Source organism: Enterobacter sp. UPMP2060, from assembly GCF_053709655.1.
Genome location: NZ_JBSKJQ010000003.1, coordinates 55,981 through 169,451, shown reverse-complemented (window position 1 = coordinate 169,451; position 113,471 = coordinate 55,981). Strand labels below are relative to the sequence as shown.

108 protein-coding genes and 9 pseudogenes (2 of these 117 only partly in view) are annotated in these 113,471 nt (G+C 54.0%); 72 read left to right on the top strand and 45 right to left on the bottom strand.

Going from position 1 to position 113,471, the window contains the following annotated elements; genetic code table 11:
- The 4 genes from ACWKXN_RS09765 to ACWKXN_RS09750 all read left to right on the top strand — a co-directional run.
- Positions 1-252, top strand: partial view of a glycoside hydrolase family 65 protein gene (locus ACWKXN_RS09765; protein ID WP_454543724.1) — the 3' portion only. The gene continues 2,028 nt to the left of window position 1, outside the view; the window shows 252 of its 2,280 coding nt (coding positions 2,029-2,280); its start codon lies beyond the left edge, outside the window; the stop codon is at positions 250-252.
- A complete protein-coding gene (pgmB, locus tag ACWKXN_RS09760) occupies positions 242-907 on the top strand; it encodes a beta-phosphoglucomutase (protein WP_143346906.1) in 666 nt (221 codons plus the stop codon). Before ACWKXN_RS09765 ends, pgmB begins: the two co-directional genes overlap by 11 nt.
- A 13-nt stretch (positions 908-920) precedes the next feature.
- Positions 921-2,003 carry an ABC transporter ATP-binding protein gene (locus ACWKXN_RS09755; protein ID WP_454543723.1) on the top strand — a complete coding sequence of 361 codons (1,083 nt, stop codon included), beginning with the start codon at positions 921-923 and terminating at the stop codon, positions 2,001-2,003.
- A gap of 66 nt (positions 2,004-2,069) precedes the next feature.
- Entirely contained in the window at positions 2,070-2,984 is a 915-nt protein-coding gene (locus tag ACWKXN_RS09750) for an OmpG family monomeric porin (protein ID WP_241174781.1), read from the top strand.
- A 34-nt stretch (positions 2,985-3,018) separates the two neighbouring features.
- Here the strand turns inward: ACWKXN_RS09750 and ACWKXN_RS09745 are convergent, their stop codons facing one another.
- Positions 3,019-4,029, bottom strand: coding sequence for a LacI family DNA-binding transcriptional regulator (locus ACWKXN_RS09745; protein WP_167818637.1), 1,011 nt, complete (start codon positions 4,027-4,029; stop codon positions 3,019-3,021).
- Positions 4,030-4,184: 155 nt separating this feature from the next.
- Here ACWKXN_RS09745 and ACWKXN_RS09740 point away from each other — a divergent pair, with 155 nt between their 5' ends.
- From ACWKXN_RS09740 to tyrR, 3 genes are all read left to right on the top strand, one after another.
- Positions 4,185-5,582, top strand: a complete 1,398-nt coding sequence (locus ACWKXN_RS09740) for a YcjX family GTP-binding protein (protein ID WP_048976573.1) — start codon at positions 4,185-4,187, stop codon at positions 5,580-5,582.
- On the top strand, positions 5,579-6,631 hold the full coding sequence (locus ACWKXN_RS09735; protein WP_454543722.1) for a TIGR01620 family protein: 1,053 nt from the start codon (positions 5,579-5,581) through the stop codon (positions 6,629-6,631). The genes ACWKXN_RS09740 and ACWKXN_RS09735 overlap by 4 nt, the downstream gene beginning before the upstream one ends.
- Before the next feature lie 112 nt (positions 6,632-6,743).
- Entirely contained in the window at positions 6,744-8,285 is a 1,542-nt protein-coding gene (gene tyrR, locus ACWKXN_RS09730; protein WP_454543721.1) for a transcriptional regulator TyrR, read from the top strand.
- A gap of 36 nt (positions 8,286-8,321) precedes the next feature.
- On the opposite strand, the gene ACWKXN_RS09725 is transcribed toward tyrR, so the two are convergent.
- On the bottom strand, positions 8,322-9,530 hold the full coding sequence (locus ACWKXN_RS09725) for an aldose 1-epimerase family protein (RefSeq protein WP_454543720.1): 1,209 nt from the start codon (positions 9,528-9,530) through the stop codon (positions 8,322-8,324).
- 275 nt (positions 9,531-9,805) lie between these two features.
- Positions 9,806-10,312, bottom strand: a complete 507-nt coding sequence (gene tpx / locus ACWKXN_RS09720; protein ID WP_023335907.1) for a thiol peroxidase — start codon at positions 10,310-10,312, stop codon at positions 9,806-9,808.
- Positions 10,313-10,419: 107 nt separating this feature from the next.
- Between tpx and ycjG the strand changes: the two genes are divergently transcribed.
- Entirely contained in the window at positions 10,420-11,385 is a 966-nt protein-coding gene (ycjG, locus tag ACWKXN_RS09715; RefSeq protein WP_454543719.1) for an L-Ala-D/L-Glu epimerase, read from the top strand.
- Here the strand turns inward: ycjG and mpaA are convergent.
- Positions 11,376-12,089, bottom strand: coding sequence for a murein tripeptide amidase MpaA (mpaA, locus tag ACWKXN_RS09710; RefSeq protein WP_167818634.1), 714 nt, complete (start codon positions 12,087-12,089; stop codon positions 11,376-11,378). The two genes, ycjG and mpaA, sit on opposite strands and share 10 nt — an antisense overlap.
- A gap of 185 nt (positions 12,090-12,274) precedes the next feature.
- On the opposite strand from mpaA, the gene ACWKXN_RS09705 reads away from it, so the two are divergent.
- Complete coding sequence (locus ACWKXN_RS09705; protein ID WP_096151548.1) at positions 12,275-13,891, top strand: peptide ABC transporter substrate-binding protein; 1,617 nt, start codon at positions 12,275-12,277, stop codon at positions 13,889-13,891.
- A 90-nt stretch (positions 13,892-13,981) separates the two neighbouring features.
- Here ACWKXN_RS09705 and ACWKXN_RS09700 read toward each other — a convergent pair whose 3' ends face one another.
- The 4 genes from ACWKXN_RS09700 to ACWKXN_RS09685 form a co-directional block, all read right to left on the bottom strand.
- Positions 13,982-14,545: a DJ-1/PfpI family protein gene (locus tag ACWKXN_RS09700; protein WP_033145709.1), complete on the bottom strand. Its 564-nt coding sequence runs from the start codon at positions 14,543-14,545 to the stop codon at positions 13,982-13,984.
- Between the two features lie 217 nt (positions 14,546-14,762).
- Positions 14,763-14,903, bottom strand: coding sequence for an Ecr family regulatory small membrane protein (locus ACWKXN_RS09695; RefSeq protein WP_021240268.1), 141 nt, complete (start codon positions 14,901-14,903; stop codon positions 14,763-14,765).
- Between the two features lie 74 nt (positions 14,904-14,977).
- On the bottom strand, positions 14,978-16,210 hold the full coding sequence (locus ACWKXN_RS09690; RefSeq protein ID WP_454543718.1) for a sensor domain-containing diguanylate cyclase: 1,233 nt from the start codon (positions 16,208-16,210) through the stop codon (positions 14,978-14,980).
- A gap of 92 nt (positions 16,211-16,302) precedes the next feature.
- Positions 16,303-18,432, bottom strand: a complete 2,130-nt coding sequence (locus tag ACWKXN_RS09685) for a putative bifunctional diguanylate cyclase/phosphodiesterase (RefSeq protein ID WP_454543717.1) — start codon at positions 18,430-18,432, stop codon at positions 16,303-16,305.
- Between the two features lie 456 nt (positions 18,433-18,888).
- Between ACWKXN_RS09685 and ACWKXN_RS09680 the strand changes: the two are divergent.
- From ACWKXN_RS09680 to dbpA, 4 genes and pseudogenes are all read left to right on the top strand, one after another.
- Positions 18,889-20,032 (top strand): annotated as a pseudogene (locus tag ACWKXN_RS09680) (methyl-accepting chemotaxis protein).
- 154 nt (positions 20,033-20,186) lie between these two features.
- Positions 20,187-21,170 carry a zinc transporter ZntB gene (gene zntB, locus ACWKXN_RS09675; protein ID WP_023335899.1) on the top strand — a complete coding sequence of 328 codons (984 nt, stop codon included), beginning with the start codon at positions 20,187-20,189 and terminating at the stop codon, positions 21,168-21,170.
- 273 nt (positions 21,171-21,443) lie between these two features.
- A complete protein-coding gene (ynaL, locus tag ACWKXN_RS09670; protein ID WP_071884843.1) occupies positions 21,444-21,626 on the top strand; it encodes a proline-rich small protein YnaL in 183 nt (60 codons plus the stop codon).
- A 27-nt stretch (positions 21,627-21,653) separates the two neighbouring features.
- A complete protein-coding gene (dbpA, locus tag ACWKXN_RS09665; protein ID WP_454543716.1) occupies positions 21,654-23,027 on the top strand; it encodes an ATP-dependent RNA helicase DbpA in 1,374 nt (457 codons plus the stop codon).
- Positions 23,028-23,069: 42 nt separating this feature from the next.
- Here dbpA and ttcA read toward each other — a convergent pair whose 3' ends face one another.
- The 6 genes and pseudogenes from ttcA to ACWKXN_RS09635 form a co-directional block, all read right to left on the bottom strand.
- Complete coding sequence (gene ttcA / locus ACWKXN_RS09660; RefSeq protein WP_047741809.1) at positions 23,070-24,005, bottom strand: tRNA 2-thiocytidine(32) synthetase TtcA; 936 nt, start codon at positions 24,003-24,005, stop codon at positions 23,070-23,072.
- Between the two features lie 49 nt (positions 24,006-24,054).
- A complete protein-coding gene (locus ACWKXN_RS09655) occupies positions 24,055-25,293 on the bottom strand; it encodes a site-specific integrase (RefSeq protein WP_252090261.1) in 1,239 nt (412 codons plus the stop codon).
- A gap of 1 nt (position 25,294) precedes the next feature.
- Entirely contained in the window at positions 25,295-25,507 is a 213-nt protein-coding gene (xisR, locus tag ACWKXN_RS09650) for an excisionase family protein (RefSeq protein WP_014884030.1), read from the bottom strand.
- A gap of 64 nt (positions 25,508-25,571) precedes the next feature.
- Complete coding sequence (locus tag ACWKXN_RS09645) at positions 25,572-25,814, bottom strand: DUF4060 family protein (protein WP_020882485.1); 243 nt, start codon at positions 25,812-25,814, stop codon at positions 25,572-25,574.
- 38 nt (positions 25,815-25,852) lie between these two features.
- Positions 25,853-26,938: a RecT family recombinase gene (locus tag ACWKXN_RS09640; RefSeq protein WP_316468145.1), complete on the bottom strand. Its 1,086-nt coding sequence runs from the start codon at positions 26,936-26,938 to the stop codon at positions 25,853-25,855.
- Positions 26,939-26,947: 9 nt separating this feature from the next.
- A pseudogene (locus ACWKXN_RS09635) lies at positions 26,948-28,240 on the bottom strand (PD-(D/E)XK nuclease-like domain-containing protein); the annotation flags it as partial.
- Here ACWKXN_RS09635 and ACWKXN_RS09630 point away from each other — a divergent pair.
- The 13 genes and pseudogenes from ACWKXN_RS09630 to ACWKXN_RS09570 form a co-directional block, all read left to right on the top strand.
- A pseudogene (locus ACWKXN_RS09630) lies at positions 28,239-28,514 on the top strand (replication protein P); the annotation flags it as partial. The pseudogenes ACWKXN_RS09635 and ACWKXN_RS09630 sit on opposite strands and share 2 nt — an antisense overlap.
- Positions 28,515-28,633: 119 nt before the next feature.
- Positions 28,634-28,852 (top strand): hypothetical protein, encoded by a 219-nt coding sequence (locus ACWKXN_RS09625; protein ID WP_454543715.1) that lies wholly within the window; start codon positions 28,634-28,636, stop codon positions 28,850-28,852.
- A gap of 563 nt (positions 28,853-29,415) precedes the next feature.
- Positions 29,416-29,628, top strand: coding sequence for a transcription antiterminator/RNA stability regulator CspE (cspE, locus tag ACWKXN_RS09620; RefSeq protein WP_063154301.1), 213 nt, complete (start codon positions 29,416-29,418; stop codon positions 29,626-29,628).
- 489 nt (positions 29,629-30,117) lie between these two features.
- Positions 30,118-30,342: a DinI family protein gene (locus ACWKXN_RS09615; protein ID WP_073001188.1), complete on the top strand. Its 225-nt coding sequence runs from the start codon at positions 30,118-30,120 to the stop codon at positions 30,340-30,342.
- A gap of 106 nt (positions 30,343-30,448) precedes the next feature.
- Complete coding sequence (locus ACWKXN_RS09610) at positions 30,449-30,691, top strand: hypothetical protein (RefSeq protein ID WP_223862652.1); 243 nt, start codon at positions 30,449-30,451, stop codon at positions 30,689-30,691.
- A 39-nt stretch (positions 30,692-30,730) separates the two neighbouring features.
- Positions 30,731-31,333, top strand: a complete 603-nt coding sequence (locus tag ACWKXN_RS09605; RefSeq protein WP_454543714.1) for a DUF1367 family protein — start codon at positions 30,731-30,733, stop codon at positions 31,331-31,333.
- Positions 31,333-31,539 (top strand): hypothetical protein, encoded by a 207-nt coding sequence (locus ACWKXN_RS09600; protein WP_454543713.1) that lies wholly within the window; start codon positions 31,333-31,335, stop codon positions 31,537-31,539. Before ACWKXN_RS09605 ends, ACWKXN_RS09600 begins: the two co-directional genes overlap by 1 nt.
- 2 nt (positions 31,540-31,541) lie before the next feature.
- Complete coding sequence (gene rusA, locus ACWKXN_RS09595; protein ID WP_454543712.1) at positions 31,542-31,904, top strand: crossover junction endodeoxyribonuclease RusA; 363 nt, start codon at positions 31,542-31,544, stop codon at positions 31,902-31,904.
- A complete protein-coding gene (locus tag ACWKXN_RS09590) occupies positions 31,901-32,734 on the top strand; it encodes an antitermination protein Q (protein ID WP_454543711.1) in 834 nt (277 codons plus the stop codon). Before rusA ends, ACWKXN_RS09590 begins: the two co-directional genes overlap by 4 nt.
- Positions 32,735-32,879: 145 nt before the next feature.
- Entirely contained in the window at positions 32,880-33,602 is a 723-nt protein-coding gene (locus tag ACWKXN_RS09585) for a hypothetical protein (protein WP_454543710.1), read from the top strand.
- A gap of 124 nt (positions 33,603-33,726) precedes the next feature.
- Complete coding sequence (locus ACWKXN_RS09580; RefSeq protein ID WP_046092045.1) at positions 33,727-33,951, top strand: class II holin family protein; 225 nt, start codon at positions 33,727-33,729, stop codon at positions 33,949-33,951.
- On the top strand, positions 33,929-34,423 hold the full coding sequence (locus ACWKXN_RS09575) for a lysozyme (protein ID WP_454543709.1): 495 nt from the start codon (positions 33,929-33,931) through the stop codon (positions 34,421-34,423). Before ACWKXN_RS09580 ends, ACWKXN_RS09575 begins: the two co-directional genes overlap by 23 nt.
- Positions 34,420-34,884, top strand: coding sequence for a lysis protein (locus tag ACWKXN_RS09570; protein WP_454543708.1), 465 nt, complete (start codon positions 34,420-34,422; stop codon positions 34,882-34,884). Before ACWKXN_RS09575 ends, ACWKXN_RS09570 begins: the two co-directional genes overlap by 4 nt.
- Before the next feature lie 14 nt (positions 34,885-34,898).
- On the opposite strand, the gene ACWKXN_RS09565 is transcribed toward ACWKXN_RS09570, so the two are convergent.
- Positions 34,899-35,429, bottom strand: a complete 531-nt coding sequence (locus tag ACWKXN_RS09565; RefSeq protein ID WP_454543707.1) for a hypothetical protein — start codon at positions 35,427-35,429, stop codon at positions 34,899-34,901.
- Between the two features lie 66 nt (positions 35,430-35,495).
- On the opposite strand from ACWKXN_RS09565, the pseudogene ACWKXN_RS09560 reads away from it, so the two are divergent.
- Positions 35,496-35,689: pseudogene (locus ACWKXN_RS09560) on the top strand (hypothetical protein).
- A gap of 58 nt (positions 35,690-35,747) precedes the next feature.
- Here the strand turns inward: ACWKXN_RS09560 and ACWKXN_RS09555 are convergent.
- Positions 35,748-36,263: a hypothetical protein gene (locus tag ACWKXN_RS09555; RefSeq protein WP_454543706.1), complete on the bottom strand. Its 516-nt coding sequence runs from the start codon at positions 36,261-36,263 to the stop codon at positions 35,748-35,750.
- Between the two features lie 72 nt (positions 36,264-36,335).
- The gene (locus ACWKXN_RS09550) at positions 36,336-36,833 is read right to left on the bottom strand and encodes a hypothetical protein (protein ID WP_454543705.1); all 498 of its coding nucleotides are present in this window, start codon (positions 36,831-36,833) and stop codon (positions 36,336-36,338) included.
- 147 nt (positions 36,834-36,980) lie between these two features.
- On the opposite strand from ACWKXN_RS09550, the gene ACWKXN_RS09545 reads away from it, so the two are divergent.
- Both ACWKXN_RS09545 and ACWKXN_RS09540 read left to right on the top strand, forming a co-directional pair.
- Complete coding sequence (locus ACWKXN_RS09545; protein WP_454543704.1) at positions 36,981-37,970, top strand: terminase small subunit; 990 nt, start codon at positions 36,981-36,983, stop codon at positions 37,968-37,970.
- A pseudogene (locus ACWKXN_RS09540) lies at positions 37,948-39,066 on the top strand (terminase large subunit domain-containing protein); the annotation flags it as partial. The gene ACWKXN_RS09545 and the pseudogene ACWKXN_RS09540, both read left to right, overlap by 23 nt.
- Before the next feature lies 1 nt (position 39,067).
- Here the strand turns inward: ACWKXN_RS09540 and ACWKXN_RS09535 are convergent.
- The 3 genes and pseudogenes from ACWKXN_RS09535 to ACWKXN_RS09525 form a co-directional block, all read right to left on the bottom strand.
- Positions 39,068-39,478 (bottom strand): annotated as a pseudogene (locus ACWKXN_RS09535) (autotransporter strand-loop-strand O-heptosyltransferase); the annotation flags it as partial.
- Positions 39,479-39,749: 271 nt separating this feature from the next.
- Positions 39,750-40,319 carry a hypothetical protein gene (locus ACWKXN_RS09530; protein WP_454543703.1) on the bottom strand — a complete coding sequence of 190 codons (570 nt, stop codon included), beginning with the start codon at positions 40,317-40,319 and terminating at the stop codon, positions 39,750-39,752.
- Between the two features lie 332 nt (positions 40,320-40,651).
- Complete coding sequence (locus ACWKXN_RS09525; RefSeq protein WP_454543702.1) at positions 40,652-40,984, bottom strand: PapB/FocB family fimbrial expression transcriptional regulator; 333 nt, start codon at positions 40,982-40,984, stop codon at positions 40,652-40,654.
- An 873-nt stretch (positions 40,985-41,857) separates the two neighbouring features.
- Here ACWKXN_RS09525 and ACWKXN_RS09520 point away from each other — a divergent pair.
- The 3 genes from ACWKXN_RS09520 to ACWKXN_RS09510 all read left to right on the top strand — a co-directional run bounded on the left by ACWKXN_RS09520 (position 41,858) and on the right by ACWKXN_RS09510 (position 44,240).
- Positions 41,858-42,277, top strand: a complete 420-nt coding sequence (locus tag ACWKXN_RS09520) for a translesion error-prone DNA polymerase V autoproteolytic subunit (RefSeq protein WP_064790993.1) — start codon at positions 41,858-41,860, stop codon at positions 42,275-42,277.
- A gap of 2 nt (positions 42,278-42,279) precedes the next feature.
- On the top strand, positions 42,280-43,548 hold the full coding sequence (locus tag ACWKXN_RS09515; RefSeq protein ID WP_454543701.1) for a Y-family DNA polymerase: 1,269 nt from the start codon (positions 42,280-42,282) through the stop codon (positions 43,546-43,548).
- A gap of 74 nt (positions 43,549-43,622) precedes the next feature.
- On the top strand, positions 43,623-44,240 hold the full coding sequence (locus tag ACWKXN_RS09510) for a hypothetical protein (protein WP_454543700.1): 618 nt from the start codon (positions 43,623-43,625) through the stop codon (positions 44,238-44,240).
- 26 nt (positions 44,241-44,266) lie between these two features.
- On the opposite strand, the gene ACWKXN_RS09505 is transcribed toward ACWKXN_RS09510, so the two are convergent.
- The 3 genes and pseudogenes from ACWKXN_RS09505 to ACWKXN_RS09495 form a co-directional block, all read right to left on the bottom strand.
- Entirely contained in the window at positions 44,267-44,935 is a 669-nt protein-coding gene (locus ACWKXN_RS09505; protein ID WP_454543699.1) for an SOS response-associated peptidase, read from the bottom strand.
- A gap of 313 nt (positions 44,936-45,248) precedes the next feature.
- Positions 45,249-45,320 (bottom strand): annotated as a pseudogene (locus ACWKXN_RS09500) (hypothetical protein); the annotation flags it as partial.
- A gap of 156 nt (positions 45,321-45,476) precedes the next feature.
- Positions 45,477-45,887, bottom strand: a complete 411-nt coding sequence (locus tag ACWKXN_RS09495) for an ASCH domain-containing protein (protein ID WP_063439764.1) — start codon at positions 45,885-45,887, stop codon at positions 45,477-45,479.
- A gap of 675 nt (positions 45,888-46,562) precedes the next feature.
- On the opposite strand from ACWKXN_RS09495, the gene ACWKXN_RS09490 reads away from it, so the two are divergent.
- The 7 genes and pseudogenes from ACWKXN_RS09490 (at position 46,563) to ACWKXN_RS09460 (ending at position 51,642) form a co-directional block, all read left to right on the top strand.
- Positions 46,563-48,086, top strand: a complete 1,524-nt coding sequence (locus ACWKXN_RS09490; protein ID WP_454543698.1) for an EAL domain-containing protein — start codon at positions 46,563-46,565, stop codon at positions 48,084-48,086.
- Positions 48,087-48,580: 494 nt separating this feature from the next.
- Positions 48,581-48,925 (top strand): DUF1294 domain-containing protein, encoded by a 345-nt coding sequence (locus tag ACWKXN_RS09485; RefSeq protein WP_048979167.1) that lies wholly within the window; start codon positions 48,581-48,583, stop codon positions 48,923-48,925.
- A 143-nt stretch (positions 48,926-49,068) separates the two neighbouring features.
- On the top strand, positions 49,069-49,518 hold the full coding sequence (locus ACWKXN_RS09480) for a hypothetical protein (RefSeq protein WP_033145699.1): 450 nt from the start codon (positions 49,069-49,071) through the stop codon (positions 49,516-49,518).
- 258 nt (positions 49,519-49,776) lie between these two features.
- Positions 49,777-50,808 carry a methyltransferase gene (locus tag ACWKXN_RS09475; protein ID WP_045143078.1) on the top strand — a complete coding sequence of 344 codons (1,032 nt, stop codon included), beginning with the start codon at positions 49,777-49,779 and terminating at the stop codon, positions 50,806-50,808.
- A gap of 65 nt (positions 50,809-50,873) precedes the next feature.
- A pseudogene (locus ACWKXN_RS09470) lies at positions 50,874-51,070 on the top strand (hypothetical protein).
- Positions 51,071-51,073: 3 nt separating this feature from the next.
- Complete coding sequence (locus ACWKXN_RS09465; RefSeq protein ID WP_334753939.1) at positions 51,074-51,496, top strand: GFA family protein; 423 nt, start codon at positions 51,074-51,076, stop codon at positions 51,494-51,496.
- A gap of 68 nt (positions 51,497-51,564) precedes the next feature.
- Positions 51,565-51,642 carry a hypothetical protein gene (locus ACWKXN_RS09460; RefSeq protein WP_223239581.1) on the top strand — a complete coding sequence of 26 codons (78 nt, stop codon included), beginning with the start codon at positions 51,565-51,567 and terminating at the stop codon, positions 51,640-51,642.
- Between the two features lie 337 nt (positions 51,643-51,979).
- Here the strand turns inward: ACWKXN_RS09460 and ompC are convergent, their stop codons facing one another.
- Complete coding sequence (gene ompC / locus ACWKXN_RS09455) at positions 51,980-53,089, bottom strand: porin OmpC (RefSeq protein WP_033145697.1); 1,110 nt, start codon at positions 53,087-53,089, stop codon at positions 51,980-51,982.
- A 389-nt stretch (positions 53,090-53,478) separates the two neighbouring features.
- The gene (gene nifJ / locus ACWKXN_RS09450) at positions 53,479-57,003 is read right to left on the bottom strand and encodes a pyruvate:ferredoxin (flavodoxin) oxidoreductase (RefSeq protein WP_248233134.1); all 3,525 of its coding nucleotides are present in this window, start codon (positions 57,001-57,003) and stop codon (positions 53,479-53,481) included.
- Positions 57,004-57,274: 271 nt separating this feature from the next.
- Here nifJ and ACWKXN_RS09445 point away from each other — a divergent pair, with 271 nt between their 5' ends.
- The gene (locus ACWKXN_RS09445; protein WP_023312003.1) at positions 57,275-57,541 is read left to right on the top strand and encodes a putative hemolysin; all 267 of its coding nucleotides are present in this window, start codon (positions 57,275-57,277) and stop codon (positions 57,539-57,541) included.
- On the opposite strand, the gene hslJ is transcribed toward ACWKXN_RS09445, so the two are convergent.
- The 4 genes from hslJ to ACWKXN_RS09425 all read right to left on the bottom strand — a co-directional run bounded on the left by hslJ (position 57,542) and on the right by ACWKXN_RS09425 (position 60,644).
- A complete protein-coding gene (gene hslJ, locus ACWKXN_RS09440; protein ID WP_047060981.1) occupies positions 57,542-57,979 on the bottom strand; it encodes a heat shock protein HslJ in 438 nt (145 codons plus the stop codon).
- A 126-nt stretch (positions 57,980-58,105) separates the two neighbouring features.
- Positions 58,106-58,234 (bottom strand): DUF2474 domain-containing protein, encoded by a 129-nt coding sequence (locus ACWKXN_RS09435; protein WP_008501283.1) that lies wholly within the window; start codon positions 58,232-58,234, stop codon positions 58,106-58,108.
- The gene (gene cydB / locus ACWKXN_RS09430) at positions 58,234-59,244 is read right to left on the bottom strand and encodes a cytochrome d ubiquinol oxidase subunit II (RefSeq protein ID WP_033145694.1); all 1,011 of its coding nucleotides are present in this window, start codon (positions 59,242-59,244) and stop codon (positions 58,234-58,236) included. Before cydB ends, ACWKXN_RS09435 begins: the two co-directional genes overlap by 1 nt.
- A complete protein-coding gene (locus ACWKXN_RS09425) occupies positions 59,244-60,644 on the bottom strand; it encodes a cytochrome ubiquinol oxidase subunit I (protein ID WP_087822669.1) in 1,401 nt (466 codons plus the stop codon). The genes cydB and ACWKXN_RS09425 overlap by 1 nt, the downstream gene beginning before the upstream one ends.
- Positions 60,645-61,035: 391 nt before the next feature.
- On the opposite strand from ACWKXN_RS09425, the gene ymcF reads away from it, so the two are divergent.
- The 9 genes from ymcF to ACWKXN_RS09380 all read left to right on the top strand — a co-directional run bounded on the left by ymcF (position 61,036) and on the right by ACWKXN_RS09380 (position 69,554).
- Entirely contained in the window at positions 61,036-61,224 is a 189-nt protein-coding gene (gene ymcF, locus ACWKXN_RS09420) for a cold shock small protein YmcF (protein WP_023335881.1), read from the top strand.
- A gap of 82 nt (positions 61,225-61,306) precedes the next feature.
- A complete protein-coding gene (locus ACWKXN_RS09415) occupies positions 61,307-62,716 on the top strand; it encodes an aminotransferase-like domain-containing protein (protein WP_196354307.1) in 1,410 nt (469 codons plus the stop codon).
- A gap of 271 nt (positions 62,717-62,987) precedes the next feature.
- Positions 62,988-64,133 (top strand): putative ABC transporter substrate-binding protein YdcS, encoded by a 1,146-nt coding sequence (gene ydcS / locus ACWKXN_RS09410; protein ID WP_109844060.1) that lies wholly within the window; start codon positions 62,988-62,990, stop codon positions 64,131-64,133.
- 17 nt (positions 64,134-64,150) lie between these two features.
- On the top strand, positions 64,151-65,164 hold the full coding sequence (locus tag ACWKXN_RS09405) for an ABC transporter ATP-binding protein (RefSeq protein ID WP_064672621.1): 1,014 nt from the start codon (positions 64,151-64,153) through the stop codon (positions 65,162-65,164).
- A gap of 1 nt (position 65,165) precedes the next feature.
- A complete protein-coding gene (locus tag ACWKXN_RS09400) occupies positions 65,166-66,110 on the top strand; it encodes an ABC transporter permease (RefSeq protein ID WP_058841008.1) in 945 nt (314 codons plus the stop codon).
- Positions 66,100-66,906 carry an ABC transporter permease gene (locus ACWKXN_RS09395; RefSeq protein WP_029741505.1) on the top strand — a complete coding sequence of 269 codons (807 nt, stop codon included), beginning with the start codon at positions 66,100-66,102 and terminating at the stop codon, positions 66,904-66,906. Before ACWKXN_RS09400 ends, ACWKXN_RS09395 begins: the two co-directional genes overlap by 11 nt.
- A gap of 24 nt (positions 66,907-66,930) precedes the next feature.
- Positions 66,931-68,355 carry an aminobutyraldehyde dehydrogenase gene (gene patD, locus ACWKXN_RS09390; protein WP_454543697.1) on the top strand — a complete coding sequence of 475 codons (1,425 nt, stop codon included), beginning with the start codon at positions 66,931-66,933 and terminating at the stop codon, positions 68,353-68,355.
- A gap of 183 nt (positions 68,356-68,538) precedes the next feature.
- On the top strand, positions 68,539-68,712 hold the full coding sequence (locus ACWKXN_RS09385) for a GhoT/OrtT family toxin (RefSeq protein ID WP_013096478.1): 174 nt from the start codon (positions 68,539-68,541) through the stop codon (positions 68,710-68,712).
- Positions 68,713-68,798: 86 nt separating this feature from the next.
- Positions 68,799-69,554 (top strand): alpha/beta fold hydrolase, encoded by a 756-nt coding sequence (locus tag ACWKXN_RS09380; RefSeq protein ID WP_048979176.1) that lies wholly within the window; start codon positions 68,799-68,801, stop codon positions 69,552-69,554.
- Between the two features lie 71 nt (positions 69,555-69,625).
- On the opposite strand, the gene ACWKXN_RS09375 is transcribed toward ACWKXN_RS09380, so the two are convergent.
- Genes ACWKXN_RS09375 through ACWKXN_RS09365 form a run of 3 tightly spaced genes read right to left on the bottom strand, consistent with a single transcriptional unit; the run spans position 69,626 to position 76,132 of the window.
- The gene (locus ACWKXN_RS09375) at positions 69,626-71,803 is read right to left on the bottom strand and encodes a virulence factor SrfC family protein (RefSeq protein WP_454543696.1); all 2,178 of its coding nucleotides are present in this window, start codon (positions 71,801-71,803) and stop codon (positions 69,626-69,628) included.
- Positions 71,800-74,781, bottom strand: a complete 2,982-nt coding sequence (locus ACWKXN_RS09370) for a virulence factor SrfB (RefSeq protein ID WP_454543695.1) — start codon at positions 74,779-74,781, stop codon at positions 71,800-71,802. The genes ACWKXN_RS09375 and ACWKXN_RS09370 overlap by 4 nt, the downstream gene beginning before the upstream one ends.
- Positions 74,782-74,785: 4 nt before the next feature.
- Positions 74,786-76,132 carry an SrfA family protein gene (locus tag ACWKXN_RS09365; RefSeq protein WP_454543694.1) on the bottom strand — a complete coding sequence of 449 codons (1,347 nt, stop codon included), beginning with the start codon at positions 76,130-76,132 and terminating at the stop codon, positions 74,786-74,788.
- A 283-nt stretch (positions 76,133-76,415) separates the two neighbouring features.
- Here ACWKXN_RS09365 and ACWKXN_RS09360 point away from each other — a divergent pair, with 283 nt between their 5' ends.
- Complete coding sequence (locus ACWKXN_RS09360; protein WP_454543693.1) at positions 76,416-78,014, top strand: ABC transporter substrate-binding protein; 1,599 nt, start codon at positions 76,416-76,418, stop codon at positions 78,012-78,014.
- 56 nt (positions 78,015-78,070) lie between these two features.
- Positions 78,071-78,304: a YdcY family protein gene (locus ACWKXN_RS09355; RefSeq protein ID WP_454543692.1), complete on the top strand. Its 234-nt coding sequence runs from the start codon at positions 78,071-78,073 to the stop codon at positions 78,302-78,304.
- A gap of 3 nt (positions 78,305-78,307) precedes the next feature.
- Here the strand turns inward: ACWKXN_RS09355 and ACWKXN_RS09350 are convergent, their stop codons facing one another.
- Together ACWKXN_RS09350 and ACWKXN_RS09345 are read right to left on the bottom strand one after the other, a co-directional pair.
- Positions 78,308-78,757: a DMT family transporter gene (locus ACWKXN_RS09350; protein ID WP_454543691.1), complete on the bottom strand. Its 450-nt coding sequence runs from the start codon at positions 78,755-78,757 to the stop codon at positions 78,308-78,310.
- Positions 78,754-79,272 carry an N-acetyltransferase family protein gene (locus ACWKXN_RS09345; protein WP_454543690.1) on the bottom strand — a complete coding sequence of 173 codons (519 nt, stop codon included), beginning with the start codon at positions 79,270-79,272 and terminating at the stop codon, positions 78,754-78,756. Before ACWKXN_RS09345 ends, ACWKXN_RS09350 begins: the two co-directional genes overlap by 4 nt.
- A 148-nt stretch (positions 79,273-79,420) precedes the next feature.
- Between ACWKXN_RS09345 and ACWKXN_RS09340 the strand changes: the two genes are divergently transcribed.
- The 3 genes from ACWKXN_RS09340 (at position 79,421) to ACWKXN_RS09330 (ending at position 82,026) form a co-directional block, all read left to right on the top strand.
- Positions 79,421-79,996, top strand: a complete 576-nt coding sequence (locus ACWKXN_RS09340; protein ID WP_023311983.1) for a helix-turn-helix domain-containing protein — start codon at positions 79,421-79,423, stop codon at positions 79,994-79,996.
- Between the two features lie 65 nt (positions 79,997-80,061).
- Positions 80,062-81,102, top strand: coding sequence for an NADP-dependent oxidoreductase (locus tag ACWKXN_RS09335; RefSeq protein ID WP_047741953.1), 1,041 nt, complete (start codon positions 80,062-80,064; stop codon positions 81,100-81,102).
- A gap of 255 nt (positions 81,103-81,357) precedes the next feature.
- The gene (locus ACWKXN_RS09330; protein WP_023311981.1) at positions 81,358-82,026 is read left to right on the top strand and encodes a GntR family transcriptional regulator; all 669 of its coding nucleotides are present in this window, start codon (positions 81,358-81,360) and stop codon (positions 82,024-82,026) included.
- Positions 82,027-82,145: 119 nt separating this feature from the next.
- On the opposite strand, the gene pqqU is transcribed toward ACWKXN_RS09330, so the two are convergent.
- The gene (gene pqqU / locus ACWKXN_RS09325; protein ID WP_454543689.1) at positions 82,146-84,260 is read right to left on the bottom strand and encodes a TonB-dependent receptor PqqU; all 2,115 of its coding nucleotides are present in this window, start codon (positions 84,258-84,260) and stop codon (positions 82,146-82,148) included.
- A 242-nt stretch (positions 84,261-84,502) separates the two neighbouring features.
- On the opposite strand from pqqU, the gene yncE reads away from it, so the two are divergent.
- Positions 84,503-85,564, top strand: a complete 1,062-nt coding sequence (gene yncE, locus ACWKXN_RS09320; protein ID WP_454543688.1) for a 7-bladed beta-propeller protein YncE — start codon at positions 84,503-84,505, stop codon at positions 85,562-85,564.
- 48 nt (positions 85,565-85,612) lie between these two features.
- Here yncE and ansP read toward each other — a convergent pair whose 3' ends face one another.
- Positions 85,613-87,109 carry an L-asparagine permease gene (ansP, locus tag ACWKXN_RS09315; RefSeq protein WP_023311978.1) on the bottom strand — a complete coding sequence of 499 codons (1,497 nt, stop codon included), beginning with the start codon at positions 87,107-87,109 and terminating at the stop codon, positions 85,613-85,615.
- Positions 87,110-87,431: 322 nt separating this feature from the next.
- Positions 87,432-88,328, bottom strand: a complete 897-nt coding sequence (locus ACWKXN_RS09310) for a LysR family transcriptional regulator (protein WP_210867157.1) — start codon at positions 88,326-88,328, stop codon at positions 87,432-87,434.
- A 112-nt stretch (positions 88,329-88,440) separates the two neighbouring features.
- On the opposite strand from ACWKXN_RS09310, the gene ACWKXN_RS09305 reads away from it, so the two are divergent.
- The gene (locus ACWKXN_RS09305; protein ID WP_023311976.1) at positions 88,441-88,839 is read left to right on the top strand and encodes a (R)-mandelonitrile lyase; all 399 of its coding nucleotides are present in this window, start codon (positions 88,441-88,443) and stop codon (positions 88,837-88,839) included.
- On the opposite strand, the gene ACWKXN_RS09300 is transcribed toward ACWKXN_RS09305, so the two are convergent.
- A complete protein-coding gene (locus ACWKXN_RS09300) occupies positions 88,836-90,371 on the bottom strand; it encodes a methyl-accepting chemotaxis protein (protein WP_454543687.1) in 1,536 nt (511 codons plus the stop codon). The two genes, ACWKXN_RS09305 and ACWKXN_RS09300, sit on opposite strands and share 4 nt — an antisense overlap.
- A gap of 345 nt (positions 90,372-90,716) precedes the next feature.
- Between ACWKXN_RS09300 and ACWKXN_RS09295 the strand changes: the two genes are divergently transcribed.
- The 11 genes and pseudogenes from ACWKXN_RS09295 to ACWKXN_RS09245 all read left to right on the top strand — a co-directional run bounded on the left by ACWKXN_RS09295 (position 90,717) and on the right by ACWKXN_RS09245 (position 100,997).
- The gene (locus ACWKXN_RS09295) at positions 90,717-91,256 is read left to right on the top strand and encodes an AAA family ATPase (protein WP_048979190.1); all 540 of its coding nucleotides are present in this window, start codon (positions 90,717-90,719) and stop codon (positions 91,254-91,256) included.
- 110 nt (positions 91,257-91,366) lie between these two features.
- Entirely contained in the window at positions 91,367-92,368 is a 1,002-nt protein-coding gene (locus ACWKXN_RS09290) for an LLM class flavin-dependent oxidoreductase (RefSeq protein WP_454543686.1), read from the top strand.
- Complete coding sequence (locus ACWKXN_RS09285; RefSeq protein WP_454543685.1) at positions 92,365-93,486, top strand: amidohydrolase; 1,122 nt, start codon at positions 92,365-92,367, stop codon at positions 93,484-93,486. Before ACWKXN_RS09290 ends, ACWKXN_RS09285 begins: the two co-directional genes overlap by 4 nt.
- 16 nt (positions 93,487-93,502) lie before the next feature.
- Positions 93,503-95,766 (top strand): annotated as a pseudogene (locus ACWKXN_RS09280) (NtaA/DmoA family FMN-dependent monooxygenase).
- 9 nt (positions 95,767-95,775) lie between these two features.
- Positions 95,776-96,285, top strand: a complete 510-nt coding sequence (locus ACWKXN_RS09275) for a GNAT family N-acetyltransferase (protein ID WP_032656866.1) — start codon at positions 95,776-95,778, stop codon at positions 96,283-96,285.
- A 9-nt stretch (positions 96,286-96,294) separates the two neighbouring features.
- Positions 96,295-97,221 (top strand): amino acid ABC transporter permease, encoded by a 927-nt coding sequence (locus ACWKXN_RS09270; RefSeq protein ID WP_039262857.1) that lies wholly within the window; start codon positions 96,295-96,297, stop codon positions 97,219-97,221.
- A complete protein-coding gene (locus tag ACWKXN_RS09265) occupies positions 97,205-97,978 on the top strand; it encodes an amino acid ABC transporter ATP-binding protein (RefSeq protein ID WP_047060962.1) in 774 nt (257 codons plus the stop codon). Before ACWKXN_RS09270 ends, ACWKXN_RS09265 begins: the two co-directional genes overlap by 17 nt.
- Before the next feature lie 9 nt (positions 97,979-97,987).
- Positions 97,988-98,875, top strand: a complete 888-nt coding sequence (locus ACWKXN_RS09260) for an ABC transporter substrate-binding protein (protein WP_126795545.1) — start codon at positions 97,988-97,990, stop codon at positions 98,873-98,875.
- A 41-nt stretch (positions 98,876-98,916) separates the two neighbouring features.
- A complete protein-coding gene (locus tag ACWKXN_RS09255) occupies positions 98,917-99,534 on the top strand; it encodes a glutathione S-transferase family protein (RefSeq protein ID WP_039262854.1) in 618 nt (205 codons plus the stop codon).
- Between the two features lie 37 nt (positions 99,535-99,571).
- Positions 99,572-99,802 (top strand): tautomerase PptA, encoded by a 231-nt coding sequence (pptA, locus tag ACWKXN_RS09250; protein ID WP_023335848.1) that lies wholly within the window; start codon positions 99,572-99,574, stop codon positions 99,800-99,802.
- 193 nt (positions 99,803-99,995) lie between these two features.
- A complete protein-coding gene (locus ACWKXN_RS09245) occupies positions 99,996-100,997 on the top strand; it encodes a Kdo(2)-lipid IV(A) acyltransferase (protein WP_454543684.1) in 1,002 nt (333 codons plus the stop codon).
- A gap of 45 nt (positions 100,998-101,042) precedes the next feature.
- Here the strand turns inward: ACWKXN_RS09245 and ACWKXN_RS09240 are convergent, their stop codons facing one another.
- Positions 101,043-102,728: an NAD-dependent malic enzyme gene (locus ACWKXN_RS09240; protein WP_454543683.1), complete on the bottom strand. Its 1,686-nt coding sequence runs from the start codon at positions 102,726-102,728 to the stop codon at positions 101,043-101,045.
- Positions 102,729-102,760: 32 nt separating this feature from the next.
- On the bottom strand, positions 102,761-103,708 hold the full coding sequence (locus tag ACWKXN_RS09235; protein ID WP_023311961.1) for an AEC family transporter: 948 nt from the start codon (positions 103,706-103,708) through the stop codon (positions 102,761-102,763).
- 404 nt (positions 103,709-104,112) lie between these two features.
- On the opposite strand from ACWKXN_RS09235, the gene ACWKXN_RS09230 reads away from it, so the two are divergent.
- Entirely contained in the window at positions 104,113-105,444 is a 1,332-nt protein-coding gene (locus ACWKXN_RS09230; protein WP_033145663.1) for a 2-hydroxycarboxylate transporter family protein, read from the top strand.
- A 121-nt stretch (positions 105,445-105,565) separates the two neighbouring features.
- Positions 105,566-106,207 (top strand): ECs1377 family protein, encoded by a 642-nt coding sequence (locus ACWKXN_RS09225; RefSeq protein WP_045889259.1) that lies wholly within the window; start codon positions 105,566-105,568, stop codon positions 106,205-106,207.
- On the opposite strand, the gene ACWKXN_RS09220 is transcribed toward ACWKXN_RS09225, so the two are convergent.
- Positions 106,200-106,499 (bottom strand): ArsR/SmtB family transcription factor, encoded by a 300-nt coding sequence (locus ACWKXN_RS09220; RefSeq protein WP_045889258.1) that lies wholly within the window; start codon positions 106,497-106,499, stop codon positions 106,200-106,202. The two genes, ACWKXN_RS09225 and ACWKXN_RS09220, sit on opposite strands and share 8 nt — an antisense overlap.
- Positions 106,500-106,659: 160 nt before the next feature.
- Here ACWKXN_RS09220 and fusA point away from each other — a divergent pair, with 160 nt between their 5' ends.
- Complete coding sequence (gene fusA, locus ACWKXN_RS09215; protein ID WP_039262847.1) at positions 106,660-108,759, top strand: elongation factor G; 2,100 nt, start codon at positions 106,660-106,662, stop codon at positions 108,757-108,759.
- A gap of 79 nt (positions 108,760-108,838) precedes the next feature.
- Here the strand turns inward: fusA and ACWKXN_RS09210 are convergent, their stop codons facing one another.
- From ACWKXN_RS09210 to ACWKXN_RS09200, 3 genes are all read right to left on the bottom strand, one after another.
- Complete coding sequence (locus ACWKXN_RS09210; protein ID WP_064672604.1) at positions 108,839-109,264, bottom strand: DUF3828 domain-containing protein; 426 nt, start codon at positions 109,262-109,264, stop codon at positions 108,839-108,841.
- Positions 109,264-109,626 (bottom strand): hypothetical protein, encoded by a 363-nt coding sequence (locus ACWKXN_RS09205; protein WP_069302881.1) that lies wholly within the window; start codon positions 109,624-109,626, stop codon positions 109,264-109,266. Before ACWKXN_RS09205 ends, ACWKXN_RS09210 begins: the two co-directional genes overlap by 1 nt.
- A gap of 126 nt (positions 109,627-109,752) precedes the next feature.
- The gene (locus ACWKXN_RS09200) at positions 109,753-110,325 is read right to left on the bottom strand and encodes a flavin reductase family protein (protein WP_454543682.1); all 573 of its coding nucleotides are present in this window, start codon (positions 110,323-110,325) and stop codon (positions 109,753-109,755) included.
- Between the two features lie 108 nt (positions 110,326-110,433).
- On the opposite strand from ACWKXN_RS09200, the gene nhoA reads away from it, so the two are divergent.
- Positions 110,434-111,279 (top strand): N-hydroxyarylamine O-acetyltransferase, encoded by an 846-nt coding sequence (gene nhoA, locus ACWKXN_RS09195; protein ID WP_454543681.1) that lies wholly within the window; start codon positions 110,434-110,436, stop codon positions 111,277-111,279.
- A 66-nt stretch (positions 111,280-111,345) separates the two neighbouring features.
- Here nhoA and ACWKXN_RS09190 read toward each other — a convergent pair whose 3' ends face one another.
- On the bottom strand, positions 111,346-111,939 hold the full coding sequence (locus tag ACWKXN_RS09190; RefSeq protein ID WP_454543680.1) for a TetR family transcriptional regulator: 594 nt from the start codon (positions 111,937-111,939) through the stop codon (positions 111,346-111,348).
- Between the two features lie 116 nt (positions 111,940-112,055).
- Between ACWKXN_RS09190 and ACWKXN_RS09185 the strand changes: the two genes are divergently transcribed.
- Positions 112,056-113,471 carry the 5' portion of an MFS transporter gene (locus ACWKXN_RS09185; RefSeq protein ID WP_039262842.1) on the top strand. Its footprint extends 72 nt past the window's final position, so the window shows 1,416 of its 1,488 coding nt (coding positions 1-1,416); its start codon is at positions 112,056-112,058; its stop codon lies beyond the right edge, outside the window.

Here is a 113,471-nt window from a genome sequence, read left to right as displayed (position 1 = left end):
GATGGGGAGCTGCATCTTTCGCCCAGGTTGCCGGCCCACTGGCGAAGACTGGCATTCCCGCTGCGCTGGCGAAATGCAACGCTGCACTTCACCTGTGAAAACGAGGTGTTAACCATTGAAGCTTCGGCACCTTCCATGTTGACGCTGTGGGGCAAGACGCTACACGTATCGGGGCGGACAGTTTGCGCTTATAAGGATTTTCTTGCACCTGTTAATGGGACCGCTACCACGGAGGGGCGCCATGACGCTTAAGGCGGTTGTATTCGATCTGGACGGTGTGATCACCGATACCGCACACCTCCATTTTCTGGCCTGGCGTGCAGTGGCGGATGAAATCGGCATCACCTTCGACGAAGTATTTAACGAACAGCTGAAGGGCATTAGCCGCATGGATTCCCTGCAGCGCATCCTGAAGCATGGCGGGAAAGAGGGGATGTTCAGCCATGAGCAGTGCCTCGCGCTGGCGACGAAAAAGAACGCGCTCTATGTCCAGTCTCTGGCGTCGCTGACGGAGGATTCACTGCTTCCGGGTATTCGCGACGTCCTGGCGGATATCCGTGCGGCGAAGGTCAAAATTGGGCTCGCCTCCGTTTCCCTGAATGCCCCGGGGATCCTGCACGCGCTGGGCATTCATCAGGCCTTCGATTTTTGTGCCGATGCTTCCCGTATTCGCCGTTCAAAGCCAGACCCGGAGATCTTCCTTGCTGCCTGTGCAGGCCTGAATGTGCGTCCTGACGCGGCTATAGGTATCGAAGATGCACCTGCAGGCGTTGAGGCGATCAACGCGGCGGGAATGCTATCGGTTGGGATTGGATCTGGCCTGAACCATGCGGGTTTACAACTTCATTCAACGCGGGAACTGACCTGGAAATGCCTGACCGAGTTTTGGGCATCCCGGACGTATTGATAAGGAATTAACAATGGCTCAACTGTCCCTGAAACACATTCAGAAAATCTATGATAACCAGGTCCACGTGGTTAAGGATTTCAGTCTCGAAATCGAAGACAAGGAGTTCATCGTCTTCGTCGGGCCTTCGGGCTGCGGGAAATCCACGACGCTGCGCATGATTGCCGGTCTGGAGGAGATCAGCGCGGGTGAACTGATTATTGACGGGGTGTGCATGAATGACGTGCCCGCCAAGTCTCGCGATATCGCGATGGTGTTCCAGAACTATGCGCTTTATCCGCATATGACGGTCTACGACAACATGGCGTTCGGCCTGAAGATGCAAAAAATTGCGCCTGTGGTTATCGACGAGCGCGTTAACTGGGCGGCACAGATCCTCGGATTACGCGAGTACCTCAAGCGTAAACCGGGCGCGCTGTCCGGCGGCCAGCGACAGCGCGTGGCGTTGGGCAGGGCGATCGTGCGCGAAGCGGGCGTGTTCCTGATGGATGAACCGCTCTCCAACCTTGATGCCAAGCTTCGCGTGCAGATGCGGGCTGAAATCAGCAAGCTGCACCAGAAGCTCAACACCACGATGATTTACGTGACTCACGACCAGACGGAAGCCATGACGATGGCGACCCGAATCGTGATCTTAAAAGACGGCATTATTCAGCAGGTTGGCGCTCCGAAGCAGGTGTACAACGAACCGGCAAACGTGTTTGTTGCTGGGTTTATCGGATCGCCAGCCATGAACTTTATTCGCGGTGCTATCGACGATCGCTATTTCGTCACGGAAACGCTGCGTCTGGCGATCCCGGAAGACAAGCTCGCTTCACTGAATGCCGCAGGGTATCAGCGCAAAGCGGTGGTATTTGGGATCCGCCCGGAAGATATTCTCACTCTGCAGAGCAGTGGTAAAAATATCGCGGCGAAAGTCAGCGTAGCCGAACTGACCGGCGCAGAATTTATGCTTTACGCCACCGTTGGCGGTCATGAGCTGGTGGTTCGCGCTGGCGCGGCGAATGATTATGCCGCAGGGGATAAGATCAATATCCAGTTCGATATGAATAAGTGCCATTTCTTCGACGCTGAAACCGAAGCGGCTATTAGATAAGAAAGGTGTTCGCCGGAAATGAAAATTTCCGGTTTTTTTGTTTGTTACTTATAAAGGGAAAATTAAATGAGTACTCTACTAAGAAGTGCTGCGCTCGTTCTGTGCGCAGGAGTTAGCTGTGCACAAGCATCAGAAGCAGCTAAACAGTGGGAATTTAATATTGGCGCAATGTATGAAATCGAAAACGTTGAGGGGCAGGGCGACGATAAAGATGGATTATATGAACCTTCCGTATGGTTCAATGCAACCTGGGATGCGTGGACTATTTCGCTGGCGATGTATCAGGAGGGGCCGGTTGATTACAGTAGTATGACCCGTGGAACCTATTTCGATCGTCCTGAATTTCAATTACGCTATCGCTTTATCGGAACCGATAATTTCACCTTCGGTCTGACCGGCGGTTTCCGTAATTATGGTTATCACTTTAAAGATGAGCACGGTGCCAAAGACGGCAGCGCTAATATGCAGCGCTACAAAGTTCAGCCTGACTGGGATATTAAATTAACCGACGACTGGCGTTTTGGCGGCTGGTTTGCCATGTATCAGTTTGCTAACGATCTGCAAAAAACCGGCTATGCTGACAGCCGCGTTGAAACCGAAACGGGCTTTACCTGGACCATTAACAAAACCTTTGCTGCTAAAGTGAATTATTATTTAGAGCGCGGCTTCAATATGGACAGTTCCCGTAATAACGGCGAGTTTTCTACTCAGGAAATTCGTGCCTATCTGCCTATTTCGTTAGGCCAGACCACCTTAACGCCTTATACCCGCCTGGGGCTCGATCGCTGGTCGAACTGGGACTGGCAGGACGATCCTGAGCGTGAAGGACACGATTTCAACCGACTCGGTCTCCTCTACGCTTACGATTTCAACAATGGTTTATCCATGACGCTGGAATACGCGTATGAGTGGGAAAACCACGATGAAGGCGAGAGCGACCGCTTCCACTATGCGGGGGTTGGCGTAAACTACGCGTTCTGACCGACTGCACGCCAGGGGCACTTCGCCCCTGGCTTTAGCGAAGGGAAGCAGCAAACAAAAAGTGGGTATCAACCAGCACTTTTTGCGGGGCGGGATGACCCGCAATACGCCTGAAAAGAAGATCGCAGCTCTCTTCCCCCAGCTTTCGGGTGGGGATATCAAAGCCGCCAGGTGCGGGCGTTAAAATGAGAGACAGCATCGGGTCACTGTATCCGGCTATCACCACCTGCTCCGGGATCATCAGGTTCAACTCATCCGCCGCGCGATAGAGGCTAAGTAACTTCATGCTGTCGGTAGCGAATACTGCATCAGGCGGCGTGGGTGAAGACAACAATTCCAGCGCTGCCGTAAGCGCACTCTCATGGGTATAACCGCCATCCCTGATCCAGTCCGGGTTAAGGGCAATATGGTGCTTTTCCAGACTGGCTTTATAGCCCGCAAGGCGATCGATCGAAACATGATAATCAAGCGGGGCATGCAGACAGGCAATTTTACGGCGTCCGTTTTTAATAAAGGTTTCGGTCAGCGTGGCGCTGTCATGGAAATTATCCGTGTCGACGGAATAGATATTTTGATACTCACCTTCCACTTTACCGATAACCACTACCGGTACGCCATACGCATCCAGAGTGGTGAAAAAGGATTCATTTGCCGGTGAGCTCAGCATAATGATCCCTTTGATCATCTTCTGTTTTATTTTACTCACGCATTTCAGCAGATCGTCTTCGCTGCTTTTTGACGTTTGTAAAATAACGTCAAATCCTTCTTCTTCCGCTTTTGCCGTAATGGCATGCAGGACATCGGAGAAAAAAGGATTACCGGCAGTGGTTTTGGTTGAACGGGTCGAAATAACCATAATGGCATCGAAGCCTGAAGAGGTCAGGGCGCGGGCCAGTTTGTTGGGCTGATAATTTAATTCGTCAATCGCCTTCAGCACTTTTTCACGCGCTTCGGGAGAAATATTCGTTTGTTTATTCAGAACGCGGGAAACGGTTGATTTCGATACGCCCGCAACCCGTGCGATATCATAGATGGTGGGTGACATACACCTTACTCACTCCGGACTGACAGCAATACCGTTCATCTTACTGGAGAGAAAACGGCAATAGCAATAAATAAGAATTGATAATCAACGATCTGCCCCCATTTATTGTATTCTGAAGCCATGCATTCAAGGCTTCCAGGCAAAGAAGGACGGCGATGAAGCGACTTAAAAACGAAATCAATTCACTGGTGAACCGCGGCGTTGACCGTCATCTGCGTCTGGCCGTGACGGGGCTGAGCCGCAGCGGTAAGACGGCGTTTATCACCGCGATGGTGAACCAGCTCCTGAACCTGCACGCCGGGGCGCGTCTGCCGCTGCTCAGCGCGGTGCGGGAAGAACGCCTGCTGGGCGTGAAGCGCGTTCCTCAGCGTGATTTTGGGATTCCACGTTTTACCTATGACGAAGGGCTGGCGCAGCTCTATGGCGATCCGCCCATGTGGCCGACGCCGACGCGAGGGGTGAGTGAAATTCGCCTCGCGCTCCGCTTTCGCTCCAATGAATCCCTGATGCGCCACTTCAAGGATACTTCTACGCTGTACCTTGAAATCGTCGATTACCCCGGTGAATGGTTGCTCGACCTGCCGATGCTGGCGCAGGATTACCTCAGCTGGTCCCGCCAGATGACGGGCTTGTTACAGGGGCAGCGCGCCGGGTGGTCGGCCAAATGGCGACAGCTGTGCGAAGGCCTGGACCCGCTTGCGCCGGCCGATGAAAACCGTCTGGCGGCCATTGCCGAATCCTGGACGGCGTATCTGCACCAGTGCAAACAGGAAGGGTTGCACTTCATTCAGCCGGGTCGCTTTGTCCTGCCGGGTGATTTAGCGGGCGCGCCTGCGCTTCAGTTCTTCCCCTGGCCGGACGTGGACGGGGTGGGCGAGTCGAAGCTGGCGCAGGCCGACAGGCACACTAACGCCGGGATGCTGCGCGAGCGTTACAATTACTACTGTGAAAAAGTGGTCAAGGGATTCTATAAAAACCATTTCTTGCGATTTGACCGTCAGATTGTGCTGGTGGATTGTCTGCAGCCGCTCAACAGCGGGCCGCAGGCCTTCAACGATATGCGCCTGGCGCTGACGCAGCTGATGCAAAGTTTTCACTACGGGCAGCGGACGCTGTTTCGCCGTCTGTTCTCACCGGTGATCGATAAACTGCTCTTTGCGGCCACCAAGGCCGATCACGTCACGGTCGATCAGCATGCCAATATGGTATCGCTGCTGCAGCAGCTGGTGCAGGACGCCTGGCAAAACGCCGCCTTCGAAGGGATCGGCATGGATTGCCTTGGGCTTGCGTCCGTGCAGGCAACGCAAAGCGGGCTGATTGATCTTAACGGCGAGAAAATACCGGCATTACGCGGGAACCGGCTCAGCGACGGTGAACCGCTTACCGTCTATCCGGGCGAAGTGCCTGCGCGGCTGCCGGGTCAGGCCTTCTGGCAGAACCAGGGCTTCCAGTTTGAAGCCTTCCGCCCGCAGGCAATGAGCGTCGATCGGCCATTACCACACATCCGTCTGGATGCGGCGCTGGAGTTTTTGATTGGAGATAAATTGCGATGACGGAACCGTTAAAACCGCGCATAGACTTTACCGGAACGCTTGAGCATGATCCTCAGGAGGCGTTTAAAACCGCGCAGACGTTCAGCGGCACGCAGGCTGATAACTTTGCCCCGGCCCTGACCGAGGAGCCCGGCGTCGAGGAAGGTCCTGCTGAGGCCGTTGTGGAAGCCGCCCTGCGTCCAAAACGCAGCCTGTGGCGCAGGATGGTCACCGCCGGTCTGGCGCTGTTTGGCGTAAGCGTGGTTGGGCAGGGCGCGCAGTGGACGATGAATGCCTGGCAAACTCAGGACTGGGTCGCGCTGGGCGGATGTGCCGCGGGCGCGCTGATTGTGGGAGCGGGTATCGGGTCGGTTGCCACCGAGTGGCGGCGGCTCTGGCGTTTGCGCCAGCGCGCGCACGAGCGTGATGAGGCGCGGGATCTGCTCCACAGCCACGGCACCGGCAAAGGCCGCGCGTTCTGTGAAAAGCTGGCCAGCCAGGCCGGAATCGATCAGTCGCATCCGGCGCTTCAGCGCTGGTATGCCGCCATCCATGAAACCCAGAATGACCGGGAAGTGGTGACGCTCTACTCCCATATGGTTCAGCCGGTGCTGGATGCCCAGGCGCGACGCGAGATCAGCCGTTCTGCGGCGGAATCCACCCTGATGATTGCCGTCAGCCCGCTGGCGCTGGTCGATATGGCCTTTATCGCCTGGCGTAACCTGCTCCTGATCAACCGTATCGCGAACCTTTACGGCATAGAGCTGGGTTACTACAGTCGACTCCGGCTGTTCAAGCTGGTCCTGCTCAATATCGCGTTTGCCGGGGCGAGTGAACTGGTGCGCGAAGTCGGAATGGACTGGATGTCGCAGGATCTGGCGGCGCGTCTTTCCGCTCGTGCCGCGCAGGGTATCGGCGCGGGATTATTGACCGCGCGTTTGGGGATTAAAGCGATGGAGGTCTGCCGTCCGCTGCCGTGGATTGATGGCGATAAGCCCCGGCTGGGGGATTTCAGGCGCGAGCTGATCGGCCAACTCAAAGAGACGCTCAATAAAAAACCGGCTCCGTGAGGTTTTGTTCACTTATCGTGCTGGCTGTCAATATTTGTTGACAGCCATCTTCCCGATCACCGTGTTCTGGCATATCATTTTACTGTTATTGGCTTAAAACGGTGAATTTCCCATGCGTCTTGAAGTCTTCTGTGAAGACCGTCTCGGTCTGACCCGCGAGTTACTCGATCTTCTTGTTTTACGTAGCATTGATTTACGTGGCATTGAGATCGATCCTGTCGGGCGAATTTACCTCAATTTTGCCGAAATTGAATTTAATACCTTCAGCAGCCTGATGGCGGAAATCCGCCGTATCGCTGGCGTTACGGATGTACGCACCATTCCCTGGATGCCCTCTGAGCGTGAGCACCTGGCGCTGAGCGCGCTGCTGGAAGCGATGCCTGAGCCGTTCCTCTCCCTGGATTTGAAAAGCAAAGTTGAGCGCGTTAACCACGCGAGCTGCCAGCTTTTCGCGCAGAGCCAGGAGAAGCTCAGCAATCATAACGCCGCGCAGCTGATCCCCGGCTTTAACTTCCAGCGCTGGCTGGAAAGCAATCCGCAGAACACGCTTAGCGAGCATGTGGTGATTAACGGGCAGAATTTCCTGATGGAGATCACGCCGGTCTATCTGAAAGGGGAAGGGAATACCCGCGTGTTGACCGGGGCGGTGATCATGCTGCGCTCGACGTTACGCATGGGTCGCCAGCTGCAAAACCTCTCCAGTCAGGATGTCGGCGCGTTCAGCCAGATTATTGCCGTCAGCCCGAAAATGCGTCATGTGGTTGACCAGGCGCGCAAGCTCGCAAGTCTGACCGCGCCGCTGCTGATTACCGGGGATACCGGCACCGGGAAAGACCTGCTGGCTCACGCCGTGCATCTGGCGAGCCCGCGTGCGGCTAAGCCTTATCTGGCACTTAACTGCGCCTCTATTCCGGAAGACGCCGTTGAAAGCGAGCTGTTTGGCCACGCGCCGGAAGGCAAGAAAGGGTTCTTCGAGCAGGCTAACGGCGGCTCCGTGCTGCTTGACGAAATCGGCGAAATGTCGCCGCGCATGCAGGCTAAGCTGCTGCGTTTCCTGAACGACGGAACCTTCCGCCGCGTCGGTGAGGATCACGAAGTGCATGTGGACGTGCGCGTCATTTGCGCCACCCAGAAAAACCTGGTGGAACTGGTGCAAAAGGGGATCTTCCGCGAAGATCTCTATTACCGCCTCAACGTCCTGACGCTGAATATTCCCCCGCTGCGCGATTGCCCGCAGGACATCATGCCGCTCACGGAGCTGTTCGTCGCCCGCTTTGCCGACGAGCAGGGAGTGCCGCGTCCGAAGCTGTCTGCCGATCTCGGCACGGTGCTTATGCGCTACGGCTGGCCGGGCAACATTCGCCAGCTTAAAAACGCCGTTTATCGTGCGCTGACCCAGCTGGAAGGCTATGAACTGCGTCCGCAGGATATTCTGTTGCCTGATTACGACGCGGGGACGGTATCGGTTGGCGAAGAGGCGATGGAAGGTTCGCTGGACGATATCACCAGCCGTTTTGAGCGTTCAGTGCTGACGCAGCTGTACCGCAGCTATCCCAGCACCCGCAAGCTGGCAAAACGCCTTGGCGTCTCGCATACCGCGATCGCGAACAAGCTGCGCGAGTACGGTTTGAATCATAAGAAAGGCGACGAATAACAAAAAGCCTCTGTAAAGAGGCTTTTTACTTTGCGTTTATTCCTTCGCCATCGGCGTGTTAATAATTTCTGTTTTTGTCTCTCCCTGAATCGACGCAATCCTGTTTTCGACCTCTTTCACCTGCTGCGGGCTGTGCAGCAGGGTATAGGTCAGGTCAAACTGCGCGCTGGCACCGGGCTGCAGCTGCTTAACCCGCTTCTGCTCGCGTTCAATCGTAACGGGGTAGGCGTAGCTGGTGCCCGGCTCAATGCCCGTGACGTAGCCCTGCTTCAGCGTATCGGTGTTCTTCCATAAGGTCAGCACGGGCAGCTGGCGGGTATCAAACTGGATTGACGCGCCTTTATCTCCGGCTTTATTGACCACCGCCGCAAGCGTTTCGTGGTTATTGTCCGAGAGCGGTTTAATGTTAAAGACCATCTCATCAAAGCCTTTTGTCGGCCCGGCATAGGTTTGCCAGTCGTTAACGCCCGCCTTGGCGTAGTCATTGAACGGGCTCACGCTCGCCGCCGGCGCAAGGAAGCGGGCGCCTTCTTCGAGGATCGGCGTGCCGAAGTTGCTGTGATAGATGATTTGGTAATCATGAGGGTAATCCGCATGGTTGGTCAGAACATCGTGCAGGCTGAACTGGTTGGTTCCGGGAACGTAACGCAGTTCGGTCATGGTTTGCAGATCCGATTTTTTAAACGTGCTCTCTTTGATCAAACCGCGAACGTGGATCTCATGCGGGGCGGCATCCGCGATTTCAACCTCGACCTGCGAAACGGGGGTATTACCGGCCCTGCCGTGCAGGGTATAAATTTGCCCGTCAGCGGTAACCGGGTGTCCTGTCCACTCATAGCCACAGCGCACCATCATCTCGTTGAAACCATCCAGCCAGCCGAGACCGTTGCGGCTCTCAAGATTGATATATGCCGGATTAACGACCTCTTTAACGGGCGAATTCCACCCCAGTCGGGTACCAAAGCCTTCTACATGCAGAAGGTTCATCCCGCGGGTCGGGCTCAGGGTAATCGTCAGGCCGTCTTTACTGCTGATTATGATGACTTTGCTGCCTTCCTGTTTACCACCGTGCAAGACTTTTTGCTCAATGCTGAACGTTTGGTCTTTAACTTTCAGCTCATCACTGGAAATCTTCCAGTTTCCTTTCTCTACGCTGCTTTCAGCGCTTGTCAGCACCCAGGTTTTGGCCGCTGCATGGCCAGAAATCAGTACCGCAAGGAGCGTAAAAGCGAATTTAATTTTCATATTTTATCCTTTTTGCTGAAACGATTATTTTCTTTCGTAAGCAAATCTAATGTTTAGGCAAAAAGGGAAATGTGATGTGCTTCACTGCGGTCGAAAATAGAGAATTTTAACGATTATTATGCGTTATTGATCACGTTAATGTTACGCGTCGACGTTTTTATTGCATGACTAATGTGATTTGTGAGCATTTATGCTTTAACGATTCAGCTTTATTATAATAAAAAACCCCGCCGCGGCGAGGTTGAGAATAAGTTGTATAGAATGCTAAGTACTTATTATGCTTTCAGCACGTCCAGCGCGGCAGTGTAATCCGGCTCGGTGGTGATTTCGTTAACCAGTTCGCTGAAGACAACGGTGTCGTTTTCATCCAGAACCAGTACGGCACGTGCCGCCAGACCTTTCAGTGGGCCTTCCGCGATGCTGACGCCGTATTTCTCGAGGAAATCTGCGCTGCGCAGGGTGGAGAGGGTGATAACGTTGCTCAGGCCTTCAGCACCGCAGAAACGGGACTGGGCAAACGGCAGGTCAGCGGAAATGCACAGCACAACGGTGTTGTCCATTTCAGTCGCCAGCTGGTTGAATTTACGCACGGACGCGGCACAAACGCCGGTATCAATGCTTGGGAAAATGTTCAGTACTTTGCGTTTACCCGCAAACTGAGCCAATGTGACGTCAGACAGATCTTTAGCCACCAGAGTAAAAGCCTGCGCTTTGCTGCCAGCCTGCGGAATGGAACCTGCAACAGCAACCGGGTTGCCCTGGAAATGAACGAGTTGTGACATAGATATCTTCCTGTTTACATATAGTTAACGTCGGGGCTAGTGTATGCCATCAGCGGATAACACGGCAAACCAAATTTTTCGCCTTTCCGGGCCGCAAGGAGTCAGTGATGAGAAGCGTTAAGGTCTATGAAGAAGCCTGGCCATTGCATACCCCGTTTGTGATCTCCCGCGGCAGTCGAAGTGAAGCCAGCGTGGTCGTGGTTGAAATTGAAGAAGAGGGGGTTAAAGGCGTTGGGGAATGTACGCCTTACCCGCGCTATGGAGAAAGTCCTGCGTCGGTGATGGCGCATATCATGACCCTGGTGCCTGACCTGCAAAAAGGGCTCACGCGCGAGGCGTTACAGCAGCGTTTACCCGCCGGGGCTGCGCGCAACGCCATCGACTGTGCGCTCTGGAGCCTTGAGGCCGCCAGGCAGCAACAATCGCTGACGTCCTTGCTGGGGGTGGCGCTGCCGGAGTCCGTCGTGACGGCGCAAACGGTCGTGATTGGTGAGCCGGAGCAGATGGCTGCCAGCGCAAAAGCGCTCTATGACGCAGGGGCCACGCTGTTAAAAGTGAAGCTCGACGATCGCCTGATCAGCGAGCGGATGGTCGCCATTCGCTCGGCGGTTCCCTCGGCCACGCTGATTGTTGATGCCAACGAGTCGTGGCATCCCGAGGGGCTTGCCGCGCGATGCCAGCTGCTGGCTGACCTGGGCGTGGCGATGCTGGAACAGCCTCTGCCAGCGAAGGATGATGCGGCGCTGAAGAATTTTATCCATCCGCTGCCCGTCTGTGCGGATGAAAGCTGTCATACCCGCGAGAATTTGAGCGCGCTAAAGGGCTGCTATGAGATGGTCAATATCAAGCTCGACAAGACCGGCGGGCTGACAGAAGCGCTGGCCCTGGCGGCGGAAGCGCAGGCGCAGGGCTTTTCCCTGATGCTGGGATGCATGCTCTGCACATCCCGGGCAATCGGCGCGGCGCTGCCGCTGGTCAATCAGGTCCGTTTTGCCGATCTGGACGGCCCGACGTGGCTGGCGGTTGACGTTTCACCGGCGCTTAATTTTACCAGCGGCGTGCTTCATCTTTGAGGCTGCCAGCGCAGTAGCTCCATCATCGCGTTTAAGTATTTTTCGCTAGCTTCGTCGGAGGAAATCGGCGGGAACTCAGCGGTGATGCAGGGCAGGCTCAAATCGGCGCACCAGCTACCGAACGATCCGGGTGTTTCATAGCCCACGCTGGTGACGAGCGGCAGGGCGAAAGCCTGCGCCAGCCACGCGCCCAGGTCGGAGTGACGCGGATCTTCAATGCAGGCCAGCGGATCGTGGAAGGAGACAACCCAGGCGGGGTGGATCTTATGGATAAGCTGGCATAGCGCCTGCGTTTCCGGCTCCGAGCCGGGCTTGTCTCCCGTCAGCAGCACCACGTCCCGCTCCTCGGCGGAGCTGTTCCAGCGATAAACCGTTTCTCCGGCGCGCCAGTTTGCCGCCGGGAAATTACGGTTCAGGTCAACGCCCCTCGCATTCGCCCGTAATCCAAGCTGACAGCCGTCCGGATTGACGGCAAGAATCACGTGGTGACGGCGCAATGAAGGCGTCAGCGTCCGCAGCGCGCAGGAAAGCGTGACGATGGACGAGTTCTCATCTCCGTGCGTGCCGGCAATGACCAAACCGCTGCTGCGATCGGCATCGGGCGCCGGGAACCAGATCAGCGATGCGCCTAAAAATGAGCGGCCATATTGCTCAGCGCCCGGCGGAAAGGCCCCGCGTTCCGCTCGTGGTCGGGTAATTGCCATACGAAATCCTGATAAAGAAGTCTCTACTGGCAGTGTTGTGCAAAACCCGCTGTTAATCAAATAGTTTCCGTAACGCTTGAGAATTGCCTTAAATCACTATTCAGGCGTAAGGTATTTGCATTTCTCTGTTTCGAAACAAATAATTACGCATCTGCTTGTTACCTGAATTCATCAAAGGGGATCTTATGAAGCATCCTGTTTCGCGTCTTTGCGCTGCACTGTACCTGTGCGGACTCTCTACACTCTCGTACGCTGCTGATGTGCCCCAGGGCACGGTACTGGCGCAAAAACAGGAGCTGGTCAGGCATATTAAAGACGAGCCGGCTTCGCTCGATCCGGCAAAAGCGGTGGGATTACCCGAGATTCAGGTGATTCGCGATCTTTTCGAAGGGCTGGTGAATCAGAACGAGAAAGGGGAGCTGACCCCCGGCGTGGCGACGCGCTGGCAGAGCAACGATAACCGTATCTGGACGTTCACCCTGCGCGATAACGCGAAATGGTCTGACGGTACGCCCGTTACCGCGCAGGATTTTGTCTACAGCTGGCAGCGTCTGGTTGACCCGAAAACCACGTCTCCGTTTGCCTGGTTTGCGGCACTGGCGGGCATCAATAACGCGCAGTCCATTATCGATGGCAAAGCGGCGCCAGATACCCTGGGCGTGACGGCGGTGGATGCCAGAACCTTACGCGTCCAGCTGGACAAACCGCTTCCCTGGTTTAGCAACCTGACGGCGAACTTTGCCTTCTATCCGGTGCAAAAAGCGAACGTTGAAAGCGGGAAAGAGTGGACGCGTCCGGGCGCTCTGGTGGGTAACGGCGCGTACGTCCTGAACGACCGGGTGGTGAATGAAAAACTGGTTGTCGTGCCGAATACGCACTACTGGGACAACGCGAAAACTGTCCTGCAAAAAGTGACCTTCATTCCGATTAATCAGGAATCGTCCGCCACTAAGCGCTATCTGGCGGGGGATATTGATATCACCGAATCGTTCCCGAAAAACATGTATCAGAAGCTCCTGAAGGACATTCCGGGACAGGTGTATACGCCGCCTCAGCTCGGGACCTATTACTATGCGTTTAACACGCAAAAGGGCCCGACGGCCGATGCCCGGGTTCGTCTTGCGCTGAGCATGACTATCGATCGCCGCATTATGGCGGAAAAGGTATTAGGTACAGGCGAGAAGCCGGCCTGGCATTTCACCCCAGACGTGACGGCGGGCTTCACCCCTGAGCCTTCACCGTTCGAGCAGATGTCCCAGCAGGAGCTGAACGCTCAGGCGAAAACTTTGCTCCAGGCCGCAGGTTACGGCCCGCAGCGTCCGCTGAAGTTGACCCTGCTGTACAACACCTCGGAAAACCATCAGAAAATCGCCATTGCGGTGGCGTCCATGTGGAAGAAAAATCTCGGTGTGGACGTCAAACTGCAAAACCAGGAGTGGAAAACCTATATCGACAGCCGTAATACCGGCAATTTTGATGTGATCCGCGCGTCATGGGTAGGCGATTACAATGAGCCGTCGACCTTCCTGTCCCTGCTGACCTCCACCCACAGCGGCAATATCTCGCGTTTCAACGACCCGGCCTACGATAAAATTATCCACCAGGCGACGCTGGAAACCACGGCGAAAGCGCGTAATACGGACTACAACATGGCGGAGAAAATCCTCCTGGAGAAAGCGCCTATCGCGCCCATTTACCAGTACACCAATGGTCGCCTGATTAAGCCCTGGGTGAAAGGCTACCCCATCAATAACCCGGAAGACGTGGCGTATAGCCGGACCATGTATATCGAGAAGCACTGATGTTTTATGAGGCCTGGCGCATTCTCGCGCCAGACCTGCAATTCGCGGTACCGCTTCATTCGCTATGCGTGGCCCGATGCCGGGTCTCTGTTATTCTAACAGCGCATTAAACTTCGCCAGCCACTGCGGATGCGCGGGCCATGCGGGAGCCGTCACCAGGTTACCGTCTACATGGGCCTGATCGATGCCGATAGCGGCGTAGTGTCCGCCGCTGAGACGGACCTCAGGCGCGCAGGCCGGGTAGGCGCTACAGGTGCGTCCTTTCAGAATGCCCGCGGCAGCAAGCAGCTGCGGGCCGTGGCACACCGCGGCAATCGGCTTACGCGCGGCGTCAAATGCCTGTACCAGCTTTAAGACGTCCTCATTTAACCGCAGATACTCGGGGGCTCTCCCGCCGGGGATGAGCAGCGCGTCGTAGTCCTGCTCCTTTACGGCTGAAAAATCGGCGTTGAGGGTAAAGCGGTGACCGGGCTTTTCGCTGTAGGTCTGGGCGCCGTCAAAGTCATGGATTGCCGTCATGATGTAATCGCCCTTCGGTTTGTCGGGGCAGACCGCATCCACCTGATGACCAATCATCTGCAACGCCTGAAAAGGCACCATGGTTTCGTAATCTTCGGCGTAATCGCCAACCAGCATCAGGATCTTCTTGCTCATCTTTCCTCACCTCTATCAATAAAGATGATTAAGATATAGCCTGGCGTGGCTGAATTGCCGGAAATAAAAAAGCCCGTCAGAGCACGGGCAACATAAGCAAATGAATAATTGATTCGTTATCAACGTTGTTGGAGGATAACGCCGCGTATTTTACGCGGCTGTAAGGGAAGCAGATACCTGACATATTCGGTAGGTGAAACAAGCGATTAAACGTGCGTTACGGTGCGTCGAAGGTCGGGTAAAGGCTATTTTCCAGAAACTCGACGAGATACCAGATCTCACCGCTAAAAATAAACCAGAAGCCAAATATAATAAGGAGTAAAATAATTAAGGTGAGTATTATTTCAGTTTTTCCCATTGCGGTTTTTACCCACCTGACGCTAATTGATTCGAGGTGGGCATTGTAGCGGGGCTTTTCCGGATACTCCAGTTTCATGCCGCAAGGACTTTATTGCGTCCGTCATTTTTAGCGCGATACAGCGCATCGTCCACACGCTTAAACAGCTCGTCAATACTCTCTCCCTGATTGTGCCGCGCTACGCCGATGCTGACGGTAAACCGCGGCAAGCCTGGAATCGTAATGCGGGCAACGGCTGCACGGACTGACTCGGCAATCTGCATCGCGGTGTCGAGAGAGGTGCGCGGCAGCAGGATAACGAACTCTTCGCCACCCCAGCGGAACACCATATCGCCCTCCCGACTACAGGCTTCCAGCGTCCGGGAAAGGGCGATAAGCACCTCATCGCCTTTCAGATGGCCGAACAGGTCATTAATGTTTTTGAAATGGTCGGTATCCACCAGCAGCAGGCTAAATTGCTGCTGCGCGGGAAGTTTATTCAGATTGCTTTGATCGGTAATCGCGTAGAACTGCCGCCGGTTGAGTAGCCCGGTCATGGAGTCACGTGATGCCGCATGTTCCAGCTCCTGCTCCAGCCTTTTTTGCTCGGTGATATCGTGGATGATGCACAGCATCAGCTTGTCACCGTAGATCTCAATGGGCCCGGCATACGTCTGAACGTGGCGGGTGGATCCATCGGCAAGGCGGTGAACAAAATTGAGCGGCTTGTGACCACCGGGCAGCGCGGCAATCGCAGTCATAATGGGCATCACATCTCGCCCCAGCGTATTGATTTCCCAGGTATGCTTACTGCACATGTCATCATGTGAATAACCATAAAAATTGAGCGCGGCCATATTTGCATCGACGATTTGGCCGTCGCGGGCCGGATCGATTAGCAGCATCGGGGCGCTGTTGGTCAGAAAAAAGCGCGCATAAAAACCCTGTTTTTTCCGACGGTAGGTAGCGGAACGGCTGGCCTTCAATCCTGAGAGTATTTGTTGGGAGATGCCCTCGAAAACAATCACATCGCCCCAGGGCGCGTAGTGGGCAAGCGAGAGGCGACAGCTTAACGGCGTATCCTGGCCATCCCGGTTCGTTGTCCAGATTTCGACGATCTCCTGCTCTGTTTTCAGTTCAGAGACATACATCGACAGGACGGTTTGCGCACTGGCTGAATAGATTCCTTTGCGCAGGTCATCGAGCGTTTTATCCCCCATGATCTGCGTTGCGGCCACATTCGCAAAAATGATCTTTTCCGACACGGGTGAAACGAGCCACACGGGTGCTTTAATTACATTCAACGCATCAAAACAAGGTTGCGACATAGGCGTTTCCTGTTCATCGACAACATGTGCCTGACAATCATGACAGAATTGACTCGCGTGTACTCCCTTGAAACATACTCCACTTAACCCCGTCAGGCATGATTTTTTTGAGAAATAAATGCGGGGTCCGTTTGAATTTTATTAATGGGTATAATCTGTTTGTCTGAGTTTATCTGCAGCAGTAGCCACGGTACCTGTTCGGCAGGTAGGGGCCGGGAGAAAAGGTAACCCTGCAGGTAATCGCAGCCGAGTCGGGTGAGAACCGCCTGCTGTTCTTCCGTCTCGATCCCTTCTGCCACCACATTCATCTCCATTGTCCGGGCGATACTGATAATGGTTTCAACCAGCTTGTAGCTTTTTTCATTTTCCAGCATCGACGTGACAAAGCTTCTGTCGATCTTGAGCTCTTTTGCTGGCAGCACGCTCAGCATCAAAAGGTTGGAATAGCCCGTCCCAAAATCATCAATCGAGACAACGATCCCCGCGTGATTAAACGCATTGAGCAACTCAATGCTGCGGTCGAGATTTTTAAGCGCGGTGCTTTCCGTTACCTCAAGGATCAGCCGGGACGGAGACAAGCTATATTTTTCCAGCATCGACGAGACGATCTGGAAAATATCCGGCTGTTCAAACTGGATGGGGGATAGGTTGAGAGACAGCGTCCACTGGCTGAAGCCTTGCTCAGTCCAGAAATGAAGCTGTCGGCATGCCGCTTCAATGGCCCAGTTACCTACCGGAATAATTAAGCCCGTTTGTTCCAGGGAAGGGATAAACAGATTAGGCAGCACAACCCCTTGCTCAGGATGCCGCCAGCGCAGAAGGGCTTCAAAACCGTGAATGGTTTTCTCTCCCGCATGCCAGGTAGGCTGGTACCACAGTTCAAACTGATCGCGCTCAAGCGCCTGAGAAAGCTCCTGCAGGAAACCGGGTTTCGCCGGGATCGCCGTTGACATCTCGGCCCGGTAAATCGCCCAGCCGTTGCGGCCATCTTCCTTGACGCGATGTAATGCTGCATCCGCCTTGAGCTTCAGTTCATGCAGCGTTTCGCCGTCCTGAGGATAGAGGCTGACGCCCGCGCTGATCGTCGTGCTTAACGTATGCCCGCAGACAGACAGAGGGCGTCGCACATCTTCAAGCAGCGCGGTGATCAGGGCGTTGAGCCTGTCGTCGTCACATTCCGGCACCAGCAGGATAAAGGCGTCGCCTCCCAGCCTTGCCAGGGTCATCTCGCGCGTGAGCCGGGCCGTGATGCGCTGCGCGACCGTGATCAATAGCTCATCACCGATGCTGTGACCCCACGTATCGTTAACGCGTTTGAAGTGATCGACGTTCAGGAAAATAACCGCAAATGGCTTTTTGCTCAGCAGCGCGCTGCGCAGACAATCCTGCATGCGGAGATCCATCTGGTGGCGGTTTGCGAGCCCGGTGAGCGCGTCAAAACGCGCCTGTAGCTCAAGCTGGCGGTTGAGCTGATGCAGATTATCCGTCAGCCGGCTGGTGCGCCGGTGGGAATCGATCAGTGAAATGATTAACATCACGCCGAGCAGGCAGAGCGTGGTGACCGAAACCCAGATGGATAACCCCAGCTCGCCGATCCCGCCCGGGAGGGTATGCGCCATTTCCTGAAACTGCGCGGCACTCATGCCGGTATAGTGCATCGCACAAATGGCGGCACCCATGATGAAGGCCGCGAGAATGCGATTGATAAAGACGCCTTTGTGTTTATCCCGCAGTCGGAAAGCCAGCCACAGCGCCGTGCCGGAGGCAACAACCGCAATAACCACGGACAACCCCACGAGGCGGCGATCCCAGATGATGCTGCCATCCAGCATCAGGGCCGCCATACCGATGTAGTGCATCGACACCACGCCAGCGCTCAGGATCGCCGTGGCAAAGATCAGTCGAAAGGGAGAAAGTTTTTTGCCCGCGACGGCAATATTAAGTGCCGTGGCCGATGCAACCACCGCGACGCCCAGTGACGCAAGGGTTAACCAGAGGTCGTAGCTCATCATCATGGGCATTTGCATCGACAGCATGCCGATAAAGTGCATCGACCAAATGCCAATGCCCAGCGTGACCCCTCCGGCAATGCGCCAGAACAGGGCAGCCTTTCGGCTGGAGAGGGGGATCTTTCCGGCGCTGTCCAGCGCCACAAAGGAGGCGATAAACGCCACCAGATAAGAGATAGCGATTAACACAGGGTCCCACGATATATTGAGCATTATGCAATCCCACGCCTGAGAGGGTTACCGATTTCGCCTGCCGGATACATCTTTATCGGGCAACGAACATGCGCATTCAAACCATATTAGTTATTTATCGTGAAAAATGACCAGTCATATTAATACTCTATAACTTATTAAGAATATAAAATATATTCTCTCGTTAATATATTAAGCATTGCTAAACAAGAACGAATAACAGTAGCAAAGCTCCTTAAATATGAGGGCGATCGTGTCGTCTCACCGCGGGCGATACTATCGCTTAACATGGCTGGAGACCAGTATCACAGCATGCTGAGCAAAACATTTTCACTAATACGCTCTTTTTATCTGACTTAACGTAAATCTCAGGATGCTAACGGCGAAACAAAAAACAAGCGTTGTTTGCGATGAAAAACTTCTGGGCCAATGCTATAAGTCTAAGTGCCGACCAAAATATAAAACGTGGGTATTATCATGCTAAAAAATATTAGTGTAAGGACCTTTATTATCGGGTTCCTTTTCTCTCTTTTTTTTGGTAAGTGCAGGTGTCGTTGTTCTAATTTCCAGCAATACGTCTCTCTTTATTTCGCTTAATGTCATCAATTTCGTTGCGCTATTTTTGCTCTGGGTCTATATGACGAAGTATCTTGTGACGCCGATCAATACGGTGAAGAGAAGTATTGAGGAGGTGACCGCAGGTAACCTTGGCGTATCTATCCCTGAATTTGGCAATAACTGCGCGGGCCGACTCATCCCCGGGATCAATAGTCTTTCCGGCAATATTGCGACGCTGGTGCGTGAGATCAGGGCGTCATCGCAAACCGCCATGACCTTATCGGATCAACTCTCGGCACGTAGCGCTCAGCTTTCGGTGAAAACCGAACAGCAGTCTGCGTCTTTGGTGCAAACCGCAGCCAGCATGGAGCAAATGGCCGCGAGCACCAAAAACAATGCCGATAACACCCGCCTGGCGAGCGAGCAGGCAAATGTGGCGACGTTACAGGCGCGCAAGGGCGGCGAGCTGATGGGGCAGGTCGCCAGCAATATGCAGTCCATTACCGAATGCGCGCAGCAGATGACGGAGATTATTTCGCTCATTGACGGCATTGCATTCCAGACAAATATCCTGGCGCTCAACGCGGCCGTGGAGGCGGCAAGGGCGGGCGATCATGGCAAGGGTTTTTCTGTCGTCGCGGAAGAGGTAAGAAACCTGGCACACCGCAGCGCGGAGGCCGCGAAGAATATCAAAACGCTGATTGAAGTCACCAGCAGTAACGTCACGCAGGGAGCCAGCGTTGTGTCACAGGCAGAGAAAAACATGCATGAAATCGTGACCGGCTCGGGAAATGTCAGCCGCTTAATGGACGACATTTCCGCGTCAACCTCAGAGCAGGAGAAAGGCATTTCTCAGATTACCCTGGCGCTATCGGAGCTGGAGCGGGTCACACAAAGTAACGTGGCAATGGCAGAGGAACTCAACGGTTCGTCTGATGTACTGCGTAATCAGGTGATTGAGCTGCAAACCCGGACGCGTAATTTCAGGCTCGATCAGTCATCCTTATCCTCATCACCTGGCGGTTCGCCATCCTTCCTCCAGCGGCCAGAGCACTCTCTCTGACAGCACCTCAAAGCCTGGCATGCCAGGCTTTTTTCATGCCTCCGCCTGGTATGTACAATTCCTGAGCGATTTCAGCGCGATGGGATACATAGTTGTTGCTTAACCCCTGATGAAAGCTAGACTGACACCGAAGAGCTAAAAAGGTGGAGGCGCTGTGGAAAGCATTAAAGGATCTGAACTAAACGTTCCAGACGCAGTTTTTGCGTGGGTGCTGGATGGTCGCGGCGGTGCGCGACCGCTGGAAGATAATGATGTGATCGATAGTGCGCATCCCTGCTGGCTACATCTGAACTACACCCATCCGGACAGCGCTGACTGGCTGGCCTCGACGCCGCTCTTGCCCAATAACGTGCGCGATGCGCTGGCGGGTGAAAGCCTGCGGCCCCGCGTGAGCCGAATGGGTGACGGGACGCTGATCACCCTGCGCTGCATTAACGGCAGCACGGATGAACGCCCGGATCAGCTGGTTGCGATGCGTGTCTACATGGACGATGGGCTCATTGTGTCGACCCGCCAGCGAAAAGTTCTGGCGCTGGATGACATTGTCAACGATCTGAAAGAGGGCACCGGGCCGGTCGACTGCGGCAGCTGGCTGGTGGACGTCTGCGACGCCCTTACCGATCATGCGAGTGAATTTATTGAAGAGCTGCACGACAAAATCATCGACCTGGAAGATAACCTGCTCGATCAGCAGATCCCGCCGCGCGGTTTTCTGGCCTTATTGCGTAAGCAGTTGATTGTGATGCGCCGCTACATGACGCCGCAGCGCGACGTGTATGCGCGTCTTGCCAGCGAAAGGCTCGCCTGGATGAATGACGATCAGCGACGCAGAATGCAGGATATTGCCGACAGGCTGGGGCGCGGGCTGGACGAGATTGATTCCTGTATTGCCAGAACGGCGGTGATGGCGGACGAAATCGCGCAGGTGATGCAGGAGTCTCTGGCGAGAAGAACCTATACGATGTCCCTGATGGCGATGGTGTTTTTACCCAGCACGTTTCTTACCGGGCTGTTTGGCGTGAACCTTGGGGGAATTCCGGGTGGCGCTTATCGCTACGGCTTTACCGCGTTTTGCGTGATGTTAGTTGTTTTGATTGGTGGTGTTGCATGGTGGTTGCATCGTAGTAAATGGCTGTAAATTTACGCTTTTTTCAGCTTTTAACGGGATCAAAACGCTCTTTTAATTGAGCGAAGTCAATAAACATCTACCCCGTAAGGTGCAATATTACTCCCGCAGGTGAATGCAACGTCAAGCGATGGGCGTTGCGCTCCATATTGTCTTACTTCCTTTTTTGAATTACTGCATAGCACAATTGATTCGTACGACGCCGACTTCATAGTCGGCTTTTTTTTGCCTCCTGATTCTCAGCGTCTACCCTAAAAGGGACGACAGCAAATTCTGGAGGGAATGATGAGCATCCTGAACGCTCTGCTACTGCAACAATCGCGTCAATCCGATCCCGTCCCCACCGATCCGGTGCCAATGCCCGATCCCATCCCGCGTCCGCAGCCGATGCCCGACCCGCCGCCAGATCAAGAACCGATTAAATTGTCGCATCGAATCGCGAGATCTGCGAGGATACGCGCCATCTGACCGCAAAGATGACCACGAGAGACTACTGTGACCGCTTTTTCTACCCTGAATGTTCTGCCCGCCGCCCAACTCGATAACCTCAACAAGTTGGGTTACCTCACGATGACGCCTGTTCAGGCGGCCGCGTTGCCCGCCATCCTCGAGGGCCGTGACGTGCGCGTGCAGGCGAAAACGGGCAGCGGGAAAACGGCGGCATTTGGCCTTGGCCTGTTGCAGCACATCGATGCGGCGCTTTTTCAGACCCAGTCTCTGGTGCTGTGCCCAACCCGCGAACTGGCAGACCAGGTCGCGGGTGAACTGCGTCGCCTGGCGCGTTTCCTGCCAAACACCAAGATTTTAACCCTCTGCGGCGGACAGCCGTTCGGCGCGCAGCGTGATTCACTTCAGCATGCGCCGCACATCATTGTCGCAACGCCCGGCCGCCTGCTGGATCACCTGCAAAAAGGCACCGTCTCGCTGGATGCGTTACAAACGCTGGTGATGGATGAGGCAGACAGGATGCTGGATATGGGCTTCAGCGATGCAATTGACGAGGTGATCCGTTTCGCCCCGGCCGATCGTCAGACGCTGCTGTTCTCCGCGACCTGGCCGGAGGCCATCGCCGCCATCAGCGGGCGCGTGCAGAAAAATCCGCTCACCATTGAAATCGACAGCGTCGATGCGCTGCCCGCCATCGAGCAGCAGTTCTTTGAAACTTCGCAGCAGGGGAAAATTTCGCTCCTGCAGAAATTGCTGAGCCAGCATCAGCCTACGTCCTGCGTGGTGTTCTGTAATACCAAAAAAGACTGTCAGTCGGTCTGTGATGCCCTGAATGCCGCCGGCCAGAGCGCATTGTCGCTGCATGGCGATCTGGAACAGCGCGATCGCGATCAGACGCTGGTCCGCTTCGCTAACGGCAGCGCCCGCGTTCTTGTCGCAACCGACGTCGCTGCGCGCGGTCTGGACATTAAATCCCTGGAGCTGGTGGTGAACTTTGAGCTGGCGTGGGATCCTGAAGTGCACGTGCACCGTATTGGCCGTACCGCGCGCGCGGGAAACAGCGGTCTGGCGATCAGCTTCTGCGCACCGGAAGAGGCGCAGCGCGCCAACATTCTCTCTGAGATGTTGCAGATTAAGCTGAACTGGATGAATGCACCGGCCAGCGCCAGCATTGTGCCGCTGGAGGCTGAAATGGCGACGCTGTGCATTGATGGCGGTAAAAAAGCCAAGATGCGTCCAGGTGACGTATTAGGGGCGCTGACCGGGGACGTGGGGCTGGACGGGGCGGATATCGGTAAGATTGCGGTCCATCCGGCGCATGTCTACGTAGCGGTTCGCCAGGCGGTTGCCCATAAGGCATGGAAGCAGCTGCAAAACGGGAAAATTAAGGGTAAAACCTGTCGCGTACGTCTGCTGAAATAAAGAATGAAGCGTCTCAGAAGGTGTTTCTGAGACGCTAATCGTTTACTTCACTTCAAGCACGTTGAGACGCAGCTCTTCAAACTGATTGTCATCTTCTTCCGGCTGCCAGCCCGCTGGCTGCATGGGAATATCTTCCCGATCAAACGCCAGGTCCCCGCCGTTCACAACTTCTGACTCGTGGTTGATGCCTTTAAAGTCGAACAGCTCCACATCCGCGAGATGGGAAGGGACGACGTTCTGCATCGCGCTGAACATGGTTTCGATACGCCCTGGATAACGCTTATCCCAGTCGCGCAGCATGTCTCCAATCACCTGACGCTGCAGGTTCGGCTGAGAGCCGCACAGGTTACATGGAATGATCGGGAACCCTTTAGCCTGAGAAAAACGCTCAATGTCTTTTTCGCGGCAGTAGGCGAGAGGGCGGATCACAATGTGCTTGCCGTCATCACTCATCAGCTTAGGCGGCATGCCTTTCATCTTGCCGCCGTAGAACATATTGAGGAACAGCGTTTGCAGGATATCGTCGCGGTGATGGCCCAGCGCAATTTTGGTCGCGCCCAGCTCCGTCGCGGTACGATACAGAATGCCGCGGCGCAGACGAGAGCAGAGTGAGCAGGTGGTTTTCCCCTCCGGGATTTTCTCTTTCACAATGCCGTAGGTGTTTTCTTCGACGATTTTGTACTCAACGCCCAGCTTCTCGAGGTATTCCGGCAGAATGTGCTCCGGGAAGCCCGGCTGTTTCTGATCAAGGTTGACCGCCACCAGGGAAAATTTCACCGGTGCGCTTTGCTGAAGATTACGCAGGATCTCCAGCATGGTATAGCTGTCTTTACCCCCTGACAGGCAAACCATGATGCGGTCACCTTCTTCAATCATGTTGAAGTCTGCAATGGCTTCGCCCACGTTACGGCGCAGTCGCTTTTGCAGTTTATTCAGGTTGTATTGCTCTTTCTTTGTATTTGATTGATTTTCTTGCATTTATTACTACCTTCGGAGCCAATAGGGGCATAATAGGGGCAAAAATTTTTCAGCGTGCCAGCTTATCGTTAAGCATCAGCACCTGTTCGCCATTCATTTCTTCAATCCACGCACCGTAGACTTCATAAACCATTTGCGCGTTTTCATGCCCCATCTGGCTGGCTATGAAAGACGGGTTAGCGCCGGCAGATAAAAGCCAGCAGGCAAAAGTATGCCGCGTATGGTACGGATTCCGGCGGCGAATACCAGCACGTTTTACAGCTGCGTTAAATCTGGAGCCGATACTCGATAAAGAGTAGTAGGCCTTCTGTATGCCCTTGCGCATCCTGGGCATGAAAACAAATCGCAGATTTTGATATTCCATCGCACCATACTCACGGTGGTGAAAAACAATCTCGGTTTTGGGCTGTAACGAAGTCAGCGTACGCTGTGCCTTCAAGGCCTCTAGTGCTGGCTCTAATAGCGTGATAACTCGATCACCTGCATCGGTTTTTGGTGGGACGAACATTCCTAGCGCATTAAGGTTGCGCTGTATATGAGCCGTACCTTTTTCCCAGTCGATATCTTCCCAGGCAAGAGCTGCAAGCTCTCCATGACGGACACCGGTATAAACTGCGAACGTCCACATATTGAGGCTTTGGCCACGCTCGGATTCCGCAAGCAAACTAAACTCCTGCTTCGTTAAAGGATCCGGTTTTACTTTCCCTTTGTGTAGTTTCTTGATCCCTTCAAAGGGTTTGCCACTGATAAAGCCAGATTTGTGTGCAAACCGAAGCAGGGAGCACAGTAGCGATATATAGTTGTTCACGGTACGCACAGTGCGTCCCTGTTTGTTACTTCTGGGATTTGCCAGGTAAAGTGTCTCACCGTTCAACAGCTCCTTCCTGTATTTCAGAATGTCGCTGTGGCGTATAGTTGAAACAGGCGTATCTCCGTTGATGATGTGCATTAACGTACCGAGTTGTGAGCGCGTCTTACGCATCGTGTTCGCGCTAATTTCGGTTTCTTTAATGCTCGTCCATAGTTCACACAGTTCTGAAAAGGTTTGAACTGAAACAGTGGTTACGGTTTTTTTTGCTCTGGATGATGAAGGAAAGCGCTGGTTGTAATCAAACTCTCCAAGGTTGATCTCACTAACGATTACAGCCCGAAGATTCCCGGCTTTTTTGATGTTCGCCGGGGTGTTAATCCAACCTTTGAGAATTTCGCGGCAACGCTTTCCCCGGTACATAAACCAGATACAAATCTTATTGTTTCTGATTTCGACACCTGTAGGCAAAGCTGCCATCTTACGCATCCCTTATTAACTGATTAATTCTCGGATAGTTGTACCAGGTTGTGCCACGCAAGGTTTTTTCTCCTGAAGGAGAAACCCGTTTAAAATGGACACCTTCCACCCAACAGCCCTGGCGATACTTCTCAATCTGTCGTTCGGTCAGGCCTGTTTTTTCTGTGAGTCTTGCGCCAACAACCCATTCTTCGTTAAAAATTACCTGCGACATGGTTCACCTCAGGTAACCGGCATGAGTATAAATATGCCGGTCTGTAGTCGTTGATATTTCAGTTTCAGTTTGCCTGGCCGGGCAGGGAACGCAGTCGGCGCATGCCAGTCATTGCTGTGGCCACGTAGCTTGCCTTGCAGTTGACCACTTCAACCCAGACCTTCACGCCTTCCACTCTCACCGTATAGGTCTCTTTCATCTTGCTGCGCCCATAGTCGCCGTATCTTTGCTGGTGGGCTGCGAGTGCGATTTCACATGCCTGGCGAGCCAAAGGGGATTGCTTACTGCCTCGATTAATCAGTCGCATTTCTTCTCCTTGAGGGAGGGTTTCCCCTCCCGATCTCGTTAGTCCACGTATTCCGGTTTCATATCCGCCAGGGTGATGCTGAACTGACCATGCAGTTCGTCGCCCAGATGGCGTTTCGACGATGCAAGAACGCGCTCTACTTCTGCGAACCGCGCAGCTGCATCGGGCTCATCTGAAGGTGGCAAGGAATTGATGGCTGCTTCGACTTTGTTTCGTGCATCAACCAGGTAATAACGCTTCACGGCCTTGTTTTTCAGCTCAGTGAACAGGGCAGAACCCAGCGTTGATTTCACGGTTTCAATATCTGCGCGCAGAGCTTTAGCGCTATCCACATCCTGAGCCGCCTCGATGCGATCACGGAAATCATCAGCAAGTGCATCGATGTTTTGAGCTGATTCCTGAGCCGTTTGAGTCGTAGTGACGTTGTCACCTGAAATGTCTGCAAGGCTTACGTGCTGCGCCGGTGCGGGGTTTACCTCTCGTTCTTCACGGCGATCATCGAGCTCATCCGGGGTGTAAACGCCCAGAATCACATCCGGGCAGAACAGTCTCGCCCAGCGTTTGACGGCCAGGTACGCCAGCTGCTGGCGAGGGTCATCAGCCCAAAGGGTAGAGTTTCTGGTGCGGGCCTGAGCCAGCAGCAAATCGAGTTCCCTCGGCTGATCTTCGCCTTTCAGGGTTGCGCGGATAATAATGCCGATCCCGGCTTCGTCAGCCAGGGTCCAGCCCGGGACGCGGTACTCGCCTTTGTCGCCTTTACGGATGTGGAATTTTCCAACGACCTTTTCCCATGGCCCGTACCATTCATATTCAAAGCGGCTGGCCAGCACGCCGCTTCGTGAAATGACGGCATTAACCAGCTGCGCTTCATACCCGAGCACACCGTTAATCAGGTGCGTCTTCTGCGCCACGGCAAAGGGATTCATCTGCCACTGAGCCGCTTGCATCGCTACAGCCATGCAGTCGGCCTGATTACCCTGCAGGTGCTTAGGAACAGTAGCGGTGCCCTGGGCCATAATCTGCGCGAACGTGCTGATGGCGTTCAGATACTGGGAATCGAACAAAGCCACGTTGGAGTTAATAACGGTGTTCTGGTCAGCAACGGTAACGTTTGTGTTATGCATAAATCCCCCTTAAGCCTGAGCGCGCAGCGCTTCGAGGCGGCGCAGGTCGAAATCGTTCAGTTCATCTGTGTAATCGGTAGTGATCGGCGCTGGCCATTCGCCCGTGTCGAATCCAGTTGCGATGGCGCGCATTGTTTTGCGGTACTCGAGCATGCCCAGTTCCAGTAGTTCGGTGGACGCCTCAATGATGGCGATCCAGTGGTAGTTCTCGTCTTTGTTGACGAAAATCCAGAAGAACTGGTCCAGCGCCGCGGTCTCGCAATACATTGCCGCGCTGAGGTGGTAGTCCCGGTCAATAATTTCCCGGTGCAGCCTGGCGCGAAGGCTTTCTTGCTTGACATTCCACATGCTGATGGTTTTCAGGTCAGCACCGATGCGTACGCCGTCCAGTTCAATCTCGAGGTCCGGACGTACACGCACTTCTAAACCTGTTTCGTCGTCAAAACCGAAGTAGCTCACTTCAACGGCGCGGCTTGGATGTGTCAGCAGCATGCCGGCGGTCGGGTGCGCCAAGAGTGCAGACTGAATTGCTCGCGCTGTGGCCAGCTGCTGGCGGGTAACCAGAATCTTTTCGCCAGGGTTGTCGCGCCAGGCATCCAGCAGTTCGTCGGCGAACATGGCATCGGGCTTAACTGATTTAACTGCCTGGGTCATGTCTGCTTTAGTACCAGACACTTTCAGCGGTGTCGGTTTCTGCGCTTCCTGTGCGACCAAATCAGGATTGATGATCGTTAATTGCTCGAGTAGCGCATCACGGCTGCCGCTGGTTTTAACCGGCACGGGCAGGGTGGCGTTGTACTCTTTAATGCATGCCTTCATTGCCGTTGCTGTTTGTTTTTGGCCTTCTTCAATACGCTGGTACTCAGCTGGGAGAGCCATATAGCTTTGAGCCGTTTCTTCCAGGCTGGCGCCAAGCGGCACTGGAGCGGGAAGGGACGCGTTATGTTCTTCAAGTAACGCTTTAATCTCTTCAGCGCTTAGCAGCGCCGGCAGGCTGGCGTTGTACGCGTCGATGAACGCACGCAGAGTTGCGGTGGTCGTAAACGCACCTTCAGGGATCTCCGGTTCTACGCTGAACTCTGCTTCGAGGTTTTCCGGCTGCAATGCAAGGGTGTGCACCAGATTTCCCATATCCAGCACTTTGGATGCTGTGCGTGGGATAGTTTTAGCCACATGGCGTGCGTTGAAGTACATCAGGCTGACGCGGGCATCTTTTACCTGGGTTGAGCTAATACCGTTTGCTGCGTGATAAACATCATTCGGCAGATCTTCGTAGCGGCCAGGCTCGAAGTAAGCCGGGTACCCGAACAGCGAGCAGTATCCCTGGCCAAAGCCGGTTTTTTACCACATCTGTCTGGAGCTGCGGCGCCGCGGAACTGATGGTCAGTTGTGTCAGAAAGAGCTCGAGCGCGAGGCTGGCGAGATTCTGGATATGTGGGAAAAGCGGGTGTTGGCAGGGAAGCCAATTCCGCCTGTTCGTCGTGCGTTGGCAGCTCCAGTGGCTCCAAATGGGCCAACACCTGCTGAGCTTTTGAAAGCGAAATACGAGCGCTTGAAAGCTGGTGGGAGGGTGTAAGTATGCCAGTCAAGATTCTGAAGATTCGTATCGCATGGTGAATGAGTTAACAGCTTTGTCTCCATTGCATGATATAACCGAGTACAAGTCGCCTTCTCATGCGACAAAGAGGCATCAGAATGAAATTAAGAATCACGCGAGCAATCGGCCTCAGTAAGTTCTCGCCACGTTGGGTTAAGGTTATCTGTTTACGATTAATTAAAAATGATATTGAGCGCTCCCTCAACGCTCTTCTGGCCACAATTGATGAATCTGAACTCACTTCGGAGCAAGTCAAAGCATTGAGGGAATGCGTTGACAGAATTAACCTGGCAAGAGGAAAGGGGATTCAGGCGTGATCACCTTAGATGCTGACCGCATGATGATTTGAAGGCTCACTTCCTGTTCTTATATTATGTTTCTCATAATATAAATTTTCTAAGCATAAGAATTTTATGATAAGTAATGATAGAAAAGGGCTCAAAGCCAGAGCAAATCAAAAGCTGGAATGATTTTGATAAGAAAGATAAACACTATATGCGTCATCGTTAGCGGTTTTTCACAAGGATGAAGTATAGATTGAATAGAGATGAAAGGGCACGGCATTTCTCCCGACAGCAAGAGTAGCGTGTGAATTTGGTACTCTCCTCAAGCAAATTTAAAACATCGTTGGATTGTAAGTTTCCTCAGTAAATCGCTGACAAATCTAATCTTGCTTAATGTCTCGTGTGGGTTCACTATGTGTCCTCGGTTTGGCATACAGACCTTATGAAAGCAGTTTTAATAAAGCAGTCCTCATTTCAAGTGTTATCCTTAGATACTCTTCTGCATGAGCCTTCTCCAAATTGCCCAGTAAGTCCTCATTTGCAATCAGGCCATGTTCGCCACAACATGTGGCTCAATAAAATTAAAGGAAGTATCTATGTCAAATAAAATGACTGGTTTAGTAAAATGGTTTAACTCTGAAAAAGGCTTCGGTTTCATTAGCCCAACTGATGGTAGCAAAGATGTTTTTGTACATTTTTCTGCTATTCAGAGTAATGATTATAAAACGTTGGATGAAGGCCAAAAGGTTGAGTTCTCGATTGAGAATGGTGCCAAGGGTCCGGCAGCTGCTAACGTTGTTGCGCTGTAATACCTGAGAGTGACCTGAACACTTACGACAGCGATGACGGCACAAGCCTGAGCAGATAAGTGAAAGTCATAAAAAACCCGCCCTGAGCGGGTTTTTTACGTTTCGTGCATGGCATGCAACAGAGGATGAACGTACTTTTTACGTCAACTGCTGGAGTGAAAAAACGAAACCGAACAGTGCAAACCCAACGATAGCGACAAAAAGAAAGCCAATAAGTAATTTCCAGCCCAACATCTTTCCTCCATAACTCTCCTTCCTAACTTTGAACGATATTAATATTAATGTTTCCTAGATCAACCGGCACGGATGATTTTCAGAGAAGGGGCCGAACAGAGCTTTTGAGCGGGAATTACTGCCAGACTATGTTCGTTTAGGGCCTTTGTTCAGACCTCTGGTATGCATTTTGTGCTTATAAAGCGTTGCAAAATCCGAGAGATACGTTTATAAATATACTGTATATGCATACAGTAATTCATTGCGGAGGGATAAATGAAAATCGAGCTAACCATTGATCGCATGAAGAAACTTCCTGATGGAGCAATACCTGCGCTCGAGTCAGAACTGCTCAAAAGACTCAGCAAGCAGTTCGATGAATGCCAGCTAACGATCAAGCGTGCCGGCAATGATGGTTTGACTGTTTTCGGGGGCGACAAGAAAGAGGTCGAACATATCGTGCAGGAGACCTGGGAAAGCGCGGACGAGTGGTTTTATTAATCGCGTGAATTTCACTGGAGCAGTTTCAAAGAGTATCGCTGTTTGCGTTCCCTTGGCTGTTCCCGATTACTGTTTACCGCGTCAATAAGTCGCTCTGGGGGAAATAGTGTGTAGTGCAGATGCCTTTAATGCAGATGATCAATGGTACGACGTGGTCAGAAGGGCCGATAACGCAGTTATCTATAGCTTCCCGGCGGAAGGGAGATATCTGGTTTATCGAGTAAATGGAATAGTTTCATTACGACCGTTACTCGAAGAGGAAGAAATATTCACTCTCAACGGGTTTATGCAATTTGCAAAACGACTGGGGTACCGAGTTACACCACCGTCTGATATTATTCTTTCATAGGCCTGAACAACCTATACCTGATGCGCCACGGAGAGAACCATGGCGCTAGAATTACAACTTATCAAACACCACTCAGGAATACTGATCCCGGCTACGCCCGAGACCAGCGATATCCTGCAATCCAAAACCCGGCTCGGCGATGTTCTTGTTGCCGAATTCAGGCGGGTACGTAATCCGGCATTTCACCGGCGCTTTTTCGCGCTTCTAAATCTAGGTTTTGAATACTGGGAACCAACCGGCGGGGCTATCTCGAGTAACGAGCGGAAGCTGATCACCGGCTACGCAAAATTCCTGGCTTCTTATGGCGGGAATGAGGGCGCGCTGATCGATGCTGCTGAACAGTACCTGGAACAGGTTGCTTATCGGCGCGTCACGAATGGCATTAGCCTGTGCAAATCCTTCGATGCTTACCGCTCTTGGGTGATCGTCGAGGCAGGGCACTTTGATGCCATTCAGCTACCTGACGGAACACTCAAAAAACATCCTCGTAGCATCTCATTCGCCAACATGGACGAACTTGAGTTCCAGCAGCTCTATAAAGCTGCGCTCGATGTTCTATGGCGCTGGGTCCTGTCCCGTTCGTTCCGCAGTCGTGATGAGGCAGAAAATATCGCCGCTCAGTTGCTTGGCTTTGCGGGGTGATGGGTATGAGACATTCTTGGTTCCATCACACCGACTGCAGCACCGAACAGGCCGACGAACTGGTCAAGCGTTACAAAGCGCGCGGCGTGCGCGTTGAGCGCAGCCTAAACCAGGATTACGTGACCTGGACTGTCAGTGCATTCCTGCCGACCTCAAATACACCAGCCCGCCCGGACAGTCGCTGGCGAAACCGGATGTGGGGGTGAACGTGAAGACATATCAAATCACTTTGCCCTGGCCGCCGAGCAATAACCGGTATTACCGGCACAACCGCGGGCGTACACACATTAGCGCTGATGGCGTTGCGTACCGTTATGCGGTCGCAAGTGTCATTCGAAGCGCCCGGCTTAATATCCGTACGGCCGCACCACTCAAAATCCGTATTGAATGTCACATGCCCGACCGCCGGCGCCGCGATCTGGATAACCTGCAGAAGGCTGCATTCGACGCTTTAACCAAGGCGGGGTTCTGGCTGGACGACTGCCAGGTTATTGACTATCGCGTTGTGAAAATGCCTGTCGTTAAGGGCGGGAAATTAGAACTCACCATTACCGAGTTGGAGACCGCATGAATCTTGAAAACACCCTCAAATATCACTTCGCCAAATCGACAATGATTTGTGACTCTCCGCGCGCTACGGCGTCAGACTCATTAAGCGGAACGGATGTCATGGCCGCTATGGGTATGACGCAGGAACGGGCAGCATTGGGTTACAGTGCTTTTCTCGGGAAAATGGGCATCAGCAACAATGACCGGGAGAGGGCGATTGAGTTGCTGGCCCAGTATGCGCTGACTAAGTGCGATCGGGTGGCGGCGCTGCGCAAGCTGGAGCCAGGGGTTAAACCACTGGTGATGCATCAGCTGGCCACCTTCGCGTTTGAAGACTATTCTCGCAGCGCCGCCAGCGTGAAGCAGTGCGATGGCTGCAATGGGGAAGGATTTATTGACGCTGAGGTTTTCAGCATGAAGTCCCACACTCCGGCAAAAGAGAAGAAGATCGTGAAGATGTCTTTGCATATGGGTGTCGAGAATATTCGCCCTTCTGAGTATGAGGTGCGTAGGCAGGTCATGGAGGTAGCGCGCGTTCTCTGCCCTCAGTGCAAGGGTAAGAAGGTTGTAAGTTGCGCCTGTAAAGATTGCCATGGACGTGGGAAAGCCGTTAATCAGGTTCTTACTGAACAGCAGGGTGTACCGGTTCTGGTTGACTGTAAGCGCTGCGGTGGGCGTGGATATGAACGAATTCCATCAACTGAGGCTTACGCCGCGGTGTGCCAGGCAACGGATGCAATCAGTCTCGATACCTGGAAGAAGTCTGTTAAGCCATTTTACGATCAGCTTATCACCAAGTTTGACATCGAAGAGGCGTGGGCTGATGCACAGCTCAAGCAGATAACAAAATAGGGCATTATTTTATCGTGAGCTATTTACTTTTCCCGAATCTGTGGTAATTTTGCTCCAATGATGGGCTTTTTATGTTCATTGTTAAAAATTCTAAACCTCGCCTTAGCGGGGTTTTTTGTTATGATGCCTCAAAAAAGGAGGTGTTATGGCTTGGCAAGGTATTCCATATCCGGTAGCCGGAAATCTGGGCTTATTAATTGAAAAGATACCGCACATTGATGTAACCACCGATAGCGGGTTTGGCTGGGATACTATTGTTGCAAGTGTTGCTGGTGCATTCATCGCAGCCGCGATACCAGCTTTAATTGCATGGTGGTCAATTAAAAACAGTAATAAAACTCTTCGAGAAGATCGAGCGGTGCAATTGAGGGATATTGAGCATGGCAGAGATACACAAATTAAATTAGCGGAAGAAAGTAGAAAGGCTCAAGTAATTGCTTCTAACAGGCTTGTATGGATAAAAGATCTGCGAGAGGCTTCCGCTGAGTTTGTAGCTAGTGCCGTTACATATTTATCCATAAGTCAAAAGTATGTTCTTGAAATTAAATCCAGTAATCATCCCGCTATTACCCAGACTGAGAAGGCGGATCTCCTAAGTTCGATTGCTCAGACTAAGATTGAATTGCATGCGGCAATGATACAATTAGTACTTCATTCAACGCGCATTCAGTTGATGCTTAATCCTGAAAGGGCTGATCACATAAGAGTTATAAATGCCATGAATCAATTAAAAACACACTCAGAAGACATGGTTAAAAATATTTATGATTTGGATGGGGAAGAAGCTAATAAATATTTAAATCAATTTGTTAGTGACATGCAGCGCCTTTTGAAAGAAGATTGGGAGAAAGCTAAAAGAAACACATAATATCTTTTGACTTTAAGCATCATAATATTATCCTCCCAGACACTGACATATCTCTCAAAGGCTGCCTTTCGGCGGCCTTTTTTTAATTTCAAGCAAGAGCACCCGCAAAAAGCGAGGTGAGAGTATGTATCGCATGGACAAACTTACCACCGGTGCTGCATACGGCGCTTCAGCCGGTAGCATCCTAAACGGCATGTTGAATGCCTACAGTCCCGAGCAGTGGAACGCTATCGGCGTGCTGGTGGGCATCATCATCGCCGTACTGACATATCTGACGAATCTCTATTTCAAAATACGCGAAGACAACCGCCGCAGCAGGAGCCGAGATGAACCCGACACTCAGAAATAAGCTGGTGGGCGCCGTTGTTGGCGGAGCCTGCGCAATCACTATTGCAGCTGTCATGTTGGGCAATGCAGATGGTCTTGAAGGGCGTCGTTATTACGCTTATCAGGATGTAGTCGGTGTCTGGACTGTTTGCGATGGCCACACCGGCGCTGACGTTCGCCGCGGTCACCGCTACACAGATAAAGAATGTGACGCTTTGCTGCAGTCTGATTTGCAACAAGTAGCAAACGCCATTGACCCGCTGATCAATGTTCACATCCCTGAGCCAACCCGCGCCGCGCTTTACTCTTTCACATACAACGTGGGAACCGGAGCATTTAGCAGATCGACGTTACTGAAAAAACTAAATGCCGGCGATGTTCCGGGTGCATGCAAAGAACTGCAGCGCTGGACGTATGCCGGTGGCAAACAGTGGAAGGGGCTTATCACCCGGCGCGAGATTGAGCGCGAAGTCTGCGAGTGGGGCCAGAAATGAGTCGAATAACAGCCATCGTCTGCGCTGCCGTTATCTGCCTGCTGGTTTCCATGACATTGGCGATTAACCACTACCGTAGCAACGCCATCACTTACAAAGACCAGTGCGATAAAGCTACCGAACAACTGACCCTGGCGAACGCCACCATCAAAGATATGCAGACCCGGCAGCGTGATGCTGCGGCACTGGATGCTAAATACACGAAGGAATTGTCCGATGCGAAAAAAACCATTAACGATTTGCGTCGGGATGTGGATTCTGGTGCTAAACGGCTGCGCATCGCCGCAACCTGCCCTGGAGTGCCCAAAGCCACCTCCGCCCCCGGCATGGATGATGCAGGAGCCCCCGAACTTACTCCAGACGCTCGACGGAATTATTTCGATCACCGGAACGGAATCGTAACCGCTGACAAGATGATTCTCGGCATGCAGGACTACATCAAAGAGCAGTGTCTGAAATGAGAATTATAATAACATCATTCTTTACCCAGACCGCTCAAGCCAGATAGTGTTAGCCCTGATATCTTGAAATATTCCAAGTCTTTGGCAATTTGCCTTCCGCGCTTAGTTCCTTCTATGCGATACAGCGTTTCTACGAGTGCACTTAGATTGGCATTATGTTCTTGCATCTCTTCAAGAGTGATAGTTTTTGAATTTTTATCGCTGTAAAGGGCTTCATCATATGGAGATTCCTCAGGCTCGTGATTTTCCCAAAAAACGAGCTTTACAGTATTGTGAGCGATTATATTTCTGATTTCTGTAAGCTCATCAATATGTTTGTAAGCCTGAATAAGCTCCTGCTGAAGGTCCGGGTGTTCTTCAGAGCATTTGAGGATATCTGCGATAATCTTTATTTTATTGCTCAGAGCTATCTCTTTGATATGTTTATATATTGTAGGTGGAGTTAACTCCTCAAGAAGGCTGCGTGTAAAAGATTCAACGGCACCGAATTCGAGAATAAACATGCCAACATGTGGTGCCCATTTCTCAATGTCTACTAATTTCATGTTCTGCTCCGTAGATGGTCTCTTGAGGACTTTATCACCCAATTAATGCCTCTGGGAGTAATAATAATTCCAGACATCTACCAAATCACGCTAACCACCCAAACAGGCGACATCTTCACGGGCAAGATGTCACGACGTCAGCCTGAGCTAGTGAATGGCTTTGTACCGCTAGCGACCGAGACGGGGGAGTGGCTGTATTTCGCGCCTGCCGATGTGAAGCGCGTGCACCGGCAGAGCAGACGGAACAACCAACGGAGTAACGAATGAGCAAACCGGACTGAGAGGACATCGAGACGGCGTTCTGGTTTGCTCAACTAATCAAGCCACGCGGTTTCCGATAGTTGCTGGAAGAGGAATCAATATTTCCCAGAATGGTTGTTGTAAAAATGTCGTGCCAGCCCAGTAATGTTCAATCTGATAGGTATAAACTAGGCAGGAATTCGCATTGTTCAAAAGTGCCATATCACCTCTGTGAATTAAATCTTCATCTGCCTCAACTTCATAAATTGGAGAGTTAGGGCTTCTGTATTGCGACCTAAATGCGACGGCTTCTGCTAATGTTTCACACGCAAAAATGCATTCATATCGTGATGGTGTAGAAGGCCGCATTGCTCTTCTATAAAACTCGAGCCCCCAATCTATCGAAAAGTTGATCTGTCCTGCTATCGCATTGGCAGAGAGAAAATAACCATCACCATGCTTTGATACTCCGCGTGGGAAAAGGTTAGTGACCATATTGTGCAATTCGATTGGCTGAATGGAGGGAGTGATTGGTCTAGCCACCATCCCAGGTGAGTAGTAATTACCTGAATCAACTGTATAGTAAGTAGTCATAAATTCTCCAGGGGAAAGCAATGGCCCTCACCGGCAAACAAGAAGTTTTCGGTCCCGAGTGCCGGGAATATATTATTTTTTTGTGGCCTTATGGGCTGCCTGTATTAAATACTCTAATTTATCTTTAATGTTGTTTGGCCAGCTGTGATCTGAGGTTTTTATTTTATGTATGTAAACATTTGCAGCCCCTATTTCAAGTAGCCCTCTAGGTGTAACATCTTCATGTAATATAATGAGTGTTGGTTTTTTTAATGTTAATGCTATGGCTGTTTCAATTTGATTCCACTCGGTCGGTAATGTGATTCCATTAGTTTCTTTATCCTTTACCTTTCCTGTTTCAATGAATATTTGCGGGAGCGCAAATATAATGGCGCATTTACACCGCTCCATCAGTTCAATAATGTCATTGAAAGGGGTTTGTAAGCATGGTTGGCTTATTCTGATGGTGTTCGGAAATATCATTAAATCATCTAATAGGCTATAAAATTTTTCTAAGTCAGATTCTAATTGCTCGGGTAGCCAATTAGGTCTGGAAATAAATACCTCCAAAAATTCGGTCTCTATACTCATTAAATGTCTCCATTAAAATAATCATAGTCAATATAATCAAATCGGAATGGGAAAACTCACCCGTTAATAGTTATGCTGAGTTTTAATCATCCCTTCGATTCACATGCTTAATATCTACCTTCAATCGAAAAAAAACCAGAGAAATTTATGGCTAAACCGGACTGGGGCGAGCTTCAGCAACGGTTCCTGTCCGAACATGCCACAACCGGCGTATCACCAAAGGAATGGTGCGAAGCGCAAGGACTGAACTACGCTACCGCCCGTCGATATATCAAAAAACCTTATGCGCAAACTGCGCAAAAACCTGCGCAGAAAAAAATGCGCACTGCGCAGAAAGATAAAAGCGCAAATGAGCTGGTGGATGATGATGGACTTACCGCTCAGCAGCGCTTATTTGTCGCGGAGTACCTGAGGGACAACAACGCCACCGCTGCCGCTGCACGTGCTGGTTATAGTGACCCAAACTACGGTCGTCAGCTCATAGCGAATCCTAACGTTGCGCAGGCTATTGCGCAGCAGCAAAAAGCGTCCATTGTGCGCACGCTTGGCAGTGCCGATGAAGTCCTCGCGCAGATGTGGCAGCTCGCCACTTTCGATGCAAACCAGCTTTCGCAGTATCGTCGCGGCGCGTGTCGTTACTGCTGGGGCTTCGGTCACCACTACCAGTGGCGCGATGCAGTTGAATTTGAAGAGAAAAGACTCGAGGCTGCTGAGCGTGACAGACGTGAACCCGAAGATTCCGGCGGTTACGGCTATGACCACAATCGAGAACCAAACCCCGAATGCCCGCGCTGCAATGGCGACGGTATTGGCCAGCCTTATTTCCCCGATACGCGCAAACTCCCGGCAGCTTCTCGGCTCGCTTACTCAGGCGTGAAGGTCGGCAAGAACGGCGTTGAAATCACAGCAATCAGCCGCGAAAGAATGTTCGAAGCGGTAATGAAGCGACTTGGGCTGGTCGATAGCGAGTTTGCACAGCGCCTGCAGCAAATTGAAATCGAACGCCGGCAGCTGGAGGTCGAGAAACTCCGTAAAGAGCTGGCCGGTGATAGTGACGACGACGAGCCAACCCCAGTTCAAATCAATATCAACGTAGTGGACGCGAGGGCGGACGATGGGGATCAGCCCGACACTTAACATTCCTCAGGCGCGCTTCCTCGCGATGCAGCACAAATTCAAAGCCTACGTTGCCGGGTTCGGCTCCGGTAAGACGTGGGTAGGTTGTGGCGGCATCTGTAAGGGGATGTGGGAGCACCCGAAGATTAACCAGGGTTATTTCGCGCCGACGTACCCGCAGATCCGTGACATCTTCTACCCGACGATTGAAGAGGTGGCTTTCGACTGGGGACTGAGCGTCAAAATCAATGAGGGTAACAAAGAGGTTCACTTCTACGAGGGGCGACGGTACCGCGGGACAACAATCTGCCGCTCGATGGAGAAGCCCGGCTCGATAGTCGGTTTTAAAATCGGTAACGCGATGGTGGATGAGCTGGACGTCATGGCAGCAGCCAAAGCGCAACAAGCCTGGCGAAAAATCATCGCTCGTATGCGTTACAACATTCCTGGTCTGAGAAATGGAATTGACGTCACGACAACGCCGGAAGGCTTCAAGTTTGTTTACCAGCAGTTCGTTAAGGCTGTACGTGAAAAGCCCCAGCTGGCAGCCCTGTACGGACTGATCCAGGCCAGCACGTTCGACAATGCGAAGAATCTACCGCCTGATTACATCCCATCGCTGCTGAGCTCTTACCCTGACGAACTGATTCAGGCCTATCTGCGCGGGAAGTTCACCAACCTTAACAGCGGGACCATTTACCACACCTTCAACCGTAAGCTAAATAACTGTTCTGACGAGATTCGGGACGGGGATCCGCTGTTTATCGGTATGGACTTCAACGTTGGGAAAATGGCCGCGATTGTTCACGTTAAGCGTAACGGCCTGCCGCGTGCGGTTCGCGAGCTGGTTAAGGTCTATGACACGCCGGCGATGATCAAGCGCATTCAGGAAGAGTTCTGGCGCTACGAGGATGGCCGATACGTTAAAAGCCGGGAGATTTACATCTATCCGGATGCCTCTGGCGACTCACGCAAATCGCAGAACGCAAGCAAGACCGATATTGCTCAGCTCAACGATGCCGGATTCAGCGTCATTGTTGATGATGCCAACCCGCCGGTAAAGGACCGCATTAACTCAATGAATGCCATGTTCTGCAACGCCAACGGCGAACGCCGCTAATGTCCTGCGCCATGGTGCATTCCAGTTGACACTTATGAAGTGCCTGGAATCGTTCGGCGTAGGGGAACCAGCCGAGCAGGTCGCCTAACGTACCTGTTGGGAATGAAATCAGTACCGGACGGTCCTTTAATTTCAGTGTTTCATCAAGCAGGGGAGTCTCTTCGCCCTGATGGAATACCTGAATACGGAAACGCACAAAATATTTCTTACTACTGGTTACCCAACCTTTATCCACATCGCAGCAGAAAAGAATATTCTCTGAATCCGCATCCAGTAGACGCACATGCCATTTCCCTTCAGGAAGCAGCACACGGGCGCCATCGTTAAAGTCATAAAAGATATTTTCAGGTCCGGCCTGTGTTGGAGTCTCAGGCGGCGGGATGAAAAATGTATTCTTCAGCGTTGACATATTCTCACCTTCAAAAATATATAAGCGTTGAAAAAGCATGAACAGAGCATTAATAATCTTTCAGGCGCCTGAGGCTATCGTCTGGGTTACGCTGGGAAGTTGCTTTTACCTGTCTAGTAATAATCATGTAACAGACTTGTAAAAAACCACATCAGTGCCCAGAGGGCACATATGACAATAAATCCAGCAAGTTCCAGAATAAAACCAGTCAGGTCTTTACAGGTGCCTGAAAACTTCTTAAAAATTTTCATTGGTATTTCAGTTGCTGCTGCTAAAGTAGTCTTTGAATACTCAATAAAGCAGACGCGGAGTAACCAGGAGCAATTACTATCAAAATATGCATGTGTGGCACCCCCATCAGAGAACGCAAGCGCAAACGACAGTTATAATATCGTTTTTGATTTTTGATCTCCGACGGTCGACGGCTTGCCTCATAGTGCATTCTGATTCTGGAAAGACATAACCGCTCATATACACGTGAGCCCAGAACATCCCGCTTCAGTTTTATCTGCTCAATAATCTTCTTTTTCAGATCTGCTGGTGGAAGCGTTCCATCAATTATCTGTATCCTGGCAAACATGTCCTGAATATTTCCCAGTTTACCGGGTACAAGGACTATAGTCTGACAGCGATTCGAATCCTCTGATGCACTGAAGTCAGTCAGTAAACGCCACCAGTTCAGCAGAGGATCATCACTCAGTGCCATTAACAGTATGTCTCCGGATTGTAATTCCACCTCCTTAAGTAATCTAACGTTATAACCATCTTCCTTGAGCAGCAATGTCAGACCGAAAACCTCATACCCACAGTTGCCGCTAATAACGATTCTTCGATGCTTCATCAGTACATTTCGTTTAAACAGTCTGAAAGCTGACCGTGCTCAGCACTGTCAGATACCCGGGCCACGCGGCAAGAAAGAATGGCTAGTGACGTTCTTCGCCTGAAGTGGGCATTTAATGTCGTGTCCCTCAACAGAAGAACTTACTGGGCAGATAAATTGTGCATTCATACATTCACCTCATCGCAAGTTGCAGAAAATCGACAAAAGTATACGTATATCCCGTGTGTAAAGGGGATGGGTGGTTTTTTTATTCGGTCTTGCTAGCTAGTAATTCCGGATGTTGGTAAAACTTACTTTATTTCACGGAAATACCGAATGATTTCACTTGGTATTTATTCCCTTTTTGTATTGCCTGAGTTTTTATAATAATTAAACAGGGCATTAACAACCTGGATAACATGTTCAAACCTGGTGATGCATGCTCCAAAGTAACCATTGCTTATACCATGCATTCCGCAGCAAGAAGATCTGGAGCGATTCAATACGAAATAATCGTGCAGCGCTCTTATGATTTTATCGCTACGGATGGGCGTCAGTTCTATTAGGCACCAGAACTCGTCGTCAGACATGCTTCCTGATGGGAGAATATGATTCTTTTTCTCCAGGAAGGAACTCTGTCGATGTTGCTGGTCATGTTCTTTGATGTATTCCACTTTCTTCTCCATTTAGCATCATCTAATTCATAACAAGGGCTGTCATCATTAAAAACAATACCATCCGGGAGCGGTGCGAAGTATACCAAAGTTAAATTTAGAGAAAAAGACGATATGGCGGCATAAGGTGCTAATTATATGCATGTTAGGATAAATAACAACCAATGAATTCGTATTTCATGGTATTTTAAACCATAAAAAATAATTTTATTGGTGTAATATGTGTTTTTTGAACAATGTTGTATTTGTTTTGCTTCTTAACATTATCAGAATTTCAAATATGTATTATTTATAAATATGGTTAGACGGTATAATTATTAATTGAGGTATTGTCATATGCTTAATTTGCTTAAAGATCAATATATCGTTAAAAAATATAACATTGCTTTAACTTGATTAACAATGCGGTGAATAAACCTTCATTTATTCTCTTAAATACAGTTGGCGGTTATAAATGCTTTGCGTTTGACCATGTCTCCAACTTCGATTACGCGTGAGTTACGGGTTTGCTAGGTCTCGGTGAAAAAACAATGAGTGGCGCCTTAGCAGTAGAACTTTGGTTTTTTGGCGCGATCTCGTAGCGGTCATGTTTATAGTCATATGTGATATGGCGGTCGGTTTCTTCGGCAGATATGTCAGGAACTCCTCAGCGTCAAATCGTCTTTCTGAGCCACTGGAGCTGTAGTGACTTGCCACTGACACTTGTTGTCTCAAAACCGGCTTAATTCAGTCCATATGAATAATTTACAAAAGTCATAATTCGAAGCGTGAGAAAAGCTTAGAAACGAAACGGCGAAGCTTTAAGCAGTGACGGTAGGGCCTGTATCTTGCGGACACTTACAAATAAAACTACTGTATATAAAAACAGTATTGCAGGTGTACATAATGGAATTCATCAGGCCAACAGAACTGCGAGAAATCATCGCTCTTCCGCTTTTCAGTGACTTAGTCCAATGCGGATTCCCCAGCCCTGCCGCTGATTACGTTGAACAGCGTATCGATCTCAATGAGTTACTGGTTACTCACCCGAGCTCAACATATTTCGTTAAGGCCGCTGGTGACTCAATGATCGAGGCGGGTATCAGCGACGGTGATCTGCTGGTGGTTGATAGTTCGCGAACTGCTGAGCATGGTGATATTGTCATTGCCGCGGTAGAAGGGGAATTCACTGTTAAGCGCCTGCAGCTGCGCCCGACCGTGCAGCTCAATCCTATGAACAGCGCCTACAGCCCGATTGTTGTTGGCAGCGAAGATACGCTGGACGTTTTCGGCGTTGTTACTTTCATCGTTAAATCTGCGAGCTAAGTATGTTTGCGCTCTGTGATGTGAATTCATTCTACGCATCATGCGAGACGGTGTTTCGGCCCGATTTGAAAGGGCGGCCAGTGGTTGTTCTGTCGAACAATGATGGCTGCGTAATCGCGCGCAGCGCCGAGGCCAAAGCGGCTGGAATTACCATGGGAGAGCCGTTTTTTAAGCAAAAGGATCTATTCCGGCGCGCTGGCGTTGTTTGCTTCAGTAGTAACTACGAGCTGTACGCAGACATGTCGAACCGGGTAATGACGACGCTTGAGGAAATGAGCCCCCGCGTCGAAATTTACAGTATCGATGAAGCTTTTTGCGACCTGACAGGTGTTCGCAACTGCCGGGACCTGACGGAGTTCGGCAAAGAGATCCGCGCTACAGTTCTGAAGCGTACGCACCTGACGGTCGGTGTTGGCATTGCCCAGACAAAGACACTGGCGAAGCTCGCAAACCATGCCGCCAAAAAATGGCAGAGGCAGACGGGCGGAGTTGTTGATTTGTCCAATATCGATCGCCAGCGTCGGTTGTTGGCTATTGTGCCTGTGGAGGATGTCTGGGGCGTCGGCAGGCGCATCAGTAAGAAGCTGAACGCCATGGGCATCAAAACGGCTCTCGACCTCTCAGAGCAGAGTACGTGGATTATTCGAAAGCACTTCAATGTCGTCCTGGAGCGAACTGTCCGGGAGCTGCGCGGCGAACCATGCCTTGATCTGGAAGAATTTGCACCAGCAAAGCAGGAAATTGTCTGCAGCAGGTCGTTCGGTGAACGCGTTACCGAGTACGAACAGATGCGCCAGGCTATTTGCAGCTATGCGGCGCGTGGTGCCGAAAAGCTTCGCGGCGAGCATCAGTATTGCCGTTTTATCTCGGCGTTCGTAAAGACGTCACCTTTTGCCCTGAATGAGCCATATTACGGCAACAGTGCCTCAGTCAAACTTCTCACGCCTACACAGGATTCTCGCGACATCATCAACGCTGCGGTAAAGTGCCTGGACAAAATCTGGAAAGACGGACACCGTTATCAGAAAGCTGGCATTATGCTGGGTGACTTCTTTAGCCAGGGAGTTGCACAGCTTAACTTGTTCGACGAGAACGCGCCGCGGGCTGATAGCGAAAGGTTGATGGAAGTGCTCGATCATCTGAACGCAAAAGACGGGAAAGGAACACTCTACTTTGCCGGGCAGGGCATACAGCAGCAGTGGCAGATGAAACGAGAAATGCTTTCACCGAGATATACCACTAGGTTTACAGACCTATTAGTTGTAAGTTGAATAATAAAATCAAAGTGTTATGCTTTTTGGTTTATATCAAAGTGAGTCATCAAAATATGATTTCAGAAATTATAGTGAAAAAGGAAGTATGGGCTTCTTTAGCCTCGCTACTACCTATTGCTACTGCTTTTTGGGCATGCATAAAATATATCTATGGTTTTCTAAGGAATGGAAAATTGATTAAGCTTCGCTATTTTTATAAAGAATATGGTGAGCATTTGGATGATGAGGACAAGAAATATATATCAAAACTCCTTAAGGAAAAGGTTATGCGGCAAGTAGTTCCCGTACCATCTGGGTCGAATAGAATGAAAATGGTATATATTTTGAATCGTTGCGACCTAACTTTATCTCTACGAAAAATTGCAATCTTAAGTCGTTACTTAAAATTTGATGGGAAACGGTTTTATTTTCTTGTTGATACCAAATATCTCCTTAAAAGGAAGGCAGCTTGGTTCGCCGGTGTAGTATATCTAGCTTATGCACTTGCACCTATAAAGTTCTACCATGAGGTCTTTTTTGGTTTTATGTCAACAAATATTGCTTATTTATTCTCATTGCTATGTGTATGTATGGCGATCTTTCTCTTTAACGCGTACCCATCTAAAGAGCAGATACAAGGCGCAAATGGATGTATGTTAAAGTTAAGTGTTTTAGATTACGAAAAACACTGTAAAAAATCTATGCAGTGATTCAATCAACTCTAAACTTTGAGATTTTAAATTTCTGATATTAAATATGGTGCTTGGTTCTTCACATTACCCACGGCGCGCGTCACAGCGTGCCAGATAAACTTGTCTGCGGGCACAGCACCGTCGGCTGCTATCTCTTCAGCTTCTTTTCCACCAACATCCTGACGCATCCATTCTCTTGCAGCTTCCGGCGACAAAACCAGCGGCCGTCGGTCGTGAATGTCGACCAGTCCTTTATCAGCTGCAGACGTCACTATCAGAAAACCCTCTGCTTCATCTCCACGTTCAAAGGGTGTGCTGCCGATCGCGGCCATAAATATCGGCTGACCGTCTGCCCGGTGAATAAAATATGGCTGCTTCTTGTCGCCTTCCTTCTTCCACTCGAACCATCCATCAGCAAAGCAGATTGCCCGGCCATGCTGCCAGAGAGGTTTGAACATCCTGCTGGTGGCCGCTGTCTCGACACGCGCGTTTATCAATGGTGCTTTATCCCACCATCCTGGCGCGTAAGACCACAGGACCGGATCGAGATGCAGCTGCTCGTCACGTTCGCTCAGCAACAGAACTTTGGTACCTGGCGCCACGTTGTAACGTCCAATAGGCTCAGGGTCGTATGCGATGTCGCGATCGGCTTCATCGGCCAGGTAAGCCAGATATTCTTCACGCGTTTGAGCTTGTGCAAAGCGTCCACACATAGAAACCTCGAACTAGATGTCAGACTTAAAGTATAGGGCAGGGAGAATAAGGGTGGCGCACTGGCTAAAGTTAGGGGCAAATTTAGGGGCAAAAATGCGAAATAGGGGCAAAAAAAGGGCACTAAAATTGTAGTTCTGGGTAGCTTTAGGGAGAAACTATTATGCTATAACCAATTGATTTAAATGAAAAAACAAATGATATCAATGAGTTGGCAAAATCAGCGTAGCTTATTCAGGTTGTATTGCTCTTTTTTGTTAATTTCTTGATTCTGTTGCATTTAGTACTACCTTCGGAGCCAGCAGGGGCAAACATTGTATGCCGCGTATGGTACGGATTCCGGCGGCGAATACCAGCACGTTTTACAGCTGCGTTAAATCTGGAGCCCTATAATGATTCACATCATGCAGGCTTAAGGGTAATGGCTAGTGATGCCGGGGTGATGCGTTATATCGACAAGGGTAGCTTTAAAAAGCCTGACAAACCTGGGAGGGCATCAGAAGGGTGCAGGCTCGCTGGGATAAGTATCACTTTTATCTCAGCTTACAGCACCTCAACCAATTCAAATTCTTCCGCGATCAGTTCCATATCTTCAGAAAAATGGCCTTCGCGGAAGAAAAATCGCTGATGCTCTTTCTGCCAGTATTCAAGGCTTAAATCGCCTTCACCCTCTTTGCGAGCGAATTCTTCATTTACATCGCAAAAACGCACCAGCCGCATTGAAACCAGCCGGATCACACAGACCGGGACATTCTGGCCATCAAGAATTATGTTGTAGCTCCCCATCCGCGGAGCAGACACATCCTGCGCGTACGAGGCAAAAGATCCGCAGGTGGCCGTTTTGATTCCTTTTTTAATAAGGTCCGCAAGCACGCTCGCCATTTCCGGGCCGTCACCCATTTGCCAGGCCACTGCGCCTGGGTACTTCATTTTTAATTCTTCAACCTGAACCATTCAAATCCCTTCTTAACTCTTAACCAAAAGAATCGGAATAGCGGTTTTAGCATAAACCCCCTCGACTGTAGAAGCATAGTCGCCTTTCCTTGCATTTTTAGTTCAGGTGGGAAGGAAAACAAAGCGTTGCGCGTATTGCCCTGGTAAATATATCCTTACGAGGTTATCTGTGTGGTGAATCTGCTGTCTGCAGCCAGGCGCGTGGCTTTGAATATCAGTAACGAGTCACCTGGATGCAACCAGCACCACGCTTTTTCTTAAAATTTTATCCCATTGGAAGGGTTTAACGTGTTCAAGCTTAGTTCATCTCTACTGGCCATTTTCCTGCTGTCAGGCTGTAGCTCCGATCTGGTTCTCAGTCCACCTAAACAACCCGAATACAAGTCAATGCCTGAAATAACTCAGTCTGTGACGCCAACGCAACAGCGTGCCATCATGGCCGGCGAGCGGCCAGACTGGTCAGAAAGAACCCCGATCAATACAATAAAGCGATATTAATAGACACTTATCCGCCAGGGCTGCCGTTCGGCGGCCTTTTGTTTCCCCTGAATCTGGTTTACGAGAACTTTTCTGACGCCTGGCATTTATTACGTTATCGACCATGCTTAAGACAATGACAATTCAATCACTTCAGCATCGTTGAAGCGGCTACTTCACTTAAATCGAGAACCCTAAATGCGCCATGCATCTATCCCCGTAGCTGCAGCCACGACAATGTTTTTGCTCGGCGTTTTTATCATCAATTTACAGGTCTGGTATTCTGCACGGGCTGATAGCCTGGCAGAGGCGCACTACGTCGTGCGGAACATGAATGTTATTCTTAAAGAAGCTCGTCATGCGACTGAGATGGCAAAGCAACTTGCCGAGAATGAGTGTGATGCTGAAGGGCAATATCGGCTGGGCACCGAGGCGGCATTACAGCCTCACCTGAGAACGATCGTTATTCTGAAAAATGATGCGGTCTGGTGCTCCTCGTTACCGGGAAACCGCGTATTGTTGGTCAACAGCTCAGTGCTGCCTGAGTCATCATTGCTCCTCGTCCCTTCGGCCAGTACCGTCAACGGTCTTCCGGTTCTCTTATATCAGACAATTCACGCCGGAAGCCGAATCATCGTTAGCATCAGCGATAGCCATATCCGGGATGCGCTGGATATGCCTTTAAATGGCGTTGAATATTCCCTGAGAGTAGGCAATAGCCTTTTAGGCCTGACAGGCGATGTGACGGCGGCAGACCCTACGAAGAAAGAGGTATTAACGGTAAAAGCCTCTGGTTATCCTTTCTCGGTACAATTCAACTCTCCACCTCTTTTTAGCCTTAAGAGATTATTCAATCGAGCCGGAGGCGTGGTGTTATTCCTGCTGATAATATCGTCTCTCTCTGCTTATATTCTTCAACGCTATATTTCTAAGGATGTTTCACCCGAAGAATCACTGCGCATCGCCATTTACAGAAATGAAATTATTCCGTATTACCAACCCGTTGTGAGCGGCAAAGAGGGAACCTTACGGGGTGTGGAGGTGCTGGCCAGATGGAAGCATCCTCAATCAGGGTTTATTTCTCCCGCATCCTTCATTCCTCTTGCTGAGAAATCCGGTTTAATTATTCCTTTGACTCAAAGCTTAATGAGGCAAGTTGCAATACACATGAATGCTATTGCGACATTGCTGCCAGAAGGCTTTCACGTAGGTATTAACTTCAGCGCTTCTCATATCGTTGCGCCCACCTTTGTTGAAGAGTGTCTCCACTACAAGCGCAGCTTCACTCAACAGGATCTCAACCTCGTCGTTGAGGTGACGGAGCGTGAACCACTCGACATTGATGAACATCTCGTTAATACATTGAATGAGTTACATAGCAACGGATTTGCCATTGCGCTGGATGACTTTGGTTCGGGTTATTCCGGTCTGTCCTATCTGCAGGATCTGCATATTGATTACATTAAAATCGACCAGAGCTTTGTTGCCAGGGTTAACGCGAATGAGGACTCAACCCTAATCCTTGATTCGGTACTGGAGTTGGCCAAAAAACTCTCAATTAGCATCGTGGCGGAAGGCGTTGAAACAGAAGAGCAGCTCGATTACCTCACACGCAATCATATCCGGTTTTTACAGGGTTTTTTCTTTTACAAACCTCTTCCTTTCAAGGAACTGGTCAAAGTTGTCTTGTCGAAGCCAAAAGTTAAGGTCAGGGTGGAATAATGTTTATTCGGTTGTTTCTGGGGAAATAAAGAGGGGGGACATCATCCCCCAAAAATGCAGACCATTATTGTTTTAACCACGGTAATATTTTGTTATGTATTGACCGGATGGTCAAATTAATTGTTTTCAACATTCTCTTTGGGATTCTTAAGCAAATGGGTGATTTGGAATATTAGCTGCCTAACGTTTAATTTAACTTTAATCAAAATTGTCGCATCCTCTTAAGATTGATGGATGCAATGATTATTGTTTTGTTAAAACAATGCGCTTACGCTGTGTTTTCGACGTAAGTTGCTTCAGGTTAATTTTTTAAGAAAAAAATGCTAGCGGCCATAGCATAATGAAATAATGCTTACTTATTACCGCAGTTTAAATATTAACCAGTAAAGGCCGGGGCGCAGTTTGCATTTAGAATAGCTGTCTCATTCTGAGATTTTCGTCAGTTAGCGTATAATGCGTCATCCAAAACCGCTAAACACTCCGTGACTCGTGCTATGACCCTTAATCGCTTTTGTTATTTACTCCTGATTATCGCTGCGATCGGCAGCCTTCTTGCTACCCATCCTCTGGTCATGTGGTTTCTGGCGATCAACGTGATGACGTTGGTCATGTATGGCGCCGATAAAATGGCGGCGCGGAAGGGGATGCGCAGGGTTCCGGAAGCGACATTGCTGGTATTTGGCGTGACAGGTGGCTGGCCTGGCGCCATTGTGGGCCAACAACTCTTTCGCCATAAAACCCAAAAGCAGCCCTTCAAAAGCTACTTTTTCATCAGCGTCGTCGTCAGCATCGCCATGATGGCTGCGGTTTACCATTTTTCTTCTTATTCTCTTTTATGAGCGTTGGCTGGGACTGCTGACGGTAAGGCATATCTTTAGTTCATTCCTCCGTCACTGCCAATAGTAGTAGGACTATTCTTAAGTGGTTGCTGTTTTTTGCACAATCTGAATAATACGTGCAACAACACGGACGACAACATCCCATGAAAATAGAATCTCTTATCCTGGCAGTGCTGGTACTCTTTTCTGCGCCTTCCTGGTCTGCTTTTCAGGAGCGGGAATATAATACCTGGTATATAAAAAATGCGGTTCTTTATGATATGACACAGACCTCGGAAGGTTTCCCGGTCATGGTGAGTGTCTCCCAGCCAGGAAGAAAATCCGCTAATTTACTGGTGTCCTATATTACTGAAGGCCGTTGCGGTGAGAAAAACCTGCCGCTAAATGTGAATGGTAAAGTACTGCCCGCCAAATATTATTGTGTTCAGGTAGGACAAAACAGAATTGAACATTTTTCAGTGGTTGATGCGGACAGCGTCAATAGCATGGTGACGCATTTAAAATCCGATTTCACGATCCTCCTGCAAAACGATATCAAGATTTGGGCTGCAAACATCAAAACGCCAAAGTTTGGACTGACGCCGAGATTTTAAATATGAAATGTTATTTCTCATGGCAGGCATTTTTCTCATTAAAGCAATTATTTACACAATAATAGTGTCACTATGTTACTAATCAAAATAAAGAGTAAGTGGCCCTGTTTTTTTACATATTTAAAGAGATTGTATGCTAAACGGTACGAAACCGCATAAATAATCCTTTCTGAAATTATGGATAAAGCTCACTACCAGACTTACGCTTGCTAGCGAATTTAAGTTGTTCAGCGCATCTTTACTGGTAAGGAGCAGAAAATGTCACAACGTAATAGTCTGGATTTGCTAAGCCGTAAAGAAGGAATGTGTTTGTTAGAGCAAAGCATGGGTTTTGTCTGGCAGGCAGCACTTCGGGCTGTCGCGGTATTAGGCGTTGCAGATCTTCTGGTTGAAGGAAAGAAATCCGTTAAGCAGCTGGCGAAGGAGCTTAATGTCGATGGCGACTATCTTCATCGAATCATGCGCTTATTGTCTTCGCGTGGGGTGTTCAACGAATTATCCGAAACGGAATACGGTCTTAGCCATTCAGCTCAATTCCTGCGTTCCGATCATGAATTTTCCTTACGGGCGGCAGTTCTTATGTTGACAGACCAAACATTCTGGCAGCCAGCGGCTAGAATGGATGAAATATTGCAAGGCAAACCTGTTTTTAATTCATTGTTTGGCAAGCCTTTTTACGATTACTGGCAGCATGATGACACGGTGACGGGAAGCAACATTTTTCATGCTGGTATGGCCTCTATGTCATCCGTAGAAAATGAAACTATTACTGGTAGCTATTCATTCCCTGAAAACGCTGTCGTTGCCGATATCGCCGGTGGGCTGGGTAATTTATTGCTGGCAATTTTACGTCGAAATCCGACCTTGACAGGGATCTTGTTTGATCAAAAAGACGTGCTTGAGCGGAACAGACTTTCACTATTGAATGATAATCGCCGATGGAAGACCGTAGAGGGCAGCTTTTTTGAAGCCTGTCCTGCAGCGGACATTTTTTTACTTAAATATATTTTGATGGACTGGCCTGATGAGAAGGCGATTCAGATACTTCAGTGCTGCAGAAATGCAATGAAAGATAACTCCCGATTATTAATTTTTGAACCGCTTATTAAAAAAGAAAATAATCAGCAGGGACGATTTGAAATTGACCTTCTTCTGTTAACAAGCTTTGATGGCGGGCGGGCAAGAACAGAGCCTGAGTATCAGGTCTTGTTTGAACAGACCAATTTGAAGCTGAACAAAATAATAGATACCGGTTCCTATCTGTCGATTTTAGAAGTCATACCTGTCTGAACTTGTCCGTCATTCCGTTTTACCGTATTCCTGCTAAGCTTGTTGGTTGGACCAGGAGCGTAAGCATGATGAACAAAGATGAACAAACCGGATTAGTGGGCTGGCGATTGGGGCCGCCGTTATTGGGCTAGTTTCAGCGCAGAAACCGATCCATCGCAACAGCATTGTTGATGAACTGGTCAGGCTCGGCAGGCAAAAAGGCGATGGCGTAGAAGATGAGGTTTTCGTTAAGGCCGCCGAGCTGGTGAGAAAAGGGGTATAGCTCATGGCTGAAAGACGAAACGCGAAGTGCCATTGCGGCGCGGTGGCGTTCACCGTTGACCTTACCGATGGACTGAACACCGCGCGGCGCTGCAGCTGTTCTTTTTGTCGCATGCGGGGCGCGGTGGTCGTCTCTGCGCCTTTGTCAGGGATTAAGGTGACCAAAGGTGAAGATAAGCTCACCGAGTACCGCTTTAACACGGGAACGGCACGGCATTTCTTCTGCTCGGTGTGCGGGATTTACACGTTCCATCAGCGGCGTTCTAACCCAAACGAATATGGCGTTAATGTCGCCTGTTTTGAAAACGTTTCACCTTTTGATTTTCCAGAGGTGAAGGTGATGGACGGCGTTAACCATCCCATGGATGGGGAAAGTGGGGTATTTGGTTATCTCTCTTTTCGCGAGAAAGGGGAAAAGGAGGCATGATTGCCGCCTGGCCACTCTTTTACTCCTCCGGCTATAGTAGGCAGTGGGTAACTGAAACAGGAGAAACTATGCTCTGTGTTGAAAAAGACGATCCGCGTGAGGCCCCTGAATCAGGTGATAAAAAGCCTCAACCTGTGAAAAAATAACGCGACATACGCGTTTACCCGCCACCGGCACTGCTGGTGGCTTTTTATTTCCAGGGACAATAGTTAACTGCCATCCAGATGGTTTAATAGCGCCCCGAGATGCCCGACGATATCACCAAAATCAAAAATTAACGCCATCCACAGCAATGCTAAAAGGGTAAGTAAGGCAAGGGATACACGACCAAACAACGCTGTTATCCTTAGTGAAGAAAGGGCTATCACCGCAGTTTAACCAGCTTACTTTCAACTTTCCCTCAACCAACCCCTTTCTTAAACTGTCTTATGTGACGAACTTCAAAAAACAAGCGAGCCCGCATGATTATGCGGGCTCTGACAATCAGAACTGGTAAACCAGGCCTAACGCTACAACATCATCGGTGCTGATGCCGTTGTCTTTGTAGAAGCTGTCATCTTCATCCAGCAGGTTGATTTTGTAATCAACGTAGGTGGACATGTTTTTGTTGAAGTAATAGGTGACCCCTACGTCAGCGTATTTAACCAGATCCTGATCGCCCTGGCCGTTGCCCAGATCCTTACCTTTCGACTGCAGGTAGGAAAGGGACGGACGCAGGCCGAAGTCGAACTGGTACTGCGCGGTCACTTCGAAGTTCTGGGTTTTGTTAGCCACGGCGTCGGTGTTATCACCATACGGTGTCATATTGCGGGTTTCAGAATACATCGCCGCCAGATAGATGTTATTGGCGTCATACTTCAGGCCCGCCGTCCATGCATCCGCTTTGTCACCACCCGCAGTGGTATTCATGACCTGCTCGTTGGTGCGGTCAGAAGAGGTATACGCGGCACCCGCAGTAATCCCCATGCCGAAGTCATAGGTTGTGGAGATACCGAAGCCGTCACCGTTCTCGTGACGCGTGTCGCGACCGTTGTTGGTACCTTCCTGGTTGTTGCTGGCGTCTTCATTTTTGCCCTGATACTGCAGCGCAAAGTTCAGGCCCTGCACCAGACCGTAGAAGTCGGTGTTCCGGTAGGTTGCCACGCCGTTTGCGCGGCCGGTCATGAAGTTGTCGGCTTTGGTGTAGGAGTCGCCACCGAACTCAGGCAGCATATCGGTCCAGCCTTCCACGTCGTACAGGACACCGTAGTTACGACCGTAATCGAAGGAGCCGTAGTCACCCACTTTTACACCGGCGAAGGCCAGACGCGTCCAGGACTGATTATCAGACCCTTCCGTGTTATTGGCCTGAATGTTGTATTCCCACTGCGCATAGCCGGTCATCGTGTTGTTAATCTGGGTTTCACCTTTGAAACCCAGACGCATATAGGTTTGATCGCCGTCAGCACCTTTGTTATCGGAAAAATAATGCAGACCATCTACTTTTCCGTACAGATCTAATTTGTTACCGTCTTTATTATAAATTTCTGCTGCTTGAGCAGAACCAGCTATTAACAGAGCCGGAATCATCAGAGCCAGTACTTTTCTTTGCATTGTGATATTCCTTTGCAGTTGTTTTTATTTAATTACCTGTTGAACTTTCAGAATGAGAAAGTTGTCTCATGCTAAATCACTCCCGTGTAAGAGTAATAAAATATAATTGTTACGAACTAAGTAAAATCTAAACCGAATAAATCGGCGGAAATGATCATTGGTTTGATGAATGATTTAAAAGTAACTATATTAAATTGAAATTATTAATCAGGCGTTAATTAAGGTAATCTGCCCGGCGTTATATGCCTGTAAGATGATTCATCCATAATTAACGTGAATGCTATTAAGGAAACTAAATAGATATTCAATGATTATCTGGATTCGCCCGGTGTGAATACGCCGGGCTTTTTTTATGGCAAAAAAATGCCCGGGCAAGCCGGGCAGGGGAACTAGTCGCTGGTCGGTTTTTCGGCTTTACCCGCCATCTGCGCCAGGAAGTCATAGCGTTTTTGCAGGTCGGCAGCGGCATCTTTCCAGAGCTGCTCGGCCACTTCCGGCTGCTGGGCGTTAAGGCGACGGAAGCGCTGTTCCTGCATTAACGTCTCGGCCAGGGCATCTGACGGCGGACGCGAATCCAGCGCCAGCGGTAATTTACCCTCGTCTGCACGACGCGGGTCGAACCGGTACAGCGGCCAGAAGCCGGTCGCGGTCAGCTGGCGCATCTGGTCATGGCTGAGGGCCAGATCGTAGCCATGCTCTTCGCAAGGGCTGTAGGCAATGATCAGCGACGGGCCAGGATACGCTTCCGCTTCCTGAATCGCTTTCACCGTCTGGTTAAGCTGGGCACCCAGGGAGATTTGCGCGACGTAAACGTGACCGTACATCATCATGCTCACGCCGAGATCTTTGCGCGCCTTGCGTTTACCATGTTCGCCGAATTTCGTTACCGCGCCTAACGGCGTCGCTTTCGACGCCTGGCCGCCGGTATTGGAATAACACTGCGTATCCAGAACCAGGATGTTGACGTTCTCGGTCAGGCTCAACACGTGATCCAGCCCGCCAAAGCCGATATCGTAAGCCCAGCCGTCACCGCCAATCAGCCAGATTGATTTTTCGACCAGAGCGTCAGCGTCGGTCAGCAGCTGTTCAGCCCCCGCAACGCCCTGTAGCGCGCGGCGCAGCTCAGCAACCTGCTCACGACGTTCTTCTGGCGTCGCGTCCGCATGAAGCGCGTCATTGAGCTCAGCGGGGATCTGCCCGGCAAACTGCTCCAGCAGGCGCATCACGCGCGCGCGGTGCTGGTCGACGGTCAGGCGGAAGCCCAGGCCGAATTCGGCGTTGTCCTCGAATAGCGAGTTTGCCCACGCCGGACCGCGCCCATTCGCGTCGGTGGTGTACGGCGTAGAAGGCAAATTGCCCCCGTAGATGGATGAACAGCCGGTTGCGTTGGCAATCAACATCCGGTCACCGTACAGCTGGGTAAGCAGCTTGATATACGGCGTCTCACCGCAGCCGGAGCAGGCGCCAGAGTACTCAAACAGCGGCGTAATCAGCTGTGAGGTACGAATATCAATACGTTCCAGTTTGCTGCGATCGATTTCCGGCAGATTCAGGAAGAAGTCATAGTTGACCTTCTCCTCTTCGACGTGCTCCAGACGCGACATCATATTGATGGCTTTGATCTCCGGATCCTGCCTGTCTTTCGCCGGACAGACCTCGACGCACAGGTTACAGCCGGTGCAATCTTCCGGCGCGACCTGCAGAACGTATTTCTGTCCGCGCATATCGCGAGATTTCACATCCAGCGAATGCAGGCTGGCAGGCGCGGCTTCCATCTCTTCCGGTGAAACCACTTTGGCACGAATGGCAGAGTGCGGGCAGGCCGCAACGCAGTGGTTGCACTGGGTACACAGCTCTTCTTTCCAGATGGGGATCGCTTCGGCAATGTTACGTTTTTCCCAGCGCGTGGTGCCCATCGGCCAGGTGCCATCCGGCGGTAGCGCGGAGACGGGCAGGGCATCGCCCAGGCCGGCCAGCATCGCCGCCGTCACGGTCTTAACGAAATCGGGCGCCGCATCGGACACCACCGGAGGGCGGTTCGGACTTGCGGCATTCACCGGCTGCAGCGGTACCTCAAACAGCGATTCGCGTGCCAGCGCCAGCGCCTGCCAGTTTCGTTCGACCAGCTCCTGGCCCTTACTGCTGTAGCTTTTGGCAATCGCACCCTGCAGTTCCACCAGCGCGCTGTCGCCCGGCAGAATATTGGTCAGGTGGAAGAAGGCCATTTGCATTACGGTATTAATACGCGCAGCAAGGCCACATTCGCGGGCAATTTTCGCGGCGTTGACCACATAGAAACGGGCTTTTTTCTGGTTCAGCACCGCCTGAACTTCCTGCGGCAGCCGCGCCCAGACTTCGTCCGCGCTGTACGGCGTATTGAGGAGGAAAATGCCGCCGGGCTTGAGGCGCTCGGCCATCTGGTATTTATCGATAAACTGCAGCTGGTGGCAGCCAACAAAATCGGCCTGAGAAATAAGATACGCGGAGCGGATGGGCTGTTCGCTCACGCGCAGGTGGGAAACGGTCAGGCCGCCTGCTTTTTTGGAGTCGTAAACGAAGTATCCCTGGGCGTACCACGGCGTTGAGTTGCCGATAATTTTGATGTTGTTTTTGGTCGCGGAGACGCTGCCGTCGCTGCCCAGACCGTAGAACAGCGCCTCAAGTTTGGCGGTCGAGAGCAGGGTGTTTTCCGGCAGAGACAGGGACAGATTCGTCACATCATCATAAATGCCGACGGTAAAGCGCGGTTTGGGTTTCGCTTCGCTTAACTCGTTGAATACCGCCAGCACGCAGTCCGGCCCAAACTCCTTGGAGGACAAACCATAGCGACCCCCGATTACGCGCGGCAGCGTTTCACGTTCGCCCTGATTAAAGGCTTCTGCCAGGGCGGTCATCACATCCAGATAGAGGGGTTCCGCCTGCGCGCCCGGCTCTTTGGTACGGTCGAGCACCGCCACAGCGCGGGCGCTTTCAGGCAGAGCCGAAAGCAGATGTTTGGCCGAGAACGGACGATAGAGACGCACCTTAAGCACGCCAACTTTTTCACCACGCGTCAGCAGCTCGTCTACTACCTCTTCACAGGTCCCAATGGCTGACCCCATCAGCACAATTACCCGTTCCGCCTGCGGATGGCCGTAGTACTCAAACGGTTTGTACTGCCGGCCGGTTGCGGCGGCAAAGTCATCCATTGCCTGTTCAACATGGTCGTAAACCGCGTTGTACCAGGGATTAGTGGCCTCGCGGGACTGGAAATAGGTATCCGGGTTCGCCGATGTCCCGCGAATAACCGGGTGTTCAGGATTCAGAGCCCGGGCGCGATGCGCGTCGATTTCCGCCTGCGGCAGCAGATTCAGGATAGTATCGTCGGCCAGCGGGACGATTTTGTTGATTTCGTGAGAGGTGCGGAAACCATCAAAGAAGTGAATAAACGGCACGCGGCTTTTAAGCGTGGCGATATGCGAAATTAAGGCAAAGTCCTGCGCTTCCTGAACGCTGCTGGCACATAGCATCGCACAGCCGGTCTGGCGCACGGCCATCACGTCGGAGTGGTCACCAAAGATAGAGAGCGCGTGGGTAGCAACGGTGCGCGCGGCAACGTGCAGAACGAAGGGCGTCAGCTGACCGGCGAGTTTGTAAAGCGTAGGGATCATTAACAGCAATCCCTGTGAGGAGGTAAACGACGTGGAAAGCGCGCCGGTCTGAAGCGCACCGTGTACCGTGGCAATCGCACCGGCTTCAGACTGCATCTCAACCACTCTCGGGACATCGCCCCAGACGTTTTTTAACCCGTTACCCGCCCATGCGTCCGCCTGCTCGGCCATGGTAGAACTTGGCGTAATCGGGTAGATGGCGATAACTTCACTGGTGCGAAACGCGACTGAGGCAACTGCACCATTACCGTCAATAGTTTGCATAGGACAACACCCTTACATTGCGCAAAAAATAGGGGTCTGTATTACGGCAACAAACCCTGAATATTATCTGTGTATTCTAGCAAACGGGGGATTTTACGATTTTCGCTTTTGTGTCCTTGGTATTCCTGCCATCAATGAGTAGATCAAACTTTTGGCGAAAAAATTGCGAGAAATTGTTTCTAAAGCGCATAAATACGCACTTCCGCTCTCGACGACACGGGATGTGATGCCTATTATGCATAGGTTTCGCATTATTCATGGGGGAGAGAGCATGCGTTCAGCATTTTGGGTAGGGTGTGCCGCGTTATTGTTGTCGGCATGTAGCAGTGAGCCAGTCCAGCAGGCAACGGCAGCCCACGTGGCGCCGGGAATGAAAGCGGCAATGTCCAGTTCAGGTCAGGCCAACTGCGCGATGATTGGCGGTTCGCTGTCTGTCGCCCGCCAGCTTGATGGTTCTGCTATTGGGATGTGCGCCTTGCCAAACGGCAAACGCTGTAGTGAACAGTCGCTTGCCGTTGGAAGCTGCGGTAACTACTGATTATTCTACACGCTTAAACATCAGCGTTTTATCGGCTGTCGCCAGCGTTAACTGGTCCTCAGTCAGGTCGACCTGCGCCCCTTTGCGCAGCATGTCGCCGATGGTCTGATCCAGCTCATTCAGCTGCGGCTCAGTACAGAGCTTACGGGTCATGGCCAGCGTTTTAACCTTCAGCTCGCCTTCGGACAATTTCCCCTGTCCGTTGAAGCGGTTACACATCTGACCAGAAACGCTGATGTTATTCACCAGGCTGATATCTGGCAGCGCGCTAAAACCGATCTCAGGTTGCGTTGTCGCGGTCTTCACGGCCTTACCGTTGACGTTTTCCAGCACAAAGCGATGGTTTTTAAGTTGCTCCGGCTGTACGGAGGCTTTGCCCGGATTAACGCAGCCGGAAAGGACAAGACTAATAACGCTTAACGCAATGAGCTTTTTCATTTTTCTTCTCAAACTATAAATACTGTGAATCTTTTTCCAGTGTAACGATACTCTGCCGTGCGTTAATGGGGTTTATCTGAAAGTGCTGGGAGGAGCCGGGCAACGCAGCGGTTGCCCGGAATGACGTTAATGCGATTTAAATCCTGCCGCCGTCATCAGCATGCGGAAGAGCATACTGACAGCAGCCAGCGCCAGTACGCTGCCGCCCCAGATAATGGCCAGCCACAGCAATCTTTTCCAGACCGGTTGTTGCATCAGTGATAACCCTCCCCATGCTGAACTTTGCCGCGAAACACGTAGTAGCTCCAGAAGGTGTAGACCAGAATAACGGGAATGATCAACAGCGCGCCCACCAGCATAAAGCCCTGGCTTTGCGTCGGGGCGGCGGCCTGCCACAGGGTGATCGACGGTGGAATAATATGCGGCCAGATGCTGATCCCAAGCCCGCTAAAGCCGAGGAATATCAGTCCCAGCGTCAGAATAAACGGACGGCTATGGCTGGCGGGATTATTCAGGCAGCGCCACTGGTACAGGCTAAAAATCACCACCAGGGCAGGGACCGGCAGCAGATAAAACAGATTCGGCAGCGTAAACCAGCGCGCAGCGATGGCCGGTTGCGCCAGCGGCGTCCAGAGGCTGATCGCCGCAATAAACGCCAGCAGCACGATTAACAGCGTTTTCGACACCTCACGCATCCGCTCCTGCAGCGCGTTTTCGCTTTTCATCACCAGCCAGGTAGAGCCTAACAGCGCATAAGCCACCACCAGCCCCGCGCCGCAAAACAGGTTAAACGCGGTAAACCAGTCAAAGGGGCCGCCGGTATAGGCCCGGCCGGTGACGGTAAAGCCGTTAATGACGGCGCCTACCGTCACGCCCTGGGTGAACGTTGCCAGAATTGAACCGCCAATAAACGCCTTATCCCAGAAGGGGCGGTGGGCCGGCGTGGCTTTAAAGCGAAACTCAAATGCCACTCCGCGGAAAATAAGTCCGATCAGCATTAATGTTAGCGGAATGGTCAGGGCATCAACGATCACCGCATAGGCCAGCGGGAATGCGCCGAACAGGGCGGCACCGCCAAGCACCAGCCAGGTTTCATTTCCGTCCCAGACCGGCGCGACGCTGTTGACCATCACGTCGCGATCGTCGGCGTTCTGCGTGGCCGGGAACAGAATGCCAATCCCCAGATCAAAACCGTCCATCACGATATACATCAGCGTGGCGAAGACGATGATCACAAACCAGATAATGGAAAGGTCGATACCCATTATGGCTGCTCCTTATGTTCAGTTGTGACGGCAGAAAGCGGGCGCGCCGGACGTCCGTCGGACTCGGTGGCGAAAGTTTCATGCGGCTGCGGGCCTTTTCGGATGAGGCGCACCATATAGCTGTAACCCACGCCGAATACCGAGGTATAGACGACGAAGAAGGCCAGCAGGCTTACGCTCATATGCAGGTCACCGTGGGCAGAAACCGCATCCTTCGTTCGCTGGAGTCCGTAGACCACCCACGGCTGGCGGCCCACTTCGGTGGTGATCCACCCGGCCAGGATGGCAATCAGCCCGGTTGGCCCCATCAGCAGCGCAAACCACAGGAAGGGGCGAGACGAATACACGCGTTTTTTGTAGCGCAGCCAGAGAGCCATCACCCCGAGCAGCAGCATCAGCATGCCCAGGCCCGCCATGATGCGGAATGACCAGAACACGATGGTGGAATTCGGTCGGTCTTCCTTCGGGAACTCTTTGAGAGCCGGAACCTGTTTATCCAGGCTGTGCGTCAGGATAAGACTCCCCAGCGCTGGGATCTCCAGCCCAAAGCGGGTGCGCTCCTGCTCCATATCCGGCCAGCCAAACAGCAGCAGCGGGGTAGGCTCACCCGGCGGATTTTCCCAGTGGCCTTCAATGGCGGCAATCTTGGCGGGCTGGTGCTTTAAGGTGTTCAGACCGTGCATATCGCCAACCATGGCCTGGATGGGGGCGACAATCAGCGTCATCCACAGCGCCATCGAAAACATTGCCCGTATGGCAGGGGTATTATTGCCGCGCAGCAGATGCCATGCCGCGGATGCGGCCACAAACAGGGCGCTGCTCAGGAATGCGGCTATCGACATATGCAGCAGGCGGTAAGGGAAGGAGGGGTTAAACACCACGGCGAACCAGTCCACCGGCACGACCTGACCGTTGACGATCTCATAGCCCTGCGGGGTCTGCATCCAGCTGTTCGACGAGAGGATCCAGAAGGTAGAAATAATAGTGCCCAACGCCACCATGCAGGTGGAGAAGAAGTGCAGACCCGGCCCGACTTTGTTCCAGCCGAACAGCATCACGCCGAGGAACCCGGCTTCGAGGAAGAAGGCGGTCAGCACTTCATAGGTCAGCAGCGGGCCGGTAATGCTGCCCGCAAACTGTGAAAATCCGCTCCAGTTGGTGCCGAACTGGTAGGCCATCACCAGCCCGGAGACCACGCCCATGCCAAAGTTGACGGCAAAAATCTTCGACCAGAAATGGTACAGCGAGCGCCAGACCGGATTTTTGGTTTTCAGCCACAGCCCTTCGAGTACGGCAAGATAGCTTGCCAGGCCGATGGTGATCGCCGGGAAAATAATGTGAAAGGATACGGTAAAGGCAAACTGTATCCGTGCAAGGTGAAAAGCATCTAAACCAAACATGCACAGCCTCAATGTCAAACGGTGTGCTGTTATGGTATAGGGGCAACGTTCGGACTATCAGACGCAGAAAAGTGATTTTTAACCATAACAGTTGACTTAAAACTCATGCTTTAGTCATCTGATATACCTCGCATGAGGAATAAAAACCGTCTTTTTATGAATTTTACGCATAAAACTGCTTGCCTTGTCGTCTGCGCCGTGCGTTAATGGCCCTCTGGTTTTGAGTCCAAATAAATATCTGACGTAGTTTTATAAAGCAGTTCTCATCACGTTGTGCCTCTCCGCAGCCTCTCTTGGGTCTTTATCTACTTTCCGATTCGTTTTGTTTAAAACCATTATTGCCCAATCGGCCCATTAGTAATTTACGTTTTTACGTTCACAGGAGAATCCTATGACTTCTTATATTCATTTCCGCTGCCCATGCTGTCATGGCTCGCAGTACCGTACCTCAGTCTTTGATATGTCTGAGAAAAACCCACTCGGCGCGAAATGCATCTTTTGCAAATCGTCGATGATCACGCTCGATCACCTGGCCGCCGCGCGTCAGGCGCAAAGCCACGTTACCGAGTACCGTAAGTAATTCGTTTCCCGAACCATAACAGTTAGCTAAATCTTCTCTTTTTCTCCTGCTGATATACACTGTCGGTCACAAGGAGAATTTGATGAAAAAATACCAGCGTCTGGCGCAACAAATTATCTCGCAGATTGAGCTTGGCGTATGGCTGCCGGGCGATAAGCTGCCTTCGCTGCGAGAGCAGGTGGCGAGCAGCGGCATGAGTTTTATGACCGTTGGCCACGCGTATCAGATGCTGGAAAGTCAGGGGCGCATTGTCGCCAGACCGCAGTCGGGCTATTACGTTGCCTCGCGCCCGACCGCACATCAACCTGCTCCACCTGCCCAGGTGATACGTGATGAAGTAGTGGATATTAACACCTACATCTTCGACGTCTTACAGGCCAGCCGCGACCCGTCCGTTGTTCCTTTTGCCTCCGCGTTTCCCGATCCCCGACTTTTCCCGCTGCAGCAGCTCAACCGCTCGCTGGCGAACGTCAGCAAAACCGCGACGGCGATGAGCGTGATTGAGAACCTGCCGCCGGGTAACGTCGATCTCCGCCACGCCATTGCCCGTCGCTACGCGCAGCAGGGGATGAACATCTCCCCGGAAGAGATTGTGATCACCGCAGGCGCGCTTGAAGCGCTCAATCTCAGCCTGCAGGCGGTAACCGAGCCGGGCGACTGGGTGATAGTCGAAAACCCGTGTTTCTACGGCGCGCTGCAGGCGCTGGAACGCCTGAAGCTCAAAGCGTTGTCGATTGCGACGGATGTCCGCGAGGGGATTGATCTGAATGCCCTTGAACAGGCGCTGAAGGAGTACCCGGTTAAAGCCTGCTGGATCATGACCAACAGTCAGAACCCGCTTGGCTTCACGCTGAGCGCGGAGAAAAAAGCGCAGCTTGTCGCGCTGTTAACGCAGCACAACGTCCCCCTGATTGAAGACGATGTCTACAGCGAACTCTATTTTGGCCGCGAAAAGCCGCTCCCGGCGAAAGCATGGGATCGCCAGGACATGACGCTGCACTGCTCGTCTTTTTCAAAATGCCTGGTGGCCGGTTTTCGCATCGGCTGGGTTGCGGCAGGAAAACACGCGAGACGCATTCAGCAGCTGCAGCTGATGAGCACGCTCTCCACCAGCTCACCCGTGCAGCTGGCGCTGGTGGATTACCTGGCGACGAAACGCTACGACGCCCATCTGCGCCGCCTGCGGCGTACCCTCGCCGAGCGAAAACAGCAGGCCTGGCAGTCCCTTTTGCGCCATATGCCTGCAGGCGTCAAAATCCACCATAACGACAGCGGCTACTTTTTATGGCTGGAGCTTCCGGCGCAGCTGGATGCGGGTCTGCTCAGCGAAAAAGCCTTAACGCACCACATCAGCATTGCGCCCGGAAAGATGTTTTCCACCTCCGACGCGTGGACACCGTTCTTCCGGTTTAATACCTCCTGGGCTTGGGGAGAGCGAGAAGAGCAGGCGGTCATTCAGTTAGGAAAATTAATTAGCACGATGCTGGAATAAGCTTTTCTCCGTTATTTAAATAATCAATTCTTATCCTGATGACGGCACTGCGAATATTTCGCGGTGCCCTGTCATAGGAAATCTGCATACCGTCTCTCGCGGCTAACTCCTTGTCTATAATCCAGTTAACGGGGAATGCGCCCTCGGTCACACCTTGATGAAATTTCCTGAAGCCGTACGGTGCGGCGCATTTGCGCGGTCTACGTTTAATAAGGGAGATATTTTTACGGCACGGCTGCCGCTAAATTTCATTGCGACAGGAGTAACTCTTATGAGCAAACATTTTGCCCGCAGCAGCCTGTGCGCGCTCGGCATGACTATCATGACAGCGCAAGCCGCAGAACCACCAAAGGCCATCGGCGACGGGGAAGGTCGGCTGGATATTATCGCCTGGCCGGGATACATCGAACGCGGACAGACGGATAAAAATTATGACTGGGTCACCCAGTTTGAAAAAGAGACCGGGTGTGCGGTCAACGTCAAGACGGCGGCCACGTCGGATGAAATGGTCAGCCTGATGGCGAAAGGGGGATATGACCTGGTCACCGCCTCGGGTGACGCCTCCCTGCGCCTGATCATGGGTAAACGCGTTCAGCCCATTAACCCGGACCTCATCCCCAACTGGAAAACGCTCGACGCGCGGATTGTAAAAGGGGAATGGTTTAACGTCGGCGGGAAAGTCTACGGCACGCCGTATCAGTGGGGGCCAAACCTGCTGATGTACAACACCAAAACCTTCCCGACGCCGCCGGACAGCTGGAGCGTGGTCTTTACCAAACAGGATCTGCCGGACGGTAAAACCAATCAGGGACGCGTTCAGGCCTATGACGGCCCGATTTATATCGCCGATGCCGCGCTCTTCGTCAAAGCTACCCAGCCGCAGCTGGGTATCAAAGATCCTTACCAGCTCACCGAAGCACAGTATGCCGCCGTGCTGAAAGTGCTGCGCGACCAGCATGCGCTGATCCACCGCTACTGGCATGACACCACCGTTCAGATGAGCGATTTCAAAAATGAAGGCGTCGTGGCCTCCAGCGCCTGGCCGTATCAGGCGAATGCGCTGAAGGCCGAGAACCAGCCCGTTGCCACCGTCTTCCCGAAAGAGGGGGTGACCGGCTGGGCGGATACCACCATGCTGCATGCGCAGGCAAAACACCCGATGTGCGCCTATAAGTGGATGAACTGGTCGCTGACGCCTAAAGTGCAGGGCGATCTGGCGGCCTGGTTTGGCTCCCTGCCCGTGGTTGCAGAAGGGTGTAAGGCCAGCACGCTGCTGGGTGATAAAGGCTGCGAAACAAACGGTTATAACGAGTTCGACAAAATCATGTTCTGGAAAACCCCCATCGCCGAAGGCGGCAAATTTGTCCCTTACAGCCGCTGGACGCAGGATTACATCGCCATCATGGGCGGTCGTTAATTGCCCGGGAGCAGAACATGACGTACGCGGTAGAGTTTAACAACGTTTCCCGTCTGTACGGCGACGTACGGGCGGTGGATGGGGTCACCATTGCTATTCGTGACGGAGAATTTTTCTCCATGCTGGGGCCTTCGGGCTCCGGCAAAACCACCTGCCTGCGTCTGATAGCGGGTTTTGAGCAGCTGTCAGGCGGCACGATTTCTATCTTCGGTAAAGAGGCGAGCGAACTGCCTCCCTGGGAGCGGGATGTGAACACCGTCTTTCAGGACTACGCGCTGTTCCCGCATATGTCGATCCTCGACAATGTTGCCTACGGGCTGATGGTCAAAGGCATCGACAAGAAAAAACGTCATGCGCAGGCCCGTGATGCCCTGGAAAAAGTGGGCCTGAGCTTTGCCGTTGCCCGCAAACCCTCGCAACTTTCCGGCGGCCAGCGACAGCGTGTCGCCATCGCCCGGGCGCTGGTCAATGAGCCGCGCGTCCTGCTGCTGGATGAGCCCTTAGGTGCGCTCGATCTCAAACTGCGTGAACAGATGCAGTTCGAGCTGAAGAAGCTTCAGCAGGAACTCGGCATCACCTTTATTTTTGTCACCCACGATCAGGGCGAGGCCCTTTCCATGTCAGACCGGGTGGCGGTGTTCAATAACGGGCGCATCGAGCAGGTGGATACCCCGCGCGATCTCTACATGCGTCCGCGCACGCCGTTTGTCGCCGGTTTTGTCGGCACGTCCAACGTCTTTGATGCGGGCCTTGCGCAGAAAATTTGCGGTATGGAAGGCAGCTATTCCCTGCGCCCGGAACATATTCGCCTTAATGAGGGCGGAGACGTTCAGGTTCAGGGCATCGTGCAGGCCGTTCAGTATCAGGGAGCGGCCACGCGTCTGGAGCTGAAGCTCGCAGATGGCGCCAAGCTGCTGGTGAGCCAGGCCAATCTCAGTGAAACCTCGTCGCTGAGCGGCATTGCGCCGGGGCAGGCGGTGATGGCGTCGTGGTCACGCGAGGCGATGATTCGCCTGCACGAGGAGAGGTGAAATGTCTATGAGCGTTGCGCATCCTCCCGCCTCGCATGGGCGCTTAAGCCGCATGACGGCGCTGTTCTGGCGTAAACCGTCGCTCGGCCTGTTCCTGCTTCTGCTCGCGCCGCTCATGTGGTTTGGCATCGTCTATTTAGGATCGCTTCTGACCCTGCTGTGGCAAGGGTTTTACACCTTTGACGATTTCACCATGGCCGTCACGCCGGATCTGACCCTGGCGAACATTCGGGCGCTTTTCAACCCGGCAAACTACGACATCATCCTGCGCACGTTAACCATGGCGATTGCGGTGACGATAGCCAGCGCCATCCTGGCATTCCCGATGGCCTGGTACATGGCGCGATACACCCGAGGCAAGTGGAAAGCATTTTTCTATATTGCTGTGATGCTGCCAATGTGGGCGAGCTACATCGTCAAAGCCTACGCCTGGACGCTGCTGCTGGCGAAGGACGGGGTGGCGCAGTGGTTTCTCAACCACATGGGGCTGGAGCCGATCCTGACCTCACTCCTTACGCTCCCGGCGATTGGCGGCAACACCTTGTCCACCTCCGGGCTGGGACGGTTTCTGGTCTTCGTCTACATCTGGCTGCCGTTTATGATCCTGCCCGTCCAGGCGGCGCTGGAACGCCTGCCTGCCTCGCTACTGCAGGCCTCAGCCGACCTCGGCGCGCGCCCTCGCCAGACCTTTCGCTACGTCGTTCTGCCGCTGGCGATCCCGGGTATTGCCGCGGGCTCAATATTCACCTTTTCCCTGACGCTGGGGGATTTCATCGTTCCGCAGCTGGTGGGGCCGCCGGGCTACTTCATCGGTAACATGGTCTACTCACAGCAGGGTGCCATTGGCAATATGCCCATGGCCGCCGCGTTCACGCTGGTGCCCATCGTGCTGATTTCACTCTATCTGGCGTTCGTGAAACGTCTGGGAGCATTCGATGCACTCTGAACGCGCACCGCTGTTCCTGAAAGTGGCAGCGTGGGGAGGCGTCATCTTCCTGCACTTCCCGCTGCTGATTATCGCGACCTATGCCTTTAATACCGAAGACGCGGCCTTCAGCTTTCCGCCGCAGGGGCTGACGCTGAAGTGGTTCAGCGTGGCGGCGGGGCGCGGCGATATTATTGAATCCGTGACGTTGTCACTTCAGATTGCCGCGCTCTCCACCGCGATTGCCCTTGTGCTTGGCACGCTTGCTGCAGCGGCGCTGTGGCGAAGCGAGTTTTTTGGCAAGAATGCGATCTCGCTGTTGCTGCTGTTGCCGATTGCGTTACCGGGGATCATCACCGGTCTGGCGCTGCTGACGGCATTCAAAACGATTGACCTTGAGCCGGGTTTTTTCACCATCGTGGTGGGACACGCCACCTTTTGCGTGGTGGTGGTGTTTAACAACGTGATTGCCCGGTTCAGACGCACCTCCTGGAGCCTGGTGGAAGCGTCGATGGATCTCGGGGCCGACGGATGGCAAACCTTCCGCTATGTGGTGCTGCCCAATCTGGGTTCCGCGCTGCTGGCCGGGGGAATGCTGGCGTTTGCCCTGTCGTTTGACGAGATAATCGTCACAACGTTTACGGCGGGACACGAGCGCACGTTACCGCTGTGGTTGCTCAATCAGCTCGGTCGTCCGCGCGACGTGCCGGTCACCAACGTTGTAGCACTGCTGGTGATGCTGGTGACAACTATCCCCATTCTGGGAGCCTGGTGGCTAACCCGCGACGGCGAGAATATCGCCGGCAGCGGGAAATAACAGTGAATTCAACAGGAAAATGCTATGCAAACACAACTGCTGATAGAGGGAAAACTGGTAACCGGAGAGGGAGAAAAACAGCCGGTCTATAACCCGGCCACTGGAGAACTCCTGCTGGAGATTGCCGAGGCGTCAGCGGCTCAGGTCGACGCGGCGGTTCAGGCAGCCGACCGTGCTTTTGCGGAGTGGGGGCAAACCACGCCGAAGACGCGCGCCGAGTGCCTGCTGAAGCTGGCGGATGCGATTGAAGCGCATGGGGAGGACTTTGCCCGGCTCGAATCCCTCAACTGCGGCAAGCCGCTGCACTGTGCTCTGGGAGATGAAATTCCGGCGGTGGTCGACGTTTTCCGTTTCTTTGCCGGGGCCGCCCGCTGTTTGAACGGGCTGGCCGCCGGGGAGTACCTTGACGGCCACACGTCGATGATCCGCCGCGATCCGGTGGGCGTGGTTGCCTCTATTGCCCCCTGGAACTATCCGCTGATGATGGCGGCCTGGAAGCTAGCCCCCGCGCTGGCGGCAGGAAACTGCGTGGTGATTAAGCCCTCAGAGATCACGCCCCTGACCGCGCTGAAGCTGGGAGAGCTGGCAAAAGATATCTTCCCGGCAGGCGTTCTGAACGTCCTGTTTGGCCGGGGTAAAACGGTCGGCGATCCGCTGACCGGGCATGAAAAGGTCCGTATGGTTTCGCTGACCGGTTCGATTGCTACCGGGGAACATATCATCGGCCATACCGCGTCATCCATTAAACGCACCCACATGGAGCTGGGCGGTAAAGCGCCGGTTATCGTCTTTGATGATGCCGACCTGGATGCGGTTGTCGAAGGGGTGCGGACGTTTGGTTTCTACAATGCCGGACAGGACTGTACGGCGGCCTGCCGGATTTATGCCCAGAAGGGCATTTATGCCGCGCTGGTGGAAAAGCTGGGCGCAGCGGTCGCCAGCCTTAATATTGGTGCGCCGGAGGATGCCTCGACCGAACTGGGCCCGCTCAGCTCGGCCGCCCATCTTTCACGCGTCTGTCAGGCCGTCGATGAGGCGAAAGCGCTCGGTCATATCCGCGTTGTCACCGGCGGGAGCAAAAAAGAGGGGGCAGGCTACTACTTCCAGCCAACCCTGCTGGCGGGGGCAAAACAGGACGACGCCATCGTTCAGCGGGAGGTGTTTGGCCCGGTGGTGAGCGTCACCGAATTTGACGACGAGGCGCAGGTGCTGGCCTGGGCGAATGATTCGCAGTATGGCCTGGCGTCATCGGTCTGGACCAAAGACGTGGGCCGCGCCCATCGCCTGAGCGCGCGCCTGCAGTACGGCTGCACCTGGGTGAATACCCATTTTATGCTGGTGAGCGAAATGCCGCACGGCGGCATGAAATTATCCGGCTACGGCAAAGATATGTCGGTCTACGGGCTTGAGGATTATACGGTCGTGCGGCATGTGATGATCAAACACTAAGCCCGCCATGCCTGGCCGCATGCGCGGCCAGGCGTTCCCCGCGCCCGCCATGAGTGTTACGCAAGATACTCAGTTGTTATTATCCGTAATCTTTAAGTGGTTATTCTGTAACGAAAAAACTTGATCTGTATCAACATATGACGCATATTGCGTGCGGTTATTTTTTCGGCTCTGGTATACAGAATGACGTTGTATCAAAAGATGTTGGTTTTTTACGCAATCATGGCTTCCATCTGCGCATTAATTACCTGGTTCCTCTCTAAAGACCGCAAACGTATCCGCCTGCTCAGCGCTTTTCTGGTGGGGTCAACCTGGCCAATGAGCTTTCCCGTTGCGCTGCTGGTCTCGCTTTTCTGAAGCACGCTTCCATTTTTAAAAGATGAATATGGCATTCCAGATACGGTAACTGTATAAATACACAGTGCATCGTAAAAGGAGTGCTTATGAACAGTTTTTACTCGCAGCAGGCCGGCTGTACCGTGCGCTGGCATGACCTGCCCGGCACCGGCGATCCCGTGGTGTTCATTCACGGGCTGGGCTGCGCCTCTTCCTATGAATATCCCCGCGTCGTTCATGACCCGCTGTTTGGCGCGCGCAGAGCGATCCTTATCGACTTGCCCGGCAGCGGCTACAGCGACAAGCCTGAACGCTACAGCTATAAAACCACCGACCAGGCGCACGTTGTGGCGGAGCTGATTGACCACCTTAAGCTGGATGCCTTCTGGTTATACGGCCACAGCATGGGCGGCAGCATTGCTATCGAAACGGCGGGGCTGCTTGCAACGCGCGTGAAGGGGCTGATGGTGTCAGAGCCCAATTTTCATGCGGGTGGGGGGATGTTCAGCCGGTCTATTGCAGCGCAAACCGAGCAGCAGTTTCTGACGCAGGGCTATGACGCCATGCTCAGCGCAGAAAAAACGGCGTGGGCAGGGTGTCTGCAGAGCAATGCGCCGTATGCCGTCTGGCGGGGCGCATCGAGCCTGGTGGCGGGCGTTGAGCCCGAATGGGAAGCGCAGTTCCTGTCACTTCCTTGCCCGGTAACGTTGATTTTCGGCGAGCTGTCTCTGCCGGATGACGATGTGGACAATCTGAAGCAAAAGGGCGTTGAGGTAAAAATTATCCCTGCGGCGGGGCATTCGATGTCGTGGGAGAATCCGTCTGCGCTGGCACAGACGTTAGCCGGGTGTATGACGATGTGATTATTGTGCAATTTATCATCGTTGCGAAATGTAGGCCGGGTAAGCGCAGCGCCACCCGGCAACAAAGGCGGCTACTTTATCAAAGCCCGTAGTGCCTGACGTGCGTCAGGCTGAACATCATGCGGATGCTGGTAATCAATGTTCTCTATCGCGCGGCTATAGAGTGCGACCAGCCAGTCGTAAACGTACGCGGTGGCCGCATGCACAGGCTGTTCCCCCAGGCGCGTCAATCGAGGCTCCGCGCTGCTGACCACCGGCGTAACGAAGATTGCCTGCCCCTTGCGGATGCGGCTTGCCGGACGTGTTGCCACGGGCGTCTGGTCATAACCCAGCCAGCCAATGAAATTGCCCATCACGGCATGTAGCTGTGCCGCGCTGCTTTTATCCGCTTCGACAATGCGCTGAAGCTGTTGTGGCAGATTAAGCCGGTAGCTGGTGACCACCAGCACATCCGCGATTTGCTGTAATACCGAAGGCTCCAGCCCGAGGCGCGCGGCCGTGGCCTCATTGCGGCTCCACTGACGCAGATGATTTATCCAGACTCTGTGCGCCAGACGCGCTTTGTCTTTTGTCTGGAACAGGCCGGTGCTTTCCTGCGCATTCTCGGCAAACAGGTCAATAGTGTCCGTAAACAGCCCGTTCACCTGCTCCTCGCGCGGCTGCTGAACGGCGAGCAGCGTTTCAAAGGCTTTCAGCGGCGGCAGCAGGCCTTCAAGCAGTTCGCCGTGGCGGGCGGCGCTGCTTTGCAGCGTGCGCACCATGCTTTCGGCCTGAGCGCGTCTTGTCCCCGGCTCTTCAACCAGCGGCGCCAGATAGCTTTGCATCAGCGATGAGAGCTCCTGTCGCAGCAAGCCTTTCAGCGTGCCGAGACGCTTCTGTCGCTGGGCGGGCAGCGTGGCCTGAGACAGCCATTCGATGACGCGCTGCATGCTGTGGCTGTCCAGTGCCTGCAGCGTGCCCCAGCGTAAACCCGGCTTTCCGAGCAGATGCTGTACGGCTTCATCGAGATTCTGTCGGGTGGTAAAGCGGGCGTCGTGTGGCGTAATCGCCCATACCAGCCCCGGCAGGGCAGATTCTTCAGCAGGCTGCGTCTCCTTGACCCAGTTCATCAGCACTTTTGCTTTTTTGGCCGTCTGCTCGTGCTGCGCCGTCGCATTGCAAATCACCAGCACATCCGGCTGAAGCTGTTGACGGTAATGCTCGAGCAGCCACTGGGACTTCGCCTGGCGTAGCGGGTCGGCACGGTTATCTTCAAAAACAGGGATATCAATAATATCGACGTTATCCAGCGCGCCGTTCTCAACCGGCAGCACCAGTTCGCGGGTCAGGAAGGCCAGCACGTCGACGGGGATGCTGATGGCGTTAAGCATTTCACCGCTATTTAGCGGATGAAGCAGCGTCTCCTGCGCGTCCTGAAGATCTAACGTGCCGTCGTGCGTCAGGAACCCTTCACCCGGCAGGCCAAAGCTGTCCACCAGCAGGCTAAGCGGGGCAGCAAGCTCGCCGGCATGGCTGGTCTGGTGCAGCACATGGGCCAGTTTTAACCACTGCTGGGTCAACTCCTGCTGCTCGCCCCACAGCAGCGACCAGACGCTGGCCCGCGTGCTGAGATCGAGAGAAGGCACCAGCCGGGCGAACTCATGCCACAGGGCATCATCAATTTGCTGCTTAGCGGCGGGTACGGTGCTTTGCCAGAAGCGGGCTATCGCACCCACTTCCTGAGCCGTGATGCCGGGCACGCCCTGCGGCTGGCGCAGCCCGCGCCATTTCTCCAGACGTGTCTCAATGACCGCCTTATCCACCGCGCGCATCTGCGGATGCAGCGTCGTGCGGGCAATAAACAGCTGTACCAGCTCGGCCTCGGTGACCAGGCTCAGACGCAGCGGGAACGCCTCATCCGCCACCTCCGGGCTTTCCGGCGTGAAGCGGACGGCCATGTTGGTCAGGGCATGTCCCGGATTGATATGCGAAAAATAGTCAAAGGTGCGCTGGCCCGGCGTCACGTTCAGGCGTCCATTACCGCTGCCGCACAGGGATAACAGCAGATGGGCTTTCGCGCTCTGTGAATGACCGTAAAGCCCAATGCTGCTCTGGCGGGTCATGGCGCGTTCAATGGCCTGCTCCCGCGCCTGCGCCGCGTTGATGCGAGCAAGCAGGGCGTCAGCATCGTTATCCAGCACAGGGGCGTTCAGGCGCGTCTCATTAATCCACCCGATTAAGGCCTGAGTGGTGGTCGTCGTCGCTGTCATTTCAGGTATACGCTCCCGCTGTCGATCCAGTAGTGGCTACCGCTGTGTCGGCGATCGGCCAAGGTATTCAGTTTGAAGGTTAATGCGTCAGGGGCAACCGGCGTGCCGTCCTGCAGCCAGGCATCGCTCAGCTCGAAGGCCTCAGGGCCTTCCTGCTTGCTGCCGCCGCAGAGCTTCAGCCGCACGTTCAGCACGCCGTCACCGGCAATGGCTTTCGCCAGTTCAGCCGAGTTGATGCTGAGCGTGTAGAGCGGCGTGGCGGGCCAGCGCGCGTTCGCCAGCTGGCGGAAGCCGAGGGTAACGTTACCGCGCAGCGGGAAGTGCAGACGCGCGTCGAGCTTCGCGCCCGGCTTATCAAGATCGATATCCTGATACCAGACGTTTTCCTCGCGCAGGGTATTAACGGTGTTATCCAGCACGCCGAGATACCGCACGGTTGAATACGCGCCAATGTCCGCGGCTTTAAAGTTGAAGCGCGGCAGACGCAGGTCGAGCGCCAGGCTGCAGAGCATGGCTCCCACCGCGGCCGTTGATTTCGGGTTGCCAATGCGCCCCTGCTGGCTGAACGGATACCACTCGTGCACCTGGTATTTATCCAGCCAGACGATACGGTTGACCGGCACCGGCTGCAGATGACGAATCAGCGCCTGAACGCCAGGCAGGCAGCCGGGGCGTCCGGTGATCAGCAGAATATCGCAGCTGTAATGGGATATCGCCTCGCACACCGCGTGGAGCGGCGAGGCCAGCGTAAACTGACCGGCCAGCATCGCATCCTGCATTTCGCGGAAGTTCACGTGCAGCGGCACGGCGAACAGGTCAAACGCGTCTGAACCCGCAGGCAGGGCATGATCGATCGCCTGCTGCAGGTAATTCATGACGTTGCGGGTCGGTTTCTGCGGCAGGAGATCGCCAAAGGTGGCATGCAGACCGGCCAGCGGATCGTCAACGTCGCTCGATTCCCACGCGGCAAGAATAGCGTGGCCAATCGGCATAAACAGCTGAAGCGCCGTCTGCTGGCGGAGTACGGCCTGGGTGTCTATGCGCCCGGAGTCACCGAAGAGTGACGCCATCAGCAGCGAGGCGTCCGCGATACCGGATTTTTGCAGCTGCGTTTGCAGGGCAGGCAACACGTAGCGCTGAATCACGTCCAGAAGCGTATCGTCGCCCGCGACCTTAAAGCCTTCACGGAACAGCAGCTGCGGGGTGATTTTGACGTTATTGCCGGAACCGTCATCCAGCTGATAATGGGTGATCGCCATATCCGTTGTGCCGCCGCCGATGTCGATGGACGCGACGCGCAGCGCGCGGCCCGGCTGGCTACCCGGCTCAGGCTCACGGTCCGGGCGGGCCAGGGAGGCGAAGAAGGCTTCGGTCTGACCGCCAAAGCGGGAGATTGCTTCGTTATACAGCCAGACCAGCTGACCGCAGCTGGCTTCATCCCACTCCATCTGGATTTCAGGAACCGGCACCACGCTTTTATCCTGCTGTTTGCGGGTGACAAAATCCTCATCCTGCGGGTGCCAGCCCATCGCTTTCCAGACGATGGCGATGGCTTCAAACATGCGGCGACGGAAAATCTCGCGCTCCTGCTTTGGCATGGCCGAGGGCAGGGTCAGGATCAGGGTGCGCAGCTGGCGCGGCGATGCCGGGAAGCCCAGACGCAGGCGCGTGGCGACGCTGTTGATCTGCCCCAGCGCCTGCGCCAGCAGCTCGCACAGCATGTGCGTCATCAGCGTACTGCGGCTGTACTGCGGCGAGAAGACCGGCAGCCGCTCGTCCTGCGGCAGCGTGAAGAGCGGTTCGCCGTCATCGTTCATCAGGTTCATCAGCGGAAACGCGGTGGCAAGCGGCTCACGCTGGGTTTTGCTGTTCATCTGGCTAAAGCGCCAGTCCTGCACGACCGGCGTTTCATCCCACAGGTAGCGACGCGGGCTGGAGATGCCGCTGTTGCCTTCGGTCCCCAGACGCTGCATCGCCAGCTTGCGGGCTTCATCGCCCACGCGAACAATCGACGGCCAGACAAAGGCATCTTCGCGACCGCTCTCAACCGAGAAGTGCTGCTTGCCAAAACGCGCTTCCGAAAACTCAAGACGGCTGGTGAACAGCGGCGCATTCAGGAACTGCGGCTCTCTTAATGAGCGTACCTGCAGCTCGGCGGTCTGGCGCAGTCCATCGTTCGCATCGCCGTGGTCTTCAATAATGACGCCGCAGGTGTGGGTATTGCCCACGTCGAGGATCAGGTCGACCGGAATGGCAGGCGTGCTGAGCGTATGGGTAACAAATTTCACTTCCGGCACGGTGAGCTGTTCACCGAGCATGGTCAGCAGGTTAAGCCAGTGGGCCTGATATTCAAACCCGCGCATCGCCTGCTGGAGATCGCGTTCTGAGCGGTTTTCAACGCCGTCGGCATACTGGGTAAATGCCTCGCGCAGCCAGCCGTCAATCCAGGTCTGATCAAGGAAACTTTCAACCTCATTGTCTCGCCAGGCCAGCGCGAATCGGGTCCCGTTCAGAATATCGTTTTCAACCGGGGACAGGGCGGACGTGGCGTGTTCTGCAATCTGGCTGTCAAGGGCGAGCGTGACGCGGTGCGTATTGCCTGCCGTATCGGGTGTATCCAGCCTGCGCACCTGAACGCGGGCCCAGTTATCCGGCCCCTCAACGAAGGTTCGCGGCGGGTTGAAGCGCAGGAACGGAACCGGAAGCCAGACGCCGTCCAGCACCGCCAGGGACTGATGCAGCGGGATGGTGGTTTCCGGCTTAACCACTTCAGGCTGCCCGCCGTTCGTTCCCGGCACGGTATAGCGCCCGTTAACCAGGTCGAAATCGAGCCGCAGAAGCGGGCCGTTCGCGGTTTTACGTACGAAGCGCCCGTTGCTGGCGGTGTCCTGCGGCGTCAGACCGAAATCAAGGAACTGCACGCCGCTGTTGGCAATAAGCGTGACGCTTTGTTTATAGTCGCAAAGATTAACCAGCATAGGATCAGGCACCTGCTTTCTTGAACGTCAGGGGAACGACGGTATTGGCATCATAACGGGCGCGACATTCTGCGATATCGCTGGCGCCTGCTTTACAGGCAACCTCCGGCATCGGGTAGCGGGAGCCGTCGGTGCAGCGGGCAGTACCGCGACTTTTAATCATCAGCTCGCCGTTGCTGTGCAGGCCGGAGAAGACCTCCGCGCGGCAGACAACGTTGTCGCCATGGACAACCCGGGCGAAGCCTTTATTGTTCTGGATCTGATAGCGCATTGACGGCGGCTTGCCGGTGACCGGATCTTTCACGTCCAGAACCGCACGCCAGGTGCCGTTCAGGAAACGCGTCGATCCCGCTTTCACCTGATTCGCTTCCATCACCATGGCATCTTTCGGGATGGCGACAATCACCACCGGGGCAGGCTGTGGCGCAGGCGCCAGAGCAGGCTCTTTTTCTTTGCTTGCCACGACCTCTGCCTGATGCAGCGGTAGTTTCATGGCCAGCGGCTCAACCGCTTTGATCGGCTTTGGTGCTATCTCTACGGGCTGAGGTGCGGGCACCGGGGCGGGCTCAGCGGAAGGCGACTGTTTTGGCCACAGCAGCGGTGCGGCAATGGCGGCAACGATCGCGACGGCAACCGGCAGCGTCCACAGGGGAACGCGGCGCTTTTTCGCGACGATCGGCACAGCCGGTTCCTGAACGGGTTGCGCAACGGCCGGGGCCGGCTCAGGCTCATACAGATCTTCCGGCGTGATACGCACCACCGTGGAAGGGGCGATCAGCGGTTCGTCGGCGTGTTCAAAGGCCACCACCGGTTCTGGCTCAGGCTCGGGTTCAGGATCTTCAATCACAACGGGGGCGGGCTCAGGGACCAGCGATTCACGCAGGCAGTCGAGAACATCGTCGCGCGCATTCTCGTTCAGGTTTACAAACCCCCAGAAGCTGATGACCGGCTTTCCGTCCACCAGGAAGAGGAAGTTTTCACCCGGGAACTGAAACGCCTTTGACAGCAGAGACCCAAAAAGCTGCTGCGCGGTTTTGGGGGACTGGAGGCATTTCTTGCTTAACGACTCAACGCTGGCTAGCGTGTTTTCCAGATAGCGTAGGGCGCGATAACGGTCATCTTCATCGGCCGCTTTCCAGCTGGTTACGCTCCCTTCAACGGGGGAATACCAGTCCACGCGGTCACCGCTGTCGTTGACCTGAGGAATAGCCAGACAGTCGACGATGGCCTGTTGTTTGCGCAACCGGAGCGCTTCCCGGATTTGTAACGCTGATTCAAAAACGGCTTGTCCGCCGCCGCCAACGGCCTGAAAGTCATCCAGGTTACCGCTGCGTAAAAGAGTTTTTGCCACGATTTGATCCCATATACTTCTTCACACCGTTACTTTAACGAAACGAGGAAGCAACCAAACGGGGGAAGAGACGCTAAAAGGACCGATTTCTTGCGGCATAGAAAGTGACGGTTGTGCTTGACGAATAATGGCCCTTAAGGCAAATCACCTTTTCGGGCGCTGGCTGTTAAAACAGCAAAAAACGCGGCTTTAGAATAACCTGATAGTGTTTCGTTATTTGCCAGGTCATATCGCCTGTGCTGTTATTACCGTCTTATATAATAAAACTGTCAGGGTTATAACCATGTCTACAGGGAAAACACTGCTCGCCCTTGCGCTGAGCGCGCTGTTACCAGCCGGTGCCGCATGGGCGGCAAACAACGACACCCTTATTTACTGTTCTGAAGCGTCCCCTGAGTCCTTCAACCCGCAAATCGCCAGCTCTGGCCCGTCTTTTGTGGCCAGCTCTCAGGTACTGTACAACCGCCTGATCAATTTTGACCCGGTGAAAAACACCCCGGTCCCGTCGCTGGCGGAGTCCTGGACGATTTCGCCGGACGGCAAGACCTATACCTTTGCCCTGCGCAAAGGGGTGAAGTTCAACAGCAATAAATACTTCAAACCGACGCGCGACTTTAACGCCGATGACGTTATTTTCTCGGTTCTGCGTCAGAAAGACCCTAAACACCCGTATCACAACGTGTCGCAGGGCAACTACGAATATTTTAACGACGTCGGGCTCGATAAGCTGATTCAGGACGTGAAAAAGGTCGACGACTATCACGTTCAGTTCACCCTCAGCGAGCCTAACGCCGCGTTTCTGGCCGACTGGGGGATGGATTTCGCCTCGATTCTCTCCGCCGAATACGCCGACGCGATGCTGAAAAAAGGCACGCCTGAAAACGTAGACACCTGGCCGATTGGTACCGGGCCTTATGTCCTGCAGCAGTACAAGGTGGATTCGCTGATCCGCTATGTTGCTAACCCGAACTACTGGGAAGGCAACGTACCGACGAAACATCTCATCTTCTCCATCACGCCAAACGTGGAAACCCGCCTGGCGAAGCTGCAGACCAACGAGTGCCAGATCATTCCTGCGCCGTCCCCGGTTCAGTTTGACGCGATCAAGAACAACAAAGACCTGACGCTGCACTCGGTCGATGCCCTGAACGTCGGCTATCTGGCGTTTAACACCGAGAAAAAACCGTTTGATAACGTGCTGGTGCGTCAGGCGCTTAACTACGCGACCGACAAGAAGGCTATCGTCAATGCGGTCTTTATGGGTTCCGGTACGGTGGCAAAATCGCCGATCCCGCCAAATATGCTGGGCTTTAATAAAGACCTGAAGGACTACAGCTACGATCCTGAAAAAGCGAAAGCGCTGCTGAAGCAGGCGGGGCTGGAGAAGGGGGCGGAAGTCACGCTGTGGTCAATGCCGGTTCAGCGTCCGTACAACCCGAACTCGCGTCGTATCGCGGAGATGATCCAGAGCGACTGGGCGAAAGTCGGCGTGAAGGCCAAAATTGTCTCTTACGAGTGGGGCGAATATCTCTCCGGAATGCGTAAAGGCGAACATGACTCCGCGCTGTTTGGCTGGATGTCCGATAACGGCGACCCGGACAACTTTGCCGATGTGCTGCTGGGCTGCAACAGCATTAAAACCGGATCAAACGCCGCGCGCTGGTGTGATAAGAGTTATGATGATCTGGTGCAAAAAGCGAAGCTGACCAGCAGCCCGGCGGAGCGCGCGAAACTCTACGGCCAGGCGCAGGAGATTTTCTACCAGCAGGCGCCGTGGATCGCACTGGCAAACGGGAAAACGTTCTATGCGACCCGCAGCAACGTGACCGGATACAGCGTGAGCCTGATGGGCAGCGATTTCTCTAAGGCGAAGCTGAACTAAGCGTTTTATTGCCCGGTAAGGCGTAGCCGCCACCGGGCACATAACAAGGAGTGACAATGTCACATTTAAGCGAAGTTACCGCCCGAGTGGATACCGCCATTGAAGAGGGCGTCATCACCCATATGAATGAACTGCTGATCGAATTAAGCGATGATGCAGAGCTCAGCCGTGAAGAACGTTACACCCAGCAGCAGCGTCTGCGTACCGCGATTTCGCACCACGGTAAGCAGCATAAAGAGGAGTTGGACGCGCGTGAGGAACAGCTGACCAAAGGCGGCACCATACTGTAACGTTCAAAACTGGCGTCGCGCCACCAGCCAGGCCCCGACGACCAGCATCACCGCGCCGCACACCGGGCCAATCAGGGCGCGCAGCGGAATGCCGTTGCTCCTCAGCACGTCCATCACCAGTCCGCCAATCAGCTGGCTTGCTACCAGCACGGCGATAGTCGTCGCCGCGCCAACGTTCTGATACCCGCTGATGCTGGCAAACACGAAAAACGACCCCAGCAGTCCCGGGATAAGCGTCCACCAGCGTACCGTTGCGGCCAGCTCGCTGAATCCGGCGACGCCCTGTTTCAGCAGCAGAATGCTGACAAACAGCACAGTGCCGACCAGGGAGTTCAGCAGCATCGCGATAAGGATCGTGGAGGAGGACTGGGTGATACGCACCATTAAGGTATTTTGCACCACCAGACCAATTCCCGCCGCCACCAGAAACGCCAGCGTCAGTGATTGATTCATGGGATGGCGTCCGGATCGCTGCGCTCGTCCAGCTGCAGCTGCATAAATGTTAAGTCTAGCCAGCGGCCAAACTTGGTTCCCACCTGCGGCATCTGCCCCGTGGTGACAAAACCAAGCGTTTCGTGGAGGTGAATCGAGGCATGGTTTTGCGCTTCAATACCGGCCACCATCACGTGTTTGCCTATGGCGCGGGCCTCGTTTATCAGCGCGATCATCAGCGTGCGGCCAATGCCTTTTCCCTGATGGTCCGGGTGGACGTAGACCGAATGCTCAACCGTATGACGGAAACCGTCGAAGGCGCGCCAGTCACCGAAAGAGGCGTAACCGGTGATAACGCCCTCTTCCTCACTCACCAGAACCGGGTAACCCGCGAGCGTGCGCGCCTCAAACCAGGCGATTCGGTTATCGGTATCGACGGTTTTATCGTTCCAGATCGCGGCAGTATGCAGCACCGCGTGGTTGTAGATTTCGCCTATCGCAGCGCAGTCTTCCTTGCAGGCATGACGAACGATCATGATTAACCCTCTGTGTATTGTTTACTATAGTATTACGTTATTCCTACGATATTACACAATCGTATCGCCCGATCGCTACGGCATAAGCCATATTTTTTTGTTATCAAAAGCCCATTGAAATGCCGTTCATACACTATAGTATGACGTCATGAACACCATAACAGACACAATGAATCAACGTATTAGCGCAAGAATTCGCCTTGAACGCGAGTCTCGCGGATGGTCCCTGAGCGAGCTTGCTGACCGGGCCGGGGTATCGCGCGCGATGATCCATAAGATAGAGCGCGGAGACAGTAGCCCGACAGCCACCTTGCTGGCCCGTCTGTCCGGTGCGTTTGGCATCAGCATGTCCACGCTCATTGCCCGGGCCGAAATGCAGGAGGGCAAGCTGCTGCGCCTTGCAAACCAGCCCGTCTGGCGCGACCCACAGACGCACTACCTCCGCCGCCATGTTTCTCCCCGCACCGATCTGCCTATCGACCTTGTTCAGGTTGAACTGCCCGCGGGCAGCGATGTTCCGATGCCAGCATCATCTTACGCGCTGGCACGTCAGCTTATCTGGCTTCAGTCCGGCGAGCTGGTGTTTCAGGAGGGCGATACGCGCCACGAAATGCACGCCGGAGACTGTCTCGAGCTGGGGCCGCCAAATGACTGCCGGTTCATCAACGAAACGAATGAAACCTGCATCTATCTGGTTGTACGGCTTAACCAGTCTGCCTCGTAATGCTAATGCGATAACGCCGATCGTGAGCCAGGCTGTAATGACATTTGCACCAGAAGGAGATCCCGATGAATCAACCTGTTTCGCAAAATCGCCGCTGGGTACTGGCCTCCCGTCCTCAGGGTGCGCCGGTCGCGGAAAATTTTCGTCTCGAAACGCAGCCGGTTCCCGCCCCGGCTGAAGGGCAGCTTTTGCTGCGTACCGTCTGGCTGTCGCTGGACCCGTACATGCGGGGGCGCATGAGCGATGCGCCATCCTATTCACCACCGGTTGAGCTGGGCGCGGTGATGGTGGGGGGAACGGTCAGCCGCGTTGAGCAGTCAAATCATCCCGACTTCAAAGCCGGGGAGTGGGTGCTGGGCTACAGCGGCTGGCAGGAATATGAACTCTCGGACGGCAGCGGCCTGGTGAAGCTGGGCGAAAATCCGTCACATCCTTCCTGGGCGCTGGGTATTCTGGGTATGCCGGGCTTTACCGCCTATATGGGATTGCTGGATATCGGGCAGCCAAAAGCGGGCGAAACGCTGGTGGTCGCCGCGGCGACAGGCCCGGTTGGCGCGACCGTCGGGCAGATCGGTAAAATCAAAGGTTGCCGGGTGGTCGGCGTCGCCGGCGGGGCTGAAAAATGCCGCCATGCCGTTGAGGTCCTCGGGTTTGACCTGTGTCTGGATCATCACGCGGCCGACTTTGCCGAACAGCTGAAACGCGCCTGCCCGAACGGGATTGACGTCTATTATGAAAACGTCGGCGGGAAAGTATTTGACGCCGTGCTGCCGTTACTGAATACCTCCGCGCGCGTGCCGGTGTGCGGCCTGGTGAGCGGCTACAATGCGACGGGCCTGCCCGAGGGGCCGGATCGCCTGCCGCTCCTGATGGCGACCATCCTGAAGAAACGCATTCGTATGCAGGGCTTTATCATCGGCCAGGATTACGGTCACCGCATTAAGGAGTTCCAGGAAGCAATGGGACGCTGGGTGCAGGAGGGCAAAATCCACTATCGTGAACAGATAACGGACGGGCTGGAGAACGCGCCCGAGGCGCTGATTGGCCTGCTCGAAGGGCGTAACTTCGGCAAAGTCGTGATTCGCGTCGCGAGTGACAATAAATAAACAGCACTATGGCGGGGTTTCCCGCCATATTTATTTGTGAAGATACGATATATTGTCTTTAATTAATGGACATGGCATTTCGCGCTCGCATCCCGGACGGGCCCGGAACCAATAAAAAAAACAAACTTTGCTTTTTTGATGTTTTTACGTACTTCCCACCACCAGGCATGACGATACAGGATATATCGGACCAGCGTCGTTTTATTAAAACTGGCGTTTAAAAATAGCATTAAGTTTTAGCTACAGGAATTGAACATGCTTGATTTGGACCACTTAGAAAAAGCCCAAAGGGTCAGTCTTACCATGCAAGTTGAACACAGTTTGAAAGGAGCGTTAATTACAGGCTCACTCAAACCTGGGGCACGACTGATTACGAAAGAGATTGCCGATAAATTAGGAACCAGTATTACCCCTGTTCGCGAGGCGCTGTTGCGGCTGGTGTCATCAGGGGCGTTGCACGCCACGCCGGCGCAGGCATTTCTGGTTCCGGAGGTCACGCTGGAGCGCTATAACGAGATTAACGCTATCCGCAAGCAGCTTGAGCCGATGGCGGTCGCCGCGGCCTGTCAGAATATGTCTGATAGCAAACTGGAGGCTTTGCGCAAATTGTCGGATGCCTTTCATGAGGCCATGCGCAACGGGAACGTCCAGCAGGCATTGCATGCGAATCGCGTCTTCCGGTTTACGCTTTATCAGTATGCGGAAATGCCTACGCTTAATGCATTAATTGAGCAGCTCTGGGTGCGCATCGGGCCCTGTATGAACTATCTGCATCAGGAGCTTAACGACATCAAAGCCTCGACATATCACTATGACGAACTGCTTTCCGCCCTGGAGCGAAGAGATGTTGTTGCCTGCCAGAAGGCGATTGATAAGGTGATTGATGAAGCGAATTTGCTTTTACAGCGACAATATTTTAACTAAGAGATTATTTAGCAGAGCGACTATATTTCGCCCCTAATTATTTATCTGGTGAATAACTCCTGATGGTTTATTGCCATCAGGAGCGTTATTTCATTAATTAAATAAACTTTTCTTATCGCTTACTCGAAGCGATAAGAGACCGACAGCCCGACCCCGTAGTTACGGCCTGGTGCAGGCTCGTAATAACGACCGTTAGACTCGTTGACAATAACCGAGCCCGCGTACTCTTTATCGAACAGGTTATCGACGCGGCCAAAGACGTCCATGCCCCAACTGCCGTAGTTGAATTTATACCCGGTGTTCAGCCCGACCACCGTATAGGACGGCGCTTTCGCCGTATTCTCGTCGTCGGCCATGATATCGCTCATGTAGCGCACGTCTGAACCCGCGTACCAGCCTTCATCCGGCTGCCAGCCAAACGAGGCGTAACCCATGTTGCGGGCAATGCCCGGCATCCGGTTACCGTTACAGTCTGCGTCGCTGCAGACGTTAGTCCGGTAGGTGGCATCCAGGTAAGTCCACGCCATCTTCAGCTTCCAGTTCTCGGCAAACTGCTGGTCGAGGGAGACTTCCACCCCCTGACGACGGGTTTTACCGGCATTTTTATAGCTGGTACGCCCGCCAGAGCTGGCATCCACCACGATCTCATCATCCGTATCGGTGCGGAACAGCGCCGCGGTCAGCAGGCCATTGCCGATGCGGGTTTTGCTGCCCACTTCATACGTGTTGTTGGTGGACGGCTGCAGGCCGATGTTCAGGCCGCCCTGGTTATCGGCGCGATAGGAGAGCTCGTTGATGGTTGGCGTTTCGAATCCACGCCCTGCGGCAGCGTAGAGGTTCCATGCGTCCGTCACCGCATACTTCACGGAACCGGCCGGGAGCCACTTGTGATAGCTCGCGTCACCGCTGTCATCGCCGTTGCCCGGCGTAACGTAATGGTCGTTGGAATCAAACCAGACCGAGCTGTAGCGCACTCCCGCATCCACCGACAGTTTCTGCGTCAGCTGCCAGCTGGTTTGCAGGTAAGGGTCAACGTTCCACATCAGGTTACGTTCGTTTCGACGCTTATCACCCTTCACGCCGTAATCCGGCACGCCGTTGTTCATCACGAAGTTCTCGTATCCGCGACGATCTTCGCTCAGGTTTTCGTAGTTCAGGCCGGTAGTAAACGTCACCGGCACCAGCAGCTCGCCGCGGTGCGTCCAGCGGGTATCCACGCCCTGATAGTGTCGCTGCATATCGATCACGCCGTCGGAGTGGGAGGCTTTCAGCTGCGGCTGATATGGAATCGACTGGTACTGCGTCATTTCACGCTCGCCGGCGTACATCATCACGCTGAGATCGTCCTGGGTGCTGAGCTGACGATCGTAGCGCAGACCGGCCTGGGTCTGCTTGATGGTCTTGCGGGTGTTGTACTGATCGCCGCGCGGAGACTGACGCGGATTGTTCTGCCACTCCTGATAGCTCAGCCCGCCCGGATCGTTGGCCTTCATGTCCACGCTGTTAAAAATCAGCGTCAGCTTGCTGACGTCGTCAATGCGCACGCCCAGTTTGGCGTTAGCGAGGTTTTTGCGCGCGCCGCTGTGGTCGCGGTAGCCTTTGGTGGTGAAGCGGGTGGTGGAAACGGTGTAATCCACATCGCCCGCGTGGGTGCCGTCACCCATCGCGCCGGTGGCTTTCATGCCGTAGCGCCAGGTACCGTAGCTGCCGTAATAGCTGCTGGCTTCAATGGTCGGCGGCTGCTGCCCGGTCTGGGTGTTGATGTTAATCACGCCGCCGGAGGCGTTGCCGTACAGGGCAGAGAAGGGGCCGCGCAGCACTTCAACGCTCTCCACGCTGGAGAGATCGATGTTAGAGGTCTGGCCCTGTCCGTCCGGCATGGTGGCAGGGATACCGTCGACATACATACGGATACCGCGCACGCCAAACGTTGAGCGGGCACCAAACCCACGCATTGAAAGCTGGAGATCCTGGGCATAGTTCTGGCGGTTCTGAATTTGCAGTCCCGGGATGCTGCCAAGAGATTCAGACAGGTTGATGCGCGGCGCGGCGTGGCGCATGTCATCGCCATTGACGACGCTGACCGCGGCCGGGGTATCCAGTTCCGATACGGTTTGCGGCGTGGCGCTGACGATCATGGTCTGTTCCTCCGCGCTCATTGCGGTTAGCGGCGCGAAAATAACGGGAACCAGCAGCAGCGGGAGAGAAGCCTTACGGGCAGAAATGATTTTCATGAATAAAACCGGTTGTGGTGTATAAACGAACCAAATGGAACATGTCCATACATGTTAAAGGTTTTGTAAATGTTTTGAAAACTATAACCGCACATTGCGTTAATGAAAGGCGAAGCGCGAAAGAAAAACTCCACATTCAGTTCATTAATGATTACTATTCTCATTATCAAAAGGCAATGCCATGACGTTGCCTGCCGGAAGTGATGTCAGCCCAAACCCCTCTTTTCAGAAAAGGAATTGTTATGTCTTTACGTCATCTGTGCTCGCCGCGTCTGAGCCTGTCACTGCTGTCTGCCACTTTACTGCTTGCCGGGACGTTCCAGGTGCATGCCGCCGAAGAGGTGCTGCGTAAAGCGGTGGGCAAAGGGGCGTATGAAATGGCGGTCAGCCAGCAGGAGAATGCGCTGTGGGTGGCGACCTCGCAAAGCCGAAAAACCGATAAGGGCGGAGTTATCTATCGCCTTGACCCGGTCACGCTGGACGTGACGCAGGCGATTCATAGCGATCTCAAACCCTTTGGCGCCACGCTCGACGGCGCGACGCAAACCCTGTGGTTTGGCAACACCATCAACGGCGCGGTGACGGCCATCGATGCGAAAACGGGCGACGTGAAAGGGCGTCTGGTGCTTGATAATCGCCAGCGCAGTGAAACCGTGAAACCGCTGCAGCCGCGCCAGCTGGTGGCGGATGACGAGAGTAACACGATTTACATCACCGGCGTTGGCAAAGAGAGCGTGATTTGGGTAGTGGATGGCGCAACGCTGAAGCTGAAAGAGACCATTGCCAATACCGGTACGTACAGCACCGGTCTGGCGCTGGATGCGCAGGCAAAACGTCTGTACACCACGAATGCGGACGGCGAGCTGGTAACCATTGATACGGCCACCAATAAAATCCTGAGCCGCAAAAAGGTGCAGGATGACGGTAAAGAGCACTTCTACCTGAACCTCAGCCTCGATACCGCCGGCCAGCGCGCGTTCCTGACCGATTCAAAACAGCCGGAAGTGCTGGTGGTGAACCTGAAAGACGGCAGCGTGATCGAGAAAATCGCCGCGCCGGAGTCACTGGCGGTCCTGTTTAACCCGGCCCGCAATGAAGCCTATGTGACGCATCGTGAAGCCGGTAAGGTGAGCGTGATTGACGTGAAAACGTATAAGGTCACAAAAACCTTCGACACGCCGGTCTACCCGAACAGCCTGGCGCTCTCTGCGGATGGCAAAACCCTGTACGTGACGGTGAAACAAAAATCGACTCGCCAGCAGGAAGCCACCCAGCCTGACGACGTCATTCGTATCGCGCTGTAAATAAAAAAGGGAAGGCATTTGCCTTCCCTTTTTGATGCTTACGGACGCTTAACGCGAGGTTTCTTCCACCAGCGGTGCGTCGTGTTTTTCATCGTCGTGATGAACCGGCGCGGTGCTGTGAATTTCGTGAACGCGCTTACGCACGCCGAACCAGCCGGCAATCAGCAGTACCGCCAGCAGCGGAATGGTCGCGATGGTGTAAGTACCGTTCGGGTAGTCAAACGCCATCAGCACCAGCACGCTGAACAGGAACAGCAGGGTGAGCCAGGAGGTCACCGGTGCGCCCGGCATCTTGAAGCTCACATCAGCCGCTTTGCCTTCTTTGATCGCTTTGCGCAGACGCATCTGGCAGACCACAATAAAGGCCCAGGATGCGATAATCCCCAGTGCAGCGACGTTCAGAACGATCTCAAATACGCGGGACGGCACCAGATAGTTCAGGAACACGCCAAAGACGTAAACCACCAGCGTTGCCAGAATCCCCGCATAGGGAACCTGCTGCTTGCTCATCTTTGACATGAACTTCGGCGCAGAACCGCCCATCGACATGGAGCGCAGGATACGACCGGTAGAGTAAAGACCGGAGTTCAGGCTGGAGAGCGCCGCCGTCAGGACCACGATGTTCATGATGCTGCCAACGTAAGGCACGCCGAGCTTAGAGAAGAAGGTCACAAACGGACTCTGACCTGCCTGATAGGCAGTCCACGGGAGCAGCAGAACCAGCAGCACCACGGAACCGACGTAGAACAGACCGATACGCCAGATCACGCTGTTAATGGCTTTTGGCACCATGGTCTGCGGATCTTTACATTCACCTGCTGCGGTACCCACCAGTTCGATGGAAGCGAAGGCGAACACCACGCCCTGAACCAGGACCAGCGCAGGCAGCAGACCGTGCGGGAAGAATCCGCCGTTATCGGTTATCAGGTGGAAGCCGGTGGCATTGCCGTCCAGCGGTTTACCGCTGCCGAGGAAGACGGTACCCACGACCAGGAACACCACGATGGCCAGCACTTTTACCAGCGCAAACCAGAACTCCATCTCCGCGAACCACTTCACGCCGATCATGTTCATGGTGCCGACAATCGCCAGCGCGCCAAGCGCAAAGACCCACTGCGGCACATCGCCAAACGCGCCCCAGTAGTGCATATACAGCGCAACGGCGGTGATATCGACAATACCGGTCATCGCCCAGTTGACGAAGTACATCCAGCCCGCAACGTAGGCCGCTTTTTCACCGAGGAATTCACGGGCGTAAGAGACGAAGCTTCCGCTGGAAGGGCGATGCAGTACCAGTTCGCCCAGCGCACGAAGAATGAAGAAAGAGAAGATCCCGCACACCAGATAGACCAGGGCGAGAGCCGGGCCAGCCATTTGCAGACGCGCACCCGCACCTAAAAACAGACCCGTTCCGATAGCGCCGCCGATGGCGATCATTTGAACCTGACGGTTGCCCATCGCTTTGTGGTAGCCCTCTTCGTGGGAGTTCAACCAGCGACGTTTAGCAGCATGATGATCGGCTGCGCTTTTATTGCTTGTTTTCATTGAGTTACCTGTTTGCCTGTCTGAACCATTATCGTGATAGTCCTGCCTGGCAGAGCGCAATACAAACGATTGCTTCTGCGCAAACACATGTCGCCTTCCCAGTCATTCTGCGTATGGATAAGGCGAAACATGGCGAGGCATCCTACCTGCAATTCATAAGCGACGCAAAATATAACCGTGCCGAAAGTGATGCGCGTCGAAGGAAATCGTGTGGTCAGAGCAGACGGCGATCACAACACGCTGAATCGTGATGAGTTTTTAGACAAAACATTTGGCGGGTTGATTATTTAATCATCAGAATTTCTTAATTATTACCAGGTGGTCAAGATTTTGACTGCTGGAGAGCATCTAACAGTAACCTGAAAGCGGTAGTGTGCTGGCGACGGCTCGGATAATAAAGGTGATACCCCTCGAAAGTAGGGCACCACGATTCAAGGACCCTGACGAGCCGTCCGTGATTAAGCGCCCCCAGAACCGACGCCTCCGGCACGTAGGCTAATCCGAGGCCATTCTCAGCGGCGTCGATGCGCTGCGACAGGCTGCTCAGCGTAAGCTGCCCCTCAACCCGAACGCGAAGCTCGCGCCCGTCGCGTTCAAATTCCCAGTGATACAGTCCGCCGCGCGTGGGCAGGCGCATGTTGATGCAGCGGTGTTCAGCAAGCTGCTCCGGCGTCTGCGGCACGCCAAAGCGAGCCAGATAATCCCTGGAACCGACCACGGCCATGCGCATATCCGGCGCTATCCGTACCGCAATCATATCTTTTGCCACCTGTTCACCCAGGCGTACTCCCGCGTCGAAACGGCCATCCACGATATCCGTCAGGCCGTTATCTACCGTCACTTCGACGTTAATCTCAGGATACTGCACCATAAACGCCTTCAGTACCGGCCAGAGCACGGCGTCCATCGCATGCTCGCCGGCGACGATGCGAACAGAACCTGCGGGTTTGTTACGTGCGCTGCGAAGCGTCGTGAGCTCCTGCTCAATCTCCATCAAATGCGGGCTTAAGCGCGTAAAGAGTTGCTCACCCGCCTGGGTGGGAACAACGCTGCGGGTTGTGCGGGTTAAAAGGCGAACGTCGAGCCGCGCTTCAAGCTTGCGCATGGCATGACTCAGCGCCGATTGCGAGACGCCCAGCTGCGCCGCCGCGCGCGTAAAGCTGCGCTCGCGGGCGACTACCATAAAAGAGAGCAGGTCGTTGAAATTATCTTTTAGCATCGCGATTGCCTCTATTTATGAATTTCAATCATATTTCCTATCTGATTATGCACGCTAATGCTCCGGATTGCTTTGCGCTACTGTTAACGCAACAGTAAACGAGGAGCATAAGATGAAAATTATCCGCAGCGGATCATTACCTTCAGCAAAAGGACCGGAAGCCTGGTTCACCGGCACCGTCCGTATTGACGCACCATTTCAGGCGAGCGAACCTGCCAGCGTCGGCGGGGCAACCGTGACCTTTGAGCCGGGCGCGCGCACCGCGTGGCATACGCATCCCCTTGGGCAAACGCTGATTGTGACGCAGGGTCGCGGCTGGTTACAGGAGTGGGGCAAAGCGGCGGAAATATTGAATCAGGGCGATATCGCCTGGATCCCACCCGGCGTAAAGCACTGGCACGGCGCAAGCGCGCAAACGGCGATGACGCATATTGCCATCGCCGAATCCGTTAACGGCAGCCCGGTTGCATGGCTGGAAAAAGTCACCGACGAGCAGTATCCGAACGGCTAACCGCCAAAAACGGCAATCGCTTGCTGCAGGCGCGTGGTGCGCTGCGTCAGGTGATTCGCCGCGTGAGTGACGTTATCCACCATCCCCGTATTGTTGTGGGTCATTGCGCCGATACGGGAGATGGAGGCGTTGATGAGCGTCAGCGCCTGGGTTTGCTCCTGCGTGGCGTGGCCGATCTCCTTAATCAGGGAGGAGACCCGCAGCACGTTGTCGATCATAACCGTCAGCTGCGTTTCGGTTTGTTCTACTTTCTCCACGCCAGCGTTGACGCTGGCGACGTTTTTCTCAATCAGCGCTTTGATCTCTTTCGCCGCCGTCGCGGAGTGCTGCGCAAGGTTGCGCACCTCAGCCGCCACCACGGCAAAACCGCGCCCGGCTTCACCTGCGCGCGCCGCTTCCACGGCAGCATTCAGCGCAAGAATGTTGGTCTGGAAGGCAATACGATCGATAACGCTGATAATATCGACGATCTGGCTGTTATCCTGCGACACGGATTGCATCATACCGATGGTCTCTTTCATCATCGCTTCACCGCGGTGGGCGCTGTCGCGGGTGCGATCCGCCATCTCCGTGGCTTCTTTAGCCGTTTCTGCAGTCTGCTCCACCGCGCTGGCGATCTCTTCCACCGCGGACGCGGTTTGCTGCAGAAAGTCTGCGGTCTCTTCTGAACGCGTCTGCAGCGCTGCACCTTCTTTCGCGACCTGCTGGCTGATGGTGCCAATCCCGCTGATTTGCGCCCCGACGTCGTCAACCAGCGAATTGAGGTTCAAGCCTGATTGATTTACCAGACGCATCATCAGCCCGATGTCGTCGATCCTGTCAAAATGGTAATAGTCCGTTTTACGTCCTGAAACCACGCGCTGCATCTGTTGCACAATAGATTTTACCGGACGGGCGATCTGCGCATGAAGATAATAGGTCAGGGCAATAAACAGCAGCGCCAGACTTCCCGACTGCACAAGTTTATCAGGGAATAAATACACCGCCAGGCAGGAGAGTAACGCCGTCGTCGCAATACCCAGATGGATACGTTTACTGGTGCTGAGACATTTAAAGAGCGACATAAACGAAAATAAACCGCGCCGAACCAGTAACCCTTTATAAAAGCGGTAATGTTTTAATTCGTTATTACGCACTTTTGCATACAGTTTTTCACTGGCCGCAATCTCTTCCCGTGCGGGTATATTTCGCACGGAAATATACCCCGTCAGGGATCCACCCTGCCAGACAGGCGTTACGTTTGCCCGCACCCAGTAGTGGTCGCCATTATGACGACGGTTCTTCACCAGCCCCGTCCAGGTCTCACCCTGCTGCAGGGTATACCACATGTCGCCAAACGCTTCGGCAGGCATGTCGGGATGGCGGATGAGGTTATGCGGCTCACCCAGAAGATGTTCTTCTTTATATCCGCTGGCTTCAATAAAAGCGGAATTAGCATAGGTAATATGGCTTTTGGTATCGGTGGTCGACATTAACGTCGAACCATCGTTAAGTAAATACTCGTTTTGTGTAACGGGAGTGTTACGCCTCATGAGTAACTCCATGATGATGTGCAAGAATAAAAAATGCCCGGAAAATGCTCCGGCAAGAGTAATGTGTTTATTTTTATATAACGCTCTGCTGCATATTCTCTCTGAAATTATGACTGCCTGAAATACCTATTGTTCATTATTTTTAATCTGCTAATGTTCTCGAATGTAATAAAAATGAAAATATTTTCAGGGGCATATTCTGGCGTCGCTGCAAATAAATGACATAACCCAAACTGAAAGAGGGAGATCGTCTCTCTGGAAAAATTGCCATGCTGAAATAGCGTTTCGTTAACAGGATGAAAACGCTATCATTTGGTCAGTTTTCGATAACACAGTGAGGCTGAGGTGAAAATTAACGTCATCGGGACCAGCGGGAGCGGAAAAAGCACGCTGGCGAAGCAGATTGCGACCGAACTGGCTATTCCCTATATCGAGATGGACAGACTCTACTGGCGACCTGACTGGCAGGGAACGCCGGACGATGTGTTTCAGGAAAAGCTGGAGCAGGCGCTACAGGCTTCGCCAGACTGGGTGCTTGACGGCAACTATAACCGCACGCGGCCGGTGAAATGGCGTAATGTCGACGTTGTGGTGTGGGTGGATTATGGCTTTGCCCGCACCCTCTGGCAGGCGGTCACCAGGGCAGTCAAACGCGCCTGGCATAAGCGCGAGCTCTGGCCCGGCACCGGGAACAAAGAGAGTTTCCGGCGCGCGTTCTTCAGCAGAGAGTCCATTCTCATCTGGACGATGAAAACCTGGCGTAACAACCGCACGCGTTATGAAGCCGATCTGCAAAACCCGCAGTATGGGCATATTCGCTTCGTCCGCATTACCCGGCGCGAGCAGGGAAAAACGCTGATTGCCGACTTAAAGTCTTATTCTTAGCATGGTTTTATATATCTGATTTCCGGCAAACTAAATGTAAATTAATTGTTTCTCAGTGGTGAAATGCGCCTTTAATAATGTCGACATGTTAAGTCAAACGAGAACGCAACATGTCATGGCGAATCAGCATTCTGGATAAAAGCCCCATCGCTGAAAACGAAACGGCTGCCGATGCGCTGGCGCGGACCCTGGCGCTGGCGCAGCAGGCAGAAAATCTGGGCTATCACCGCTTCTGGATTGCCGAACACCACAATACTCCCCACCTTGCCAGCCCTTCGCCGGAGCTGCTGATTGCCTGGATCCTCGGGCAAACCACGCGCATCCGCGTCGGATCCGGCGGCGTGATGCTTCAGCACTACAGCCCTTATAAAGTCGCCGAGAATTTCAACGTGCTGGCCTCGCTGGCGCCCGGCCGCGTGGATCTCGGCGTCGGAAAAGCCCCCGGCGGGCTGCCGCTCTCGACCCGCGCGCTGCAGCAGGGGCTGAATCAACAGGAAAAGGGCAGCTTCGCCGAACAGCTGGCCCAGCTCGATCGCTGGATCCGTCCTGAGCATCAGTCTCATGAAGAGGCCGTTCGCGCCACGCCGCTGCCGCCGCTGCCTGCCGAGGGTTTCCTGCTGGGCGCGAGTATCGATAGCGCGCTGCTGGCCGCCGGGCTCGGCTGGCACTTTGTCTTTGCCGCGCATCTGAACGGTGACCCGGACCTGCTGCGCGAGGTGGTTTCGACCTGGCGTAAGAACAGCGCGCGGGACGTGATTGTGGCGGTACAGGCGATTGTTGCGCCGACGCAGGCCGAGGCGGATGCCCTGGCGCAGAAGGTCGAAGTGTGGGGCGTTGAGCTGGCAAACGGCCAGCGCGTCACCGTGGCCAGCGAAGAGCAGGCCTACGCCTTTGCGCGTCAGGCGGGCAGCGAGCCGGTGCGCATTGCACGTCGGGCGCAGTCGCTGCTGGCGGGAACGGCTGAGTCGGTGCTCGAACAGCTTAACGCCCTGCATGAAAAGTGGGGCATTGACGAATTTATCATCGACACGCCGGTCGCGGAGGGGGCAACGCGCGTCGCGTCGCTGCGCCTGCTTGCCGAGGCGCGTCTTAACAAGGAGGTCACCGTATGAGCTTTGGCGAACAGCTGATTGCCTGGCGTCGCGAGCTGCACCAGAACCCGGAGCTCTCCGGCCAGGAAGTGGAAACCACAACGCGTCTGCGCCAGTGGCTGACGAATGCCGGGATCACCCCGCAGCCTTACGACCTGTCGACCGGGCTGGTGGCGGAAATCGGCTCGGGCAACAAACTGATTGCGCTGCGCGCGGATATCGACGCCCTGCCGATTGAAGAGCGCAGCGGCGTGCCGTTTAGCTCCCAGCGTGCAGGCGTAATGCATGCCTGCGGACACGATATCCACACCAGCGTGATCCTCGGCGCCGCGTTAAAGCTGAAAGAGCGGGAAGCGTCGCTTAACGGCCGGGTGCGGATCCTGTTTCAGCCTGCCGAAGAGAACTTTGGCGGTGCGAAGAGCATGGTGCGGGCCGGTGCCCTGCGCGACGTCAGCGCCATCTTCGGCATGCATAACGAGCCCGGCCTGCTGGTCGGTGAGTTCGCTACCCGCGGCGGGCCGTTTTATGCCAACGTCGATCGCTTTGTGGTCCGCATTACCGGTAAGGGCGCGCACGCCGCACGTCCGCACGAAGGCAACGACGCCATCGTGCTGGCGAGTCAGCTGGTGACGGCGCTGCAAAGCGTCGCCAGCCGCAACGTCAATACGCTGGATTCGGTGGTGCTGAGCGTGACGCGCATTGCAGGCGGTAACACCTGGAACGTGCTGCCGGAAAGCGTCGAGCTGGAAGGCACGCTGCGCACCCACCGCACGGAAGTGCAGCAGAACGTGAAAGCCCGCGTGGGCGAAATCGCCGCCGGGTTTGCCAGCGCCTTTAGCGCGCAGATTGATATCACCTGGTATGCCGGGCCCACCGCGCTGGTGAACGACGAGCGCTGGGCCGATTTCGCCACCTCGGTCGCCAGAGAAGCAGGCTACGAAACCCGGCACGCCGAGCTGCATATGGGCGGGGAAGATTTCGCGGTCTATCTGCAGCAGATCCCGGGGGCGTTTGTCAGCATCGGCAGCAACAGCCCGTACGGTTTACACCATCCGGCATTCAATCCGGATGAGGCATTAATTGAGCCCGCTGCCCGCTATTTTGCACAGCTTGCGGAAAAAGCCCTGCAACACGTTTAATTCTGAAGAGGTGAATATGTCTGCACATCGTCAACTGCGGCTCGGGACCATTTTGCATGGTGCATCCGGAAATATGTCCGCCTGGCGTCACCCTGAGGCCGTCGCCGATGCCAGCATCAATTTTGATTTCGTCAAAGCGACGGCGTTAAAGGCGGAGGAGGGCAAACTCGATTTTTTATTCGTTGCCGACGGTCTCTATATCAACGAGAAATCGATCCCGCATTTTTTAAACCGCTTTGAACCGCTGACGTTGTTATCCGCGCTCGCCAGCATCACCTCGCGCCTGGGGCTGGTAGGAACCTTATCCACCTCCTACAGCGAGCCCTTCACCACGGCGCGCCAGTTCGCCAGCCTCGACCACCTGAGCAACGGGCGCGCGGGCTGGAACGTGGTGACTTCGCCGCTGGAAGGGTCAGCGAAGAACTTTTCCCGTGAAAAACATCCTGAGCATGCGCTGCGCTATCGCATTGCGGATGAGTATCTCGACGTGGTGAAAGGACTGTGGGACTCCTGGGAAGGCGACGCCTTTGTGCGCAATAAAGAGAGCGGTCAGTTTTTTGACCCGGCCAAATTGCATACCCTGGACCACCACGGTGATTTCTTCCAGGTCGCCGGGCCGCTGAATATTGGTCGAACGCCGCAGGGGCGGCCGATTGTCTTTCAGGCGGGCGCGTCGGACGACGGGAAAAAGCTGGCGGCGAAACATGCCGACGCCATTTTTACCCATCACGAGACCCTCGAAGAGGCAAAAGCCTTTTATCGCGACGTGAAGCAGCAGCTGGAAAGTAACGGACGCCGCGCGTCAGATTTACATATTTTCCAGGGCGTCAGCGTGATTGTGGGTAAAGACGCCGATGACGTGGAAAACCAGTATCAAACCACGGCGGCGCTGGTGTCGATTAACGATGCCCTCAACTACCTCGGACGCTATTTCGAACATCACGATTTCAGCCAGTACCCGCTCGACGAGCCGTTCCCGGATATCGGCGACTTAGGCAAAAACAGCTTCCGCAGCACCACTGATGAAATTAAGCGTAACGCCCGCGAGCGCAGCTTAACCCTGCGTCAGGTCGCGCTGGAAGCCGCCTCGCCGCGACCGCGCTTTTCCGGTACGCCGGAAGAGGTGGCCGACGGCCTGCAGGCCTGGTTTGAAGGCTATGCCGCAGACGGCTTCATCATTCAGGGCGGTACGCCGGACACCTTCCCGCGCTTTGTTGACCAGGTGGTGCCCGTTTTACAGGCGCGCGGCCTGTTCCGTACCGACTACCCGGGCACCACGCTGCGCGAAAGCCTCGGCTTAGACGAACCTAAAAACCAATACACACAACAATAAAAGAGAACCCCGCTATGCAGAAAACAACGCTTATTCTGGCGCTCGCGCTGGCCTTTACCCCTGCCGTCTGGGCAGAGAATGTGAATATTAACGGCACCGGCGTGAGCATCGAGGCCAATAAAACGCCGGTTAATACCGTCAAAAACAGCGAGGCGGTGGCACAGCTGCCGAAAGATTATCGCTTTGCCGTGCCGGGGAAATTTACCGTGGCGGTGGCGGGCCTCAATCAACCGCCGCTGACGGTGTTTTCCGACGACAACAAAACGCTGCTGGGAAGCGAGGTTGACGTCGCCCGTCTGGTCGCAGACAGCCTCGGGCTGGAGCTGAACGTGGTGCCAACCTCCTGGGAAGACTGGCCGCTGGGGGTGGCTTCCGGGAAATATGATGCCGCCATCAGCAACATCACCGTCACCAAAGAGCGTAAAGAGAAGTTTGATTTCGCCACCTACCGCAAAGATTCCCTCGGGTTCTACGTGAAATCAACCAGCCCGATCAAGTCGCTGCAGAAGGCGGAAGACATCGCCGGGCTGCGGATTATCGTCGGCTCCGGCACCAACCAGGAGGCCATCCTGCTGGCCTGGAATGCCGAAAACCTCAAGAAAGGTCTGAAGCCCTTTACCCCGATATACACCAAAGACGATGCGGCACAAACGCTGGCCCTGCAGTCCGGACGCGCGGATGCCTACTTTGGCCCGAACGTGATTGGCGCCTGGAAAGCGGCGCTGAACGGGAAAACCAAACTGGTGGGTAGCGTCGACGGCGGCTGGCCGAAGGCGGCGCACATCGCGGTCACGCTGAAGAAAGGCAGCGGGCTGGTTGAGCCGGTGCAAACCGCGCTGAACGGCGTGATCAAAAACGGCGACTACGACAAAGTGCTGAACCGCTGGGGGGAAGGCGTTGAGCGTATTCCTCAGTCAGAAGTGAACCCGGCTGGCCTGGGCGATTAAGGAGGCGTGATGAGCGAACGATTTCGTGATGTTTCACCGGAAGACGCCGAGCTTCAGCCCATTATCGAGGGGCTGTTCGGTGAATATGCCGCCCGCTACGGGGACTACTTCTCCAAAGACGCGGAAGTTGAGCTTACAGAGTGGTATTTAGCGCCGCAGGGGCTGTTTATTGTACTTGAGCGCGACGGGAAGATTATCGCCACCGGCGCGTACAAACCTTTCGACGAACGCACCGCGGAAATCAAACGCATCTGGACGGACAAAACCCTGCGTCAGCAGGGGCTTGCCGGGCGCGTGGTGCAGGAGCTTGAGCGCAGGGCGGTGCTGGCAGGGTACAGCCAAATATACCTGACAACCGGCTTTCGCCAGCCGGAAGCGGTACGGCTCTATCTCAGCCAGGGCTATCAGGCGCAGTTCGATCTGAACCGCGATCCGGAAGAGTACAGCCAGCCGCCGTTTGACGGTCGGCTGCGCTTCACCAAAACGCTGGTACGCGAAGCGTTCAGTAAAACCGCATGAGGAACGACGATGAGCAACGTTGAAACCATTAAGGTGGTCCCGGCGCGTTATCCGCTGCGGGCCGTCGGCGCCGCGGTGGCGCTGTTTGTCCTGGCGGTCGTGATTCAGTCCGTGGCCTTTAACCCGCGCTGGGAGTGGGCGGTGTTTGCCCGCTGGTTCTTTGACCCAGTGATCCTCGAAGGTGTCGGGCAGACCCTGCTGCTGACGCTGATCGGCACCGCGCTGAGCGTGGTGCTTGGCGGCATGCTGGCGCTGGCGAGACTCTCTTCATCCTGGCTGCTGAGCAGCCTGGCGTGGGCCTACATCTGGCTGTTCCGGTCGCTGCCGCTGATCGTGGTGCTGATCATTCTCTACAACTTTTCCTATCTCTACGACACGCTTTCGCTCGGCGTGCCGTTCACCGGCATCACCTGGGGCAGCTTTGAAACCATCAACGTGCTGGGTCAGTTTTCTACCGCCGTGGTGGGGCTCACCCTGGTGCAGAGCGCCTATACCGCCGAGATCGTTCGCGGCGGATTCCTCGGGGTCGATCACGGCCAGTATGAGGCCGCCGCCGCGCTCGGTCTGCCGGCCTGGCGACGCACGGTGCGCATCATTTTGCCTCAGGCGCTGCGCACCATTCTGCCGTCGGGGTTCAATGAAATCATCAGCCTCGCCAAGGGCACGGCGATGGTGTACGTCCTGGCGATGCCGGAGCTGTTCTATACCATCCAGATGATCTACAACCGCACGCAGGAGGTGATCCCGCTGCTGATGGTCGGTGCCGCCTGGTATCTGGCGATCACCACCGTCCTGTCCGCGATCCAGTATGGCGTCGAGCGCGCGCTTGCCCGCAGCGAACGCCGCTCTGCCGTTAACCAGAACCGTGCCGTCCGTCGCACCCGTTCTGTCACCACCACGCCAGCACAGGAACCCGTCCATGCAAGCCTCTCCTGAAGGACATATTTCGATTACCGGCGTCAGCAAGTATTTCGGTCGCCATAAGGCGCTCGACAACGTTTCGCTTGAGATCCCGCCCGGGTCCGTGACGGTGATCCTCGGGCCGTCCGGCTCCGGTAAATCGACGCTGCTGCGCACCATTAATCACCTGGAGCGCGTCGATGAAGGTTTTATTCAGATCGACGGAGACTACATTGGCTACCGTCGTCAGGGCGACAGGCTGTATGAGCTGAAGGAGAAGGAGATCCTCAAGCAGCGCGTCAACGTGGGCTACGTGTTTCAGAACTTCAATCTCTTTCCGCACCTCACGGTGCTGGAAAACCTGATTGAGGCGCCCATCGCGCATAAAAAGCTCAGCAAAAAAGAGGCGGTGGAAAGGGCGTACAGCCTGCTGGACGTGGTCGGGCTGCGGGATAAAGCCGATGCCTGGTCTCGTCATCTCTCCGGCGGGCAGCAGCAGCGTATTGCCATTGCCCGCGCGCTGGCGCTGCGTCCCCGCGTGATGCTGTTTGATGAGCCCACCTCGGCGCTGGACCCGGAGCTGGTGGGGGAAGTGTTAGACGTGATCAAAAAGCTGGCCCGGTCCGGCACCACGCTGGTGGTAGTGACCCACGAGATCGGCTTTGCCCGTGAAGTGGCGGATCAGGTGGTGTTTATGGTCGACGGAAAAATCGTCGAGCAGGGAAGCAGTGACGAGGTATTAAACCGTCCGTCACATGCGCGAACGCGCCAGTTTCTCTCCAAAGTCTTGTAAGGAGTGCCAATGAAATATGGACTTCTGGCGGGGCTGGTCTTCACGACGGCGAGCCACGCCAGCATTGATTTGAAAGCCAACGAGCAGCCGCTGCCGGTGACGGTGGATCGTCAGGCCGTGGGGAAGATCCCAGCCAATTACAAATTCGTTGAGCCGGGTACGCTGACGGTCGCCGTTTCGGCGCTGAATTCTCCGCCGCTGGCGCTGCTGGCCAGCGATAACCGCACGCGCATTGGCAGCGACCCGGATATCGCCCGCCTGCTGGCGGGCAGCCTGGGGCTAAAGCTGAAGCTGGTGCCGACGGCGTGGGAAGACTGGCCGCTCGGGATCGCCTCCGGGCGCTACGACGTGGCGCTGGTGAACATTGCGGTGACCGAACAGCGTAAAGAGAAGTTTGATTTTGCGACCTACCGCGTCGATTCGCTGGCGTTTTCGGTGAAATCCACCAGCGAGATTCAGTCAATCAAAAGCGCGGAAGATCTGGCCGGGAAAAAGGTGATCGTCGGCTCTGGTACGAATCAGGAACGCATCCTGCTGGGCTGGAACGAAGAGAACAAAAAGGCGGGAAGGGCGCCTGCGCTGCCGGTCTATCTCCACGACGATGCCTCGGGCAATCTCTATATTCAGTCCGGCAGGGCTGACGTGTTCTTCGGCCCGCAGTCGGTATCGGCCTATAAGGCTGCGCTCACGGGCAAAACCCGCGTCGTCGGTTTAGGGCCGAAAAAAGCCTATGTCGCCACCACCACCAAAAAGGGCAATGAACTGGTGTACGCGCTGCAGGCCGCGCTGGACGGCGCGATTAAGCGGGGTGATTACCAGAAGGTGCTGGCGCGCTGGGGCGAGCAGGGCGAAGCGGTGGCGCAGTCGGAGGTCAACCCGCCTGGGATAACCTACTAATGGTGCTCTACACTTAGGGTTTTCATCCCGCAGGGGGCAACATGATTAAACTCTATGGCGTACCCGGCTGGGGCTCGGCGATCGGTGAAGTGATGCTAACCCTGGCCGATATCCCTTATCAATTTATCAACGTGGACGGGTTTGACCAGCCCGGCCCGCAGCGTGAGCTGCTGCAAAAGCTTAACCCGCTGTGTCAGGTACCCACGCTGGAGCTGGAAAATGGCGCCATCATGACCGAAACGGCGGCGATCGCCCTGATGGTGCTCGACAGATGTCCCGATCTCGCTCCGCCCGTGGGGCAGGCCGAACGCCAGCAGTTTCAGCGCTTGCTGATCTGGTTTGTGGCCAACGTCTATCCCACGTTTACGTATGCGGACTATCCCGAACGCTGGGCGCCGGATGCGCCTGAACAGCTGCAGAAAAACTGCATCGAATACCGGAAGTCCCTCTATTTGTGGTTCGAAACTCAGCTCAAGGCCGCCCCGTTTGCGCTGGGTGAACGGCTGACGCTGCTGGATGTTTATATCGCGGTGGCGCGAACCTGGGGGCCACGCCATGACTGGTTTGCGGCCAATACGCCGAAACTGACGGCCATCGCAGATACCGTATGTCAGCTGCCGGAACTGCACAAGGTGTTAAAGGCCAACGGTATTATCTGATAACGTGGAGCCCTGACTCACAACTGGAAGCCTGCATATGCCACACGTAGATATCAAATGTTTTCCCCGCGATTTGAACGACGAACAAAAAACCGCACTGGCCGAGGATATTGCTGAGGTCATTATTCGCCATTTCAACAGCAAAGACAGCTCGGTGTCCGTTGCGTTGAATCAGGTGAACCAGGAGGACTGGAAAGCGCAGGTCTGGGATACCGAAATAGGACCGAAGCTGGACGAATTAATCAAAAAGCCAGGCTATTCAATGTAAGCGCAATTGCCGGGGGGAACTCTTCTCCCCGGTTTTTCCCCGCCTCATCTTCCCGCTTTTTCGCAAAAATCGATAAAAATGCGTTTTATCTTATCCGTTACACTTTACGTTTCTGGCTGACAGCCCATCAATCCTTAGGAAAGATCTCAAACAGAATCAGTTAAGGACAGACACGCTAAAGGATAATTTTCTCATGACAAAATTACCCCGTTTTTCACTCGCCTTTCTTCACCCTCGTTACTGGCTAAGCTGGGCTGGCATCGCCGCGCTGTGGCTCATCATGCTGCTCCCTTATCCGCTGCTGTTCCGAATCGGCCACAGTCTTGGACGGCTGGCGATGCGCCTGCTTCCGCGCCGCGTTGAGATTGCCCGCCGCAACCTGGAACTCTGTTTTCCGGAGATGAAAAAGGCGGAGCGAGAGTCACTGCTGCAGCGTAATTTTGAATCGGTAGGAATGGGGGTAATCGAAACCGGGATGGCATGGTTCTGGCCTGCGTGGCGGGTGAAGAAATGCTTTACCGTGACGGGTTATGAGCACATGGAAAAGGCGCGGGCAAAGGGAAATGGCGTGGTGCTCGTTGGCATGCATTTTCTCACCCTTGAGCTGGGCGCGCGGATCTTTGGCATGCTCAACCCCGGCATTGGGGTGTATCGTCCGAATAATAACGCGCTGCTGGACTGGCTTCAGACGCGCGGGCGCCTGCGCTCCAATAAAACCATGCTCGATCGTCATGATTTAAAGGGCATGATCCGCTCGCTGAAGCAGAATGAAATTTTGTGGTACGCCCCGGACCATGACTATGGCAAATCCAATAGCGTCTTTGTGCCGTTCTTTGCGGTTGCGGATGCCGCCACGACCGCGGGAAGCTATATGCTGGTCAAAAGCGCTAAGCCTGCCGTCATTCCCTTTGTGCCGCGCCGCAGGGCGGACGGTACCGGCTACGAACTGATTATTCTGGAGGATATCAGCGAGTCGCTGCAGGGGGGCGATAAAGAATCTGTTGCGACGCAGATGAACAGGGCGATTGAGCAGGCGGTACGGATGGCGCCAGAACAGTATATGTGGCTGCACCGGCGCTTCAAAACGCGTCCTGAAGGTCAGCCTGACCGGTATGCCCGCCGCAAGAGCGTGGCACCACGGGCTGATATCCTGTCCGCTGCCGATCTTTCCGACCGGTCGGGCGTCCAGCACTGAGGCAGCAATCCTGCCCTCACCGTGCAGTGAGGGCAGGATCGAGGCTTACAGCGCAGACCTGCGGTACGGCGAATAGTCCGCCTGCCACCAGGTCTTCTCGATACGCGCCATCAGCGTCTCATCATCTATCGCCGGAGCCACGCCCTGTTCAATCGCGGCCCGGGCGACGGCGACGGCAATCTGGCGTGAGACCGTTTCAATCTGATCTACCGGCGGCAGCAATCCGCCTTTTTCCGTGGTGACCAGCGGAGACTGCGCGGCCAGGCTGCGGCTTGCTGCCATCAGCATCTCTTCCGTCACCCGGCGCGCGTTGCAGGCCAGTACGCCCAGCCCCAGGCCCGGAAAAATATAGGCGTTGTTACACTGGGCGATCTCGTAGTGTTCATTCTCCCAGAATACCGGGGCGAACGGGCTGCCGGTGGCCACCAGCGCGGCACCCTGGGTCCAGGCGATAAGATCCTGCGGCTGGGCTTCCGCCCGCGAAGTCGGGTTCGAGAGCGGCATGATGATCGGGCGCGGACAGTGGCGATGCATCTCTTTGACAATCTCTTCGCTGAACAGCCCCGGCTGGCCCGAAACGCCGATCATCACCGTAGGATGCGCGTTTTTCACCACGTCCAGCAGGGAAATGTTCTTCGCGTCAACCTGCCAGCTGCAAACGGCGTCGCGCGCGGTAAGCAGGTTTTTCTGGAAATCGAGCAGGTTGGTCATGTCGTCGGTCAGTAGGCCGAAGCGATCGACCATAAAGATCCGGCTGCGCGCTTCCGGCTCGGTCAGGCCGTCATCCACCATCAGCGCCACAATTTTTTCAGCTATTCCGCATCCGGCAGAGCCGCTGCCCAGGAAGACCACGCGCTGGTCGCGAATGCGCGTGCCCGCGGCATGGGCCGCCGCCATCAGCGTACCGGCGGTCACGGCGGCCGTGCCCTGGATATCATCATTGAAGCAGCACAGCTGGTCGCGGTAGCGCTGAAGCAGCCTGGTGGCGTTTTTCTGCGCAAAGTCCTCAAATTGCAGGAGCACATTGGGCCAGCGCGCTTTAACGGTGCTGACAAACATATCCATAAACTCAGCGTACTGATCGTCGCTGATGCGCGGGTGGCGCCAGCCCATGTACATCGGGTCGTCGAGGTGTTGCTGATTATTGGTGCCGACATCCAGCATTATCGGCAGGGTAGAGGCCGGATGGATCCCGCCGCAGGCGGTATACAGCGACAGCTTGCCAATTGGGATACCCATTCCGCCGATACCCTGATCGCCAAGCCCTAAAATACGTTCCCCGTCCGTCACCACAATCACGCGAACGTCGTTGCGCGAAAAGCTTTGCAGCATCTCATCAATACGATGGCGGTTAGGCCATGAAATAAACAGGCCGCGCGCGCGTCGATAAATCGTGGAGAAATGCTCGCAGGCTTCACCGACCGTCGGGGTATAGATAATCGGTAACGTCTCTTTCAGATGCGAACGCAGGAGGTTATAAAAGAGCGTTTCATTGGTGTCCTGAATATTTCGCAGGTAAACATGACGCGAAATATCGCTTTTAAAATGACAAAATTGCACCCAGGCGCGCTCGGTTTGTTCTTCAATGGTTTCAACGTTGTGCGGCAATAACCCGTGCAGATTAAAATTGTCACGCTCTTCTTTAATGAATGCGAGTCCTTTATTTAGCAGCGGATTTTCCAGCAATACGGCCCCGTTATAGGGGGTGTACAGAACTTCTTTCCGGGACATGGTTAACTCCTGAATTTTTTATTTAAAGCAGATTAAGAGATGAAATAGATCATAATGCCTTCGGTCACGACCCCGACGGCAGTGCCAATTAATATGGAAGAGGATGCGGTATCAATATAGGTATCGCTGCGTAAGGCAAACATCCCTGCGGCAATCGCGGAAGGCGTTGCGCCAATAATGACGACCTGCTGCAGTAAGGTGTGGCTCAGGCCAAAGGCGATCCCCGCGGCGGCCATCATTGCCGGCTGAATAAGGTTTTTAATACTGATGTTGGTAAACGTCTGCACGTTCAGTTTTGGACGCTCACCGTAAAACAACAGGCCGAGGGCAAACAGGGACAGTCCGCCTGAAACCTTGCCAACCATTTCGATGGGCATGCTGAGAATGGAAGGAATTTGCACGCCTGCCAGACTGAGCAATACGCCGGAGACCGGGATCCAGACGATAGGATTGCGCGCCGCCTTGATGAGGTTTTGCACGATCATCGCGCCCGGGTGCAGTGCCTCCAGGCCATCTTGACCGTTTTTATCACCCATACGAATCAGGACGATAGTCAGAGGGATCATGATAACGCTGGTAATAATATTGCCAATCAGCACGCCGATAAATCCTTCCGGCCCAATCAATACCGCCAGGACCGGTGCGCCAAAGTAGGCCATATCAGGAAAGGCGCAAACCAGAGACTGAATGGCGCTGGTTTTGATATCGTGGCGAAAAACGTAGCGCGAAATAAATAGCGTCAGTAAATACGATCCCATTAAACCGACAACTAAAACGGCCATAAAGGTCAGGTTCTTAATTTTATTCGGGTCGGTATGCAATGCGCCGATAAAAAGATGGAAAGGAAGGGCGAAACGAATCACCACGGTTGCCATAACGTTGGCATCTTCACGCCGGGAATATCCCAGCTTTCCACTTAGCCATCCAAGTAACATTATAAAGACGAGCGGAAACAGTGACTGTAATAGTAATGAAGGCATAGTATTTCCTGTAGGGTATTTTATGTGTTTTATTGCAGCGCTAATCTAGCGCTTAGAAAGCAGGGCAGGAGTGACAAGGGTCACACTCTCTCTGGTTTTATTAATTTCAAAAAGATTGCATTAGTTGGATAACTAATACTTTCGTCAAATATTGATAAGACGCAAGAAAGCGACAATGGGCGCCATAAATAACTTTAGTTACTTAATGCTGAATTAAGTTATTTAAAAGCAAAGAGCCGAATTGTTCACATTTCTTCCGGCAGGCCCGTGCTAATTTCATGTTGAGCCTGTTTTTAGAAAAGGCCATCTAAGTCTTTATTTATATTTAAGAACATTTATTCGTATCAGGAATAGTTTCAGTTATTCCTTTCTCTGTTTATCCGAACACAAATTCAGGTGATTATATGAAAGATAATCCTGTACCGACTTCTGAACTGTCGACCTCGCGTTTTGCCTTTGGGCTCAACAATACCGAGGTGGGCACGGTCCCGTTGATGCTGTTCGTCGGGATCGCCGCGATTGTGGCGACGTCCGCCTGGGCAGGGCTGCTGCCAAAAAATATGATTGGTGGACTCGCGGTCATCATGACCCTCGGCTTCGCGTTTGCCAAAGTAGGGCGTCAAATCCCGGTGCTGAAAGATATCGGCGGCCCGGCGATCCTGTGCCTGATGGTCCCCTCCGTGCTGGTCTATTTTGGCGTATTCGGGAAACATACCCTTGATACCGTGCATCTGCTGATGAAAGAGGCGAATCTGCTCTATTTCGTCATCGCCTGCCTGGTGGTCGGCAGTATTCTGGGGATGAACCGGGTGCTGCTGATCCAGGGGATGATGCGCATGTTTGTTCCGCTGGTGGCCGGAACATGCATGGCCGTGCTGAGCGGCCTCATTGTGGGCTCACTGTTTGGTTATACGCCTTACCACACCTTCTTCTTCATCATTGTGCCCATCATCGGCGGCGGGATTGGCGAGGGGATTTTGCCGCTGTCCCTGGCCTATTCGGCAATACTGGGGCAGACGCCGGACGTCTACGTTGCGCAGCTGGCACCCGCTGCGGTCGTCGGGAATATCTTCGCCATTATTTGTGCGGGATCGCTGGCGCGTCTCGGCGCGAAACGTCCTGCGCTTTCGGGAAATGGCATGCTTACGCGGAGTAAAGACGACGCCAGCCTGTTTGCCGGGGCGCAAAGCACGCAACAGACGGATTTTCATCTGATGGGGGGTGGATTGCTGATGGTGTGCGCGTTTTTCATCGTCGGCGGATTGTTTGAAAAACTGGTCCACATTCCCGGCCCGGTGCTGATGATCCTGATTGCCGTTCTGTGTAAATACTTCAGGGTGATCCCGGCCTCAATGGAGCAGGGCGCGCACAGCTGCTATAAATTCGTCTCGGCTGCGCTGGTCTGGCCGCTGATGATCGGCCTCGGAATGTTATACGTGCCGCTTGAGAGCGTGGTGTCGGTCTTCTCGGTGGGATACGTGGTGGTATGCGGTTCGGTCGTGATTGCGATGGCGCTGAGCGGCTACTTTATCGCGTCGCGTCTGAATATGTATCCTGTGGAAGCGGCCATTGTGACCTGCTGCCACAGCGGGCTGGGCGGAACGGGGGACGTGGCCATTTTGTCCGCGTCTAACCGGATGTCGCTGATGCCGTTCGCACAGATTGCCACCCGCATCGGCGGCGCGTCGACGGTGATTTTCGCCACGCTGCTGATGGGCTGGATAATGGCGCACTGATCCGAAACGTCAGGATGCTGAATCGCAACGACATTTTCAGGGTGCCGCTGCGGTTCAGTCCTTTATAAAACTCACCGCGCTGTATAGAATTACCGCACCCACAGCGACGGGATACCACACGATGACCGGAAGAGTTGATTATCAGATTGAAAAATATCTCCTTACCGAAGCCGCCGAGCCGGAGCGCCTGACGCGCCAGTGGGCAGAGGTGATGGAGGAGTGTCGTGAGCAACAGTCCGGTGCAGAGGAGCGGCTGCGCCTCGCGTTGCTTAATGTGGATTACGTCACCAGCTTCGAGCTGCCCTTCAGGCTGCTCCTTACCCGTGCGCCCCAGCTGATAGACGTTGTCAGAAAAGAGCTTCAGCTCAGTCAGAAAAATGTTCTGTTTAACGGCAAGCGCTTTGGCTGCGTCTATAGCCTTAAAAGAGATCTCGACGGAATACCTGACGAATTTACCTATCAGCTGAAAACGCGTATCCAGCGCAGTGACGCGACAGGATGCAATGAACTGCCTTACCGGCAAATTGCCCAGCAGGTTAAAGCCCCGAAGGAACGCCTCAGGCTGGCGCTGGAAAACGGGCTGTCGGTGACGGCACTCGACGGGCTTTTCTGGTTTGGCATTCAGCGCATCGCGGCCGATGTGCAGAGATTACGCAAAACGGGAATGAGGATCGCGACGTCCGACGCCGAGGTGTTTGATACGCTCACCAAAACAACCCGGCGGATCCCGGTCTATCGTCTGGAAGGGACTGAAATTATTTAACCTGCAGCAGTATCTCCATCAGCCCTGGAAAACGGGCGTCCAGATCGTCTCGGCGTAACGAAATCATGTTCTCCCGCCCCTGCGGGCGCTGCCAGATAACGCCGCTGTCGCGCAGTACGCGCCAGTGGTGTGTCATTGTCGATTTTACTACATCCTCCGGGCGCAGCGCGTTACAGCTGAGTTCGCTGCCATCGGCCAGCCGGCGAATGATCGCAAGCCGGAGCGGGTTGCCGAGGGCAAACAGCACATTTTCCAGCAGTATTTGTTCAGTTTCAGGGTGGTTTGGGATCATCGTTTTCCTGCGTTTGGCGTCAGATTGAGCTATATCAACAATAGGTCAACCGTTAAAAAATAGTTCGATAATACTCGTACAATAGGACTATTATAGCAAACGAACGAATGCACGACCATCCTGGTCGTCACAGACAAGTCATAGTGACTAAGGAAATATCATGCCCCGACCCATCCCTCTCGAACGTTATCGCAACATCGGTATCTCCGCGCATATCGATGCCGGTAAAACCACCACCACTGAGCGCATCCTGTTTTACACCGGGATGAGCCACAAGCTGGGTGAAGTACACGATGGCGCGGCAACCACTGACTGGATGGCGCAGGAGCAAGAGCGCGGGATCACGATTACCTCCGCGGCCGTCAGCTGCTTCTGGCCGGGTATGGACAGAGGCTATGAGCCGCACCGGATCAACATCATCGACACCCCGGGCCACGTGGATTTCACCATTGAGGTGGAACGTTCCATGCGCGTGCTCGACGGCGCTGTGATGGTGTATGACTCCGTGGGCGGCGTGCAGCCGCAGTCGGAAACCGTCTGGCGTCAGGCCAATAAATATCACGTTCCGCGACTGGCCTTCGTCAACAAAATGGACCGTCCGGGTGCCGATTTCTTCCGCGTCGTACGGATGATGCAGGAGCGCCTGAAGGCCAATCCGGTGCCGATTGTCATCCCGGTGGGTGCAGAAGATCATTTCACCGGCGTGGTGGATCTCATCAAGATGCGCACCATTCTGTGGGACGACGCGACGCAGGGCATGGTATTCACCTATGCGCCCGTGCCGGACGATTTGGTCAGTACCGCCCAGGAATGGCGGGAAAAAATGGTCTCTGCGGCGGCGGAAGCCAGCGACGAGCTGATGGACAAATACCTGGAAACCGGCGACCTGACGGAAGCGGAAATTATCAAAGGGCTGCGTATTCGCACCATCTCGGGTGAAATTCAGCCGATGCTGTGCGGCAGCGCGTTCAAAAATAAAGGCGTGCAGCGCATGCTCGATGCGGTCATTGAGCTCATGCCGTCGCCGCTGGACGTGCCTGCCATTGATGGCGTGGATGAAAAAGGGCAGCACGCGGAGCGTCATCCAAGCGATGATGAGCCGTTCTCGGCCCTGGCATTCAAGCTGATGAGCGACCCGTACGTCGGTCAACTGACCTTTATCCGCGTGTACTCTGGCGTGCTGCGCAAAGGCGACGCGGTGTACAACCCGGTGAAAGGGAAGAAAGAGCGCATCGGGCGTATCGTGCTGATGCATGCCAACGATCGCCACGAGGTGGACGAACTGCGCGCCGGAGACATTGCGGCCTGCGTTGGGCTGAAGGATGTGACTACCGGCGACACGCTCACCGATCCAAATGCCGTGATCACGCTTGAACGCATGGAGTTCCCGGACCCGGTTATCTCGCTGGCGATCGAGCCGAAAACAAAAGGCGATCAGGAGAAAATGGGGATCGCGCTGCAGCGTCTGGCGGCGGAAGATCCGTCTTTCCGCCTGCATACTGATGAAGAGTCCGGCCAGACCATTATCTCCGGGATGGGTGAGCTACACCTTGAGATCATCGTCGACCGCATGAAGCGCGAGTTTGGCGTTGAGGCGAACATTGGCCGCCCACAGGTAACCTACCGTGAAACCCTGCGTAAAACGGTGAAGGATATCGAAGGTAAATTTGTTCGTCAGTCCGGCGGTAAAGGGCAGTACGGCCATGTGGTGCTGAGCCTGGAGCCGCTGGAGCCCGGAAGTGGCTTTAAATTTGAAGATGCCACCAAGGGCGGCGTGGTGCCGCGCGAGTATATCCCGTCCGTTGAGAAAGGGCTGCGGGAAGCGATGAACAGCGGCGTGCTGGCGGGCTATCCGGTCGTTGATGTCAAAGCGACGCTGACGTTTGGCTCGTATCACGACGTCGACTCCTCGGAGATGGCGTTCCGCATGGCGGCGATCCTCGGCTTCAAAGAGGGCGCCCGCAGGGCGGATCCGGTGATTCTTGAGCCGATCATGCACGTAGAGGTGGAAACGCCGGAAGAGTACGCCGGTAACATCATGGGCGATCTCTCCTCCCGCCGCGGCATGGTGCAGGGGATGGCAGAGCAGTACGGAAGCCAGATTATTCGCGCTGACGTGCCGCTGGCAGAGATGTTTGGTTATGCCACGACATTGCGCTCGATGTCCCAGGGACGCGCGACGTATACGATGGAGTTCCATCATTTTGCGGAAGCCCCGCGGAATGTTGCGGATGAGATTATTTCACGACGTGCGAAGTAATTAATTGCACACGGTAGCCGCTGGGCTATCGTGTGCTTTTTCCTCTGCGACAGAGGGCGTTTCCTTTCATATTACGTTGTTACTTAATCAGCGTGGCCGAGCGAACTTTCCATACGCCTTTTTCCTGAACGAGACAATCTGCTACAACGTGATCTTGTTTCTTACCAAACGCGATATAGACGTTTGTGCAAACGGCATCAAAATCAGAATGTAAGACGGTTATCTGATCCCAGTCTTCATCCCAGTCCTGTGATTTGATAAACATATCCGCATCTGGCATGTCTTTTTCGTTACTGTCGCCAGAGTACATTTCTTTAATTGCTGCGATAGTCTCTGCGGCAACGTAATTATTCATAATGTCCGGATTGAGTACGGGCGGTTTGTTCTGATCTAACTGCGCGATATACCATTGATTGAATTTAAGCGCCGCCTGGCCCGGTGCATAAATGTTATCTGCGACAGCGAACGGAGACAGGGCGAAAAGTAAAAAGAAGAGTGTTTTCATTAGTCATGCCTGAACAGTTCGTAATGAGGCTGTATGTTTCGGTAGGCCGGTCCTGGATACAGAGAGCGTTGTACAAAATCGCTAATCCACTGCTGACCATCGTATATGCATACGTGCCCGCTATCGTGGCCCGCAATATTCTGGATAACGGCTACGTCACCAGCATGAGGTTGATCGTATACCAGGCGGAATCCAGCATTGACCAATGTTCGTCCCATGTCTTTTGCCAGACGCGTATTGGGGATTTTTAATCTTCCACCTGTTCTGATCGCTTCGGTGACGTAGTGAGCACAATAACCCGTACTCTTCGGTTGGGCGTGTGATTTGGCATACGAGATTGCGCCATCTTTATTCCATGTCATTGATATTTCCTTAACGCGAGAGTGCTAATGCAGCAACTCCGGAAATATCCTCCGTTTTAAAACGCAATGGCAAACATAAAATGCCATAGAAATTTACTATAATTCAGTATGATATGATTAAGTAAATCAATCCAGCGCCTTCAGCATCTTCCCGCTCGCGACAAACGTCCCGGCACCAAGATGATGCAGCGTATTCAGCTTATCCCCGTCAAACTGCCAGCGCCCGGCGATAAACGCGCGTTCATCGGCTGCCGCTGAAACCACTTCACCAAACAGGGTATCGTATTTTTCTGCCGCGGAGGTGACGGGTAATAACCGACACTCCATCCACGCCAGACATTTCTCTTCAATTACCGGCAGGCCAAGTTCAGGACCGTTCACGACCGGGATCCCGTAGCAGTTGAATTTGTCCTCATCGCGCCCGCTGACGCTACCGACCGCGTATGTCCAGTTGGCCGCCGCCACGCCTGGGATGACGATGCCAAACTTCCCGCTGCGCTCAATCAGCTCGCGCGACCATGTGCTTTTATCCACGACTATTGCGATGCGCGGCGGTTCAAACTCAACGGGCATTGACCATGCGGCGGCCATCACGTTGCGTCTGTCGAGGCTTTCATCCCGACTGGTGATAAGCACAGTTGGGCCGTGGTTCAGCAGACGGCTGGCATGATGTAATTCAACGGGGCGAAAGTGGCTCATAGGATCTCCTCATCTACACCGATGAGTATGACGAAAAAGCACGTAAATCAAAGTGGGTGCGTAAAATTAGTTTATAAACAGAACATCTCAATCAAAGGAAACTGATGTATGTCCCCATTTCTGACCGCCTATTTTGCCCGCATCGGCTGGGCGCAACCGACTCGGGTGGATATCGATACCCTGCGCGCGCTGCATTTACATCACAACTGTGCGATTCCTTTTGAGAATATTGATGTCGTTCTGCCGCGTGAAATCCAGCTTGACGATCGGTGTCTGGTCGACAAGCTGGTCACCGCACGTCGAGGGGGGTACTGCTTTGAGCAAAACGGCCTGTATGAGCGCGTCCTGCGTGAAGTCGGGTTTATGGTGCGTAGCGTGCTGGGACGCGTGGTATTAGCGAATCCGCCGCAAATGCCGCCGCGCACGCACCGCCTGCTGCTGGTTGAGCTTAACGGTGAGCGCTGGATTGCCGATGTGGGGTTTGGCGGCCAGACGCTGACGGCGCCGATTCGACTGCTCGCTAATGAAGAACAGGAGACGCCGCACGGGCTGTATCGTCTGCTGAGCGAGGGGAACGACTGGGTGCTGCAGTTCCGTCACCACGAGCACTGGCAGTCGATGTACCAGTTTGACCTGACGACGCAGTATTTCAGCGATTACGTGATGGGGAATTTCTGGTCGGCGCACTGGCCGCAGTCGCATTTCCGTCATCATCTGTTGATGTGTCGCCATCTGCCGGACGGCGGCAAGCTGACGCTAACCAACTTCAACTTTACCCACTGGCAGAACGGTCACGTAGAAGAACAGATCCATTTGCCGGATGCTGAGGCGCTTTACCAGCTGATGCAGGAACGCTTTGGGCTGGGCGTTGACGATGCAAAACACGGATTTTCACTGGCGGAGCTGACGGCGGTAATGGCGGGCTTTGATACACATCCTCAGGCCGGGAAATAATGCGCAAAGGGGTCGGCCCCTTTGCCGTACCGTAAGCCGGGCAGGGCGTAGCCGCACCCGGCAACATCACTGCTTAGACGGCGTATTAAACAACTCGAGCGTGATTAATTTATCAAGATGGTTGTTAAAGGCGGCTTCGTCCATTTCGGGCATGTTTAAGATATACATTCCGTCAAGACCGCACACCAGACCAATCAAGCGCCAGGCAATATTTTCCGCCCGATCGCCCGGATTTAATGCCCCGGCCTCCGTTCCCGCTTTGATAAGCGCCGCCGTTTCCTGGTGCCACATCTCCATGGTCATCACATAGGCACCTTTGATGTCGGCATCGCGGCTGGCCAGGATCTGCGCTTCACGCCACAGGCGAATATAGGGCTCAAACCTCCCGTCATCGCTGCCGAGCATGGCATGAAGCTGTTCCCGCCAGCCGGCCTGTTTACCCGCGACATCCGCATCCAGCAGCTCGCGAATTAGCCGTACGAAGGCCAGCGATTTTAGCTCGCCGCCGGACGTAAAATGATGATGCACCTGGCCGGTGGCGACTCCGGCTTCGGCGGCAATACGGCGTACCGTCATTGCCGCCAGTCCTTCAGCCAGCGCCACGCGCATGGCAGCCTGTAAGATGGCTTCCCGCCGTTCATCCTTGCTCAGATATCGCATGTTTACTCACTCTCAATGGGAATGAAACGAGTGTAACAAAAAGTTGGACATGCGTTCAACTTTACGTAGGATCGCATCCTGGACATGTGTCCATGTTTTAAAACAAAAGGAAATTTATGTTTCGTCAGTGGTTAGCGTTAGTGATTATCGTGCTGGTGTATATCCCGGTGGCGATCGACGCGACGGTGCTGCACGTGGCGGCGCCGACATTGAGCATGACGCTGGGCGCCAGCGGCAATGAATTGCTGTGGATCATCGATATTTACTCGCTGGTGATGGCGGGAATGGTGCTGCCGATGGGCGCCCTGGGTGACCGCATTGGTTTTAAACGACTGCTCATGATTGGCAGCACGCTGTTTGGCCTGTCGTCGCTGGCGGCAGCGTTTGCCCCGTCAGCAGGGTGGCTGATTGCGGCGCGCGCCTCGCTGGCAATCGGCGCGGCGATGATTATTCCGGCCACGCTGGCTGGGATTCGTACGCTGTTTACCAACGCGCGGGATCGTAATATTGCGCTCGGCGTCTGGGCCGCGGTGGGGTCCGGTGGCGCGGCGTTTGGCCCGCTGATTGGCGGTATGCTGCTCGAGCATTTCTACTGGGGCTCGGTGTTTTTAATCAACGTACCGATCGTGCTGGTGGTGGTTTCGCTGGCGGCGCGTTTTGTGCCTCCTCAGCAGGGACGCCCGGAGCAGCCGCTGAATATCAGCCATGCCATTATGCTGATAGTGGCGATTTTGCTGCTGGTCTACAGCGCAAAAACAGCCCTCAAAGGCGCACTGTCGCCGTGGGTGGTCGCGTCCGCGCTGGTTACCGGCTCGGTGCTGCTGTTTATCTTCGTGCGTATTCAGCTCCGCGCCCGCGTGCCGATGATCGACATGCGTCTGTTCTGCCATCGCATCATTTTGAGCGGCGTGGTGATGGCGATGACCGCCATGATTGCCCTGGTCGGGTTTGAGCTGCTGATGGCCCAGGAGCTGCAGTTTGTTCACGGCTTTACGCCGTTTGAAGCGGGAATGTTCATGCTGCCGCTGATGGTGGCGAGCGGGTTTAGCGGTCCGATCGCGGGTGTGCTGGTCGGGCGATTAGGGCTACGCATCGTCGCGGCTGGCGGAATGGGGCTCAGCGCCGTTAGCTTTATCGGCCTGTCGATGCTTGATTTCAGCACGCAGCAGCTGCTGGCTTCTGCCCTGATGGTTCTGCTCGGCTTTAGCGCCGCCAGCGCGCTGCTGGCCTCGACCTCGGCGATTATGGCCGCTGCGCCGAAAGAGAAAGCCGCCGCGGCAGGGGCGATTGAAACCATGTCCTATGAACTGGGCGCAGGGCTGGGGATCGCCATCTTTGGTCTGCTGTTGACCCGCAGCTTCTCGGCGTCGATTGACCTGCCGCAGGGGCTGAACGCCTCGCTCGCAGATAAAGCCTCGTCATCCATTGGCGAGGCGATGAAGGTGGCGCAGGATCTGACCCCGACGCTGGCGGAATCGGTGATTGAGGCGGCGAAAAGCGCGTTTATCACCTCGCACAGCGTGGCGCTGGGC

Bases quoted from the DNA above. Each gene is read 5' to 3' on its own strand.
- ACWKXN_RS09750 (WP_241174781.1), top strand. From the start codon at position 2,070: ATGAGTACTCTACTAAGAAGTGCTGCGCTCGTTCTGTGCGCAGGAGTT.
- ACWKXN_RS09725 (WP_454543720.1), bottom strand. From the start codon at position 9,530: ATGAAAATTAAATTCGCTTTTACGCTCCTTGCGGTACTGATTTCTGGC.
- ACWKXN_RS09310 (WP_210867157.1), bottom strand. From the start codon at position 88,328: ATGCTAAAAGATAATTTCAACGACCTGCTCTCTTTTATGGTAGTCGCC.
- ACWKXN_RS09555 (WP_454543706.1), bottom strand. From the start codon at position 36,263: ATGACTACTTACTATACAGTTGATTCAGGTAATTACTACTCACCTGGG.
- ACWKXN_RS09605 (WP_454543714.1), top strand. From the start codon at position 30,731: ATGGCGCTAGAATTACAACTTATCAAACACCACTCAGGAATACTGATC.
- ACWKXN_RS09485 (WP_048979167.1), top strand. From the start codon at position 48,581: ATGACCCTTAATCGCTTTTGTTATTTACTCCTGATTATCGCTGCGATC.
- ACWKXN_RS09515 (WP_454543701.1), top strand. From the start codon at position 42,280: ATGTTTGCGCTCTGTGATGTGAATTCATTCTACGCATCATGCGAGACG.
- ACWKXN_RS09480 (WP_033145699.1), top strand. From the start codon at position 49,069: ATGAAAATAGAATCTCTTATCCTGGCAGTGCTGGTACTCTTTTCTGCG.
- ACWKXN_RS09505 (WP_454543699.1), bottom strand. From the start codon at position 44,935: ATGTGTGGACGCTTTGCACAAGCTCAAACGCGTGAAGAATATCTGGCT.
- ACWKXN_RS09580 (WP_046092045.1), top strand. From the start codon at position 33,727: ATGTATCGCATGGACAAACTTACCACCGGTGCTGCATACGGCGCTTCA.
- ACWKXN_RS09415 (WP_196354307.1), top strand. From the start codon at position 61,307: ATGAAAAAATACCAGCGTCTGGCGCAACAAATTATCTCGCAGATTGAG.
- ACWKXN_RS09475 (WP_045143078.1), top strand. From the start codon at position 49,777: ATGTCACAACGTAATAGTCTGGATTTGCTAAGCCGTAAAGAAGGAATG.
- ACWKXN_RS09270 (WP_039262857.1), top strand. From the start codon at position 96,295: ATGAGCAACGTTGAAACCATTAAGGTGGTCCCGGCGCGTTATCCGCTG.
- ACWKXN_RS09565 (WP_454543707.1), bottom strand. From the start codon at position 35,429: ATGAAATTAGTAGACATTGAGAAATGGGCACCACATGTTGGCATGTTT.
- ACWKXN_RS09495 (WP_063439764.1), bottom strand. From the start codon at position 45,887: ATGGTTCAGGTTGAAGAATTAAAAATGAAGTACCCAGGCGCAGTGGCC.
- ACWKXN_RS09350 (WP_454543691.1), bottom strand. From the start codon at position 78,757: ATGAATCAATCACTGACGCTGGCGTTTCTGGTGGCGGCGGGAATTGGT.
- ACWKXN_RS09205 (WP_069302881.1), bottom strand. From the start codon at position 109,626: ATGACATGGAATAAAGATGGCGCAATCTCGTATGCCAAATCACACGCC.
- ACWKXN_RS09265 (WP_047060962.1), top strand. From the start codon at position 97,205: ATGCAAGCCTCTCCTGAAGGACATATTTCGATTACCGGCGTCAGCAAG.
- ACWKXN_RS09695 (WP_021240268.1), bottom strand. From the start codon at position 14,903: ATGGGAAAAACTGAAATAATACTCACCTTAATTATTTTACTCCTTATT.
- ACWKXN_RS09690 (WP_454543718.1), bottom strand. From the start codon at position 16,210: ATGTCGCAACCTTGTTTTGATGCGTTGAATGTAATTAAAGCACCCGTG.
- ydcS (WP_109844060.1), top strand. From the start codon at position 62,988: ATGAGCAAACATTTTGCCCGCAGCAGCCTGTGCGCGCTCGGCATGACT.
- fusA (WP_039262847.1), top strand. From the start codon at position 106,660: ATGCCCCGACCCATCCCTCTCGAACGTTATCGCAACATCGGTATCTCC.
- nhoA (WP_454543681.1), top strand. From the start codon at position 110,434: ATGTCCCCATTTCTGACCGCCTATTTTGCCCGCATCGGCTGGGCGCAA.
- ACWKXN_RS09240 (WP_454543683.1), bottom strand. From the start codon at position 102,728: ATGTCCCGGAAAGAAGTTCTGTACACCCCCTATAACGGGGCCGTATTG.
- ttcA (WP_047741809.1), bottom strand. From the start codon at position 24,005: ATGCAAGAAAATCAATCAAATACAAAGAAAGAGCAATACAACCTGAAT.
- yncE (WP_454543688.1), top strand. From the start codon at position 84,503: ATGTCTTTACGTCATCTGTGCTCGCCGCGTCTGAGCCTGTCACTGCTG.
- ACWKXN_RS09700 (WP_033145709.1), bottom strand. From the start codon at position 14,545: ATGAGCAAGAAGATCCTGATGCTGGTTGGCGATTACGCCGAAGATTAC.
- xisR (WP_014884030.1), bottom strand. From the start codon at position 25,507: ATGTCGCAGGTAATTTTTAACGAAGAATGGGTTGTTGGCGCAAGACTC.
- ACWKXN_RS09255 (WP_039262854.1), top strand. From the start codon at position 98,917: ATGATTAAACTCTATGGCGTACCCGGCTGGGGCTCGGCGATCGGTGAA.
- ACWKXN_RS09285 (WP_454543685.1), top strand. From the start codon at position 92,365: ATGAGCTTTGGCGAACAGCTGATTGCCTGGCGTCGCGAGCTGCACCAG.
- ACWKXN_RS09460 (WP_223239581.1), top strand. From the start codon at position 51,565: ATGCTCTGTGTTGAAAAAGACGATCCGCGTGAGGCCCCTGAATCAGGT.
- ACWKXN_RS09335 (WP_047741953.1), top strand. From the start codon at position 80,062: ATGAATCAACCTGTTTCGCAAAATCGCCGCTGGGTACTGGCCTCCCGT.
- hslJ (WP_047060981.1), bottom strand. From the start codon at position 57,979: ATGAAAAAGCTCATTGCGTTAAGCGTTATTAGTCTTGTCCTTTCCGGC.
- ansP (WP_023311978.1), bottom strand. From the start codon at position 87,109: ATGAAAACAAGCAATAAAAGCGCAGCCGATCATCATGCTGCTAAACGT.
- ACWKXN_RS09530 (WP_454543703.1), bottom strand. From the start codon at position 40,319: ATGAAGCATCGAAGAATCGTTATTAGCGGCAACTGTGGGTATGAGGTT.
- ACWKXN_RS09520 (WP_064790993.1), top strand. From the start codon at position 41,858: ATGGAATTCATCAGGCCAACAGAACTGCGAGAAATCATCGCTCTTCCG.
- ACWKXN_RS09190 (WP_454543680.1), bottom strand. From the start codon at position 111,939: ATGCGATATCTGAGCAAGGATGAACGGCGGGAAGCCATCTTACAGGCT.
- ymcF (WP_023335881.1), top strand. From the start codon at position 61,036: ATGACTTCTTATATTCATTTCCGCTGCCCATGCTGTCATGGCTCGCAG.
- ACWKXN_RS09445 (WP_023312003.1), top strand. From the start codon at position 57,275: ATGCGTTCAGCATTTTGGGTAGGGTGTGCCGCGTTATTGTTGTCGGCA.
- pgmB (WP_143346906.1), top strand. From the start codon at position 242: ATGACGCTTAAGGCGGTTGTATTCGATCTGGACGGTGTGATCACCGAT.
- tpx (WP_023335907.1), bottom strand. From the start codon at position 10,312: ATGTCACAACTCGTTCATTTCCAGGGCAACCCGGTTGCTGTTGCAGGT.
- ACWKXN_RS09735 (WP_454543722.1), top strand. From the start codon at position 5,579: ATGACGGAACCGTTAAAACCGCGCATAGACTTTACCGGAACGCTTGAG.
- ACWKXN_RS09740 (WP_048976573.1), top strand. From the start codon at position 4,185: ATGAAGCGACTTAAAAACGAAATCAATTCACTGGTGAACCGCGGCGTT.
- ACWKXN_RS09355 (WP_454543692.1), top strand. From the start codon at position 78,071: ATGTCACATTTAAGCGAAGTTACCGCCCGAGTGGATACCGCCATTGAA.
- ACWKXN_RS09375 (WP_454543696.1), bottom strand. From the start codon at position 71,803: ATGACAGCGACGACGACCACCACTCAGGCCTTAATCGGGTGGATTAAT.
- ACWKXN_RS09625 (WP_454543715.1), top strand. From the start codon at position 28,634: ATGAAATTAAGAATCACGCGAGCAATCGGCCTCAGTAAGTTCTCGCCA.
- ACWKXN_RS09230 (WP_033145663.1), top strand. From the start codon at position 104,113: ATGAAAGATAATCCTGTACCGACTTCTGAACTGTCGACCTCGCGTTTT.
- ACWKXN_RS09260 (WP_126795545.1), top strand. From the start codon at position 97,988: ATGAAATATGGACTTCTGGCGGGGCTGGTCTTCACGACGGCGAGCCAC.
- ACWKXN_RS09655 (WP_252090261.1), bottom strand. From the start codon at position 25,293: ATGGCAGCTTTGCCTACAGGTGTCGAAATCAGAAACAATAAGATTTGT.
- mpaA (WP_167818634.1), bottom strand. From the start codon at position 12,089: ATGGCAATTACCCGACCACGAGCGGAACGCGGGGCCTTTCCGCCGGGC.
- ACWKXN_RS09360 (WP_454543693.1), top strand. From the start codon at position 76,416: ATGTCTACAGGGAAAACACTGCTCGCCCTTGCGCTGAGCGCGCTGTTA.
- tyrR (WP_454543721.1), top strand. From the start codon at position 6,744: ATGCGTCTTGAAGTCTTCTGTGAAGACCGTCTCGGTCTGACCCGCGAG.
- ACWKXN_RS09345 (WP_454543690.1), bottom strand. From the start codon at position 79,272: ATGATCGTTCGTCATGCCTGCAAGGAAGACTGCGCTGCGATAGGCGAA.
- ynaL (WP_071884843.1), top strand. From the start codon at position 21,444: ATGAGCATCCTGAACGCTCTGCTACTGCAACAATCGCGTCAATCCGAT.
- ACWKXN_RS09245 (WP_454543684.1), top strand. From the start codon at position 99,996: ATGACAAAATTACCCCGTTTTTCACTCGCCTTTCTTCACCCTCGTTAC.
- ACWKXN_RS09435 (WP_008501283.1), bottom strand. From the start codon at position 58,234: ATGCAACAACCGGTCTGGAAAAGATTGCTGTGGCTGGCCATTATCTGG.
- pqqU (WP_454543689.1), bottom strand. From the start codon at position 84,260: ATGAAAATCATTTCTGCCCGTAAGGCTTCTCTCCCGCTGCTGCTGGTT.
- ycjG (WP_454543719.1), top strand. From the start codon at position 10,420: ATGAGAAGCGTTAAGGTCTATGAAGAAGCCTGGCCATTGCATACCCCG.
- ACWKXN_RS09755 (WP_454543723.1), top strand. From the start codon at position 921: ATGGCTCAACTGTCCCTGAAACACATTCAGAAAATCTATGATAACCAG.
- ACWKXN_RS09225 (WP_045889259.1), top strand. From the start codon at position 105,566: ATGACCGGAAGAGTTGATTATCAGATTGAAAAATATCTCCTTACCGAA.
- patD (WP_454543697.1), top strand. From the start codon at position 66,931: ATGCAAACACAACTGCTGATAGAGGGAAAACTGGTAACCGGAGAGGGA.
- ACWKXN_RS09545 (WP_454543704.1), top strand. From the start codon at position 36,981: ATGGCTAAACCGGACTGGGGCGAGCTTCAGCAACGGTTCCTGTCCGAA.
- ACWKXN_RS09525 (WP_454543702.1), bottom strand. From the start codon at position 40,984: ATGGAGAAGAAAGTGGAATACATCAAAGAACATGACCAGCAACATCGA.
- ACWKXN_RS09200 (WP_454543682.1), bottom strand. From the start codon at position 110,325: ATGAGCCACTTTCGCCCCGTTGAATTACATCATGCCAGCCGTCTGCTG.
- ACWKXN_RS09570 (WP_454543708.1), top strand. From the start codon at position 34,420: ATGAGTCGAATAACAGCCATCGTCTGCGCTGCCGTTATCTGCCTGCTG.
- ACWKXN_RS09395 (WP_029741505.1), top strand. From the start codon at position 66,100: ATGCACTCTGAACGCGCACCGCTGTTCCTGAAAGTGGCAGCGTGGGGA.
- ACWKXN_RS09275 (WP_032656866.1), top strand. From the start codon at position 95,776: ATGAGCGAACGATTTCGTGATGTTTCACCGGAAGACGCCGAGCTTCAG.
- ACWKXN_RS09370 (WP_454543695.1), bottom strand. From the start codon at position 74,781: ATGCTGGTTAATCTTTGCGACTATAAACAAAGCGTCACGCTTATTGCC.
- ACWKXN_RS09210 (WP_064672604.1), bottom strand. From the start codon at position 109,264: ATGAAAACACTCTTCTTTTTACTTTTCGCCCTGTCTCCGTTCGCTGTC.
- ACWKXN_RS09425 (WP_087822669.1), bottom strand. From the start codon at position 60,644: ATGTTTGGTTTAGATGCTTTTCACCTTGCACGGATACAGTTTGCCTTT.
- ACWKXN_RS09380 (WP_048979176.1), top strand. From the start codon at position 68,799: ATGAACAGTTTTTACTCGCAGCAGGCCGGCTGTACCGTGCGCTGGCAT.
- ACWKXN_RS09745 (WP_167818637.1), bottom strand. From the start codon at position 4,029: ATGTCACCCACCATCTATGATATCGCACGGGTTGCGGGCGTATCGAAA.
- ACWKXN_RS09575 (WP_454543709.1), top strand. From the start codon at position 33,929: ATGAACCCGACACTCAGAAATAAGCTGGTGGGCGCCGTTGTTGGCGGA.
- ACWKXN_RS09600 (WP_454543713.1), top strand. From the start codon at position 31,333: ATGGGTATGAGACATTCTTGGTTCCATCACACCGACTGCAGCACCGAA.
- ACWKXN_RS09590 (WP_454543711.1), top strand. From the start codon at position 31,901: ATGAATCTTGAAAACACCCTCAAATATCACTTCGCCAAATCGACAATG.
- ACWKXN_RS09640 (WP_316468145.1), bottom strand. From the start codon at position 26,938: ATGCATAACACAAACGTTACCGTTGCTGACCAGAACACCGTTATTAAC.
- ACWKXN_RS09330 (WP_023311981.1), top strand. From the start codon at position 81,358: ATGCTTGATTTGGACCACTTAGAAAAAGCCCAAAGGGTCAGTCTTACC.
- ACWKXN_RS09290 (WP_454543686.1), top strand. From the start codon at position 91,367: ATGTCATGGCGAATCAGCATTCTGGATAAAAGCCCCATCGCTGAAAAC.
- ACWKXN_RS09705 (WP_096151548.1), top strand. From the start codon at position 12,275: ATGAAGCATCCTGTTTCGCGTCTTTGCGCTGCACTGTACCTGTGCGGA.
- ACWKXN_RS09305 (WP_023311976.1), top strand. From the start codon at position 88,441: ATGAAAATTATCCGCAGCGGATCATTACCTTCAGCAAAAGGACCGGAA.
- nifJ (WP_248233134.1), bottom strand. From the start codon at position 57,003: ATGCAAACTATTGACGGTAATGGTGCAGTTGCCTCAGTCGCGTTTCGC.
- ACWKXN_RS09550 (WP_454543705.1), bottom strand. From the start codon at position 36,833: ATGAGTATAGAGACCGAATTTTTGGAGGTATTTATTTCCAGACCTAAT.
- pptA (WP_023335848.1), top strand. From the start codon at position 99,572: ATGCCACACGTAGATATCAAATGTTTTCCCCGCGATTTGAACGACGAA.
- cspE (WP_063154301.1), top strand. From the start codon at position 29,416: ATGTCAAATAAAATGACTGGTTTAGTAAAATGGTTTAACTCTGAAAAA.
- ACWKXN_RS09220 (WP_045889258.1), bottom strand. From the start codon at position 106,499: ATGATCCCAAACCACCCTGAAACTGAACAAATACTGCTGGAAAATGTG.
- ACWKXN_RS09585 (WP_454543710.1), top strand. From the start codon at position 32,880: ATGGCTTGGCAAGGTATTCCATATCCGGTAGCCGGAAATCTGGGCTTA.
- ACWKXN_RS09340 (WP_023311983.1), top strand. From the start codon at position 79,421: ATGAACACCATAACAGACACAATGAATCAACGTATTAGCGCAAGAATT.
- ACWKXN_RS09465 (WP_334753939.1), top strand. From the start codon at position 51,074: ATGGCTGAAAGACGAAACGCGAAGTGCCATTGCGGCGCGGTGGCGTTC.
- ACWKXN_RS09615 (WP_073001188.1), top strand. From the start codon at position 30,118: ATGAAAATCGAGCTAACCATTGATCGCATGAAGAAACTTCCTGATGGA.
- ompC (WP_033145697.1), bottom strand. From the start codon at position 53,089: ATGCAAAGAAAAGTACTGGCTCTGATGATTCCGGCTCTGTTAATAGCT.
- ACWKXN_RS09385 (WP_013096478.1), top strand. From the start codon at position 68,539: ATGACGTTGTATCAAAAGATGTTGGTTTTTTACGCAATCATGGCTTCC.
- ACWKXN_RS09490 (WP_454543698.1), top strand. From the start codon at position 46,563: ATGCGCCATGCATCTATCCCCGTAGCTGCAGCCACGACAATGTTTTTG.
- ACWKXN_RS09645 (WP_020882485.1), bottom strand. From the start codon at position 25,814: ATGCGACTGATTAATCGAGGCAGTAAGCAATCCCCTTTGGCTCGCCAG.
- ACWKXN_RS09400 (WP_058841008.1), top strand. From the start codon at position 65,166: ATGTCTATGAGCGTTGCGCATCCTCCCGCCTCGCATGGGCGCTTAAGC.
- ACWKXN_RS09405 (WP_064672621.1), top strand. From the start codon at position 64,151: ATGACGTACGCGGTAGAGTTTAACAACGTTTCCCGTCTGTACGGCGAC.
- ACWKXN_RS09300 (WP_454543687.1), bottom strand. From the start codon at position 90,371: ATGAGGCGTAACACTCCCGTTACACAAAACGAGTATTTACTTAACGAT.
- ACWKXN_RS09685 (WP_454543717.1), bottom strand. From the start codon at position 18,432: ATGCTCAATATATCGTGGGACCCTGTGTTAATCGCTATCTCTTATCTG.
- ACWKXN_RS09235 (WP_023311961.1), bottom strand. From the start codon at position 103,708: ATGCCTTCATTACTATTACAGTCACTGTTTCCGCTCGTCTTTATAATG.
- cydB (WP_033145694.1), bottom strand. From the start codon at position 59,244: ATGGGTATCGACCTTTCCATTATCTGGTTTGTGATCATCGTCTTCGCC.